The 115343-nt window shown below is 37.4% G+C and carries 99 protein-coding genes, 1 tRNA gene, 1 other RNA gene and 3 pseudogenes (1 of these 104 running past the window's edge); 52 read left to right on the top strand and 52 right to left on the bottom strand.

Going from position 1 to position 115343, the window contains the following annotated elements; translation table 11 throughout:
- The 5 genes from DWA31_RS12020 to DWA31_RS12000 form a co-directional block, all read left to right on the top strand.
- A protein-coding gene (locus tag DWA31_RS12020; RefSeq protein ID WP_114326820.1) for a tetratricopeptide repeat-containing diguanylate cyclase crosses the window boundary here: on the top strand, positions 1-1461 show its 3' portion. It extends 417 nt beyond the left edge of the window; 1461 of the gene's 1878 nt are visible here — the last part of the coding sequence; its start codon lies off the left edge, out of view; it ends in the stop codon at positions 1459-1461.
- The gene (locus DWA31_RS12015) at positions 1421-2689 is read left to right on the top strand and encodes a hypothetical protein (protein WP_245942603.1); all 1269 of its coding nucleotides are present in this window, start codon (positions 1421-1423) and stop codon (positions 2687-2689) included. Before DWA31_RS12020 ends, DWA31_RS12015 begins: the two co-directional genes overlap by 41 nt.
- A 37-nt stretch (positions 2690-2726) precedes the next feature.
- Complete coding sequence (gene ovoA, locus DWA31_RS12010) at positions 2727-4883, top strand: 5-histidylcysteine sulfoxide synthase (RefSeq protein ID WP_114326819.1); 2157 nt, start codon at positions 2727-2729, stop codon at positions 4881-4883.
- Positions 4884-5181: 298 nt separating this feature from the next.
- Complete coding sequence (gene glnK, locus DWA31_RS12005) at positions 5182-5520, top strand: P-II family nitrogen regulator (RefSeq protein WP_114326818.1); 339 nt, start codon at positions 5182-5184, stop codon at positions 5518-5520.
- A gap of 11 nt (positions 5521-5531) precedes the next feature.
- The gene (locus tag DWA31_RS12000) at positions 5532-6812 is read left to right on the top strand and encodes an ammonium transporter (protein ID WP_114326817.1); all 1281 of its coding nucleotides are present in this window, start codon (positions 5532-5534) and stop codon (positions 6810-6812) included.
- Between the two features lie 105 nt (positions 6813-6917).
- On the opposite strand, the pseudogene DWA31_RS11995 reads toward DWA31_RS12000, so the two are convergent.
- From DWA31_RS11995 to DWA31_RS11970, 5 genes and pseudogenes are all read right to left on the bottom strand, one after another.
- Positions 6918-7313 (bottom strand): annotated as a pseudogene (locus DWA31_RS11995) (glucosaminidase domain-containing protein); the annotation flags it as partial.
- A 373-nt stretch (positions 7314-7686) separates the two neighbouring features.
- Positions 7687-8739 (bottom strand): 2-oxoacid:ferredoxin oxidoreductase subunit beta, encoded by a 1053-nt coding sequence (locus DWA31_RS11985; RefSeq protein ID WP_114326815.1) that lies wholly within the window; start codon positions 8737-8739, stop codon positions 7687-7689.
- A gap of 81 nt (positions 8740-8820) precedes the next feature.
- A complete protein-coding gene (locus DWA31_RS11980; protein WP_114326814.1) occupies positions 8821-10698 on the bottom strand; it encodes a 2-oxoacid:acceptor oxidoreductase subunit alpha in 1878 nt (625 codons plus the stop codon).
- Positions 10699-10724: 26 nt separating this feature from the next.
- On the bottom strand, positions 10725-12533 hold the full coding sequence (locus DWA31_RS11975) for an FAD-dependent oxidoreductase (RefSeq protein WP_114326813.1): 1809 nt from the start codon (positions 12531-12533) through the stop codon (positions 10725-10727).
- A 158-nt stretch (positions 12534-12691) separates the two neighbouring features.
- Positions 12692-13174 (bottom strand): NYN domain-containing protein, encoded by a 483-nt coding sequence (locus DWA31_RS11970; protein ID WP_114326812.1) that lies wholly within the window; start codon positions 13172-13174, stop codon positions 12692-12694.
- Positions 13175-13336: 162 nt separating this feature from the next.
- On the opposite strand from DWA31_RS11970, the gene DWA31_RS11965 reads away from it, so the two are divergent.
- The gene (locus tag DWA31_RS11965; RefSeq protein ID WP_114326811.1) at positions 13337-14338 is read left to right on the top strand and encodes a GGDEF domain-containing protein; all 1002 of its coding nucleotides are present in this window, start codon (positions 13337-13339) and stop codon (positions 14336-14338) included.
- 135 nt (positions 14339-14473) lie between these two features.
- Positions 14474-16912, top strand: coding sequence for a glycerol-3-phosphate 1-O-acyltransferase PlsB (gene plsB, locus DWA31_RS11960; RefSeq protein ID WP_114326810.1), 2439 nt, complete (start codon positions 14474-14476; stop codon positions 16910-16912).
- Between the two features lie 117 nt (positions 16913-17029).
- On the opposite strand, the gene DWA31_RS11955 is transcribed toward plsB, so the two are convergent.
- Positions 17030-17932 carry a radical SAM protein gene (locus tag DWA31_RS11955; RefSeq protein WP_114326809.1) on the bottom strand — a complete coding sequence of 301 codons (903 nt, stop codon included), beginning with the start codon at positions 17930-17932 and terminating at the stop codon, positions 17030-17032.
- Positions 17933-18299: 367 nt separating this feature from the next.
- Between DWA31_RS11955 and DWA31_RS11950 the strand changes: the two genes are divergently transcribed.
- Positions 18300-18575 carry a hypothetical protein gene (locus DWA31_RS11950; RefSeq protein ID WP_136037991.1) on the top strand — a complete coding sequence of 92 codons (276 nt, stop codon included), beginning with the start codon at positions 18300-18302 and terminating at the stop codon, positions 18573-18575.
- A 2-nt stretch (positions 18576-18577) separates the two neighbouring features.
- On the opposite strand, the gene DWA31_RS11945 is transcribed toward DWA31_RS11950, so the two are convergent.
- Positions 18578-20395: a nitrilase-related carbon-nitrogen hydrolase gene (locus DWA31_RS11945; RefSeq protein WP_114326807.1), complete on the bottom strand. Its 1818-nt coding sequence runs from the start codon at positions 20393-20395 to the stop codon at positions 18578-18580.
- A 110-nt stretch (positions 20396-20505) separates the two neighbouring features.
- Here DWA31_RS11945 and DWA31_RS11940 point away from each other — a divergent pair, with 110 nt between their 5' ends.
- The 3 genes from DWA31_RS11940 to DWA31_RS11930 all read left to right on the top strand — a co-directional run bounded on the left by DWA31_RS11940 (position 20506) and on the right by DWA31_RS11930 (position 23850).
- Complete coding sequence (locus DWA31_RS11940; RefSeq protein WP_114326806.1) at positions 20506-21633, top strand: PQQ-dependent sugar dehydrogenase; 1128 nt, start codon at positions 20506-20508, stop codon at positions 21631-21633.
- Between the two features lie 297 nt (positions 21634-21930).
- The gene (locus tag DWA31_RS11935) at positions 21931-22830 is read left to right on the top strand and encodes a hypothetical protein (protein ID WP_114326805.1); all 900 of its coding nucleotides are present in this window, start codon (positions 21931-21933) and stop codon (positions 22828-22830) included.
- A 72-nt stretch (positions 22831-22902) separates the two neighbouring features.
- Entirely contained in the window at positions 22903-23850 is a 948-nt protein-coding gene (locus DWA31_RS11930) for a Dyp-type peroxidase (RefSeq protein ID WP_114326804.1), read from the top strand.
- 332 nt (positions 23851-24182) lie between these two features.
- On the opposite strand, the gene rraA is transcribed toward DWA31_RS11930, so the two are convergent.
- From rraA to priA, 7 genes are all read right to left on the bottom strand, one after another.
- On the bottom strand, positions 24183-24668 hold the full coding sequence (gene rraA / locus DWA31_RS11925) for a ribonuclease E activity regulator RraA (RefSeq protein WP_114326803.1): 486 nt from the start codon (positions 24666-24668) through the stop codon (positions 24183-24185).
- Positions 24669-24841: 173 nt separating this feature from the next.
- Positions 24842-25759 carry a hypothetical protein gene (locus tag DWA31_RS11920; RefSeq protein ID WP_114326802.1) on the bottom strand — a complete coding sequence of 306 codons (918 nt, stop codon included), beginning with the start codon at positions 25757-25759 and terminating at the stop codon, positions 24842-24844.
- Between the two features lie 187 nt (positions 25760-25946).
- Positions 25947-26300: a gamma-butyrobetaine hydroxylase family protein gene (locus DWA31_RS11915; protein WP_114326801.1), complete on the bottom strand. Its 354-nt coding sequence runs from the start codon at positions 26298-26300 to the stop codon at positions 25947-25949.
- A 25-nt stretch (positions 26301-26325) separates the two neighbouring features.
- Positions 26326-27657 carry an ATP-dependent protease ATPase subunit HslU gene (hslU, locus tag DWA31_RS11910; protein ID WP_114326800.1) on the bottom strand — a complete coding sequence of 444 codons (1332 nt, stop codon included), beginning with the start codon at positions 27655-27657 and terminating at the stop codon, positions 26326-26328.
- A gap of 78 nt (positions 27658-27735) precedes the next feature.
- Complete coding sequence (gene hslV / locus DWA31_RS11905; RefSeq protein ID WP_114326799.1) at positions 27736-28254, bottom strand: ATP-dependent protease subunit HslV; 519 nt, start codon at positions 28252-28254, stop codon at positions 27736-27738.
- An 80-nt stretch (positions 28255-28334) separates the two neighbouring features.
- Entirely contained in the window at positions 28335-28895 is a 561-nt protein-coding gene (locus tag DWA31_RS11900; RefSeq protein WP_114326798.1) for an SPOR domain-containing protein, read from the bottom strand.
- A 42-nt stretch (positions 28896-28937) separates the two neighbouring features.
- Positions 28938-31148 (bottom strand): primosomal protein N', encoded by a 2211-nt coding sequence (priA, locus tag DWA31_RS11895; protein ID WP_114326797.1) that lies wholly within the window; start codon positions 31146-31148, stop codon positions 28938-28940.
- Between the two features lie 285 nt (positions 31149-31433).
- On the opposite strand from priA, the gene rpmE reads away from it, so the two are divergent.
- The 8 genes from rpmE (at position 31434) to DWA31_RS11855 (ending at position 37528) form a co-directional block, all read left to right on the top strand.
- Positions 31434-31646, top strand: coding sequence for a 50S ribosomal protein L31 (rpmE, locus tag DWA31_RS11890; RefSeq protein ID WP_114326796.1), 213 nt, complete (start codon positions 31434-31436; stop codon positions 31644-31646).
- Positions 31647-32148: 502 nt separating this feature from the next.
- A complete protein-coding gene (rplM, locus tag DWA31_RS11885; protein ID WP_033091882.1) occupies positions 32149-32577 on the top strand; it encodes a 50S ribosomal protein L13 in 429 nt (142 codons plus the stop codon).
- A 3-nt stretch (positions 32578-32580) separates the two neighbouring features.
- Positions 32581-32973, top strand: coding sequence for a 30S ribosomal protein S9 (rpsI, locus tag DWA31_RS11880; RefSeq protein WP_114326795.1), 393 nt, complete (start codon positions 32581-32583; stop codon positions 32971-32973).
- A 481-nt stretch (positions 32974-33454) separates the two neighbouring features.
- Entirely contained in the window at positions 33455-34057 is a 603-nt protein-coding gene (gene petA / locus DWA31_RS11875; RefSeq protein ID WP_114326794.1) for a ubiquinol-cytochrome c reductase iron-sulfur subunit, read from the top strand.
- Positions 34057-35322 (top strand): cytochrome b, encoded by a 1266-nt coding sequence (locus DWA31_RS11870; RefSeq protein WP_114326793.1) that lies wholly within the window; start codon positions 34057-34059, stop codon positions 35320-35322. The genes petA and DWA31_RS11870 overlap by 1 nt, the downstream gene beginning before the upstream one ends.
- A complete protein-coding gene (locus tag DWA31_RS11865) occupies positions 35322-36032 on the top strand; it encodes a cytochrome c1 (RefSeq protein WP_114326792.1) in 711 nt (236 codons plus the stop codon). Before DWA31_RS11870 ends, DWA31_RS11865 begins: the two co-directional genes overlap by 1 nt.
- A gap of 375 nt (positions 36033-36407) precedes the next feature.
- A complete protein-coding gene (gene sspA, locus DWA31_RS11860; protein ID WP_114326791.1) occupies positions 36408-37049 on the top strand; it encodes a stringent starvation protein SspA in 642 nt (213 codons plus the stop codon).
- 23 nt (positions 37050-37072) lie between these two features.
- On the top strand, positions 37073-37528 hold the full coding sequence (locus DWA31_RS11855) for a ClpXP protease specificity-enhancing factor (RefSeq protein ID WP_245942602.1): 456 nt from the start codon (positions 37073-37075) through the stop codon (positions 37526-37528).
- Positions 37529-37958: 430 nt separating this feature from the next.
- On the opposite strand, the gene dolP is transcribed toward DWA31_RS11855, so the two are convergent.
- The 4 genes from dolP to DWA31_RS11835 are packed head-to-tail and all read right to left on the bottom strand — an operon-like array spanning position 37959 to position 41462.
- Positions 37959-38555 carry a division/outer membrane stress-associated lipid-binding lipoprotein gene (gene dolP / locus DWA31_RS11850; RefSeq protein WP_114326789.1) on the bottom strand — a complete coding sequence of 199 codons (597 nt, stop codon included), beginning with the start codon at positions 38553-38555 and terminating at the stop codon, positions 37959-37961.
- Positions 38556-38561: 6 nt separating this feature from the next.
- Positions 38562-39152, bottom strand: coding sequence for an SIS domain-containing protein (locus tag DWA31_RS11845; protein ID WP_114326788.1), 591 nt, complete (start codon positions 39150-39152; stop codon positions 38562-38564).
- A gap of 35 nt (positions 39153-39187) precedes the next feature.
- The gene (locus DWA31_RS11840; protein WP_114326787.1) at positions 39188-39556 is read right to left on the bottom strand and encodes a YraN family protein; all 369 of its coding nucleotides are present in this window, start codon (positions 39554-39556) and stop codon (positions 39188-39190) included.
- Positions 39543-41462 carry a penicillin-binding protein activator gene (locus DWA31_RS11835; protein ID WP_114326786.1) on the bottom strand — a complete coding sequence of 640 codons (1920 nt, stop codon included), beginning with the start codon at positions 41460-41462 and terminating at the stop codon, positions 39543-39545. The genes DWA31_RS11840 and DWA31_RS11835 overlap by 14 nt, the downstream gene beginning before the upstream one ends.
- Before the next feature lie 301 nt (positions 41463-41763).
- On the opposite strand from DWA31_RS11835, the gene rsmI reads away from it, so the two are divergent.
- The 4 genes from rsmI to DWA31_RS11815 all read left to right on the top strand — a co-directional run bounded on the left by rsmI (position 41764) and on the right by DWA31_RS11815 (position 49244).
- The gene (rsmI, locus tag DWA31_RS11830; protein WP_114326785.1) at positions 41764-42615 is read left to right on the top strand and encodes a 16S rRNA (cytidine(1402)-2'-O)-methyltransferase; all 852 of its coding nucleotides are present in this window, start codon (positions 41764-41766) and stop codon (positions 42613-42615) included.
- Positions 42616-42972: 357 nt separating this feature from the next.
- Positions 42973-43381: RNase P RNA component class A (gene rnpB / locus DWA31_RS11825), an RNA gene on the top strand.
- A 403-nt stretch (positions 43382-43784) separates the two neighbouring features.
- Positions 43785-45770: a methyl-accepting chemotaxis protein gene (locus tag DWA31_RS11820; protein WP_114326784.1), complete on the top strand. Its 1986-nt coding sequence runs from the start codon at positions 43785-43787 to the stop codon at positions 45768-45770.
- 249 nt (positions 45771-46019) lie between these two features.
- On the top strand, positions 46020-49244 hold the full coding sequence (locus DWA31_RS11815) for an EAL domain-containing protein (RefSeq protein ID WP_114326783.1): 3225 nt from the start codon (positions 46020-46022) through the stop codon (positions 49242-49244).
- A gap of 377 nt (positions 49245-49621) precedes the next feature.
- Here the strand turns inward: DWA31_RS11815 and argJ are convergent, their stop codons facing one another.
- From argJ to DWA31_RS11795, 4 genes are all read right to left on the bottom strand, one after another.
- Positions 49622-50881, bottom strand: a complete 1260-nt coding sequence (gene argJ / locus DWA31_RS11810) for a bifunctional glutamate N-acetyltransferase/amino-acid acetyltransferase ArgJ (RefSeq protein ID WP_114326782.1) — start codon at positions 50879-50881, stop codon at positions 49622-49624.
- Positions 50882-51012: 131 nt separating this feature from the next.
- Positions 51013-51552: a TrmH family RNA methyltransferase gene (locus DWA31_RS11805; RefSeq protein WP_114326781.1), complete on the bottom strand. Its 540-nt coding sequence runs from the start codon at positions 51550-51552 to the stop codon at positions 51013-51015.
- 66 nt (positions 51553-51618) lie between these two features.
- Positions 51619-52161: a hypothetical protein gene (locus DWA31_RS11800; RefSeq protein ID WP_114326780.1), complete on the bottom strand. Its 543-nt coding sequence runs from the start codon at positions 52159-52161 to the stop codon at positions 51619-51621.
- Positions 52162-52211: 50 nt separating this feature from the next.
- Positions 52212-52910, bottom strand: coding sequence for a HupE/UreJ family protein (locus tag DWA31_RS11795; RefSeq protein WP_114326779.1), 699 nt, complete (start codon positions 52908-52910; stop codon positions 52212-52214).
- A 335-nt stretch (positions 52911-53245) separates the two neighbouring features.
- On the opposite strand from DWA31_RS11795, the gene DWA31_RS11790 reads away from it, so the two are divergent.
- The 3 genes from DWA31_RS11790 (at position 53246) to DWA31_RS11780 (ending at position 56772) form a co-directional block, all read left to right on the top strand.
- The gene (locus DWA31_RS11790; protein ID WP_114326778.1) at positions 53246-53683 is read left to right on the top strand and encodes a hypothetical protein; all 438 of its coding nucleotides are present in this window, start codon (positions 53246-53248) and stop codon (positions 53681-53683) included.
- 11 nt (positions 53684-53694) lie between these two features.
- Positions 53695-54411: a pseudouridine synthase gene (locus DWA31_RS11785; RefSeq protein ID WP_114326777.1), complete on the top strand. Its 717-nt coding sequence runs from the start codon at positions 53695-53697 to the stop codon at positions 54409-54411.
- A gap of 234 nt (positions 54412-54645) precedes the next feature.
- Positions 54646-56772: a sensor domain-containing diguanylate cyclase gene (locus DWA31_RS11780; RefSeq protein ID WP_114326776.1), complete on the top strand. Its 2127-nt coding sequence runs from the start codon at positions 54646-54648 to the stop codon at positions 56770-56772.
- A 17-nt stretch (positions 56773-56789) separates the two neighbouring features.
- Here DWA31_RS11780 and DWA31_RS11775 read toward each other — a convergent pair.
- Positions 56790-57639: pseudogene (locus tag DWA31_RS11775) on the bottom strand (2OG-Fe(II) oxygenase family protein).
- A gap of 149 nt (positions 57640-57788) precedes the next feature.
- Here DWA31_RS11775 and DWA31_RS11770 point away from each other — a divergent pair.
- Positions 57789-58079, top strand: coding sequence for a hypothetical protein (locus tag DWA31_RS11770; protein ID WP_114326775.1), 291 nt, complete (start codon positions 57789-57791; stop codon positions 58077-58079).
- 369 nt (positions 58080-58448) lie between these two features.
- On the opposite strand, the gene DWA31_RS11765 is transcribed toward DWA31_RS11770, so the two are convergent.
- The 3 genes from DWA31_RS11765 to DWA31_RS11755 all read right to left on the bottom strand — a co-directional run bounded on the left by DWA31_RS11765 (position 58449) and on the right by DWA31_RS11755 (position 61620).
- Positions 58449-59507 carry a trypsin-like peptidase domain-containing protein gene (locus tag DWA31_RS11765; protein WP_114326774.1) on the bottom strand — a complete coding sequence of 353 codons (1059 nt, stop codon included), beginning with the start codon at positions 59505-59507 and terminating at the stop codon, positions 58449-58451.
- A gap of 160 nt (positions 59508-59667) precedes the next feature.
- Positions 59668-61038 (bottom strand): DegQ family serine endoprotease, encoded by a 1371-nt coding sequence (locus DWA31_RS11760; RefSeq protein WP_114326773.1) that lies wholly within the window; start codon positions 61036-61038, stop codon positions 59668-59670.
- A 123-nt stretch (positions 61039-61161) separates the two neighbouring features.
- Positions 61162-61620 (bottom strand): Z-ring associated ZapG family protein, encoded by a 459-nt coding sequence (locus tag DWA31_RS11755; protein ID WP_114326772.1) that lies wholly within the window; start codon positions 61618-61620, stop codon positions 61162-61164.
- A 176-nt stretch (positions 61621-61796) separates the two neighbouring features.
- Here DWA31_RS11755 and zapE point away from each other — a divergent pair, with 176 nt between their 5' ends.
- Complete coding sequence (gene zapE / locus DWA31_RS11750) at positions 61797-62912, top strand: cell division protein ZapE (protein ID WP_114326771.1); 1116 nt, start codon at positions 61797-61799, stop codon at positions 62910-62912.
- A 384-nt stretch (positions 62913-63296) separates the two neighbouring features.
- Here zapE and DWA31_RS11745 read toward each other — a convergent pair whose 3' ends face one another.
- The 4 genes from DWA31_RS11745 to folB form a co-directional block, all read right to left on the bottom strand.
- The gene (locus tag DWA31_RS11745) at positions 63297-64151 is read right to left on the bottom strand and encodes a tetratricopeptide repeat protein (RefSeq protein WP_245942601.1); all 855 of its coding nucleotides are present in this window, start codon (positions 64149-64151) and stop codon (positions 63297-63299) included.
- Positions 64152-64191: 40 nt separating this feature from the next.
- Positions 64192-65013 (bottom strand): undecaprenyl-diphosphate phosphatase, encoded by an 822-nt coding sequence (locus DWA31_RS11740; protein ID WP_114326770.1) that lies wholly within the window; start codon positions 65011-65013, stop codon positions 64192-64194.
- A gap of 306 nt (positions 65014-65319) precedes the next feature.
- A complete protein-coding gene (folK, locus tag DWA31_RS11735) occupies positions 65320-65817 on the bottom strand; it encodes a 2-amino-4-hydroxy-6-hydroxymethyldihydropteridine diphosphokinase (RefSeq protein WP_114326769.1) in 498 nt (165 codons plus the stop codon).
- Positions 65817-66188 (bottom strand): dihydroneopterin aldolase, encoded by a 372-nt coding sequence (gene folB / locus DWA31_RS11730; protein ID WP_114326768.1) that lies wholly within the window; start codon positions 66186-66188, stop codon positions 65817-65819. Before folB ends, folK begins: the two co-directional genes overlap by 1 nt.
- A 186-nt stretch (positions 66189-66374) precedes the next feature.
- Between folB and plsY the strand changes: the two genes are divergently transcribed.
- The 3 genes from plsY to DWA31_RS11715 are packed head-to-tail and all read left to right on the top strand — an operon-like array spanning position 66375 to position 71235.
- Positions 66375-66986 carry a glycerol-3-phosphate 1-O-acyltransferase PlsY gene (gene plsY / locus DWA31_RS11725; RefSeq protein WP_114326767.1) on the top strand — a complete coding sequence of 204 codons (612 nt, stop codon included), beginning with the start codon at positions 66375-66377 and terminating at the stop codon, positions 66984-66986.
- Between the two features lie 29 nt (positions 66987-67015).
- Positions 67016-68155, top strand: a complete 1140-nt coding sequence (locus tag DWA31_RS11720; protein WP_114326766.1) for an efflux RND transporter periplasmic adaptor subunit — start codon at positions 67016-67018, stop codon at positions 68153-68155.
- Positions 68155-71235, top strand: a complete 3081-nt coding sequence (locus DWA31_RS11715) for an efflux RND transporter permease subunit (protein ID WP_114326765.1) — start codon at positions 68155-68157, stop codon at positions 71233-71235. Before DWA31_RS11720 ends, DWA31_RS11715 begins: the two co-directional genes overlap by 1 nt.
- Before the next feature lie 94 nt (positions 71236-71329).
- Here the strand turns inward: DWA31_RS11715 and tsaD are convergent, their stop codons facing one another.
- Positions 71330-72361, bottom strand: a complete 1032-nt coding sequence (gene tsaD / locus DWA31_RS11710; protein ID WP_114326852.1) for a tRNA (adenosine(37)-N6)-threonylcarbamoyltransferase complex transferase subunit TsaD — start codon at positions 72359-72361, stop codon at positions 71330-71332.
- Positions 72362-72597: 236 nt separating this feature from the next.
- On the opposite strand from tsaD, the gene rpsU reads away from it, so the two are divergent.
- The 6 genes from rpsU to DWA31_RS11680 all read left to right on the top strand — a co-directional run bounded on the left by rpsU (position 72598) and on the right by DWA31_RS11680 (position 78269).
- Positions 72598-72813: a 30S ribosomal protein S21 gene (rpsU, locus tag DWA31_RS11705; RefSeq protein WP_114326764.1), complete on the top strand. Its 216-nt coding sequence runs from the start codon at positions 72598-72600 to the stop codon at positions 72811-72813.
- Positions 72814-72859: 46 nt separating this feature from the next.
- Positions 72860-73303: a GatB/YqeY domain-containing protein gene (locus DWA31_RS11700; protein WP_114326763.1), complete on the top strand. Its 444-nt coding sequence runs from the start codon at positions 72860-72862 to the stop codon at positions 73301-73303.
- Positions 73304-73490: 187 nt separating this feature from the next.
- On the top strand, positions 73491-75248 hold the full coding sequence (dnaG, locus tag DWA31_RS11695) for a DNA primase (RefSeq protein ID WP_114326762.1): 1758 nt from the start codon (positions 73491-73493) through the stop codon (positions 75246-75248).
- Positions 75249-75447: 199 nt separating this feature from the next.
- Positions 75448-77295 carry an RNA polymerase sigma factor RpoD gene (gene rpoD, locus DWA31_RS11690; RefSeq protein WP_114326761.1) on the top strand — a complete coding sequence of 616 codons (1848 nt, stop codon included), beginning with the start codon at positions 75448-75450 and terminating at the stop codon, positions 77293-77295.
- A 91-nt stretch (positions 77296-77386) separates the two neighbouring features.
- Positions 77387-78016 (top strand): outer membrane beta-barrel protein, encoded by a 630-nt coding sequence (locus DWA31_RS11685; RefSeq protein WP_114326760.1) that lies wholly within the window; start codon positions 77387-77389, stop codon positions 78014-78016.
- A 176-nt stretch (positions 78017-78192) separates the two neighbouring features.
- Positions 78193-78269 (top strand) — tRNA-Ile (locus tag DWA31_RS11680).
- An 872-nt stretch (positions 78270-79141) separates the two neighbouring features.
- Here DWA31_RS11680 and arfA read toward each other — a convergent pair.
- Positions 79142-79345 carry an alternative ribosome rescue factor ArfA gene (gene arfA / locus DWA31_RS11670; protein ID WP_114326758.1) on the bottom strand — a complete coding sequence of 68 codons (204 nt, stop codon included), beginning with the start codon at positions 79343-79345 and terminating at the stop codon, positions 79142-79144.
- A 124-nt stretch (positions 79346-79469) separates the two neighbouring features.
- On the opposite strand from arfA, the gene DWA31_RS17865 reads away from it, so the two are divergent.
- From DWA31_RS17865 to DWA31_RS11640, 5 genes are all read left to right on the top strand, one after another.
- Positions 79470-79616: an EAL domain-containing protein gene (locus DWA31_RS17865; RefSeq protein ID WP_210725587.1), complete on the top strand. Its 147-nt coding sequence runs from the start codon at positions 79470-79472 to the stop codon at positions 79614-79616.
- A 74-nt stretch (positions 79617-79690) separates the two neighbouring features.
- Positions 79691-80872, top strand: coding sequence for an acyl-CoA dehydrogenase (locus DWA31_RS11660; protein WP_114326757.1), 1182 nt, complete (start codon positions 79691-79693; stop codon positions 80870-80872).
- Positions 80873-81346: 474 nt separating this feature from the next.
- The gene (locus DWA31_RS11650; RefSeq protein WP_245942600.1) at positions 81347-82192 is read left to right on the top strand and encodes an HDOD domain-containing protein; all 846 of its coding nucleotides are present in this window, start codon (positions 81347-81349) and stop codon (positions 82190-82192) included.
- A 145-nt stretch (positions 82193-82337) separates the two neighbouring features.
- Positions 82338-83762, top strand: coding sequence for a sodium-dependent transporter (locus tag DWA31_RS11645; protein WP_114326756.1), 1425 nt, complete (start codon positions 82338-82340; stop codon positions 83760-83762).
- A 109-nt stretch (positions 83763-83871) separates the two neighbouring features.
- On the top strand, positions 83872-84774 hold the full coding sequence (locus DWA31_RS11640) for a class I SAM-dependent methyltransferase (protein ID WP_114326755.1): 903 nt from the start codon (positions 83872-83874) through the stop codon (positions 84772-84774).
- Here the strand turns inward: DWA31_RS11640 and DWA31_RS11635 are convergent.
- Positions 84752-85645 carry a DNA ligase gene (locus DWA31_RS11635; RefSeq protein ID WP_114326754.1) on the bottom strand — a complete coding sequence of 298 codons (894 nt, stop codon included), beginning with the start codon at positions 85643-85645 and terminating at the stop codon, positions 84752-84754. The two genes, DWA31_RS11640 and DWA31_RS11635, sit on opposite strands and share 23 nt — an antisense overlap.
- A 260-nt stretch (positions 85646-85905) precedes the next feature.
- On the opposite strand from DWA31_RS11635, the gene DWA31_RS11630 reads away from it, so the two are divergent.
- A complete protein-coding gene (locus DWA31_RS11630) occupies positions 85906-86394 on the top strand; it encodes a hypothetical protein (protein WP_114326753.1) in 489 nt (162 codons plus the stop codon).
- A gap of 234 nt (positions 86395-86628) precedes the next feature.
- Here the strand turns inward: DWA31_RS11630 and DWA31_RS11625 are convergent, their stop codons facing one another.
- Together DWA31_RS11625 and DWA31_RS11620 are read right to left on the bottom strand one after the other, a co-directional pair.
- Positions 86629-87351 carry a DUF3581 family protein gene (locus tag DWA31_RS11625; protein ID WP_245942599.1) on the bottom strand — a complete coding sequence of 241 codons (723 nt, stop codon included), beginning with the start codon at positions 87349-87351 and terminating at the stop codon, positions 86629-86631.
- Positions 87352-87477: 126 nt separating this feature from the next.
- On the bottom strand, positions 87478-87759 hold the full coding sequence (locus DWA31_RS11620) for a GIY-YIG nuclease family protein (RefSeq protein WP_114326752.1): 282 nt from the start codon (positions 87757-87759) through the stop codon (positions 87478-87480).
- A gap of 41 nt (positions 87760-87800) precedes the next feature.
- On the opposite strand from DWA31_RS11620, the gene arfB reads away from it, so the two are divergent.
- Positions 87801-88214: an alternative ribosome rescue aminoacyl-tRNA hydrolase ArfB gene (gene arfB / locus DWA31_RS11615; protein ID WP_114326751.1), complete on the top strand. Its 414-nt coding sequence runs from the start codon at positions 87801-87803 to the stop codon at positions 88212-88214.
- A gap of 178 nt (positions 88215-88392) precedes the next feature.
- The gene (locus tag DWA31_RS11610) at positions 88393-89247 is read left to right on the top strand and encodes a DUF2797 domain-containing protein (protein WP_114326750.1); all 855 of its coding nucleotides are present in this window, start codon (positions 88393-88395) and stop codon (positions 89245-89247) included.
- 263 nt (positions 89248-89510) lie between these two features.
- Here DWA31_RS11610 and DWA31_RS11605 read toward each other — a convergent pair whose 3' ends face one another.
- The 8 genes and pseudogenes from DWA31_RS11605 to DWA31_RS17720 form a co-directional block, all read right to left on the bottom strand.
- Entirely contained in the window at positions 89511-89717 is a 207-nt protein-coding gene (locus DWA31_RS11605) for a cold-shock protein (RefSeq protein WP_057182578.1), read from the bottom strand.
- Positions 89718-90053: 336 nt separating this feature from the next.
- A pseudogene (locus DWA31_RS17545) lies at positions 90054-90647 on the bottom strand (methyl-accepting chemotaxis protein); the annotation flags it as partial.
- Positions 90648-90808: 161 nt separating this feature from the next.
- Positions 90809-91648 (bottom strand): symmetrical bis(5'-nucleosyl)-tetraphosphatase, encoded by an 840-nt coding sequence (locus DWA31_RS11595; RefSeq protein WP_114326749.1) that lies wholly within the window; start codon positions 91646-91648, stop codon positions 90809-90811.
- Positions 91649-91806: 158 nt separating this feature from the next.
- Positions 91807-92679 (bottom strand): 16S rRNA (adenine(1518)-N(6)/adenine(1519)-N(6))-dimethyltransferase RsmA, encoded by an 873-nt coding sequence (gene rsmA / locus DWA31_RS11590; RefSeq protein WP_114326748.1) that lies wholly within the window; start codon positions 92677-92679, stop codon positions 91807-91809.
- 66 nt (positions 92680-92745) lie between these two features.
- The gene (pdxA, locus tag DWA31_RS11585) at positions 92746-93729 is read right to left on the bottom strand and encodes a 4-hydroxythreonine-4-phosphate dehydrogenase PdxA (protein ID WP_114326747.1); all 984 of its coding nucleotides are present in this window, start codon (positions 93727-93729) and stop codon (positions 92746-92748) included.
- Positions 93730-93731: 2 nt separating this feature from the next.
- A complete protein-coding gene (gene surA, locus DWA31_RS11580) occupies positions 93732-95030 on the bottom strand; it encodes a peptidylprolyl isomerase SurA (RefSeq protein ID WP_114326746.1) in 1299 nt (432 codons plus the stop codon).
- A gap of 76 nt (positions 95031-95106) precedes the next feature.
- Positions 95107-97431 (bottom strand): LPS-assembly protein LptD, encoded by a 2325-nt coding sequence (locus tag DWA31_RS11575; protein ID WP_114326745.1) that lies wholly within the window; start codon positions 97429-97431, stop codon positions 95107-95109.
- 97 nt (positions 97432-97528) lie between these two features.
- Positions 97529-97651 (bottom strand): hypothetical protein, encoded by a 123-nt coding sequence (locus DWA31_RS17720; protein WP_281268632.1) that lies wholly within the window; start codon positions 97649-97651, stop codon positions 97529-97531.
- Positions 97652-97895: 244 nt separating this feature from the next.
- Here DWA31_RS17720 and djlA point away from each other — a divergent pair, with 244 nt between their 5' ends.
- On the top strand, positions 97896-98720 hold the full coding sequence (djlA, locus tag DWA31_RS11565; protein WP_114326744.1) for a co-chaperone DjlA: 825 nt from the start codon (positions 97896-97898) through the stop codon (positions 98718-98720).
- A gap of 275 nt (positions 98721-98995) precedes the next feature.
- On the opposite strand, the gene DWA31_RS11560 is transcribed toward djlA, so the two are convergent.
- The 3 genes from DWA31_RS11560 to rapA form a co-directional block, all read right to left on the bottom strand.
- Positions 98996-99928, bottom strand: a complete 933-nt coding sequence (locus tag DWA31_RS11560) for a DUF3530 family protein (RefSeq protein ID WP_114326743.1) — start codon at positions 99926-99928, stop codon at positions 98996-98998.
- A 360-nt stretch (positions 99929-100288) separates the two neighbouring features.
- Positions 100289-100972, bottom strand: coding sequence for a bifunctional tRNA pseudouridine(32) synthase/23S rRNA pseudouridine(746) synthase RluA (gene rluA, locus DWA31_RS11555; protein ID WP_114326742.1), 684 nt, complete (start codon positions 100970-100972; stop codon positions 100289-100291).
- Positions 100972-103884 (bottom strand): RNA polymerase-associated protein RapA, encoded by a 2913-nt coding sequence (gene rapA, locus DWA31_RS11550; RefSeq protein WP_114326741.1) that lies wholly within the window; start codon positions 103882-103884, stop codon positions 100972-100974. The genes rluA and rapA overlap by 1 nt, the downstream gene beginning before the upstream one ends.
- Before the next feature lie 547 nt (positions 103885-104431).
- On the opposite strand from rapA, the gene DWA31_RS11540 reads away from it, so the two are divergent.
- Positions 104432-105817 carry a PhoH family protein gene (locus DWA31_RS11540; RefSeq protein ID WP_114326739.1) on the top strand — a complete coding sequence of 462 codons (1386 nt, stop codon included), beginning with the start codon at positions 104432-104434 and terminating at the stop codon, positions 105815-105817.
- A 51-nt stretch (positions 105818-105868) separates the two neighbouring features.
- Here DWA31_RS11540 and DWA31_RS11535 read toward each other — a convergent pair whose 3' ends face one another.
- From DWA31_RS11535 to argR, 3 genes are all read right to left on the bottom strand, one after another.
- Positions 105869-106558: an LrgB family protein gene (locus DWA31_RS11535; RefSeq protein ID WP_114326738.1), complete on the bottom strand. Its 690-nt coding sequence runs from the start codon at positions 106556-106558 to the stop codon at positions 105869-105871.
- Entirely contained in the window at positions 106555-106920 is a 366-nt protein-coding gene (locus DWA31_RS11530) for a CidA/LrgA family protein (RefSeq protein WP_114326737.1), read from the bottom strand. Before DWA31_RS11530 ends, DWA31_RS11535 begins: the two co-directional genes overlap by 4 nt.
- A gap of 184 nt (positions 106921-107104) precedes the next feature.
- A complete protein-coding gene (gene argR, locus DWA31_RS11525) occupies positions 107105-107578 on the bottom strand; it encodes a transcriptional regulator ArgR (RefSeq protein WP_114326736.1) in 474 nt (157 codons plus the stop codon).
- Between the two features lie 271 nt (positions 107579-107849).
- Here argR and mdh point away from each other — a divergent pair, with 271 nt between their 5' ends.
- Positions 107850-108782, top strand: coding sequence for a malate dehydrogenase (mdh, locus tag DWA31_RS11520; protein ID WP_114326735.1), 933 nt, complete (start codon positions 107850-107852; stop codon positions 108780-108782).
- Between the two features lie 153 nt (positions 108783-108935).
- On the opposite strand, the gene DWA31_RS11515 is transcribed toward mdh, so the two are convergent.
- From DWA31_RS11515 to ispB, 3 genes are all read right to left on the bottom strand, one after another.
- Positions 108936-109346, bottom strand: coding sequence for a bacteriohemerythrin (locus tag DWA31_RS11515; protein WP_114326734.1), 411 nt, complete (start codon positions 109344-109346; stop codon positions 108936-108938).
- A gap of 233 nt (positions 109347-109579) precedes the next feature.
- The gene (locus tag DWA31_RS11510) at positions 109580-109984 is read right to left on the bottom strand and encodes a VF530 family protein (protein ID WP_114326733.1); all 405 of its coding nucleotides are present in this window, start codon (positions 109982-109984) and stop codon (positions 109580-109582) included.
- A 25-nt stretch (positions 109985-110009) separates the two neighbouring features.
- The gene (gene ispB, locus DWA31_RS11505; RefSeq protein WP_114326732.1) at positions 110010-110996 is read right to left on the bottom strand and encodes an octaprenyl diphosphate synthase; all 987 of its coding nucleotides are present in this window, start codon (positions 110994-110996) and stop codon (positions 110010-110012) included.
- A gap of 284 nt (positions 110997-111280) precedes the next feature.
- Here ispB and rplU point away from each other — a divergent pair, with 284 nt between their 5' ends.
- The 4 genes from rplU (at position 111281) to DWA31_RS11480 (ending at position 114798) form a co-directional block, all read left to right on the top strand.
- A complete protein-coding gene (rplU, locus tag DWA31_RS11500; RefSeq protein ID WP_114326731.1) occupies positions 111281-111592 on the top strand; it encodes a 50S ribosomal protein L21 in 312 nt (103 codons plus the stop codon).
- Positions 111593-111607: 15 nt separating this feature from the next.
- Entirely contained in the window at positions 111608-111865 is a 258-nt protein-coding gene (rpmA, locus tag DWA31_RS11495) for a 50S ribosomal protein L27 (RefSeq protein ID WP_114326730.1), read from the top strand.
- A 151-nt stretch (positions 111866-112016) separates the two neighbouring features.
- Complete coding sequence (gene cgtA / locus DWA31_RS11490; RefSeq protein ID WP_114326729.1) at positions 112017-113183, top strand: Obg family GTPase CgtA; 1167 nt, start codon at positions 112017-112019, stop codon at positions 113181-113183.
- Between the two features lie 898 nt (positions 113184-114081).
- Positions 114082-114798: a hypothetical protein gene (locus DWA31_RS11480; RefSeq protein WP_114326727.1), complete on the top strand. Its 717-nt coding sequence runs from the start codon at positions 114082-114084 to the stop codon at positions 114796-114798.
- Positions 114799-115343: the final 545 nt, after the last annotated feature.

Here is a 115343-nt window from a genome sequence, read left to right as displayed (position 1 = left end):
TATACTGATTTGGCAGTTCATGCAAAGTTAGAACTCGCTTTTACACGTAGCTTAACGGAGCACTATGAATACTCACTAACTGGTTTGCAGCAAGCATACGTTGAAGCTTACGCATTAGATAATGATTTTTTGGTTGCTAGAATCAATGAAGTTTATGGTGATATTTACGGGTATTTAAATGAATATGGCCAATCAATTGAGTATTATCAAAAAGCACTAACAAGCTATCAGCAGCTTGCTTATCCGGTTCATGTGGCTGAAGCGCTATATGGGTTAGCGGTGACTTATCGTTATTGGCAGAAATATGATTTAGCATTGAATTATTATCATCGTTATCAAAAAGTAATTGAATATAGTCTTAATAATATCGAGGGTAATTTTTATGGCCTATATGGGATATCAATGAGCTTGGCCGGAAAAGGTGATTGCACTCAAGCGTTGGATTATATAGAGCAAACTTTAAGTATAAAGGGGTTAATTGACTATAAAGCCGAACTTTATAAACGTCAGGCTTTGTGTTTTATAGACAAAAACAAGTTACACCTTGCTACCATTGCTTTGGATAATGCTGCGACTATTTTTGCAAATATGCCTGAGTTAATAGGTACTCGATGGCAAATAGAAGTTATTGAAATACGGGCACAGTTACAGCAAGCTAAAGGTAATAATGAACAAGCTTATCAATTATTAAAGCAGTTTAATCAACGTAAAGTTGCACTATTAAAGAAGAATACTTCTGATCGGTTATTACGTGTTAGAGGTGTATTAGAAGCTGAACGACAAAACGTAGAAAACTCTTTGTTACAACAAAGAGCTAAAGTACATGAATTACAATTAGCACAGCAAAAACAAGATAATACCATTCAGAATTACATTATAAGTTGTATTGTGATACTTATCTTATTCAGCTTGATTTTTATGTATTTTCAATGGCGAAATAATCAAATACTATTGACGCTATCTATTCGTGATCCCCTAACAAATTTATATAATCGTCGTTATATACTTGAGTTTCTTAATACGCTTGTTAACGAGACCAATTTAGAAAAAAACCAAGTTTCTATAATGCTAATAGATATTGATGATTTTAAGCCGATTAATGATCTTTATAAACACGCTTTTGGTGATCAAGTGATTAGTAAGGTAGCGTCAATAGGTAAAGATACCATCAGAAGTGAAGATGTTATTGGTCGTGTTGGTGGTGAACAGTTTTTATGTGTATTGCCAAGAATAGATAGTATTCAATGTTTAAATATAGCTCAACGTTTAGTAAAAAAAGTACATGGTTATGAGTTTTATGTTGGTAAAGGAAGTCATAAACAGCTAGTAAAGCTTACTGTTAGTATTGGAATATCGACAACATCGGTTGACACTATAAACAGTTCAGACTTATATTTGCAAGCCGATAAAGCGCTACATAATGCAAAAACGAGTGGTAAAAATCGAGCTTTGCAATATTGAGACACAATATAACATTCGTGTACAAAACAACATTAACTTTGAAAGTAACTCTTACTACACCATGACTAACCATTTGATTCAACAATCATTAGAGCTACAGCATTTAACAATAGATGCAATCAACCTTGTGCAGAATTATTTAGAGCGACTTGGATATAAAGCGCAAATTCATTTTGAGTTAGAGGGATGTTATCGTTTTGATAACAACGTGGATCAAAAATTAGACTTTAGCCAGATTAACCAGTGTTTACGCGAGTTAGATATTGAGGGTGAAATTGTCGGTGAATATTGGCGAAATCAATGGGAATACGTGTCACTTTTTAACGGTCAAACGCCATTAAAAGAAGCCCATAATTTACACCGAGTAATCACCAGGTTACCGCAACTTTTTCAACAACTTTATGGCAAAAATGCAGTAATAGAGACCTTGATTCAACCGGTCGTTTGGTCTGGCGATCAAGGGAAGCTTATTTCGGGTTCTAGTCAAATTTTTACCAATGATACGCGTGCTGTTCATATTCCTAATGCGGTGCAATTAAATGTTAGCGTACTTGATAGTCGCGGCAATAACCTTATTGTTGAAGAAGGCTTCGGAGAATATTTACAAAATTGTTTTTTGCGCACTAGTTTAGAGTGTTGTTTATTGTATTTACCTGAAGAAGCTGCTTTTGAACGTTTGGCGTTGAAAACACAGTACGGTTTAGCGCAAGAGCTCTGTTCGCCTGTAGATATATCGGGTGGTCACCAAGGAAGTATTGCCTTGTATAAAAAGCTTGGCAAGCATAATCAAAATATGGGTGAAGAGCCTTTATTATACGATAGTCATAATAATGTGTTATCGGTACAACAAAACTGGCAAAAAACAGCTCGAATAGAACACAGGTTAGGCGCTGCGAGCATTCATTACAACCCTTATATTAATGTACTTTATGGCTTAATAAATGTGTTAGATACGGTGCAAGCTTATGAGAAAAAAACGTGTTTATTAACCGATAGCTTCACCCCTATAGCTTTACCATCGTCTCTTTTTACTGATAAAAAAAATACTGCTACTTTAGGTGCTTTGGATTTATTCAAAGCCAGTACTTGGTTTAGTGATAGTATTAATTTTATAGAAGAAAAAACGGCTAGTGTGAAAGTAAAAAATGTATTTGACTGTCCTGTGAAGTTAGGCGATAAAATACAGCAAGCAATCCTCGCACAATATCAGAAAAGTATTTTTAACTAGTGGCTCTCATTAACTAAATAAAATAAGTAATGAATTTATGAATATCACTAAAAATCAGCGAGCCAAACCTCCGCAGCTAAATAGCGCAAGTGTAAGCGCTAAAAGAGATGAATTAAAAGACTACTTCAAGCTAACATGGGCTAAATACGAGTCTCTTTTTTCACTTATTAATGATGACAGTGCTTATTATTTAAGACCTGAGCGTTTACGTCATCCGTTGATTTTTTATTTTGGCCACACCGCTACTTTTTATATCAATAAACTTATATTAGGTAAATTTATTTCTGAGCGAGTCAATAGCAAATTAGAAGCTATTTGTGCGGTTGGTGTTGATGAAATGAGCTGGGATGATCTAAATAGTGAGCATTATGATTGGCCCAGTGTTAATGAGGTTAGAATCTATAGGCAGCAAGTGTCTGAGTTAATTGAAAACTTAATTGATAACATGCCACTTTCATTACCCATTACTCAAGAATCATTGGCGTGGATTATTCTGATGGGTTGTGAACATGAACGAATTCATCTTGAAACCTCGTCAGTGATCATGCGCATGTTGCCTTTGCACTATCTTAGTGCGGTTGAGCCTTGGTCTACTTGCCGTCATGTAGGTAACGCGCCTACTAATGAGTTGGTGCCAATAAAAGGACGGCTAATCGAATTTGGTAAACCTGCGATTGACGATACGTTTGGTTGGGATAATGAATATGGTGATGACCAGTTAAGCGTAAATGATTTTCGCACATCAAAGTATGTCGTTTCTAACCAAGAATATTTAGCCTTTATAGAGGCTAAAGGATATCAGCAATGTGAGTTTTGGACTGAAGAAGGGCAGCAGTGGCTCGCTTTTACGAAAGCGACTATGCCTCACTTTTGGTTTAAAAAAGAGAATGACAATAATGAGGAAGTTTATTGGCAACGTAACTTATTAAATGAAATCCCTTTACCGTTAAACTGGCCTGTTGAAGTTAATTACCTTGAAGCTAAAGCTTTTTGTCAATGGAAAAACGGCGAGAGTACCGGTAATGAAAGGCAACTTATCCGCCTACCTACTGAAGCTGAATGGCTTTGCTTACGTGACAACGTAGCAGGTGACTTAACTACCTGGCAAACAACGCCTGGTAATCTTAATAACGAAGGTTATGCGTCTTCTTGCCCCGTTGATCAATTTGAACACAATGGACTTTTTGATATTATCGGTAATGTTTGGCAATGGACCGAATCAACCATTGATAGTTTTCATGGCTTTGACGTGCATCCGCTCTATGATGATTTTTCTACCCCGACCTTTGACGGTAAGCATAACTTAATTAAAGGGGGGTCATGGATTTCTTCTGGTAATGAAGCAATGAAATACTCGCGTTATGCCTTTCGACGTCACTTCTTTCAACATGCGGGCTTTCGTTATGTGCAAAGTCAAACTAAGAAATTACCTAACCTTGCAACTAATCATTATGAAAACGATGCTGCAATTTGTCAGCAATTACATGCTCAATACGGACAAGCCAAATCTGCTATGCCACTAGCAGTAAAAAATTATAGCCAACAAATTACCGATGAAATAATAAAGTGTGTTGAAAAATATCGGGTAGCGACTAATACCTGCCTTGATTTAGGCTGTAGTGTTGGTCGAACAAGCTTTATGTTAGCGCAATACTTTAATCAAATAGACGCGCTTGATTTTTCTGCTCGTTATATTCGTTATGGAGTGAACTTACAACAAGGGAAGTCTGTTCGTTATACCTTAGCAAATGAAGGAGATATTGTTGATTTTCATGAATTCAATTTAATGGATGTTGATTTACCTTGTAGCGATAATATATTTTTTAGCCAAGGTGATGTGAGTAACCTCAAGGGCGTTTTTAAGGGGTATGACGTAATCCTTGCTCAGCACGTACTTGAACAAAGCTATGATCCTCGCGCTTTTTTGCAACAAGTACATTCGCGATTAAATGCTAAGGGTTTGCTTATCGTTGTTTCAAGTTATGATTTTGATGAGCAACAAACAAGTAAAGAGAACTGGTTAGGGGGGCTAAAAATTAATGGTGAAAATGTTACTGGTTTTGAGGGTTTATCACTAGAGCTAGCGTCGCATTTTAACTTAATAGAACAGCAACAGTTAACGCGCCCTGTCAAAATAAATAGGCGAAATTTCACGCTAAGCTTTCCTCATTTAAGCGTGTGGCAATTAAAGTAACGATCTCTATACTCAAACTCCCTACTATAATTCCGTTCCCCTGAACGTAAATCAGTCGAAGGATATCCTGCTTCTCCTTCGACTGACAACTCCTTCTTTTCGAATATCATGAACTTATCAAAGGATGCACCAAATCAAAACGCTAGGTAAATATTACAGTGCTATTTTGGTGCACTTACATTTTTATTATTAAACTAATTAGGCTAACTTATTGATTTAAAATGTTTATTATTTTTGGCATATGAATTGTATTGTAATGTTCAAAGCATTTAATGAATACAATAAATAGAGGTCTGTTATGAAAATAGTTAACGCAATCATTAAGCCGTTCAAACTAGATGATGTTCGCGAAGCCATTTCTGAAATTGGTGTTGAAGGTATCACCGTTAGTGAAGTTAAAGGTTTTGGTCGTCAAAAAGGGCATACCGAATTATATCGTGGCGCTGAATACCAAGTGGACTTTCTACCGAAAGTGAAATTAGAAATAGCCGTGAACGATGATATTGTTGAGCGTTTAGTCGAAACTATTACTAAAGCGGCTTACACCGGAAAAATTGGTGACGGTAAAATTTTTGTTTATGACCTTGCGCAAGTGGTACGTATTCGTACTGGCGAGCAAGATTCAGAAGCCCTATAAGGATAAACATAATGGAACAGAATATTTTTCAACTTCAATATGCCATGGATACTTTTTATTTTCTTATCTGTGGTGCGTTAGTCATGTGGATGGCTGCTGGCTTTTCTATGCTAGAAGCCGGTTTAGTAAGAGCTAAAAATACCACTGAAATTTTAACAAAGAACGTAGCCTTGTATGCTATCGCTTGTATTATGTATTTAGTTGTTGGTTACGACATCATGTACGGCGGCGGTGTATTTTTAAATGGTATTGCACTTGATGGTGCAAGTGATGCTGAAGCGTTAGTTGGCGCAGTATTAGCTGAGTCTGCTGAAGCTGGTTTTGATGGCGGTGCAGTATACTCAAATGCTTCAGACTTCTTCTTCCAAGTAGTATTTGTTGCAACAGCTATGTCAATTGTATCTGGCGCAGTTGCAGAGCGTATGAAACTTTGGGCTTTCTTAGCTTTTACCGTAGTTTTAACAGGTTTTATATACCCAATGGAAGGTTCTTGGACTTGGAATGGTGATGCTGTTTTTGGTATGTATACATTAGGTGACCTTGGTTTCTCTGATTTTGCAGGTTCTGGTATTGTTCATATGGCAGGTGCTTCAGCGGCATTAGCTGGCGTTTTACTACTTGGCGCTCGTAAAGGTAAATATTCTAAAGACGGTAAAGTAAATGCTATTCCTGGTGCTAACTTGCCTATGGCTACGTTAGGTACATTCATTTTATGGATGGGTTGGTTTGGTTTTAACGGTGGTTCAGTATTAAAACTTGCAGACATCAATAGTGCTAACTCAGTTGCAATGGTATTTTTAAACACTAATGCTGCTGCTGCTGCTGGTGCAATTGCTGCGCTAGTTTTTGCTAAAATTTTATATAAGAAAGCTGACTTAACCATGACATTAAATGGCGCGTTAGCTGGTTTGGTTGCGATAACTGCTGAGCCTTCAACGCCTTCGCCATTACAAGCGACTATTTTCGGTGCTATTGCAGGTGTTATTGTTGTTATATCGATTATTGCACTTGATAAAATTAAAATTGATGATCCAGTAGGGGCTATCTCAGTACATGGTGTGGTTGGTTTCTTTGGTTTACTTATTGTGCCAATTACTAATTCAGGTGCTAGCTTTAGTGGTCAGTTAATTGGCGCGGCAACTATCTTTGTTTGGGTATTCTGTACTAGTTTTGTTGTATGGTATGCTTTGAAAAAGGTTATTGGTATCCGTGTAAGTGCAGAAGAAGAATACGAAGGTGTTGATATTAGTGATTGTGGTATGGAAGCCTACCCAGAGTTTACTCGAGGTTAACAATAAAGGAGATAAATAATATCCCTTTATTAACTAAAAAAAGCAGCGATTTAGCTGCTTTTTTATTTTCATTAAAACGCTTAGCATCTTAATGATATTTTAAGTTTATTTAGGTGCTGTCAGCTCAATTAAAGTATTATTACTAAGATAAGCATTATCAACATCTTGTAATTTATTGTAGCGAATCATTGAGCGGATACTATCAATGTAGACTTGACCACGTTCTGAATATTTATCTAATGTACCAGCTAACACTAAACCTGATATTGGTTTATTTTCTTGTCGTAATTTTGCACGTAAATTTCGTAACTTTTGATAGGCAGAAGTAATGTTAATATTTAGCATATAACCTTCAACAGAGGCTAACGGACTGTCAAAACGTGCTAATCCATAATTGCCCAGTTCTTTTCGTTGTTGCTTCGGTACCATGCCGTTACCTGAAAAATCCCATTGCCCAAAAAAAGCATTACCTTCTTCTGTAAACCTAGAAGTTGCCCAACCACATGACAAAGGCTCTGCCTTGTATAATACCAATTACACTAACTAAGTGATCATTTTCAAATGGCTTAAATATCCAATAACATCGTTGCTTTCAATCCCAATAGCCAGCTATTACTCAATCAAGCGCCTTGTTCTTGAGCATTTATTATCATTGAATTTTGTAACCTTAATTAATGTAAATGGTATAAATACCCAACAAATTGCTGTAAAAACAATCTCGAAAGATCAACAGCCCCTAGTAAACCTGTTTTTATTATTAAGAAATAGAGGGAAAGATCAAGTAACCTCACTACTTTTTAATGCTATTAATACGTCGGGATACTATCTTTTCTCTTATAACACTAGGTGATTAACTTATTAATGAGCTACCTTATCATCGAAAACTTTCATTAATTCCGTTTAACACACGGCTGCCAGGACAAAGAGCATCTTGATCTAACTGATTCAATGGCGTGTCATTGGTATCGTTGATTTCATGATAATCACTGGCAGTAGGCTCTAAATAAAAAAGCCCTGTTAATATTTTTCCGTCTTGCTTATGTCGTTCAATATCCATAATAGCTTGACTAGCATTAGTGCTGTCGTAACCTTCATCAACTTTTTGAATACGCATAATAGAGCCATCATGCAAACAAACGTCTTCACATTCTGCACTATCACCGCTACTAGTGATTTCTGTTTTCACGGGCACAAAATCAGCAATAGCACCTGTAGTAACATGATCATGCACATAGTCATATGAACGAGTAGAGCCAGCATGGTTGTTAAAGGTTACACATGGCGAAATAATATCAATGAAAGCAAAACCTTTATGACTTATGGCTGCTTTTATTAGCGGTACAAGCTGTTGTTTATCTCCAGAAAAACTTCGAGCAACAAAGCTTGCCCCTAACTGCAGTGCCGTGACACATAAATCAATATCGTTAAATAAACTTAAATCCCCGCCTTTGTTTCTAACGCCTTTATCGGCAGTGGCTGCTAATTGACCTTTAGTTAGTCCATAAACCCCATTATTAGCGACCATGTATACCATATTTAATTGTCTGCGCACTACATGAGCAAATTGCCCAAAACCAATAGAAGCACTGTCACCATCACCTGACATGGCTAAATAGAGTAATTCTTGATTGGCTAAATTAGCCCCCGTAGTCACTGACGGCATACGGCCATGTACGGAGTTAAAACCATGCGCTTTATTGAGAAAGTAATTAGGTGCTTTCGAAGAACAGCCTATTCCTGACATTTTAGCAACTTTGTGAGGCTCAATTGATAATTCATGACAGGCCTGTATGATCGCCGCAGTTAAAGAGTCATGACCACAACCTGCACAAAGGGTTGAGAGTGCGCCCTCGTAATCTCTATATGTTAACCCTAAATCATTAACAGGAAGACGCGGATGGCGAAAAGTTGATTTAATAAAACTCATACCTATTCCTTTAAACTATTTTTACTATATAAAATTCTAAACCCTAGGCAAATAATTGCCCACGAGGAGGGTTATGACTGATTAACCCACTTTTTTGTTTAATTGAGGTGATGCTAACTGTGCCAACACTGTTTGCACAATAAAGTCACTGGTGATTGGTAAACCATCAAAATTTAAAATACTGGTCAGTTTATTTGGATCTATCTGTAATTCATTCACCAGTAAACTTTTCATTTGAGCATCGCGATTTTGCTCTATCACAAACACTTGCTTGTTCTTAAGGCAGTGTTCATCAATAAACTGCTCTATTTGTTGATGAAAAGGAAAAGCTTTAATTCGTAGAGTATCAGTGGCTAATCCTTGCTCTTGTAATTGATCAATTGCCTCAGCAATTGGATGGCTGCTAGTGCCAAAATATATTAGTGCCAATGGTGCTGTTTTCTTGCCTTGTTGTATTTCTGGCTCAGGTAAAAATTTAATAGCTGAATTAAACTTCTTCGTTAAACGCTCCATGTTATCGACATAGTCGGCAGATTTTTCTGTATAGCCAGCAAAGCGATTACGTGAGGTACCACGATTAAAGAAAGCGCCTTTCTCTGGGTGAGTTCCTGGTAAAGTGCGATAACAAATACCGTCATCATCTACATCTAAATAGCGACCAAAAACTTCAACTTCATCAAGTTGTTCAGCCGTTAAGACCTTACCCTGGTCGTAGCGTTTATCATCTTGCCAAGAAAACGCTTCTGACAAGTGCTCATTCATGCCCAAATCTAAATCACTCATTATGATAACCGGTGTTTGTAGTTGCTCAGCTATATCAAATGCTTGCGCACTAAAATCAAAACATTCAGTGGGACTGTGTGGAAATAACAATATTTGCTTAGTATCACCATGTGAAGCATAAGCACAGGCCAAAATATCAGATTGCTGTGTACGTGTTGGCATACCAGTTGAGGGACCAGAACGTTGAACATTCACCAATACCATGGGAACTTCTGTAAAGTAAGCGAGCCCTAAAAATTCGGTCATTAATGACACACCGGGACCAGACGTCGCAGTAAACGCTCTAGCACCATTCCAACCGGCACCTATTGCAACACCTATTGCGGCTAATTCATCTTCGACTTGTATGATGGCATAATTTTTTTTGCCACTCGCGGGGTCAATTCGTAAACGATGACAATAGCTGGAAAATTTTTCAATAACCGAGGTAGAAGGCGTAATTGGATACCAACCAACCACCGTAGCACCACCATACACAGCACCAAGACCAACCGCAGTGTTACCATCAACCAATATCCGATTATCAATTAAGTCACGACTTTCAACTTTAATTGCTAATGGGCATATAAAGTGTTCATTCGCATATTGATAACCGAGTTCTAAGGCATATATATTAGGCGTTATAAGCTTTTCTTTACCTTTGAACTGGTCGCGAACCAATGCCTTTAGTAAAGCAAAATCCATACATAATAATGCCGCTAGTGCACCCACATAAATAACATTTTTGAATAATTGCCTTTGCCTTGGATCACGATACTCTTTAAGGCAAATATTTGATATTGGCATGCCTAAATAATTAATATCCGAACGGATTTGATTATCTGATAAAGCTCGGCTTGAATCATAAAGTATGTAGCCGCCCGTTTTTACTGTATTAATATCATCATTGAGACTTTGAGCATTCATGGCAACGATCATTTCAGCTTTACCGCCACGTCGTCCCAAATAATTTTTTTGTGAAATTCTAACTTCGTACCACGTTGGCATACCTTGAATATTTGACGGAAAAATATTCTTGGCACTTACCGGAATACCCATTCGTGAAATAGCCTTTGCAAACATATTGTTAGCACTGGCAGAGCCGGTTCCGTTGGTATTAGCAAAGCGCACTACAAACTCATTTATTATCTGCTGTGATGATGTTTTATCATCGCTAATAGCTAGGTTATCAGTCATACGTTCTACCTTACTTAATGTTAACGCTACTTTATCGTGGCATTTATATTATTGATTAATAGCTTTTTCATATCCCAAGCACCTGTTGGGCAGCGCTCTGCACACAAACCACAATGTAAACAAACATCTTCGTCTTTCACCATAATATGGCCCGTTTTTAATGGTGCCGACACCAATAGACTTTGTTCGGTATTTAATTCTGATACCCTAAACTGTTTTACCATTTGCGCATCTTCACTTTCTTCTTCAACAAAATTAATACAATCCATTGGGCAAACATCTTCACAAGCAGAACATTCAATGCAGGTGCTTTCGGTAAATACCGTATGTACATCGCAATTCAAACAACGACTAGCTTCGGCTAAAGCAAGCTGTTCATCAAAACCCAACTCAACTTCAGTGGTTAATGTTTTAACTGCTTCATCCCACGCTATATGCGGAACTAGATTGCGTTCTTGGTGATCAATACCACTTTGGTAACTCCATTCATGAATGCCCATTTTTTGACTGATGAGATTAAAACTGGTATCAGATCTGTCCTCAATGGGATCGGCATTTTGACAAAACAAATCAATTGAAATAGCCACTTGATGACCATTAGCCACTGCCGATATGATGTTTTTAGGACCAAAAGCCGCATCACCACCAAAAAATACCGTAGGTAATGTCGATTGCAGAGAGTGACTATTAACTTTCGGCCTACCCCATTGATTAAAGGAAATACCAATATCGCGCTCAATCCATTCAAAGGCTGTATCTTGACCTACCGCAACTAACACTTGATCACATTCAACCAGTAAGGTTTCACCTGTTGCTTGCAAGGTGCGATTACCCACTTTGTCATAGACAGATTCAACTTGTTCAAACAGCACCGCAACTAATCTTCCCTGTTCAAGTTTATATTCTAACGGATTGTAATTAGGCAAAATGGTAATGCCTTCGGCTGCGGCATCTTCTTTTTCCCAAGGAGAAGCTTTCATCGTCTCAAAACTTGAACGCACTAATACGGTTACTTCTTCTGCGCCCAATCTTTTCGCAGTACGACAGCAATCCATTGCGGTATTACCTCCACCAAGCACAACTACTTTTTTAGGCGCGGGAGTATTTTCATCATACTGTAGATGTTCAAAAGAAACCTTTGCTAACCAATTTATGCCCGTGTCAATTTGGGCGTACTCAGATTTTTCATCAAGCTGATCATGGCCAGGGATTTTCAACCATCGACCATTGGGTGCACCTGTGCCAACAAATATAGCATCAAAGTTGGCTTGTAATAATTTGTCTAGCGAGGAAATTTCTTCCCCAAAATGACATTCAAGTCCCATATTTATTATATAATTTAACTCTTCATCAAGGACTGCTTCGGGTAAACGAAAGGCGGGTATTTGGCTACGCATCATGCCACCTGCTTTAGCATCACGCTCAAACATGACCACATCATAACCTAAGGGTAACAAATCTCTAGCGACAGTCATTGAGGCAGGTCCAGCACCAATAAGCGCAATACGCTTGCCATTTTTTTTACGAGGAGCTTTAGGTAAAAATGCGGAGATATCTTCTTTATTGTCGGCGGCAACACGCTTTAACCGACAAATAGCCACGGGCGTTTCTTCAACTCTACCTCGACGACAAGCTGGCTCACAAGGTCGGTCACATACTCGCCCTAAAATTCCGGGAAATACATTTGACTCCCAATTAAGGAGATAAGCATCGGTATAGCGTTTTTCTGCAATTAAACGGATATATTCAGGGACGGGGGTATGAGCAGGACAAGCTTGTTGGCAGTCAACCACCTTGAGAAAGTGTTGGTAATTACCGGTATCAGTTTTCTTCAAAGTTAGCTCCTTTAAACATTTTATCTTCACTATTTAAGTGAATAAATGTAAGTACTTATTCGAATTATTTACTGTTTATTATTATGTCGTTACATCGTTTAGCTTATCTTATAAAAAATAAAATTGATTTAATACCTTAATTCCAACAAAGGTAATAGTTACAGCAATAAGTTTTGCTCAATTTTATAATACTCATCTGTGGCATTAATCAGTGAATTTGCTGTTAATTTTGGTACACCATAAACAATCGTATTCACATTATATTCGGATTTAATATGACGGAGCAGCATATCAAAATCGCCATCGCCAGAAAGCAGTACTATGGTGTCAATATCTTGCGTCGCAGCCGCAGTCATAATATCAATGGTAATGCCAACATCCCAGTCACCTTTGGCTGAACCATCACTGCGCTGGATAAAAGGTTTTAGTTTCACCTCAAAACCAATATGTTTTAGCGCTTTTTGAAATTTATGTTGTTGATTATCACTGCGCGCAATGGCATAAGCAGTCGCCTGCACTATATCGCCCTTAGCAAGCAACTCTTGCCACAATAAACGATAATTAAATTGACGATGATAGGCATCTCGCGTGGTGTAATAAATATTTTGTACATCAACAAAAATGGCGATTTTTTGTAACAAAACAACTTCCTTAGCCTGATTTACGTTATTTATCTAGGCTTCACCAGACTTTTGTCTAATAAAGTAACATTATTATTGCTTTTACTCTTGTCACTCACAAATGATGAAGTTAAAGTAGTTAGCTGACATTATAATAATAAATCAAGAGTATAGGAATAAAATATGTCTTTTGAAGATGACTATCAAGTAACTTCTAAATTCAGTGAGCATACCCATGACTTTCTCTCTAGTCATTTAATTGCCCCAACACCCGTAAATTATTCAGTAATATATCTTTATATTAGCAATGAAAATGAAATGTTATCGGCCGCTATAGATAAAAAGCTGCAACAGGGACAATTAATTACCGCAGATTTTATGGCTGATTTATTCAAACGCTATGTATCCCTTACTCAACAAGTAGAAAATACTGTATTAGCTCCTTTTGAAGAAACGTTAAGTAAAACGCTAGAACAAATCAGTAAACAAGTGAGTAACGAAGATAAAGCGGTAAATAATTTACAAAAGTTAGATAAAATTTTAACTAAGTCAAAAAATAATAGCTCTATGGACAATATTGTTAGTTATCTTTTTAACACGATAAACAACACCAAAGCCCAACATGAAGAACTGTCTCAAAAGTTAACTGCGACACAACAAGAGATTAATCAACTAAAAGACAAACTTTCTTCTTCAAGACAAGAAGCCTTAGTTGATTCATTAACAGGTTTGCTAAATCGTCGTGGTTGTGATGAAAAATTACAAAATTTAGATCTCGCTGATACTCATACCTCATTAGCCATTGATATTGATCATTTTAAGAAGGTTAATGACACCTTTGGCCATTTTATTGGTGACAAAGTTATTCAGCGTATAGCCAAAACAATTCAAAACAATATTGGTGAGCAAGATCTTGCCGTACGCTTTGGCGGTGAAGAGTTTGTGGTCGTAATGGCTAACACGGCTATTGCTGAGGCAAAAATCATCGCTGAAAAAATCCGTATATCTATATCTATAATGAAGTTAAAACAAAAAGACACCAATACTTATTTACCACCAATTTCGGTTTCTATCGGTATTGCTCAAAACGATAACATTTCAGAGTGGACTACCTTATTTGAACAAGCAGATAAGGCACTGTATCAAGCTAAAAATTCTGGACGCAATCAATGTATTTGTGCCTAGTGAAAAGTGCGCCTTGTTCATAGTTCACCATGGTTTACTTAGGCGTCCTGAAACTCGTATCTTGAAGTGGTTTGGCTATAAATAAATGTTAAACTCCTTCTTTTATCTGACCAACAATTAACTTTAGCGATGATGATGTCTATATTGCGTTCTTTCTTTTATTTATTATTAAAACTCCCTTTACGTTTATTGGTTCGTAGTAAAATAGTGCAAGATGCCCAAGCATCTGTAGAAACTCAAACGCGCCCTATTTTTTACGTAGTAAGTCACCAATCAGCCAGTGACTTATTAACACTTCAAGCAGCCTGTAAAAAACAAAAATTGCCTGACCCGTTAAGCAAAATTAAAATAAATGGCAAACTTTTTGACCGCACTTTATGTTTAGAAAAACCTAAATCAGTGCTTTCATTGTTTAAAACAAAACAAACTACCGCATTACATCAAGGTCTAGATATTCTTAATCAACACGATATTAATAAAGAGCTTGATGCGCAATTAATACCCGTGAACCTTATTTGGGGTAGAGTACCAACCCAAGAAAAAAACAATGCCAATGTTTCTTCACTACTAGCGGAGCAAGCTTCTCCTACTTGGCTTCGGAAAATTTTCATTGTACTTTTTCTCGGTCGCGATAACTTAGTACGATACAGCGAAGCACTCTCGTTAAGAGATATGTCTGACAATCACGGTAACGATGAAGCCACGGCACATAAATTACTCCGTGTTGCTCGTTTTCATTTTCACCGACAAAACATTGCAGCAAAAGGGCCGCGTCTTATTCATCGCCAGCAAATGTTCACCGCTTTATTTGCTAATCCTGCAGTGATGCGCATTATCAAAGACGAAGCTAAAAGTAAAAACCTCAGTACTGAGCAAGTAAAAAAACAAGCACAAACCATGATGGAAGAAATAGCTGGTGATTACAGCGTTTCATTAGTGCGCTTGGGTGAACGTATTTTACGCTGGCTGTGGGGCCGTTTGTATAGCGACATCAAAGTGAATAACTCTCAAGTATTACGAGAACTAGCTCAAGACGGACACGAAATTATTTATGTACCGTGCCATCGAAGCCATATGGATTATTTATTGCTTTCCTACGTCATTTTGCAAGAAGGTTTAGTTATGCCGCGTATTGCCGCTGGCATTAACTTAAACTTTTGGCCTGCGGGGCCAATATTTAGGAAAGGCGGGGCTTTTTTCATTCGCCGTAGTTTTGCTGGTAATCGTTTATATTCAACCATTTTCCGTGAATATTTAGGTTTGTTGTTTGAACGAGGCTATTCAGTAAAATATTACACCGAAGGTGGCCGTAGCCGTACAGGTCGATTATTAAATCCTAAAACTGGCATGATATCCATGACTATTCAAAGTTTACTTCGTGGTATTGACCGCCCATTAACCCTAGTACCTGTGTATTTAGGTTACGAACATGTTATGGAAGTTGGCACTTATCACAAAGAGCTTAGTGGTAGTGAAAAGAAAAAAGAATCTATGTTTGGTGTACTTAAAGCCATTAAAAACTTACGTAATTATGGCAATGGTTATGTTAATTTTGGTGAACCTATCAATATTAATGAATATTTAAATAAACAAGTGCCCGATTGGAAAGCGGCGATTGATCCTATCAACCCACAAAAGCCTAACTGGCTAACGCCAACGGTTAACGGTATGGCAAATCAATTAATGACAGGTATCAATCAATGTGCGGCTTTAAACGGCGTAGCATTAGTTGCGCTTATTTTACATGCCTGCGAAAACAAAGCCCTTGCTAAAGCTGATTTAGAAAAACAACTAGATTTTGCACTAAATATTCAACGACATGCACCTTTTAGTGACCAATTAACGATACCGCAAGAAACTGGTAGTGAATTATTAACCCATGTTATTTCACTTAATAAAGTAACAATATCCACAGATAGCTTTGGTACTATCATTTCACTAAATGACTCTGCTAGCCTAGAGATGCGCTACTATCGAAATAATATTTTACACACCTACGGTTTAATCTCGTTAGTGTGTAAGTTATTAACTAACAATACTAAAATAGCTCAAAAACAGCTAACAGAACAAACTGTAAACATACTAGCTACTTTAAAAGATGACTTGTTTTTGTGGCAAACACCGGAGCAAATGGCTAATCAAGTTGAACAGGTTTTAGTCTTTTTAGAAAAAGCAGGTATTGCTAAACACAGTAAAGCGGAGTTCTGGTCATTAACGGATGATACTGAGCAACTAAGCTACACCCACCATATGGCTGAATGTATGGATGAAAGCTTACAAAGGCTTGCTATTATAACTTCATTAATAACGCGATTAGAGCCTCTTACTAGAAGAGATTTAGAGCAAAAAGTTGTTGCTATAGCCAAGCGATTAGCAGTATTAAATAATATAACCGCACCTGAGTTTATTGACAAAAAAGCGCAAGCTACCTTAATTAACACTCTGCGAGAACAAAATTATATCGCGCTTAATGAAGACGGTTTGCTCGTAACGACTGAAACGATGAAACAACTTAAAATGTCAGTAACCAACCTAGTTGCAATTGAAGTATTACAAAGTATTGCCCGTTCATAAATTTTACTTTCTATAGTCGCTCAATGAGAACCTGACAATATTTCTGAAATTAGATAATTGTCAGGTGATTAGGTTAGTTTGTCTTAATTATTATGCGTCGTTACAGCAATTATTCATCTATAATCCTCTTTCCCACTCTTGCCTAATAGGAATGCTTCCTGATTGGTCTAATGCCATTTGAACCGTATTCACTAGCTTTTCTTTATCTTTACCTAAAACTCCCTTCAATACTAAATAATTTGAAGCGTGATCAGATCTAAAAACTGTTTTTTCTAATTCAAGTTTTGATAATAATAACTTCATTTCATTAAATAATTCTAATTGAGTTAAAAGACGAAATGGTTGATATTGACGATCTGTGAAGGGTTTAGCAAAGCGCTCTTCACCTTGAGGAAAACTAACGACTAATGTTGATAAGTAGTCAGGTTGGGCTTCATTCATTAACCGTGCAGAATTAATTGCGTGCTGTTTTGATAATTCAGGCCCACCTAAGCCATTTAATATCATTACTGAACTTTTCATTCCTGACTGTTTTATTTTATTTAGGGCAATTAATGAACTATTGTATGTTTCACCTTTGTCAATTAATTCAAGTACTTCATCATCTCCACTTTCACAGCCAACATACATGAGCTTTAACCCTAAGTCTTGCAGTTCAGATAGTTGTTCAACAGTTTTATTTGTTAAATTTCTCGGTAAACAATAGCTAGAAACCCGGGTGACTTGAGGTAAGTACTGTTTGATTAACAGTAATATTTCTTTTAATCGCTTAAATGGCAACATCATAGCATCACCATCAGCGAGGAAAACTCGACCAACGGGCAAGCCTGATTGCGCTATTGAAATAATTTCTTTCTCAATCAAATCTACTTTTTTAGGTTTAAATTTTTTATTTTTATCTGAATACATTTCGCAAAAAGAACAGCGATTCCATGAGCAACCATTGGTTACTTGCAATATTAGACTTTTCCATTCACTAGGAGGGCGAAAAACGGGTTCTGTATACTTTAGAGGGTACATATTAAGCTCTTATTAATTTTGAGGTTACTGCCGAAATTTATACTTTATTTGTGATTATAAAGCTTTATAAGATAGTTAGATAAAAACAATGGTATTGTAAACCTCTCTCAAATTATTCACACCTAAGTTCTCGTTTTAAATTCTTCCTACATAGCGGCTATTAGTGAAATAAAATCATATCATTTTTTATGAAAAAGGCAGTCAGACTGCTTTTATTATGATGCCAGTGATGCCACAACATAGGTCGTAGTTGTTTAATTTTTTAATTTAAACGAACGGAAAATGTTTAAGAAAACAGTTAAGCATAGCTTCACTATTTGTTAGATTTGTAATTATTTTCTTCCTTTTACAAAGTTTACCTTGTTGCTTGAACGTTTCGACACAAGATTTAGAACCATGTCGATGGACTCCTGTACCTCTTGATATGCAAGTGATTGGCATTGGTTATGGCATTGGTGGGGGATCAAAAATTGAAAGTGTGAGTAAGAATGACAAAAAGCATACGTTATTATCGGCACTTTCATTTGGTATGCCTATTAGTCGATCGCAATCAATAAAGTTTGTATATATTTACCAGAAATCAAATTCATCAATTGGAGTTGATTCTAACTCACTCACTTTTGCATGGTCTAAATATTTTTAACCCTATTTCTTGCAAGCTGCGATAGGATGAATCACGGCTTTGGTTATTTTACCATGTTGGTGCTTGACCAGAGGTGGATTGATATAGCCAGTAAACTTATTTGATTTCAACTGAGATAATAAGGTGCAATCGGTGGTTAAATTAATAATTAATCCTGTAGATTTCTGAGACTTTATTTTGTTTTTATTCTTTGTCTTCATATCTTTATCAATAGGTAAATCATTGACAAAGCTTTTCTCACGACTTGCGGCAACAATACAAATTCTATTTTCAGTAGCGCGAGATAATAAACTATATTCAACCTCGCATGGCTCTTGAATCTCAAAGGGTACCAGTAATACGTGGATGTCATTTAAGGCCGCAACGTTGACTATTTCAGGTATGTTAGCATCATCGGCTGTTAGCATAGCAACGTTAATATTCCCTTGCTCTAAGGGCAATTCTATAATGTTTACCTCATTACCTAGTGCGGTCCACTGATATCGTTGACAAAAATGTAATTGCTGTTGTACTGCGAATACACCATGTTCACTTATTAGCACTGCCTGATGCTTTCCTTCAATCACTAAACTCGTGCACACGTACTGAAAAGGTCTCAACACTGGGCTAACTTGATTAATTAGCTGCTGGCTCAGGCATGCTGCTGCAGCTATTTGTTCCGCGTTATTCAGGATTGTTTTATCTGCGATAAAGAATAACTCAGGTAATTGAATAATATCACTGAGGTTATTTTCAATGTAATGACAAACATCTTCAATGGCTTGCTCGTTAGACTTGTATGTTGCAAATATGGCGACATTGGCAGTTACAGGGACTTTATTTTTCTGAATATGTGCATCTTCATGCTGAGGTACTTTTTTCAAGTGCAATGGCTGATTTATCGATGCTGCTAGCCCTTGATAAAGTTCAGGTCGCCGCTGCTTGATCAGGTCAGTACCATCTGGGCGGAGTTTTTTATTGTTGATGCTGCATTCTGCCAAGTCAATATCAGCGAAAATAAAACCTTCTTCATTGATCGTTATCTTTGCTAGCACCTTACCATTTGGAGAAACTATTTGGCTTTGACCTGAGCCTACAAGAACTTCATTCGGGATCAAATCTTCCGCTGAATAAATGACACTTTTTTCTTGTGGTTGTTCCTCTAGTGCTTCTTGTATTTTTACTGGAGGTACTAGTGAACCAACCTTATTTGCCGATGCTAAAAACACTTTATTTTCGCACGCTCGAGCAGGTCCATGTAAATTACTTTGATCTAAGACGAATGAATTTATTGAATGACACAACAATTGCGCGCCATGTAAAGCTAATCCGCGTGATGCTTCAAAGGTCATACTATCGCTACCAGTCAACAGTCCTAATTTTCCAAAAGGTGTTGTTATCACCTCAGACACTTGTTTAGCACTAGTAAAAAAATTATTTTCATACCCCGTCAATGTTTGTTTATCTGCTTGGTGAATGAGATCTCCACTTGGGGAAAATAAACATGAAGTGACACTAATATTTGATTGGATCGTGCCATCTTGATGATCGCGTAAAAGGTCTCGTCGTAAAGTAACATTGAGCACAATGTAACAGTCATGTTGTTTCGCTTGCTGTGCTATACGTTGTAAAAAAGTACCATTAGCGGGTAAGGCTTCATTCCAGGCCTGATTATGATCGACGTACCCAGGTTGAGCATGACAAAACAGGGTATTACAAAACTCAGGAAGAACGATTAGTGATGGCTCACACACTGCCGCCTCATTTATCATACGAATACAGGTTGCTAAGTTTTCTTGAGTATTTATGGAGGAGGCAAACTGAGAAACGGCTACTCGCATTATTTATTTTTCCATGTAACTAATAATTGATACAATTTTATGGGGACTTAACATTGACTACAACCACTTTATTTATGACACTGAATTATTACTAGCCAAAAGATAAAGCAATGAAAGTATATATAACAATACTCTTAGCGCTTGTGATCAGCACTTGCTGTAACGCATACGATAGCCTCATTATGCAAACCAATGGCCTTGATAAGAACATTTCAATATCATTGGTTGCTGACGGAATATCAATTCCTTGGGCTATGGTACAGCTGCCTAGCGACGAAATCCTGATCAGCGAACGAAAGGGAGAATTACGGGTGATCAAAAATGGTCGCTTGTTGTCTAAACGCATCACCGGGCTACCCCTGATTCATAGTAATGGTCAAGGGGGGTTACTTGACCTAAAACTTCATCCAGACTTTTTGAAGAATCAATGGATCTATTTTACTTATGCCAGTAAAGACGGCAAAAGCTCAGGCAGCAATACGGCATTAATGCGAGCCACTCTAAATATTTCAAACTTATCATTAACTGATCAAAAATTATTATATAAGGCTCAACCTAATTCAAAGAAGGGGCAACACTATGGTGGTCGCATTGTATTTGACGATAAAGGTTTTATCTTCTTCTCCATAGGTGATAGAGGCCAACGTAATGTAAACCCTCAGGATCTTAGTAAAGATGGCGGGAAAATATACCGATTACATGATGATGGAAAAGTTCCTTCAGATAATCCATTTTCAGATCAGGATGGTTTTAAATCTGCTATATTTTCTTATGGTCATCGTAACCCACAAGGAATAAGTATTGATCCCCGTACCAAAAATATTTGGTCACATGAACATGGGCCTCGCGGTGGTGACGAAGTAAATATTATTAAAAAAGCTATCAATTATGGCTGGCCAGAAATCAGTTACGGCATTAATTACAATGGCACAAAATTTACCGATAAAACTGAAGATAGCAAAATGGCACAACCAGTTCTTTATTGGACACCTTCAATAGCACCATCAGGCATGATTTATGTTTCAAGCGATAAATACCCATTATTGCAAGGAAAGTTTTTAGTAGGCTCAATGAAGTTTGACCATTTAGTGTTATTAACCATTGAAGGCGAGCAGGTTCTGAGCCAAGAAAAAGTTTTTGAAGATATTGGTCGTACACGAAGTTTACTGCAAGGGAAAGACGGTTATATTTATGTCGGTATCGATGGGGTGGGGATAAAAAGGCTTATTCCAGAGTAATTATAGCGTTTCGGAGCAAAGCTTTAATATTTTCTTCACTATAAAACTACTGCGTATTTCTTTTTTATGAGGAAAGATTACTGTAAGCAAAGTGATCATAAAAAAAATTACAGCATCTTATTCATTATCCTATTCACAGAAGTTATTTCATTGGCGATAACCGGACGACGGTTATATACTTATCATCATTGCAAGTTGAAAGTAGCTTGGGGTTTATTGACCTACTTGAGGAGCTAGCCCGTTGTTTACTTGATGAAATTAACTTAGCTCAACAAACTGACAAATTAATAGTGACTTATGAAAACACAGTTCTCTTATTCACAAGTATTGCTTAGCGTTGCCATAGGTTATTTAGCTTATGCGTTGCTTAGTTTTACGAAAGAAATCCCAGAGTTCATTCATGCCGTTGATAGAACCACTCCTCATATTTCAGCTATAGTAAATGAAGTCGAGTTAGTGAGGATTGAAATTGGCAAAGTTAGGACTTTAGTCGATAAACAAGTCCCCGCTATTTTAAGGCAAGTTGATACGACTCTACCTATAGTGGAGCAAGGTTTAGCGCAAAGTGAACAATATTCGAAACAGCTACCGCAGTTGTGGATACATTTAGAAGAAATAGAAAGACAAATTCAACTATTGCAACATTCTTTACCTAGTGTTTTACAGCGTGTTGACGCAGTGATAAAGACAACTAACGCTACCACGGCAGAAGTGTCTCTGTGGCGTGCACACTCAACGCAGTATTTAACCGAGATTAAGCACTCACGGCAAGATATCCCTCAATATTTAACGCGAGCAGAAGTAATGATAATTGAAGCTAAAACGATAGGGCAAGAAGCAAGTAGTGGTTTAGTTTCAGGCTTTATACAAGGCGTAATTTCTCTGCCACTTGATGTTGTTTCTGGTTTAACGGGGATTGTCGATGCCCAATCTCTATCGGCAAAAAATTTAACTGCAAAAGATGTAACTATAATGCAAGAGCAAGTGTTGTTATTGTTAGCAAATAACAACAAAAAACAGGTTTTTTGGCATAATAATGATAGCGGTAACAGGGGTAAAATAAGTAAAACCCCCAAGTTTAAAAAAAATGGACTTTCTTGTCATAAATTAACTTTTGTAAATCACTTTAAAGATCAGCAGGAAACGTTAGACGAGTTAATGTGCCAAGATAAATATGATTTATGGCAAGTGATGTAACCAGAATACTTTTTTGTGTACAATAAAGAAATATATATTTAAATCCACTTAATGTAATGATAGGAATTTCAAATGGCTAGAGAACAATTTGGTATTTGCGCTGAGCCTAATTTACACGGCAGTTACCTACTTTTTAATGCCTTAGATGATAAAAATGCATTTATTCGAACGGCATTGTCTCGTTTGCCGGCACTGTTTGAAGATTATGCTGATCAGTATTCAGAAGCTAATTTAACGGGAGTGGTTGCTATTGGTGCTAATTATTGGGATGAATTTTATCCGCAGGCGCGCCCGGCATTATTAGAACCTTTTCCGTCAATGAATAGTGATGATCGAGTAGCACCGAGTAGTAATGTTGATATTTATATTGAAATTCGTAGTGATCGTGGGGATGTTAACCATATTGTTTGTTCTAAAGTTTGTCAGCTACTTGCCGACAGTGTCGAATTGATTGAGCAAATACAAGCATTTCGTTTTTTAGATGGTCGAGATTTAACTGGTTTTGTTGATGGTACTGAAAACCCAAAAGGAATGCACCGCAGAGATGTTGCTTTAGTGAAAGATTGCGATGATACCATTTTTTCAGGGGGTAGTTATCTACATACACAACGCTATCAACATAATTTAACGCTTTGGAATTCATTGAAAAATAAAGAGCAAGAAGATACTTATGGTCGTACCAAATTAGATAATATCGAGTATAAAAATGAAGATAAACCCTTAACTGCGCATACCAAGCGTACAAGTTTAAAAGATGAGCAGGGTAATTCTATTGAAATATTAAGGCAAAGTATGCCTTATGGTGATATGAAGTGCCAAGGTTTATTTTTTGTGTCTTATTGCCATTCACCTAAACCGTTTGCCGTGATGTTAAAAAGTATGATTCATGGTGATGAACATGGCAATGTTGATCACCTGCTTAAATATACCCAAGCTGAAACTGGGGCGGCTTTCTTTGCCCCTAGCTTAACTTTTTTGTCGGAACTTGAAGCGATTACTGATGATGCTGAATCAATATAGTCGTTTGATCATAAAATGAAAAGTAACTAAAGAAACTGTTGTCCGCGAATTTACACAGATTTTCACTGATTAGGGAGAAGGTATAAAAATAAAAACTTAATTTTTTGTATCTATTCACCATACCTAGTATTCTCGTCATTCCAGTTGTGTCTTTGCCTACAGGACGTCGGTACTTAGCTTTGGTCTGGAACTACAAAGCTGAAGCTGGAATCTCAGTGTTTAAAATTCTAGACTCCAGATTTAAAGACCTCTGGAGTGACGATAGGTGAATAGTTACAATTTTTTTTATATCCCTAATCAGTACAAATTCGCGGGCTAAAGTCTTTAATATCCTATTCTATATCTAATGGATCAGCAGATAGTATAATGCCGGTATTGTCTGCATAAATATGATCGTCAGGTAATATCGTCACTCCACCGAAGTTTATTGCTACATCACTTTCGCCAAATTCATTGTCGTTAGCGCCAACGGGAATTGACACCAAACCTTGAATACCTAGTTCTATCTCTTCTATGGTGTCTACATCACGAACACTACCGTAACAAATAATACCTTCCCAGCCATTGTTAGCTGCCGTTTCGGCAATGTTGATGTCTATTAATGCGCGTCTTGTAGAACCACCACCATCAATAACTAATACTTTACCAATACCATCGGTGGCGACTACTTGCTCTATTAATCCTGTACCCTCAAAGCATTTTATAGTGACAACTTTGCCACCAAAAGAATGTCGACCGCCATAATTACTGAAAATAGGATCAATGACATCAATTAAGTCTGCATAGGTATCACACAGTTGCGAGGTATTATATTCCATGACAAAGCTCTTTTATTAGATAATAAAACTAACCTCAGTATAACTTGTTAATATTAAATTTAAATAGCTACCTGTATTTTATGATAAAATTCTATTTAACAGGAATAGTACTTTTCACAAAAAAAGACTTCTATCTAATGTTTAGAAATTTAACTTCGAAAGATCAACAAACCCTAGCTATTTTCGCTAATTTCAATCCGCTCTTTAGTTACTTGGTCGAGTTTAATCATATAGGAGTTTCGTCCTATGCCATTAAACTCTTCATCGGTAAAAATGATGGTATTATCGTCAAAAAAAGTTACGGCTTCTTTTTGGGTGACTATACCTAAATCAATTTTATAGGTATCACCTGAGAAAAAATTATCGCCTTGCCAATTTTCAAATAACCATAATCGTTCTGAGTCTAATAGCACTAATTTAGTTTTATCTGGGCTTAACGCGGCAGAAGTTATCCAACAGAGTTTTTCATGAGTGGTACAGGTATTAAAATTGCTAACAAAATTGGCTTGATAATTATCGGCATGATCGCCAATTTTATATAAATTGGTATAACCATCAAAAGGCTCAGTACGATTTTTTGAAAAAAGGTATAAGTGTTTTTTATAAAAAACAAAGGCTTCTAAATCAAAGTTTTTTTCTGAGGCTTTGGGTGGGAAGTTTAGCTGTTCAGGAAAGGTGAATTTAATTATTTCAGCTTGAGTTTCTGTGCCCTTAATATCTATAGGATTTTCAATTTTATAAATGGTTAACCACTTACGTTTATTCTCATTGTTACCAAAATCACCAATGAAAAAGTGGCCAAAATCATCTTGGGTCATATCCTCCCAGTCTAAATTTTTTGCATTGGTAATAGTGATTGTTTTGTTCACTTTTCCATCGCTTTGTATTCGATGTATTTGTGCTAAATTACCCCCATCATTAATGCCCCAAAATTTACCGGCCTTGTCGACCTCAATACCAGAAATCTCTTTAAGCTTACTATCTAAAGTAACTAGTTTTCTGCTATAAAGCTGATTAATTGCGATCAGGGTAAGTGCTAACACGAGTAATGTACTAATGAGCGCTATCGCGTAAAATGATCTTTTTATCATTAATTTTCCAAGTAAAGCTTAACACTTTGAAGTGAAATGGGTATATGCCCATTCCACTTCAAAATACACTTCTCTTAATTTAGCCATAGCACCACAAGCGCCAGTGTTATATAACGAAATCAGTCGCGCTGCTGCCTAATAGCAAATGAAATAAAATTGATATTAAGCGGGGGGATTGTAGCGCAATTTATAATTGTGTAATATTGATCATCGCTTCACGTGAGTGACCTGAAGCTTTAAGTTCACTTAAGTAATGCTGCCAGCGTTGATCATGTTCTTTTATGAGTTGTTCGAGATAATCTGAAGAATAAATAGCACTGTGTTGATCATCAAAAGTAAGTCGATAACCGTGTTTGCCAACATTTTCTAATGTCGTTAACATTATTGATTTTTTATGGCTAACCAGTGCTGGTTGTTTATTACCTGTTGTTGGTGAAAATACGCGTAAATACTCAAAGCTTAATTGAGCAACCTTACTATTAACAAACTTGAGAGTAAGGTTATGTTCCGCATTATTAATAGTAAAACCTGTAATATTCATAGTGTTTATTTTTAACTCAAATAGATCACAGTATAAAGCGACTCAAATCTTCGTCTTTAACCACTTCACTCAAGATGTCATCGACATAAGTTTTGTCGATAAGTATCGTTTCACCTGAGCGTTGATCGGCATGAAAAGATAACTCTTCAGTCAATCGTTCCATCATGGTGTGTAATCTACGTGCGCCAATGTTTTCAGTGCTTTCGTTGACTTGCCAAGCCGCATTAGCGATTGCTTGAACGCCATCGTCGCTAAAAGCAATTTTCACGCCTTCAGTCGCTAATAGTGCAATATATTGTTCAGTGAGTGAAGCAAAAGGTTCGGTTAAAATTCTAACAAAATCATCCGACGTTAGCGCTTTTAATTCAACACGAATAGGTAAGCGACCTTGTAACTCAGGAATTAAATCTGATGGCTTAGCCATTTGGAATGCACCTGAAGCGATGAACAAAATATGATCGGTTTTGATCATGCCATGCTTAGTGCTAACCGTTGAACCCTCTACTAACGGGAGTAAATCACGTTGTACACCTTCACGTGAAACATCGCCACCGCTATTACTGTCAGCGCGTCGACAAATTTTGTCAATTTCATCAATAAACACAATACCATTTTGCTCTACTGCGTAAATGGCTTTTTGTTTAATGTCATCGTTATTCACTATTTTAGATGCTTCTTCTTCTTGTAGCGCCTTCAATGCGTCTTTAATTTTCAGTTTACGTTTATTTGTTTTTTCACTCGACATGTTTTGGAACATGCTTTGTAATTGTGAAGTCATGTCTTCCATACCAGGAGGAGCCATAATTTCAACACCGACTTGTGGTGCGGCTAAATCCAGTTCGACTTCTTTATCGTCTAACTTTCCTTCGCGTAATTTTTTACGAAAGATTTGACGAGTATTAGTCTCTTCACTTTGTTCATCATTACCAAAACCATCACGAGCAGGGGGTAGTAAAATATCTAAAATACGCTCTTCTGCGGCTTCTTCGGCTAGATGTTGCACGCGACTCATTTCATCTTCTTTAACCATCTTAATTGCCATATCGGCAAGATCTCGAATAATGGTCTCAACTTCTTTACCTACATAACCCACTTCAGTAAATTTTGTTGCTTCAACTTTGATAAAAGGCGCACGCGCTAATTTAGCTAAACGGCGAGCAATTTCAGTTTTACCAACACCCGTTGGGCCGATCATCAAAATATTTTTTGGGGTTACTTCGTTGCGTAAGGCTTCATTTAACTGCATACGGCGCCAGCGGTTTCTTAAAGCGATAGCAACAGCGCGTTTTGCATTACTTTGACCAATAATATGGCTGTCTAATTCATGAACAATTTCACGTGGTGTCATATCTGACATGTTTTAATCCTCATTTCGTCTTGGTTTAGCACCAAGGCAATAACTTTCGTAATCCCAAATCCGTAACTATAGCGAGAACTATAATTCGTCTATGGTTTGTTCTTGGTTGGTAAATACACAGATATTACCGGCAATAGTTAGTGATTTTTCCACAATTTCTTTAGCACTTAACTCGGTATTTTCTAATAAGGCGGTTGCTGCAGATTGAGCAAAGTTTCCACCGCTACCAATGGCAATTAAATCGTTCTCAGGTTGAACAACATCACCATTACCGGTAATGATTAATGAGGCAGTTTCATCGGCCACAGCAAGTAATGCTTCAAGTTTTCTCAAGGCGCGATCACTGCGCCAATCTTTGGCTAATTCAACAGCGGCTTTGGTTAAATGGCCTTGATGTTGTTCAAGCTTACTTTCAAAGCGTTCGAATAAAGTAAAAGCATCGGCAGTACCACCGGCAAAACCAGCAAGCACCTTGTTATTGTATAAACGGCGTACTTTTTTAGCATTACCTTTCATTACGGTATTACCAAGTGATACTTGTCCATCACCACCAATGGCTACTTTGCCATTGCGTCTAACTGAAACGATAGTCGTCATATTACTTCCAATCCGAAAAATTATATTTTTAATGTAATTGAAATTGGGATCATTGCTGACTTTTCAAGGAGGGAGTTAAATTATTTCCATAATAGAACTTGGCAGCGATTGACACGATTGTTTCGTAATTTATGCTTATCTTGTTCTGCTAATCGTTTGCGAGAGTAGGGACCTAATATCACTTTATACCATGTACCGTTACTACCAATAGATTTTTTTATAAAGGCTTCAAGGCCTACAAAAGCAATAGTCGCTTTTAATGTTTCAGCGCGTCCTGTTGTTTTGAATGAGCCGCACTGTAATCTATAAGGACCTTTTTGTGTTACTTCGTATTGACCTACTTCAATTTCTTTGGTTTTTAAGTTTTCAACGTAGGTCCATTTTTCTTTCGGTGGCTTAGGTAAATTCGCTTCTTTTGTTGCAGGCGCTGTCGTTATATTTTGAATCGGCGCTTTAGTTTTTGGACTTGTTTTTAAAAACCATAAACTGTAGGCAAAGGCGGCAATTAATATGATTACTATAAAGCCGACAAGTTTGGCTTTAACTGTTGATTTATGGGTAGGTGGGGGAGTGTTCTTTTTGTAAGGGTTGTTTTTTTTCTTTTTTGCAGGTGTGCGAGCAATATAATCTTGATTTGACATGAATAACAGAAGAATGCGGAAAAGTGTTGCTATTCTAACGGTTCACCAGTTTAAATCAATAGGATCAATATCTAAACTCCACCGTACTTTATGATGAAATTCGTTATTTGGTATTACATTCAATAACTGTAAAATAGCGATATGTAATTCTTTTCTAGATTTTGATTGCAGAATCAAATGGTAACGGAATTTCCCCGCTTTTTTTTCCATCGCGGCAGGTACAGGCCCGGCAAATTCACAGTTTATTAATGTTTGTTCAGTTAGTGTCCGTAAAAATTTTTCAGGGTAACTAGGGTAGTTTGCTTCGGCGCGGATCAATGCTTGAAAACTAAACGGGGGTAATCGTGCTTGCTTACGTTCAATTAATGCTTGTTTGGCAAAATGTTGATAGCCGTTATGCACTAGGTCTTGTAATAAAGGATGTTCAGGATAACTGGTTTGCACAAGTACTTTGCCGGGCTTACTCGCACGACCAGCACGACCTGCTACTTGGATAAGTAATTGAGCCATGTTTTCGCTTGCACGAAAATCAAAACTAAATAGCGCGCCATCGCCATCAAGTACAGCGACTAACGTTACATCAGGAAAATGATGACCTTTGGCAAGCATTTGTGTACCAATCAATAGTTGATGTTTTTTCTCGGTGATTTCTTGTAATAACTTCGTTAACTCACCTTTTTTGCGGGTACTGTCTCTATCAATCCGTACTACGCTAACATCAGGGAATATTTCGCTGATACGTTGCTCTAGTTGTTCGGTTCCTTGCCCAACAGGTGCAATACGAACGCTACCACAGCTAGGACATTGTCTTGGTACGCGTTTTTGGCTACCACAGTGATGGCATATTAATAATTGCTGTTTTTGATGAAAAGTATAAGGTTTGTCGCAGCGTTGACAATCGCAAAGCCAATGACATTCCTGGCAATTGATGGCTGGCGCATATCCACGACGATTTAAAAACACTAGTACTTGTTCACCGCGTGCTAATGTTTGTTTAATTTCATGTTTTAAACTACCCGAAAGACCAAATTCCATTTGTTGTTTGGCTACATCAATCAGTGATATTTTTGCTTTATTACTTTGCCCCGCACGTTTATGTAATTGATGGTATTGATATTTCCCAGAAAGGGCATTTTGTAGCGATTCAAAACTAGGGGTGGCGCTACCTAGTACTATAGGGATATTTAATTGTCTGGCACGTAAAATAGCAACGTCTCGTCCGTGATAACGAAAGCTGTCTTGTTGTTTTAATGAACTATCGTGTTCTTCATCAACAATAATCATACCTAATTTATGTAGTGGAGAAAAAACAGCAGAACGCGTGCCAATGACAATAGCGACACTATTTTGTTGAGCATTAAGCCAAGTATCTAAACGTTCAGTATCATTTAAGTTGGAGTGATGTAAACAAATGGGAACATTAAATCGTTGCTCAAAACGCAACAAAGTTTGTGGCGTTAGGCCTATTTCAGGCACTATGACCAACACTTGCTGATTATTAGCGAGTACATTTTCCATTGCCTGTAAGTAAACTTCGGTTTTTCCTGAGCCGGTAATTCCATCAATTAAGTGACAAGCAAACTGTTCAATCGATTGATTAATGGCCGCAACAATAATTGCTTGCTCGGTTGAGAGTACTTGTTTGTTTTCTTGCGCTAATGCGCTCTCTTGCCAAATAAATTGACAAGGTTGCTGCTTAACTTCGGTTATTAACGTTTTAGCTGTTAGTGCATTAAGTTGTGCTTTGCTATAGCCTAAAGTACGTAATTCAGCCCAACTTATGCCCTGATGTTTATCTATTAATTGATAAAGCGCGTGCTGCTTCGGAGCCTTTGTTGCTATTTTAGTGATTTTTTCGCGCGTTTCATCAGTGATGTTTTCACTATGCCAAACCATTGGTGGTTGTAACTCTAGTTTTTTAACTTGGCGCAATAATTTAGGTAACGCTTGCTGAAATACATCGCCGATTGGATGATGGTAATAATTGGCACATAATTTCAGAAAGCTTACTAAGGAATCACTTAAATGAAATACATCGTTAAGGCGCTTCGCAATAGGCTTTATTTTTTTTGCATCAATATCACATTCATTATTTACGGATACAACAATCGCAATAACTTGTCTTGCACCAAATGATACGGCAACTCGTTCTCCAATATGTATTGGTGGTTGTTGCATATCATTAGGGATTAGATAGGTAAATAGTTGCCTCATAGGTACAGGAACGGCAACTTGTACATAACTTTTAGGCATTAGCTGGGGTGATGTTGCTTGAGAGGAAGTTATTTTTTCAGACACGTGATAAATATGAGTGATTAATGTTTTTAGTGCTGACTATCTTATCGCAAATCCATTCTTTTATTAATAAGTCTTTTTTAATCAATTTTGTATTGCTTTTGCTTGCAGTAGTTGTTGTGATCATTTATTATTCGCCCCCATTAATTTTACAACCGTATGGTGCTTGGCGTTTTCTATTCAATTAGTTATAAACGGCTGAGTGGCGATACGCCCAATTTCTCGAAAGAGATAGAGGTTCCCATGAAAGAAGGCATTCATCCTAATTATGTTGCGTTTACAGCAACTTGTTCTTGTGGCAATGTTATTACAACTCGCTCAACAGCTAAAAAAGACATTCATTTAGACGTATGTTCTGCATGTCACCCATTTTACACTGGCAAGCAAAAAGCTGCTGAGACTGGTGGTCGTGTTGATAAATTCAACAAACGTTTTGGTGCACTTAGTAAGAAGTAAGTTTTACTTTTTATGTTATTTGCTACTAACTAGTATCAAGGCATCATACGAAAAAAAAAGCGCCTATTGGCGCTTTTTTTGTGGATAAAATTTGTTTTCAAACCATTTATTGTCATGTTGTATTTAACTATCTATGTAACTCTATACACAACCAACCCACTTACTTAAAAGTTGCATATTTTGAATCGTTCAAAGGTTATTTCTGCTCAAAAGCTGTTTGTCATCTCACAAGAGCAAGAGTGTAGTATTCAGGCGTAAGCCTTTTTTACTAATATTATTTAAAATATTAGTAAATGGGGGTGATCTTCTCAGTAATGTTCTGTATAATCGCGCTCCCTACGTTACAAACTGTCTTTTTATTACTTTTAAGGTAGCTTATAAGTAGTGATGGGCGTTAGGCTCGATACTCGAAGGGGTAATTGCGTAGTCTATTATTAACCGGTAGGACAAACATCATGTTTGACTTACTATTTAAGTAACATATTTTAAATTGGGTTTTTTAATGAAAACTTTTGTAGCTAAACCAGCAAGCGTACAACGCGAATGGTTCTTAGTGGACGCCGAAGATAAAACTTTAGGTCGTATCGCTACTGAAATTGCAAGCCGTTTACGCGGTAAGCATAAAGCAGAATATACTCCTCATGTAGATACTGGCGATTATATCGTTGTTATCAATGCTGAGAAAGTACGTGTAACTGGTAATAAAGCGAAAGGTAAAATTTACTATTCGCATACTGAATTCCCTGGTGGTCTTAAGCAAATTAGCTTTGAAAAGCTAATTGAAAAAGCGCCAACACGTGTACTTGAATTTGCTGTTAAGGGCATGTTACCTAAAGGTCCTTTAGGTCGCGAAATGTTCCGCAAATTAAAAGTGTATGCAGGTGCTGAGCACGCGCATACTGCACAACAACCACAACTTTTGGAGCTTTAAGCAATGGCTGATAATCAATATTACGGTACTGGTCGTCGCAAGAGCTCAACTGCTCGTGTGTTTATGAAAGCTGGTAACGGTGCAATCACAATTAACAAACGTGACATTTCTGAGTACTTCGGTCGTGAGACTGCTCGTATGGTTGTTCGTCAACCATTAGAATTAGTTGAAATGTTAGAAAAGTTTGACTTCAACATCTCTGTAGTAGGCGGTGGTATTTCTGGTCAAGCTGGCGCAATTCGTCACGGTATTACTCGTGCATTAATGGAGTTTGATGAAACTTTACGTGGCGGTTTACGCGCGGCTGGTTTCGTAACTCGTGATGCTCGTAAAGTTGAACGTAAGAAAGTTGGTTTACATAAAGCGCGTAAGAAACCACAGTTCTCAAAACGTTAAAATTCGTCATATTCAGAATTTATACGGCATTGTCTGTGTTGTTCGCCCCAGTCACTTAGTATATCTAAGCTCAGGGGCTCACAACTTGACGGCTTTGTCTAAATCCAGAATATTTAGAATTCAACTTGAGTATTCGTACATTCTACGATTTTAAAAAGCCGACTTTATGTCGGTTTTTTTATGTCTTAAATTTATAGTTACTATTTATTACAAAAATTTGATTGCTATTATTCCGCTATCATTGTTATCCATTTCAGTTTTTTTCTATTTTTACAGTACTTAAGCCCCTTTTTACCTTGTAAAAAACCCGCTATTTCTTTATGATCGTAAAAATTTTTTGTCGATATGCCTTTTGGTATAAATCTGATCAAACAAAAACAATAGCTACGCTAGTTTAGGAATGTTCTTTTTGTACGTTTTGTTAGTGAATATTGTAGTGAAAAATAATTGTTTGGTAATCAATATGAATTGGAGAGTGTGAATGAGCAATGTGCCTGTAAATAACGGCCGCCGTCGCTTCCTAACTGCGGCTACTGTCGTTGTTGGTGGTGTTGGTGTAGCCGGTGTTGCTGTGCCTTTCATTGGTTCCTGGAATCCTAGTGCTCGCGCGAAAGCTGCGGGTGCTCCAGTTGAAGTTAATGTAAGTAAGATAGAGCCTGGTCAATTAATCCGTGCAGAATGGCGCGGTAAACCTGTTTATGTCGTTCGTCGAACGGAAAAAACCGTTAACGATTTAGCTAAGCATGATGATCAATTGCGCGATCCTAGTTCAGAGAAAGCACAACAACCAGCCTATGCAACCAATGCTTATCGCTCAATTAAACCTGAATTTTTGGTCGCTCTAGGTGTTTGTACACATCTAGGTTGTGCACCGACTCATCACGGTGGTGATTTTGATCAATTCGTTGAAGGTGTAAGCCAAGGCTTCTTTTGCCCATGTCATGGTAGTAAATTTGATATGGCAGGTCGTGTTTTTCAAGGGGTTCCTGCGCCATTGAATTTAATGGTTCCTGAGCATTCATTCACTAGTGCAGACACATTATTAATTGGTGTTGGCTCTGATGTAAGCAAGGGAGATGCATAATGTTAGCTAATTTTATGGCTTGGATGGACAAGCGGTTGCCTTTAACCGATGCTTGGAATAAGCATTTGGCACAATATCCGGCACCAAAAAACTTTAACTTTTGGTACTTTTTTGGCTCATTAGCCATGTTAGTACTAGTAAACCAAATTTTAACTGGCGTATGGTTAACCATGAGCTATGAGCCATCAGGTGATGGTGCATTTGCCTCTGTTGAATATATTATGCGTGATGTTGATTACGGTTGGTTGCTGCGTTATATGCATTCAACGGGTGCCTCAGCATTTTTTGTTGTCGTTTATTTACACATGATGCGCGGCCTTATGTATGGTTCGTATCAAAAACCACGTGAGTTATTGTGGATCTTCGGTATGTTGATCTTTTTGGTATTAATGGCTGAAGCATTTATGGGCTATTTATTACCTTGGGGTAACATGTCTTACTGGGGAGCACAGGTAATTATTTCCTTATTTGGCGCAATTCCAGTTATTGGTGATGATTTAACACTGTGGATTCGTGGTGATTATGTTATCTCTGGCGCTACGTTAAACCGTTTCTTTGCTCTGCACGTTATTGCGATGCCATTAGTGTTGGTTATTTTAGTGTTCTTGCACATTTTAGCTTTACATGAAGTGGGTTCAAATAACCCTGAAGGTATTGAAGTTAAGAAGAAAAAAGGCAGTATTCCTGTTGAAGAACAAAGTAAGTTTACTTTCCATAAACAATATACAGATAAATACGATATTGTAGATGCTATCCCGTTCCACCCTTACTATTCAGTAAAAGATATTATGGGTGTTGCTGGTTTCTTAATCCTATTCTGTTGGGTTATGTTCTTCGCACCTGAGGGTGGTGGTTACTTTATGGAAGCGCCAAACTTTGAACCAGCGAATGGTTTGAAAACACCTGAACATATTGCACCAGTATGGTACTTTGGTCCTTTCTACACTATTTTACGTGTTATTCCTGACAAGTTATTAGGCGCTATTGGCATGTTCTCAGCCATTATTGTGTTATTTCTTGTACCATGGTTTGATCGCGGTGTGGTGAAATCTGTTAAGTATCGTTCTAAGTTACATTTATTCAACTTAATTCAGTTCTCAATTTGTTTTGTTGTATTAGGTGCTTTAGGTACTTTACCAGCAACACCGGTTTACAATATGATGGGTACCATTGCCAGCTTCGGTTACTTTGGTTTCTTCGTAGCACTTTGGTTCTATTCTAAGAATGAAAAATGTAAGCCAGTTCCAGAGAGGGTTTCACACTAATGAAAAATTTAATTAAAGCGTTAGCCTTCGGTTTAGCTACTATTGTGTCTATGTCTGCATTGGCCTCATCAGGTGGTGCTAATTTAGATCACGCAAATAATGATTTAACCGATAAAGAGTCATTAAAAAATGGCTTTAAAACCTACATCAACTATTGTTTAGGTTGTCATCAGTTACAGTATCAACGTTATAACCGTACCTTTAAAGATTTAGGCATTGAAGACGCAGATGGTGTTGAAAACTACATGTTTACTGGTGAAAAACCAGGTGATCACATAACAAATACCATGCCGACAAAAGAAGCGGCAAAATGGTTTGGTACTGCGCCACCAGATTTAACACTTGAAGCTCGCTTACGTAGCCCAGACTGGATCTATACTTACTTACGTTCTTTCTATATGGATAGTGAGCGTCCATTTGGTGTGAACAATAAAGTATTTAAAGATGTTGGTATGCCACATGTATTGCAAGACTTGCAAGGTGTTAGCTCAATTGACGAACATGGTACTGTATCACCAGCAATGGGCGGCAGTTTAACTACTGAAGAGTACGATGTTGTCGTACGTGATCTAACTAACTTCTTAGAGTATGTTGGTGAGCCAAGTAAACTTGAACGAAAAAGTATGGGTGTAAATGTCTTAATCTTTTTGTTTATTTTCTTTATTGTTGCTTATTTCCTTAAGAAAGAATATTGGAAAGATATACACTAGAGAGTTACAAGTTGTAGGTCGTACTTCGGTACGACAAGATAATTGATTGGGGGCTTTGTGCCCCCATTGTCCGTTTTATTGAATCATACCAATTGAAATAATGAATTAGTCAACTTAGAGCTACATTAGGGAATTTAGAACAAGCGAAATAAGTCAAGCATAGTCGTGCTATGGTTTATTTATTTGGCGCTGTTATCAGTTTCCTAATAAGCTCCCAAGGGCGAGTTTAAAAGGCTTGTATTCGGCGTTATTGATTTTGATAAGGGAATAACCATTACCTGCAATCAATGCCTTGCCTATAAACCTTTTAATTCTCGCTAAGTGATCAATTCATTATTACAATTGGTATAAGTAGTTTTAACATTAGGAGGCCCTATGGCCGTAGCAGCAAATAAGCGTTCAGTCATGACGTTATTCTCGCATGCTGATGATATGTATAGTCATCAAACACGTATAGTATTAGCAGAAAAGGGCGTTGGTGTTGATATCAATTTTGTTGATTTAGCAAATTTGCCAGAAGATTTACTTGACTTAAATCCTTACGGCACAGTGCCTACTTTAATCGATCGTGAATTAGCTTTATATGAAGCTAAAATCATTATTGAATATTTAGATGAGCGTTTTCCTCATCCACCATTGATGCCTGTTTATCCGGTATCACGTGGTCGTAGTCGCTTAATGATGCATCGCGTTGAAAATGATTGGTATAGCCTAGCTAAAATCATACTATCTGGCCCTGCTGATAAAGCACAAAAAGCACGTTTAGAATTAAAAGAAAGCCTGCTAAGTATCGCGCCTATTTTAAATGAAGCACCCTACTTTATGAGTGAAGAATATAGCTTAGTTGATTGTTATATCGCTCCATTACTATGGCGTTTACCTGTTTTTGGTATTGAACTTGATGGACAAGGTTCAAAAGAACTTAAAACATACATGCTGCGTTTATTTGAACGTGAGTCATTCCAAGCATCATTAACTGAAGAAGAACGTGAATTACGTTTTGGTCACCCTGCTTAATGGTTGATTCTACTCAGGTGAAAATGAGCTCTAATAAGCCTTATTTAGTTAGGGCCTTTTATGACTGGATTTCAGATAATGATTTAACACCTTATATTGTTGTTGACGTAAGTGTTTATGGTGTTTTAGTGCCCATGTCATACGTGAATGATGGTCAAATAGTGTTGAATGTCGCAGCATCGGCAGTAGGGACTATTGCTTTAGGCGTTGAAGGTATTGAATTTAGCGCGAGGTTTGGCGGTAAACTTGAGCATATTACCGTACCCTATGGTGCGATAGCAGCTATTTATGCAAAAGAAAATGGTGCTGGTACTTCGCTACCGATAGAGCACCCAACGGAAGAAGAAATCAATGTTCAAGACGATGCAGAGAGCAACGTTAAGCCTAAAGCAAGTTTAAGCAGTGTTTCATCTACAGCTCAAGCGGCTGAACCGAAAAAAGCAACAAAAAGTAAAGCGAGTTTAAAAGTTATTAAATAATACTTCGACTACTCGTTCCTCGCGCTCAGTATGAACGGGTGATTATTTGTTCCTCGCGCTTAGTCCGAACGGGTAAATTCTGTTTTATCCGTTTGTCCTGAGCTTGTCGAAGGAAGCTTGTCGTACTTCGACTACTCGTTCCTCGTGCTCAGTATGAACGGGTGATTATTTGTTCCTCGCGCTCAGTATGAACGGGTGATTATTTGTTCCTCGCGCTTAGTCCTAACGGGTAAATTCTGTTTTATCCGTTTGTCCTGAGCTTGTCGAAGGAAGCTTGTCGTACTTCGACTACTCGTTCCTCGCGCTCAGTATGAACGGGTGATTATTTGTTCCTCGTGCTCAGTATGAACGGGTGATTATTTGTTCCTCGCGCTTAGTACGAGCAGGGAAGTTCCGTTTGTCCTGAGCCTGTCGAAGGAAGGATATTTGCTTACAAATATTCAAACGCCTTAAACACGCGACTAACACCGCTAATATTACGGGTGATATTAATCGCAATATCCGCTTCTTTTTTCGTAACTAATCCCATTAAAAACACCTCAGCATTTTCAGTAATGACTTTAATGGTATTACCATTTACTTCGTCACTAGAAAAAAGCGCGCTTTTAACTTTGGATGTTAACCAAACATCATTTGTTTGTGTGGTAATTGAGGTAAGATTACCAATACGGATTTGATTGTGAATACGTACCACCCCATCGATATTATTGATTATTTTTATTGCTTGATCTCTAAGGTACGTATTCGGTGCTTGACCAATAAGTAGTACAGAGCCATTAACACTAATAATATGCAAATTAGTGTTGTCGTTTAATGACTTATTTTTTGTTATTTCATTATAAGCTTCAATTTCAATACTTTGATCATCAATTTGATTACCAATGCTACGTCTATCTGTCGCCATAGAAGCGCTAGTAGTGATAGCAACTACGGCAACAGCAGCACAACCTTGCAGTACGGAAACAATGAGTAAAGCAGCACCGAGTTTAAAGGACTTATTTTTAATAGATTTGGAAATAGTAAACATGTGAAATTAAGACTCCGATTGAGGAAATAAAGTAGTATCGATGATTTCGCATAAGCAATGTAGCACAATTAAATGAACCTCATTGATACGGGCTGTACGAGCAGAGGGTACTCTGATTTCAACATCACCTTCACCCAATAAGCCAGCAATATCTCCACCATCATTACCGGTTAGCGCAATAATAGGAATATCACGAGATACTGCGCTTTCAATGGCTTTTATAACATTTGTTGAATTACCACTTGGTGATATGGCCAATAAAACATCACCGTTATTACCCAAAGCACGAATTTGTTTAGAGAATACTTCATCATATTGTGAATCGTTGGCAAATGAAGTGATTGTCGCACTACCTGCAATAAGGCTGATAGCGGGTAAACTCGGACGTTCGGTTTCAAAGCTGTTTAGTAGTTGTGAGCAGAAGTGCTGTGCATGTCCGGCAGAGCCACCGTTCCCACAAGCAAGCATTTTATTACCCGATAATAGACTTTGTACCATCATCATACCGGCTTGTTCTATAGCGCTAGAAATAGCTTCAGTAGCTGCTATTTGGGTTTGAATGCTTTCAGTGAAATTATTTTGTATCTGTTCTAGCATGGGGTAAAGCAACTCCGGTGTTGTGCTGTTGTAACTTAAAAAGCATTTTTGAGCCAAGTTACCTGTGGTTGGTTAATATTACCTTCTAAGGCAATAACATCAAAACGGCATGGGGTATTATATTCGTTTAAGTTGGCTTGATGGAAAAAAAATGCTACGCAATGTCTAATTTTATTTTGCTTGGCCTTAGAGACTGCCTCTATTGCACTACCAAAGTGATTATTTTTACGATATTTTACTTCAATAAAAACGAAAGTATCGCCATCACGCATAACAATATCAATTTCACCTTGACGGCAATGTACATTTCTATCAATAGGAGTTAAACCATGCTTTATAAGATAATCTTCAGCAAACGCTTCGGTTAATCTACCGCGTGCATGGCTTGTGTTACTCCATAACAATTTGCATCACCTTATTATTTTGATACCTACCCCAAATTAGGCTACGAGTTAATACATTATTGTGATTCAATTTTAATACACCCGTTTGACCGAAGTGGCGAATATAGGGGGCTTGTTGCATTAATTCTGCTTTATCAAGTAGGTTATAGCTATCATATCCCATAGCGAATATTCGCGATAAACTGTCGGTACGCCTAGGCCATAGCTTATGACTTAACCGAGCTAAATTTTTATTTTGTTGCTTGGATGTTAGTAGCCAAGGCATTTGCGTGAAAGTTAAACCTTGCAAATCATTGGTACTGCCATTGCTGTTATTGTTGTAATCAAAATTACTATGGCTTCGAGAGCTAGCAAAAACAGGGATTATACTAGCAAAAGGGCTAGTATTGACATCGATATATGGCTTAACTAATCGAGTTTGTGATGCGGAGCCTATTAGATAAATCATATCGATATCACGGCGATTTCTTGACTGAGACTTAATGTTATTTTTAAGTCGATTTTTCAATTGCTTTATACGTTTTTGACTCGCGTTTACATCAAGGGCTTCTTTTAAACTTGCTTGCATTTGTTTACCTTGATTGAAGTAAACAATATCAACATTATCGCCAGTTAGAATTTGCCATTGTTGACTAAAAGCAACGGCTAGGCGTTTTGACACGCTATCTTGGTGGCTCAAAACAATCGGGTTTTTATAGTTTTTCTGGCTGAGAGTTGCAGCTGCCTGTATTGCTTCATCTTCTGGGCGCATAGATAAAGCTGTTTGATAGCTAGCGAGTTTATTATTGATCGGCAAGTTAAGAAATAGACTCGGAATTTGCAGCGCTATTTGCTGCTCGCTCAGGTTTAAATAGCTTTCTACATTAGATTTTAATAGTGGTCCAATAACATGGTCTATGCTCGATTCAGTAAATTGAGTGGCAAGGGTTGTCCAATCTATTTTGTTAGTGTCAATGAAATGAATTTTATTAGCCGTATCATTTTTATAAGCGGATAAAATACCTTGTTGGGCAGCTAACCCAGCACTTTTTTGACTGCCACTCAAAGGCAATAACACCGCAATATTTTCAATTTCACTCACAGATAATGTTGATGTTAGTAACTGTTCAGCAATAAGCGTGGCGGGATGTGTTGGGTAGCGTTCTTCCCACAAACGTAAATAGCGAGGAAACTGTTCGTTATTAGCACCATACTTGTGGCTATAGTTAAGTAACTGCTGCCAACCTTTAATAAATGGAGGATCAGTTTTAACTAATTGTGCCAGTTGCCACTGATTAAGTGATTCAAGTTTATGCCACAATGAAAAAACATCTTGCGTTGAGGAATCATCATTGAGTGAAAAAGCCATTAATTCGGCAGCAAGCGCTTTTACCGGTTGTTGTTTTACTTCTAATGCCTCTTGTAAATATAGGTAATATTCGAACGATAGTTTCAAAGGTGTGGTAGGATTTTCAGCATTAACATAAGTCACTAATTCACGGGTAAGTTGCAGTTGTTTATACGCGGATTGATGATAGTTTAAGGCTTGTAAACTTTTTGCCTTAACGAGCAACAATCGATAAGTATATGAGTGATTTTGTTTAACCATATCGGAGATCTTATTTGCTAACCAAAGGGCTTTTGAAAAATCTTGTTGTTGCAGGAATAACTCACTGGACTCAACTAATAGTTCATTGATTTGCGCTGTTAATAGAGGCGTTGGCGCTAAGTTGTTAAGTGATTTAGCCAATGTTAGTTTTTCTTCAACAGTTTGGTCAATAATCACTTTATCTGCTTTTTTACTCATTGTTTTTGTCGGTAATTTTGCCACCGGAGTTTGCGTACTACAACCGCTCAAGAAAAAGGTAATAAGTAATATTATTCCAAATAGAATGTGGGTTTGTTTGTACTTAAATGACCTAGTCAAAGCAGTTCCTTGTAAATGAAAGACTAAAATTTAGTTTGGCTCAAATCGTAAAAATCCGTGCGCCTTTATCTCGCTGTGAGGTTATAATACCAATCAGATTAATTAATGGTTCAAATTTTAATGAGTGTAAATTTTCAAGAACAAGGCGCTTGATTGAGCAATAGCTAGCTATTGGGATTGAAAGCAACGATGTTATTGAGTATTTAAGCCATTTAAAATGATTACTTAGTTAGTCTGATTGGTATAATAAACGCCATTGCAATGAGTCTCAACTAAATTCAAATGAGAGAAGTCAGTTTACATGAGCGATTTTAACATAAACCCCGGTACCTTATATATTGTTGCCACTCCCATTGGGAATTTAGGTGACATCAGCGCAAGAGCTTTAGCCGTATTAACACAGGTTGATATTATTGCTTGTGAAGATACGCGTCATACGCAAAGGTTATTGTCAGCTTCTGCGATTAAAAATAAAACTTTGTCTATGCACGATCATAATGAACGACAAAGACAAGATTACATTGCGCAACTATTGCAAGAAGGTAAAAGCATTGCACTTGTTTCCGATGCAGGCACGCCGCTAATTAGTGATCCTGGCTTTCATCTAGTGCGCCACTGTCGTAGTCTTAATTTACCTGTTTCTCCTATTCCTGGAGCATGTGCCGCCATTGCTGCGTTAAGCGTTGCTGGCTTGCCTACTGATCGATTTTCTTTTGAAGGCTTTTTACCGTCAAAATCAGGCGCTAGACAAAGTACGCTCTTAGCTTTAGCGAATGAACCCAGAACGATGGTTTTTTATGATGCACCAAGGCGGGCAATTGATACCATAAAAGATGTGGTTAGTACGTTAGGTGGTGATCGTTATGTTGTTATTGCACGTGAGTTGACTAAAACTTTTGAAACCATTCATTCAGATACGGCTGATAACTTACTCGCTTGGTTAGAACAAGATCCCAATCAGCTTAAAGGTGAAATGGTGCTGATCATTGAAGGTCATAAAGTTGATGTAAATGCTATATCACCTGATGTAATCAAAACATTAAAGTTGTTGCTTAGCGAAATGAAGCCTAAAAAAGCTTGCGCTATTGCAGCAGAAATTCATGGTGTTAAAAAAAATGCGTTATATGATATTGCACTAAGCTTTAAAGCATAACTGTTCATGCATTGAGTATACCCAAACCACTTGAAGATGCAGAATTCAGCTGGAATTAGAAGCGTCTTTAGGTACAGGTTCATAGTTCCAGACTGAACCTAAGTACCTACATCCATGTACGCAAGGCATTGATTGAAGGTAATGGTTGTTCAGGATCATATTCTCCTGAGTAACCATTAATAAAAAAATGCGCCTTAATTATAACTTGCTCAGACTTCCTGAAACTCGTATCTTCAAGTGGCTTGGGTATACACGGCATTAAATAACCTTAACAATGCGAAAACTCGCTTTTTCAACGCTATTGTTGCGGTAGCAGAATAACTTGCTCACTGTCTAGCTAACAGGTAGAATGCTCATCGAGTTGACTAGACAATCGCTGCCTAATTTACGTAAGTATTTTTAGGGGGAGGAAAGTCCGGGCTCCAATGAGCAGGGTGCCAGGTAACGCCTGGGCGGCGCAAGCCGACGACAAGTGCAGCAGAGAGAAGACCGCCGATGGTTGTTTCTTAGGAAACTTCACAGGTAAGGCTGAAAGGGTGCGGTAAGAGCGCACCGGATTGCTGGTAACAGTAATTGCAGGGTAAACTCCACCCGGAGCAAGACCAAATAGGGTTTCATGACTATTGAACGCAAGTTTATATAGTATAAGCGTGGCTCGCGTGGAAACCGGGTAGGTTGCTTGAGCCTTAGAGCGATTTAAGGCCTAGACGAATGATTGTCACTCCTTCGGGAGATACAAAACCCGGCTTATGTGTCATCTCACCAATTCTAGTGATCGCTTGATTTATATCATAAAAGTTGAGCGGTTACTGAAGTAAAATCAAACCAATAAAATCAAACCAATAAAATCAAACCAAACCAATCAAACCAAAAATATAATCGCTGTAATGGATAATGGCCAATGAAAAATATTAAGCCACTTTCTATTATAGCTGTCTCTAATATAAAATAATGAGTAGGAATTACTAGTTTATAGTTTTTGCTGTTTAGATTTATGTCAAAAAATTACGTGCCTATGTAGATGGTTCAGGATCGTCATCCCCGTAGTGTTTTAATCGGGGATCTAGTGTATTAAGCGCAATAGATCTTCGATAAGATACTTCGAAGATGACGGTTACAGTTACATCCTGAGTTAACTGCATAGCCATGAAAAATTATTAGGAAACCTTATGAATTTAATTAATAACTTAGTATTTAAACAAAAGTTAATATTACTTGTATTGATACCACTTCTTGCCACACTTTATTTCAGTTTGAGTAATTTAAATGCTTTAACATCAAAGCAAGGGCAGCTTGAAGATATTCAAGAATTGATTACCCTAACTATTGCTAATAACGCGCTTGTTCATGAGTTGCAAAAAGAGCGTGGCGCGACTGCTGTTTATATTGGAAGTAAAGGAAACAGTTTTTCTGACGAGTTAAAAGAGCAACGCAATCTTACCAATAATGCTCTCACAGATTTAAATGCAATGTTTAAAGGTTTTTCTTCTGATAATGATAATGTAAATGAGATTGTTTCAACGATTAAAAATGGCTTATTAAAATTAGATGGTATTAGATCTCGTTCAGGTGATTTTTCAATCCCTATGAGTGAGACTATCGGTTATTACACTGGTCAAAACCACAAGATGCTTAGCTTAACAGGGTTCTTTTCAGCTATAAGTCCAACAGAAACAGTCGGTGATGCCATTGCATATTATGTGCTTTTAGAAGCTAAAGAGCGAGCTGGTATAGAGCGTGCTGTTGTTAGTGTTGGTTTTACAAAAGATACCTTCACACAAGCAAGCTTTCAAAAACTTATCAGCCTTATGGCTTTACAGGATAATTATTTCGAGCAGTTTATCTTTAAAGCGTCATCGACAACCGTAAATGCTTATAAAAATATATTAAGTAATGATGCTGTAGTTGAAGTCAAGCGAATGAGAAAAGTGGCATTATCTGTTGGTCAAAACGGCCCTTTTAATGTTGATGCAGCTGTATGGTTTAAAAATGCTACCGCACGAATTAATTCACTTAAAGATATTGAAAACCTAATTGCCGATGAGTTTATTTCTGATATTAACAAGCTGCTTAGTGAAGCAAAAAACAATCTCATTGTGAATTTGCTTGTTATTATTTCAACTTTTATTATTACTATTTTTATTGTTTACGTTATTTTGACAAACTTAATTAAACAGTTAAAGGAAATTTCAGTAACGATGGAAAAAGTGACCGAAAATAATGATTTGACGGTACAATCAAAGGTCTTTAGCACGGATGAATTAGGTAGTGTTGCCAAAGGATTAAATAAAACACTAAGCACTTTCTCTCATGCCATCACTGAAATTAAAGATAGCAGCATTTCCCTTGCGACATCTGCACAACAATCATCTGTTATTTTGAATGAAAATGTAGGTAGCTTATTGCAGCAGCGTGATGAAACCGCTCAAGTGGCCACAGCAATAGAGGAAATGTCGGCAACGGTTCAAGAAGTATCTCGCAATACTAATGAGGCTATGTCATCGACACATCAAGTGAATACTAAAGCGATTGAAAGCCAAACTGTAGTTGGAAATTCTTTAGAAGCAATTAATAATTTAGCATCAGAAGTTTCTGAAATAGGTTCACTCATCTCAGGACTGCACTCAACTACGTCCAATATATCAAATGTTATTGATGTCATTAAAGGTATCGCTGACCAAACTAACTTACTTGCCCTAAATGCAGCGATAGAAGCGGCTAGAGCAGGGGAGCAGGGTCGAGGTTTTGCTGTAGTCGCTGATGAGGTCAGAACTTTAGCTCAACGCACCCAAGATTCCACCATTGAAATTGAAGGAATTATCAATCAATTACAAAATGAAGCCAACAGTGCAAATACTATGGTTATTGGCACTCAAAAACGTGCGGATGAAAGTATTGATGGTGCTCATCAAATTGAATTATCACTAACAAGTATCGTAACGGCGGTATCTGATATAAATCTGATGATAGAGCAAATAGCTACAGCGGCAGAAGAGCAAGTTAGTGTGACAGAAGAAATTAATAAAAATGTCAATGATATAGATAAAAAATCTGCTGAAGTAACGACAGGAGCTCAGGATGTATCACAGGCGGCTAACGAGCAAGTAGATATTGCTAATAACCTTGAAAGGTTGGCTGCTAAGTTTTTAGTATAGTTAGGTTATTTAAGCAAACTTTGTGAGTTGTTTTACTCAGAAGGAAACTTTACGCTTTGATATGCTTAGCCTCAAAATCGAACGATAAAACAATTTACCTTGTCGCTAATTTATTGATTTTATGGGGTAAATATCATTATAATAATTGGCTTTTGTATCAGCTTGAAATTTTTTAACCGTTTGTTTTTTTAAGCTGTTACTAAGGTTTTATACCCAGTGTCATTTACTTGTATATTTCAGGAATATTTTGTGAAACAATTATTTAATCCCGCTATAAATTTAATGAAAAGCCTGAGTTATTTTCGCAAATTTATAGTACTTGGAGGGCTATCACTTCTTGCATTATTGATTGTTTCAATTTATTTAATCTCTTATTTGTCCGAGTCGATCAGTACCGCTAATCAGCAGCTAGAAGGCTTACATCAGACACAAAAAACATCAAGATTAATCCAATTACTACAACAGCATAGGGGAATTTCTACAGCGGTTCTTGCAAATATTAATGGTAGTACTGATAAACAGGTATTAGTTAATAAAAAAGTCAATGATAATTTTTTGAAAGTCAGCAACGCATTGCCTTTAGCGTTAAAGAAAACAGCAAAATGGTCTACTATTACTGATCAGTGGAAATATTTAAATACAAAGAAAACCACTTTAGAACAAGAGAATAGCCATAGCTTACACACAAAACTAATTCACAATCTAAATTCTTTTCAACTAAAAGTGGCTGACTATTATCGCTTGCTTGTAATGGATGATCTTGATTCATATTATTTAACAAATAGCGTTTTATTCACCATGCCCATCACGTTAGAGCTACTCGGACAAGCACGTTCTGAGGGTGTTTTATATCTAATTAATAAAGAGACAAAATATAAAAAAAACATAATAAAACTATTAGCAAATACCAATATACCGATTGGTGTATTTAAAAATAATATGCAAAAGGTTAGAAGGGGATTGATTTCGGATGGAGAAAATATTACTGCTCAGGCGCTAATTCAAACAATTGAGCAACACATCAAATTAACCTTAGAAGAGGTTATATCTGATACAACTTCTATAAGTTCTCTCGAGTTTTACACTCTATCTACTTCCGTTATTGATAAAGGATATCAATTTTTAGATAACTCACTTTCTTTTACACTCAGTGGTTTGCTCCACAGCCGAGTTACACAAGCAAACACTCATTTAATTGTGAGTATAGGCTTTTCGTCAGTGTTATTTCTTATTGTATTGTATTTCATAATAGGAATGTATTTCTCAACAGTTCGCAGTATCAATTATTTAACTAAAGTTACGGGTAAGTTTTACAATGGTGATCTTGATGCTCGCGTAACACTTGATACACATGATGAGCTAAATAATATTGCTATTGGGTTTAATGAAATGGCGGCATCCTTTCAAAATCTTTTGATTGAGAAAGAAGAAATAACCACAAGCTTGCGTGCTATTATTGATAATTCACCTATAGGAATTTGGTTTACAGGAGCGGATGGGCGTTATCATTTTGTTAATAAGACATTTTGTGACTTAGTAGGAATAGAGGAAGCAGAAATGCTTAATACTCCTTCAGCTAATTTAGCTGACGTATTAGGAAGTGAAATGGCACATAATTGCTTAGATTCAGACAGAGCTGCTTTAGAGCAAGATCTTCCCCATGTTTCTTATGAAATAATCCCTCGTTTAAATGAAAAACCATACATTCTTGAAGTCACAAAAGTTAAATTGAAAAATACGCAAGGAGAGCTTGTTGGTTTGATCGGTATCAGCAAAGATATTACAGATCAACGTCAACAAGAAGATGATTTAAAACTTGCCGACATAGTGTATCAAAATAGCGCTGAAGCAATGATGATTACCGATATTAAGAATGAGATTATTGCGATTAATCCTGCTTTATCTGATATTACCGGCTATAGCAGAAGCGAATTAATCGGAAAAGATCCTAAAATATTTAGCTCTAATAAACAAAGCCCACAGTTTTATCAATTAATGTGGGAAGAAATAGAGCTAACCGGAAAATGGCAGGGTGAAATTTGGAATACCAGAAAAAATGGAGAGGATTATCCAGAATGGCTTTCAATTAATACTATTTATGATGACTATGGCAAAGTATTCAGACATATAGCATTGTTTTCAGATATAACAGAAGAGAAAGAAGCGAATGAACTGATATTAAGGCAAGCTAATTATGACAGCCTGACTAAGCTACCTAACCGAAGAATGTTTATTGATAGGTTGGAACAAGAAATTAAGGTGTCTCAGCGTAAGAAGCAAAAATTTGCTTTGGTTTTTCTGGATTTAGATAACTTTAAAACCATTAATGACAGTAGGGGGCATGCCTATGGTGATGCACTACTTATTGAGGCTGGAAAACGAATTACTCATTGTGTTCGAGAAGTAGACACTGTTGCTCGATTAGGTGGTGATGAATTTACCATTATTTTATCTGATTTATCTGACATACATAATGTCGAATCTATTTGTCAGAAAGTGTTACTCGCCTTAAGTCAGCCATTTTATATTTCAAAAATGTATACGTATATATCCGCTAGCTTAGGGATTACACTATATCCAAATGATGCAAGCACCACTGTGGAACTGCTAAAAAATGCTGACCAAGCAATGTATCTTGCTAAGGATCTCGGCCGTAATCAATTTTGTTACTTTACTGCCTCAATGCAAGAGCAAGCTTTAAATCACTTAGAATTAATGAATGACTTGCGTAAAGCGATTAGCTTGAATCAACTTGCTGTGTTTTATCAACCCATTGTTGAATTACAAACAGGTAATATTCGTAAAGCAGAAGCCCTTTTACGCTGGAATCATCCCGTCCGAGGCATGGTGAGCCCAGCAAAATTTATTCCACTCGCAGAAGAATCCGGATTAATCGTCGAAATAGGTGATTGGGTATTTAAGCAAACCGTGCAATACATTAAAAAATGTAAAGAACAGCTTGGTGTAGATATACAAATCAGTGTCAATAAATCACCGGTACAATTCAGAGAAACAAAAAATCAGTTAGATTGGCTAACCTACCTTACTGAAAATCAATTACCAGGGAAAAACATTGTTATTGAAATAACTGAAGGTTTGTTAATGAATAATAATATAAACACAATAGAGCGGCTTTCTCAGTTCAGAGCTGCTGATATTGAGCTATCTATGGATGATTTTGGAACCGGGTATTCATCACTATCGTATTTGAAAAAGTTTGAGCTTGATTACCTAAAAATAGATCGATCATTTACAAAAAATTTAGCGGTGGACTCAGAGGATATGATTTTGTCAGAAGCCATTATCACAATGGCTCAGAAGTTAGGATTGAAAGTTATTGCTGAAGGTATCGAAACAGAAGAACAAATGAAGTTACTCCTTGATACTGGATGTGATTATGGTCAAGGGTATTACTTCTCAAGGCCTATACCAGAAGATGAGTTTATGCAGTTATTATCTCGAACTAACCATTAGAAAATAGCTTGAGTATGATCTCAATAAAAAATACGGTATATACCCATGTTACTTCAATATGTCGGATTCAGCTGGAGTTAGAAACGTATTTAGGCAAGGCTTTGATTGAAGATAATGGTCGTTCAGAAGCACATTCTCCTGAACGACCCTTAATAAAAAGATGCGCCTTGATCATGAATCGTTCAGCAGCTCTGAAACGCACATCTTGAAGTATCATGGGTATACACCTGTTCTGATGCTAGTGATTGGAGCAAAGGCCTTTGTTAGACATAAGAATACAATGAAAGGAATACTCAGCTTGAGCATATTAACCATGACTATTGGACTACACCAGTTAATCTTTGCTAACTTTTGGTGCTGACGAAATATTGCGTTAGTTAAGTTCGATATTCAGCATTAATTCTGACGTAATCATAGCTAAAATCACAAGTCCAAATAGTAGCGTCTTCATTACCACGATGAAGTTGTACCGTAATATCAATTTCTGCTTCATTCATGACAGCTTGCCCTTCATCTTCTTGATAGCTTGCGGCGCGGCCACCTTTTTCAGCTACTAATACTTCACCAAAATATAACTCTAGTTGCTCGGTATCTAGATCAGCCAAAGATTTACACTCTCTTGAGGCATAACCAATAGCCGCAAGCACACGCCCTAAATTAGGATCAGAAGCAAACATGGCCGTTTTAACTAATGGGCTTTTGCCGATAGAAAAACCAATGGTTTTTGCTTCATCAATGCTCAATGCTCCTTTAACCGTTATCGTTAAAAATTTTGTTGCGCCTTCACCATCACGCACAATGGCTTTAGCCAAATACTGCGCTGTTTCAAGCAACGCATTGTACACTTCGTTAAAACCTTTATCGTTACGTTCTCTAATAACGGCAGCATTGCTTTTGCCAGTGGCAATAACAATAAATGAGTCATTAGTTGAGGTATCACCGTCAACAGAAATACAGTTAAAAGATAAGTCTGCAATCTCCTTAGTTATTTCATCTAATAATGATTGAGTAATATTGGCATCGGTCGCGACATAACCCAACATGGTCGCCATATTAGGATGAATCATACCTGCACCCTTGGATATACCGGTAATATTTACCTGTTCGTTGCCAATTTTTACCGAAGTAGAATAAGCTTTTGGCGCAACATCTGTGGTCATAATAGCCCAGGCAGCATCCGCCCAGTTATCAGTGGTTAAATTAGCAACGGCAAGTGGCAAGCCAGCTAAGAGTTTATTCATCGGCAAATGTTCTAAAATCACCCCTGTGGAAAAAGGCAATATAGACTCAACAGGAATAGCCATTATTTCAGCTAAATTTTGACAAGTAGTTAGTGCATCTAACATGCCTTGTTCACCTGTTCCGGCATTGGCATTGCCCGTATTGATCACCAATGCTTTAATACCCGCGACATCCTTATTTTTTACGGCATCTAAATGCTTTTTACATAAGGTTACGGGCGCAGCACAAAAGCGATTTTGGGTAAAAACGCCTGAAACGGCACTGCCCTTGGAAATTTCAATAACGAGTAAATCTTTACGATTTGGTTGTTTTATATTCGATTCGGCCCAGCCTAGGCGAATGCCTTGAATTGGCGCGAGTAAAGCTGGAATTATTTCAGGTAAATTGACAGGCATAAAAAATTATTAATAACAGAAGAGTAGGTAAATATTACGCTTTTCTGGTTTTTTATGCAAAAGCTATCTTTGTCGTAAAGCCGCTTCTTTAGTCAAAATTATTGAAATTAGTATGGTTTAATGAGTATGTATTATTGTTTGCGAATCTGGCTAGCACACTCAGATAGCACAATGGCACCCGCAGTTGAAACATTTAAAGAATTACCCATACCAAACATGGGAATATGTATTTGATGATGACTTAATTTTAATGCGGCTTCACTCACACCTTTTCGTTCATTTCCTAATACCAATACGCACGGAGAAGGGTAGACTATTTCTTTATAATCAATAGACCCATGGCATAATTCAACACTAAAAACAGTGTAATCTTTGTCTAATAAGGTTTGTAAACTTGTAGTGGTGGAGTCGCTATATTCAATGCAAACCCATTTAGCTTCATTTCTAGAGGCTTTTTTCAGCTTCTTGTCTGAAATAGTTAACGCCCCACAAACGATGATTTTTTCGATAGCGAAAGCATCGGCTAAACGAATAAATGCACCAACATTATAACTATTCGTGACATTATCTAGTACTAGTATCAGAGGAAGTTTAGGTTGGTTTAGATATTCATCTCGAGTAGGTTTGTTTTTTCTAAGATCTTCTTTACTAAGTTGTATTGCTGAATTCATTTTTCTACTCTTGTTAAATATATTGCTTATTGTCTGGCTATGATAGCGCTATTTTTAGACCATAAATTATTTTAAGCCGTGTGTTGCATAATCACCTTTAACGGTTAACTGCACAGTCACGGGGGTATCTGATGTGTTTTTCCAATACCAACCATGAACGCCAGGAAATGGTGTAGTGAAACTACCTTCCATGCGATTTACTGTGGCTATGGCATAACTTTCAAAATAACCGGTGGTGTCGCCTTCTGGCTCGCCATGTAAATCAAAGTACAAAGCCGTACCGTTTGTTAACCACAGGTAGGATAATTTTTTATGCTGCAGCATAGTAAATTTGTATTCGACGCCACTATGAGCAGGAACCATTATATCAATGGTTTCAGCAACGCCTTTGTTTTTCTCTGCTTTTTTTTGTGATGAAGTAATGGGAGCTTTTTTTGCTTCTACACTATTGAATACGGTTAACCCGAGTGCATGCCCAACACCAGTAGGATCAATATTATATTCCGCAGGCAATATGATAGTAACTAAGGTTATTACAGCGAAAATAATGCTGAATAGGGTGTATTTAAATAGTGTTGCTTTGGTTAGCGCAATGGTTTGTTGTTGCATAAATTTATCTCTAAATTCCTGTTTATAATTGTAGTTTATTCATTTTTGAGCTAATTAATAAAATAGCCCGTTAACTGGAAACCCATTAACATAAAGCCAGCACTCATCAGTAAGCAGTTTGTACTCGTAGCAAAATAGTTGAAACTACTGTGTTTACGCCAAAAGTTAATCACTAGTAAAATGAATGCGAGTGCTGTGAACTGCCCTAATTCAACACCAATATTAAAAGCAATTAAATTCGGAATTAGGCCATCTTCAGGTAATTGAAACTCTTGTAATTTTGTTGCCAGACCAAAGCCGTGAAAAAGTCCGAATATTAGCACTGCCAATTTCGGATTGGGAGATTTACCAAATAGTTGTTTAAAGCCGCCTAAGTTATCAAAGCCTTTGTAGACTACTGACAACCCTATGATTGCATCAATCAAATAAGCATTAACTTGAATGTCGCTAATGACGCCAAAAAGTAAGGTTAAACTATGTCCTAGTGTAAACATGCTGACATAGAGTAGGACATCACGGCCACGGTATAAAAAAAATAATACGCCGACTAAAAACAGTAGATGATCATAGCCAGTGACCATATGTTTAGCACCAATATACAAAAAGGGTAAAATTTGTATACCAGTATTTTGTTGTAGAAATGCGCGTGTACTATCATCAACACCGTGTGCAAAGGCTTCATTAGGTAGCACTAAGGCAAATAAAATAATAAGACTAAGTAAACAAGACTGTTGAAGACGACTAGGCATCTATTGCCCCTCATTATGATATTTTTATTAGGTTATTTTGGATAACCATTTGAACAAACGGAAATGTTTGGAATAGCCTGCTGAATAGATAATTGATCTTCTCACATCCTAAGGGTGAAGAATACTATGGTTGGCGTAGACTTGGCAAAAGAAGTTATTCAAGTTTGTATTTATTGCAACAACCTTACTCTTCCTTCTAATGCAGAAATAATGCATCATTACTTTCTGTTAATTAAACATTAGCTTTCTAATCTAGGCATTCAATACAGCATAAATGTATTTCACTTTTGACTACTATTTACGGCTTGCTTTTTAATGAACTTTAAGAAAATACCATGACAGAACAACTACCTATATCAATCTATGTGTGTGATGACTTAACTGAGAAATGGGTTAATATTAATTCAATCACCAATAAACTTTCAGCACAGTTTAATTTTCAAGCTATGACGGCCAATTGGTATGGTGATGAAGATAATATTCTTTTTATTCAGTTATTGTTAGAAACACCGCAACGTTTTGCTATTCAAAAGAAAAAGCAAAAAGAAAATCAGCAAACTAAACAAGCAGAGACATTGAAAACTCACTCAGATGATGTCTTTAGTGTTATTGATGATAAAGAACCACAGCAGTTAATTTTTACAATAGCGATTACTGAATCTGAACAGAATTTATTAGCGCAGCAAGCAAAATTACTCAATGGTTTATTACAAATAAAGTTGCAAAAAGTTCTCAACATTATTGCTAAACAATTAAACCTCAAACCAATTTAAATTTATTCATTATGTCTATCAGTCGTGCTCGTCTAGATCGTTTAATCAGCGAAAAGTGTCAAATTAATCGAAAAAAAGTTCGCTTGTTATTGGCGCAAAAACGCGTGAGTGTTGATGGGGTTATTGCCACAGATATTGCTCAAGCAATTGATAAGTTCTCTATTATCAAGTTTGATGATCAAGTTATTCAGGAAAATCGCGCCTTGTATATTATGTTGCATAAACCTGTCGGCGTGGTGTGTGCAACGAAAGATGATAAACATAAAACCGTGATTGATTTAATCAACTTAAAATTAACACAGGCAGAGAAAATAAGTTTGCATATTGTAGGGCGTTTAGATTTGAATACTTCAGGTTTAGTATTACTGACCAATGATAGCCGTTGGTCAGAGCAATTAACATCACCTAAAAGTAAAGTCGCTAAGCGGTACTTAGTAACATTGAAAAATCCATTAGATCATGATTATATTAACGCGTTTGCCAAAGGTATGTATTTTGCCTATGAAGATATTACCACCAAGCCAGTAAAGCTTAATATTCTTTCTCAATATCGCGCAGAAGTGATTTTAATGGAAGGGCGTTATCATCAAATAAAACGAATGTTTGGACGCTTTGATAACCCTGTTACCGCATTACATCGCACATCAATAGGTCCATTTATATTAGATGAAAACTTATGTGTGGGTGAAAGTAAATTTATTAGCATAAGTAATAAAATTGTAATATAGTTTTGTTATGCTATTTGCATTAATACCCTAGACTTTGTGCTGAATCAAAGAATACTTTTCTGATATTGATTATCATTATCATTATCATTTATCAATAGTGCTAAATCGTAATAGCGTAAGCCATAATAAAACCCTATTTGATTTTTGAGCACAGTAGCGATAGTTAATGTTGTTCGCTATGATTTATTTAATGGATATGCCGCTTTTAGGCAAATACAATCAAGGAATGAAAGCATGAATAAGGATGTTTCAATCACCCCGAAGCAATATGATTTTATTGCTGATATTCAACGTAAAACCTTAGAAAAACTTGCTGCTAATGATCCTGTTGCGGATATTTTAAATTCCCTTTGTTTGTTAGCTGAAAGTATTTTGCCTAATGCTGTTGCCTCTATCATGATGCTTGATGCAAGTGGTGGCTTACTAAGCGTGAGGTGCGCTCCTTCAATTCCAACTGTTGGTCATGAAGCCTTAGCTAAGTTAAAGCCGGGGCCATTTGGTGGTTCATGTGGCAATGCGGTTTTTCATAATGAAGCACAATATGTGCAAAATACTTTAGAAGATGAGCGCTGGAAAAACCTCCGTCATATCGCTTATGACTTTAATATATGCTCTTGTTGGTCAATGCCTGTTAGTAATGAACATAAACAAGCCATAGGTTCTTTTGCATTATCATCATTTGAACATAGAACACCGGCATTGTTTCATAAAAAAATACTCGAGACTTGTTCTTCTATTGTAAGTATTGTTTTAAAAAGGCAGCTGAATGAAGATCGTCTACTATTACTTTCTGTTGGGTTTAAAAATGCCTCGGAAGCTGTGGTTATTACAGATAAAAATAATAACATTGTTGAGGTGAACCCCGCTTTTGAAAAAATATATGGTTTGTGCGAAAGTGACGTTCTAGGTAAAGACCCTAAAATTTTATCTTCGGGTGAGCAAGGTCATACATTTTATCAACAGTTGTGGCAGGAACTGTTGCTAAAAGATCAATGGCGTGGCGAAATAACTAATAAGAATCAAAATGGCGAGTTAGTTGCTCAATGGATGAGTATTAGCGTGATTAGAGATGAACATGGAGAAATACAAAATTACTTGTCTGTATTTAGCGATCTAACTAAATTAAAGTCAGCCCAACAACAAGTGGTAGAGATGGCATTTTATGATTCAGTAACACAGTTGCATAATAAAACCTACCTTGAGCAGCAAATACTGGCTAATGAACAAAACTATTCGCTGCTTCTACTTAATATTAATAACTTTAGTTACCTAAATACCGCTTATGGTTTTAATATTGGCGATAAAATATTAACCGCTATTGCGAATACTTTAGTGAATACTTTTACTACTCATGAAACATTTAGACTTAATTCTGATGAATTTGGCTTGTTATTTGAAGGCGAAATTAATGTTGCGGAACAAATAAAAATTATTCAACAATACTTTTATAATACGCTTATTCAAGTTGAAGATATTTCTCTGCATATTGCTTTTACTTATGGTGCAGCGCAAGGGAAGAAACATTTATTACATAACTGTGCTATAGCATTGAAGAAAGCAAAAAGCTTAGGGAAAAACCGTTATCACATATTTGATGTTAAAGATGATCTTGTTGATGATTCGACCCGAGAGGGGTTTATTGCCAGTAATCATTTATTGTATTCAGCGTTAGAGCTTGATCAGTTTACACCTTACTTTCAAGGTATATATGATAATGAAAATCAAACAATACAAAAGTTTGAAGTACTAGCGCGTATTATTAAAGGGGATAAAGTCATCTCGCCATTTCACTTTTTAGATACGGCAAAATTATCGGGTTTATTACCTGAAATTACCCGAATAATAGTGGATAAAAGCTTTAAAATCATGAGTGATTATGATTATATTTTTTCAATAAACATTACCGAAGATGATTTAAGTCAAAACTACCTTTTAGATTATTTAGAGGAAAAAACCGGACAGTATAAAATACAGCCTCAGCGTGTTATTTTGGAAATACTAGAAGGGGTGAGTGCCACAGGTAAAAAAAATCATATCAATCAGTTAAATGAATTAAAAGCCAAAGGCTATTTACTTGCTATTGATGATTTCGGTACTGAGTATTCAAATTTCGAACGCATTCTTGAACTTGATATTGATTACTTAAAAATTGATGCTAAGTACATAAAAGATATTGATCTCAATGAAAAAAGTTATGAAATTACCCGAGCCATCACTTTTTTTGCTCACAATGCTAACATTCCTTGTGTTGCTGAATTTGTTCACAGTAAGCCAGTACAAACAGTTGTTACAGCATTAGGTATTAATTACTCACAAGGTTATTATTTTAGCAAACCCTCACCACTTCCTATTATTACTTAACGTTAAGCGCAGTTCAGCTATTTAACACCAAGCTCTTGTAAACGTTCTAATAAATAACTGGCTTGGGTGTGCTTTTCTGATAACTTTACTTCACTGCGAGGGTGGAGAAAAAGCGGTAATGAAATACGCGATCTACTATTAGCTTCACCACTTGGATTAATAACTCGATGAGTTGTTGAAGGAAAGTAGCCATTAGATGCTTCTTGTAGCATGTCACCAATATTGATGATTAAATTACCAAAGTCACTGGGCACATCTAACCAACTACCATCTTGACATTTTACTTGTAAACCCGCTTCATTTGCTGCGGGTAATATGGTTAATAAATTAATATCTTCATGAGCGGCTGCTCTAATTGCGCCCGCTTCTTCATTACCTGTCAATGGTGGATAATGTAAAACGCGCAATAAAGTATTTGGCGTATCTTTAATCATATTAGATAGCGCCTCTGAATAGTTTTTTGCCACATGTTCTGGGCTATATTTTTCAACCCAATCAAGTAACTCACCCGCTAGATCAGATGCTAACTGATAGTAATTTAGAATTTCATCTTTTAAGGCTTCGGGTATACGTCCCCATGGGTAAACATGGTAAAACTCTTTTATGTCTTTTTATGTCTTTTTGTGTATGACTTTTCGCGGTTTCTGATATTTTAGAAGAAAAATAACCATCTTGCTTGTCTGCGTCAAAAACAAAATGATGTTTGTCTTCACTATTGAAGAATAGTTGCCAGTTTTGATAGATAGAATTAACTAATGATTGCTCAATTGGGTGATTTATCAGTATGGCAAATCCGGTTTCTCTTAGGCTTTGAACAAAGCACTGTGGTGCATTTTTTGCGGTATAGTCGACAATAGGTAGTGACATGAAATTCTCGTTAAGTGGAACGGGTATAGATTGTAACGGGATTTTTTCTCTATTCAAGTTTGTTAATAAAAAACTACCGCGCTTTGCACTTTGTTATATACTGTTGACAATATTTACTTTAAATTAAAAATAATTAAGCGATTGATAACATGAATTACACCTCTTTTCTAGCTGCGGGTATTGCTATAGTGTTAACTGGCTGTTCAAGTAATGATAATGCTTGTGAAGACATTACTTTAGCCTCAGAGCAAATTCAGCAATGCCAAGTATTACATCGTCAAATAATTAATGCCAAAGGCAAGCCTATAATTCGTACTGAACTTGAACGTAGATACCAACAAGACTGTATTGATATTCGCTACTATCGAGATGAAAAGCAATCTGCCATATGTGGCAATAAACGTCGTGTAGAAGAAATCAGAAAAAACGCAGAACAATAAGCGAGTAACAACAAATAAGATAGTAATTTTTCCTAACGACTTTATGTCGCTAGTAGAAGAAACTAACTTAGCTCAAGTAATATACCCGTGATACCTCAAAATGCGTGTTTCAGGATGCCAGAGCGATTCATGATCAAGGAGCATTTTTTTATTAAGGGTTATTCCCTTAAAAACAGATGTAACGAAGAGCATGATTTACTCAGACATCCCCGTAGGGCTGGTTTAGAAACGTTTTAAGCAGCGTTATTTATTTCGACAATAGAACAACTATTATCTTCAATCAATGCCTTGCCTAAAGACGTTTCTAATTCCAGCTGAATCCTGCATTTTGAAGTAACACGGGTATATATTTACAGATGCCAACAGACTCTAGTTCTTAAATTCAGCAATGGTCACTGTGGTTTCAATCCTTTTACCTTGTCGATAAAGCTTGAATATTAATGGCGTATTTGGTCTTGTTTCTGCAACGATATCTAAGGCTTGGGTAATGCTACTAATTGGCTGATCTGAAATTTGGTAAATCACATCACCGACTCGTATATCTCCGTTATAAGCTGGACTGTTGGCTGTGACGGACTCAACCAAAAAACCCTTTAAATCGATTAAGTAGCGTTCAGCAGATATACCTAACCAACCACGAATTACAATGCCATTTTCAATTAACTGGTGCATAACTTTTGCTGCCAATTCATAAGGTACAGCAAAAAAAATACCTTGAATATTTTGTTGCGGGTTTGATTGAGTAAATTTACGAGAGTTAATACCTACCAATACACCGTTACTGTTAATAAGAGCCCCACCAGAATTGCCATCATTAATTGCAGCATCCATTTGTAAAAAATTTAAGTAATTAGTATTGCTTAAACCACTGCGCCCTGTCGCACTAATAATACCCTGAGTAACCGTTTGGCCTAAATTAAAAGGGTTACCAATGGCTAAAACAATATCACCTACCAATGATTGTTGGTGCAGGTTTTGAGGGATAACGGGCAAATTCTTTTTATCTACCTTTAGTACAGCTAAATCAGTCGCTTGATCAAAGCCAATTAGCTCTGCGGAATATTCTCGGCCACTTTGCAGTAACACTTTAATAAGATCAGCATTTTGAATAACATGCATGTTAGTTAAAATGTAACCATTGCTATCCATTATCACGCCTGAGCCTAATCGTGTTGCTTTGATTGCAGACCTACCATAATTTGGACTTGATTGAATAGCTTCGGAATAAATATTAACAACGGCAGGGCTAGCTAAACTGACTGCTTTGGCATAAGAAAGTGGTTGAGGTGCTTTTGTTTCCCTATTAAGTAATTGCTTTATAAAACTATTGTCATTTAATTTAGGAACCAACAATAGCAAGGCAACCGCAAATAATACGCCATAACTGATCGAGTTAATAATATACTTTAACGCAGGCTTTAGCTTCAAAAGAAAATACTCAATGGAACATGACTTTATGATTTATTTGAGTTTAACACAAAATATAACAGCGACTAAAAATAAAAGGCTGATTTAAAAAATCAGCCTTTTATTTAATCTTCAGTACATATTAAAGGGTAGGTCTTAAGGTAAATAATACCAATGAATATTACCTAACCATCAAGTATTGTGAATAATTATCACGAATAATATTGAGGGCAAAAACCCCGTTCTTATCTTTTAGATAATTACGTAGCTCTGCTATATTATTGATACGAGTTCGGTTTATGGCAGTGATCAAATCACCTGATTGTAAGCCAACAAGTTGCGCTGGTGAGTTCTCTGCGACATTGACAATAATAACCCCGTTATTCTTGTTGTTATTCTCTAATTTTGCCCCTTCAAACATGCGGTGAATACTGGCAGCGGCAACATTATTCGTTTGCGACTGTTTTAACTTAACGTTAAATTCTTGTTCATTGCCATTGCGAATTATAGTTAACTTAACTTTTTTTCCTGCGCCAAGAGAGCCGATTTTACCTCGTAATTCGTTAAAGGTTTTTACTGATTTACCATTGACCTTAGTAATTACATCACCAGGCTTGATACCAGCTTCATCTGCCGCAGAGTCAGGCATCACTTGTTCAATAAAGCCGCCTTGATTCGTTTTTAACTCCATCGCTTTCGCTATTTCGCTATTTACGCTACGGCCGGAGACACCTAATACACCACGATGGACTTCACCAAATTCAATAATTTGTTTGGCTAAGTTATGCATCATGTTACTAGGAATGGCAAAACCAATGCCAACGTTACCACCATTAGGACCTAAAATAGCGGTATTAATACCAATGAGCTCACCACGTAAGTTCACTAAAGCGCCACCTGAATTACCACTGTTGATGGCTGCATCAGTTTGAATAAAGTCTTCATAGTTTTCAATATCTAACCCGCTACGACCTAATGCACTAACAATGCCTGAAGTCGCGGTTTGTCCTAAACCAAAAGGGTTGCCAATAGCTATGGCAAAATCACCAACACGTAATTTATCCGAATCAGCGATGACAATTTCGGTCAAATTATCAGCATCAATTTGTAATAAGGCGATATCGCTATCGGCATCTGAGCCTATTTTTTTTGCTTTTATTTGACGGCCATCTTTAAGAGTGATAATAATTTCATCTGCTTGTTCTATCACATGATTATTGGTAACAATATAACCTTCTTTAGCATCAATGATAACGCCTGAGCCTAAACCGCGAAAAGGTCGTTGACGTGCTTGGTTTGGGTTTTGATTAGGTTTACCAAAAAATTGAAAGATATCAGGAATACCTTGCTTTACTTTATGGGTGCCCTTTACGGCAATACTGACGACAGCAGGCGTAGACTTTTCAAGCATGGGAGCAAGGCTTGGCATAGTTTGATTTTCAATACTTGTTGGCGAAATTGAAAATGCATGGGCATTTGATATAACAAATGAGCTAGAAAGTAATACAGCGCTAAGAATAGCAGACAGCGGAACAAGAGATGATTTTTTCATATGAAAGGGATATCCTAAAACGTAAATGTTAAACAGATAGACTTAAACATGTAAATTAAGTTCACAAATGCCCTAATGGCATTTGTAACACTTTATTTCTAGTAAATAATTTCGGGTATAGTTTTATTTAGCGCTTGAAGTTTGTTGGTGCTTTTCATCAACAAACAGGCCGCTTGCTTTACTGGAGTAATCTAATGGTGCTTCTGTGACAGCATCAATTTTTTTATTTACTTTTTTCGGGTGTCTTAGTCCTGCTGTTTGCGCTAATTGCTCTTGGGTTTCTTGTGAGAAAAAAGGCATAGCATCAGTATCGTTCGTGGTTGCACGTTTTAATAACTGTGTGCTTTCTTGCATTTGTTTCATTGCAGTTTGGCAGGTACTATTCATTTGCTCTAATAATTTTGCTGAGCTTTCAAGATGGTCAGAAACATCGAGTTTATATTGACTTAATGCTGCCTCACTTTTATTAGCTTGCTCTGCTAATTTACGTTGTTCTTGATTTGAAGAGGATAAAAAGTGATTAGCAATAAACCCACCAATGGCGCCGATAATGAAAACAACTAATGCGGTTACTACGGTCATAAGATTACCTTAAATTGAGATAGAAATAAAAATAATGAATAATTCAATGTTAAACATAACGCTGTTATGGTTTACAATAATATAGTGCTAGCGTTTTTATTTATAGCTTTAACTTGCTCATATTAAAAAAATGTTGGTAATTTCTTTTTTTTTAAACCACTAATATTCAAATAAACATGATTAAACTTTCTCCAATTGACAGATATAAACAAGATCTAACAAAAGATGATTTTATTTTTGATGCTGCGCAAGAAAATGCAGTTAAACATTTGCAGCGCTTATATGAAGAATTACAAATTAAGCCGCTTAAAGTATCTAGCTTTAAAAAGGTATTGAATCGCTGGAAAAAAGTTTATGCAAAAAAAGAATCCAAGCCAATTAAAGGCCTGTATTTTTGGGGGGGTGTAGGACGAGGAAAAACCTATTTAGTTGACACTTTTTATGATTGCCTTCCTTTTGAAAATAAAATGAGAGTCCATTTTCATCGCTTTATGCATAGAGTGCATCAAGAGCTTAAGGGGTTAACAGGTCAGTCAGATCCATTAAAAATTATTGCTAAAAAGTTTGCCAGCGAAACTCGAATTATTTGCTTTGATGAATTTTTTGTTTCTGATATAACCGATGCTATGATTTTAGGTACTTTATTTGAAGAGTTGTTTTCACATAATGTTACCTTAGTTGCCACCTCCAACATTATTCCTGATGGGCTATATCGCAATGGTTTACAACGGGAGCGTTTTTTACCTGCGATCAAGTTGATTAATGAGCACACTGACATTATTAATGTTGATAGTGGTGTTGATTATCGATTACGTACCTTAGAACAAGCTGAAATTTTTCATTACCCACTGGATCAACAAGCAAGTGAAAATTTGCAGCTTTACTTTAAGCAACTTTCTTGTGAGCCAGGTGAAAAAGGTGTTGATATTGAAATCAATAATCGCCAATTAAACACGGTATGTGTTTCTGACGGTGTTGTTTATTTTGATTTTTCAGTATTATGTGAAAGCGCTAGAAGCCAAGGTGATTATATGGAAATTAGTCAACTCTACCACACGGTATTAATGGCTAATGTTAAGCAGATGGGACATGAAAGTGATGACAGTACTCGGCGCTTTATTGCCTTAGTTGATGAGTTTTACGAGCGTAATGTTAAGCTTATTATGTCAGCGGAATATCCACTGGAAGAATTATATACGGGTGGTAATTTAGCGTTCGAATTTAGACGTTGTTTGAGCCGTCTACAAGAAATGCAATCGCATGACTATTTAGCGAGTGAGCATTTACCGTAGCTCCAGTTTCGACCCTTCGACAAGCTCAGGGCAAGCGGTAAACACTCCGTTCATCCTGAGCGCGTAGCAGTCGAAGGAAGGGCAAGCGGTAAACACTCCGTTCATCCTGAGCGCGTAGCAGTCGAAGGAAGGGCAAGCGGTAAACACTCCGTTCATCCTGAGCGCGTAGCAGTCGAAGGAAGGACAAGCGGTAAACACTCCGTTCATCCTGAGCGCGTAGCCGTCGAAGGAAGGTCAAGCGGTAAACACTCCGTTCATCCTGAGCGCGTAGCAGTCGAAGGAAGGGCAAGCGGTAAACACTTCGTTCATCCTGAGCGCGTAGCAGTCGAAGGAAGGTCAAGCGGTAAACACTCCGTTCATCCTGAACGTGTAGCCGTCGAAGTGTTAGTACAAAAGCGTATACAATTTGCGGCGAAATTTAGTCGCAATAACATCACCATCAGGTAGCGCTTTTAATACATCTAAAAACAGCTCTTTGCTTTTGTCTTTTGTTTCGGGGTCGCCACTTTGCACTAAGCGAAATAACAAGGTTAATGCTTCTTCTTGACGATTGACTTGGCTGTATTGTGCCGCTAATTGATGTTTAATTTCTATATCATCAGGTTTGCTGGCAAGTTGCGCTTCTAATGCTTGAATTTCTGGCGAATTAGCTGCTTGGTTGGCAAGTTCAAGTTTAGCGACTAATGCTTGGTAGTAACTATCTTGATCTACCATCATTATCGTTTCTAGTAGCCCTTGTGCTTCGTCGGTATTTCCTGTTTGAATGTAAACATCAATTAACACGAGTTTAATATCGGCGCGTTCAGCATCAAGTTGATAAGCTTGATTTATCGCATTTTGCGCTTCGGCTAACTTATTCTCCGTTAATGCAGTTTGTGCTTGAGCTAGTAATAGATCTTGAGCTTTAGGTAAATGTTTATCTAAAAAGGTGGCAATACTTTCATCGGTTTGTGGCCCTGAAATACCATCAAGTGGTTGCCCATCTTTCACTAAAATAGCCGTTGGTAAACCTTGAATAGCAAATTGCTGTGCTATTTGTTGTTGGCTTTGACAGTCAAGAGATGCCATCAGCATTTGTTCACCAAAAGGCTGTACCTTTGCTGATAGTGCATCTCTTAATTGAATGCTTTCTGGTACTTGATCTGCCCAGAATGCGATTAAAACAAGTTTGTTTTTTGATTCTTCTAATACCACTTGTTGGAAATTTTCTAAATTAATTGCAATCATATTTGAATTCATTTTATGTCCAGAATAAGAAGTTTTTCTAATATTGGTACAGCTAAGCTAATACAAACCATAGTAAGCCAGCACCTAAGATTAAACGATAAATAACAAAAGGCATCATGCCTAGTTTATTTAACAGAATAAGAAAATAATGAATACAGGCATAGGCACTAACAAAGGCGATTAAGCTACCAAGCCCAATCGCTTGCCAGTCAACTGCTTCTGTAGATAATACTAACTTGAGCGTTAAGTAACTGCCCGCCATCGCAATAGCAGGGATAGATAATAAAAAAGAAAAGCGTGCGGCGTTATCTCGGCTTAAGCCTAACATTAAGCCAATAGTCATGGTGATGCCAGAACGAGAAGTGCCTGGTATTAATGCTATTGCCTGTGCTAAGCCAATGAGCATAGCGCCTTTAAGTCCAAGTTTGTCCAGTGGCTTATGTTCTTTTCTGTGGCCTGCTTTGATATCAGCATAGCCTAATAAAAACCCAAACAATAATGTTGTTGCGGCAATCACTAAGGCTGAGCGTAAGTGTTCTTCAATAAAGTCTTTACCTAATAAACCAAATAAACCAGCAGGAATGGTAGCAAAAAGAATCCACCAAGCTAATTTACCATCAAAAGAGTGTTTGTTTTTTTCTGGGCCAATATTGATTGTGCCAAGCCAAGCTACCGACATAACACCTAATTCTTTTCTAAAATAGGACATTACCGCTAATAAAGTGCCTACATGTACAGCAACATCGAAAGCTAGCCCTTGATCTTGCCAGCCCAATATTTGTGAAGGTAATATCAAATGAGCAGAGCTTGAAATAGGTAAAAACTCTGTTAAACCTTGTAGCAATGCTAAAATAATGATTTCTAATGTAGACATAAATTCTTGTTCTCGTCCTTTAATTTAACGTATCTATGATAGATGGTTCAGGAGCATCATCCCCGTGATTTCTTAATCGGGGATCTAGTGTATTAAGCACAATAGATCTTCGATCAGAGACTTCGAAGGTGACGTCTACAGTTACATCCTGAGTTAACTGTATAGTCATGTAATTTAATAATATCTGCAGTTCTTTATTGTCCAAGTCACGAAAAATAAAATTTCAAGCTACCAAGTGCTTGCCATGATAATGGGTTACTTTGAAACTATCTAACTCGCTGCTCGTAACTTGACGCTTTTCTTTCGTTACCAACAATTAGCGACTATTTTTAGTTGTTGGTAATTTTTGTCATAGTTTTGCCAAAGCGTATAATAGTTTTGCTTTATTATGGGATGGACAACTTGCGGTGCTACTTCACTTAATGGCCATAAAACAAAGGCATTTCTGTTTATTTCATTACGAGGCAATTGTGCAGGCGAATCGATAATTAAATCATCATAAAGCAATAAATCGAGATCTAAAGTGCGTGGACTAAATTTTTTGGCGTCGTTTGTACGGCCATAATTAAATTCAATATCACGCAATTTTATGGCGACTTGCTCAACACTCAGTGATGTTTTAATCCCTATAACCATATTTAAAAAAGCGTTACCACTAAAACCAACCGCCTCACTTTCAAATAATGATGAAAGCTTTAGTTGTTCAAAAGGTAAGTCGAAGGCAACAGCGAGCGCGTTAAGCCCCTTTTGAACATGATATTCACGTTCGACGTTACTGCCTAATGAAATATAAATATTAGCCATTAACTTGACTTGTTTGGGTTTAGTTGACCACGTTCAATTTCAACACCTACAGTTGCAGCATTATGTACAGCGCCGGGTTTTCCTATGGTTAATTGTAACCAAGGGATATGAAACTGAGACATTAAAAATACGGCCATACGCTCTGCTAATGTTTCTATTAAGTCAACAGGGTTGTCATTGGCGAAGGTTTCTATCGCGATAGATATCTCAGCATAATCTAACGTTTTTGCTAATTCATCATTTTCTGCTGCTTTGGCAGTATCCCATGCCATAGCAACATCGATAACTAAGGTTTGTTTGATTTCTTTTTCCCATTGAAAAAAACCAATAGTTGTTTGAATATGCAAACCTTTGATAAAAACTTTATCCATGAATTTTCCGTTAAATTATTTTTTGAAGGAATTATACCAATTGAGGTAATGAATTAGTCAATTCATTACCTCAATTGGTATTGTTACAAAATAAAAGCTGAGTTTACCTGCGCAGGTGTAGAAAAACTAGCAGATAACAAGATAGAATGACGAATAATGTTAATTTTTTGAAAAATTCAGATTGCCATGTTGCTATTAACACTTGCCATGATTATTGCTGCTTATCTAATTGGTTCAATTTCTAGTGCTATTTTAATTTGTAAAATGCTTGGTTTACCCGATCCTCGTACCACAGGCTCGCATAATCCTGGGGCGACTAATGTTTTAAGGATTAGTAATAAATTAACTGCCGCTACCGTGTTATTTTTGGATATTCTAAAAGGAACAATTCCTGTCTGGGGAGCTTACTTTTTATACGCTCACTTTTTAGAAAGAGAACCATTATACTTAGGCATTATTGGTGTAGCTGCTTGTCTAGGGCATATGTATCCATTATTTTTTAACTTTCAAGGTGGCAAGGCTGTAGCTACTGCGCTAGGGACATTGCTACCCATAGGCTTTAGCTTAGGTGCTTTACTTATTCTTACTTGGGTTACGGTAGCAAAACTGACTAAATATTCAAGTTTATCGGCAATCGTTACGGTATCTCTTGCACCACTTTATGTGTTTTTTTTAAAGCCACTTTATGTGTATCCCACGTTGATGTTGAGTGCATTAATTATTTTTCGCCATAAAGATAATATTATTCGTTTGCTTAACGGTACAGAAAATAAAATAACGACTAAAATCAACTACTAATAAACGGCTATCAGCTTTTTAGGAACTTCATGAAACAATCACTCAAATCATTATGTTTACATTTCTTAGTTTTGGTTTTAGCCCAGAAATCGGTACTTGCACAAAATTCCCCTCCTGCTAATGTCAATGTTGATAGTGCAAAAATGACTGAGTTATCACCTGTAGTTTCAGTATTAGGTACAGTGGTTAGTCAAAATGACTCTAAAATTGCCGCCGAAGTTTCAGGTCGATTGACTAGTTTATCTGCGATTGGTGCTCGTGTTGCCCAAGGTGATGTGATTGCACGAATTGATGATAAGCAGTTAAAAATTCAATTAAGAGAAGAGAAAGCTAATGTGCTTAATAGTAAAGCTCGTTTACGTTTTCTAGAGGCGGAAGTTGTTAGAAAAAAACAATTATTTAAACAAAAATTATCACCCGAAACCGAATTTGATAAAACGCGGTCTGAGCGTGATATTGCCCAAGGTGATGTAGTTGTTGCACAAGCACGATTAGACAAAACTAAGCAGAACCTTGCTTACACGCAATTAAAAGCACCTTTTTCAGGTATTGTTACCCAGCGCATCGCTAACCTTGGTGAATATGTTGAAAATGGTAGTGCTATTATTCGTTTGGTCGAAATAGCGAATAGTGAAGCCAGTGTTTTTGCGCCTATTGTCGCTTTTCAATTTTTAAAAGAAGCTAAACAGTTATCAGTTGAATCACCACTGGGCTCAGGCTATGCAATGATTAAAGCGATAGTGCCCGTGGCTAATGCACGCTCTCACTTGATGGAAGTACGGTTGGATATGTCAACATTTGATTGGCCAATCGGTTTGAACTTTAAAGCACAAGTGGCTAATGGCCCAAGTGAAATGCTATTAGCCGTGTCTCGTGATGCTTTAGTGTTACGTCGTGATGGTGCCAGTGTATTTCGTGTTAATGAAAACGATCAAGGCGTAATAGCTGAAAGAATTGCCGTGACTATTGGTGCGGGTATGGGGGGGCTGGTGGCTGTTACCAGTACCGATTCTAGTAAAAGCATACAAGCGGGCGATTTAATTATTATCCGTGGCGCAGAGCGTTTGCAGGATGGTCAAAGCGTAGTGATAAGAAAGAATAATCATGAACTAATTTCTCATGATAGCCGTACGAAAAGTAAAACGCCTGATAAGAAAGGAAATCAGTAATGAATTTAACGGCATCCGCACTTAAAAATCCTACCGCGGTTATCGTTGCTATTTTATTGATTGCGCTGTTTGGTGTTATCAGTGTATTTCAACTACCTATCCAATTAACGCCAGATATTAGTAAGCCAGAAATAATTATTTCTACTGGTTGGCGTTCGGCGGCACCAGAAGAAATAGAAGCTGAGATAATAGAACGTCAAGAAGATGTACTTAAAGGTTTGCAAGGACTTGAGTCATTGATTTCCTCGTCTAAACAAGGGAAAGGTAATATTACCTTGCGTTATCGAACAGGTATTAACTTAGAACGTGCGCTAATTGATGTAATGAGCGCGTTAAATCAAGTACCTAATTACCCTGCTGATGCCACAGAGCCGGTAATTACAGTGGGTGGAAATAGTACTTTTACAGCTATTGCTTGGTTTGCGCTGAAGCCATTACCGGGTAATGAGCGAGATATTGTCAGCTATCAAGATTATGTTGAAGAGGTTATTCAAACAAAACTAGAACGGGTTGCAGGTATCTCAAAAACGAATGCCTTTGGTGGTTTATCGTCTGAACTACGCATAACGTTTGATCCCTATAAAGCTGCTGCTCTGGGTTTAAATATTCCAGCGCTAGCATCAACGTTAGCAAATAATAGTGACACTTCCGGCGGTTTTAATGAAGTAGGTCGGAGAAAATATACCTTACGATTTTCGGGTAAATATGGCACAGAGCAATTAGCAGAAATGGTACTAGATTGGCGTGATGGCCAACCCATATTACTCCGTGATGTCGCTAAAGTAGCACTTAGCTTAAGAGATAGAACGGGTATTTTAACCTTAGATGGAGATCCCGCTATTGCGATGAATGCTCAGGCTGAACAAGGGGTTAATGTTATTGCCGTGATGGACGAACTCAAGGCTGCTATGAGGGAGTTAAATGCTGGACCACTAAAACGAGTGGGTCTGAAAATGATACAAATGTCAGATGAAACCATTTATATCAATCGGTCAATGAATTTAGTACGCAATAATTTATTGATGGGTGTTGCCTTGGCTATAATAGTTTTATGGTGGTTTTTACGTAAATTTCGAGCAACATTAATTGTTGCGTTAGCTATACCTATTTCATTAGTCACTACCCTTATTGTTATGCATATTACAGGCAGAACGTTAAATATTATTTCTATGGCAGGTTTAGCTTTTGCGGTTGGCATGGTGCTTGATGCGGCTATTGTGGTATTAGAAAATATTGTTCGTTTGCGTGAAAAAGGAGACGATCCTGAAAAAGCTGCATTAAAGGGAGCTAGTCAAGTATGGGGAGCATTAATCGCATCAACCATTACCACCGTTGCTATTTTTCTGCCAATTGCCTTTTTAGATGCCGTGTCAGGGCAATTGTTTGCTGATTTGGCTATTACCATTGCTGTTGCTGTTGTCGCTTCATTAATTATTGCGGTAACAGTTTTACCCACTGCAGCACGTAAACTACTGACAGAAGTCAGTGCCGATGATCCTCATGCGCATTGGTGGCGTAATATTACTAAGGGTGTTATGCATATTACCGGCACACCAACAAAACGCTTCGCTTGGGTGTTTGGTTTAATGTTTCTTTCATTTGTGGGTAGTTGGTTGTTATTTCCTAAAATTGATTATTTACCCAAAGGCAATCAGAATCGATTTCAAGCGTTTATTCTGCCGCCACCAGGATTAAGTTATCCTGCTGCTCGTTTTGAAATGAGTGATGAAATTAATCGTCGTATGAAACCGTATTTAACAGGCGAAAAAGAACCCAAACTTGCGCATACTTGGATGGGTTTTTTTGGTAGTTTTGGTTTTATGGGGGGGCGTGCAGAGAATGTTGATGATATTGCTGAGATTATCCAAATTATTAATGGTGAGTTTTTTCAAGGTTTTCCCGATACAATAGCCTATGCTTCACAATCGCAAATATTTAGAAGTTTAGGCGGTGGGCGCCGTATTGATGTTGATATTCAAGGTAATGATGTTGATACATTATTACAAGCAGCACAAGCGGGTTACGGTGCAATAAACCAAGCATTGCCAGGGGCGCAAATTCAACCTACGCCGGGGTTAACCTTAGCCGAGCCTGAATTGCGTATGATCCCTAATGAAAGGCGCATGGCCGAAGCGGGTTGGAACCGTTCACAAGTGGGTGCCATTACTCGCTCTTTGGGAACTGGCCTCTATGTAGGTGACTTTTTTAATGGTCAAAAACGCCTTGATGTATTTTTAAGATCAACGGACTGGCAATCACCTGAAGAGCTAGCCGCCATTCCTTTATACACCCCTAATGCTGATGTTCAACCGGTTGGAGAGTTAGTTAATATTGTTAGAACGGCCGGGCCAAGTTCTATTAGACGAGTTAATCGTCAGCGTACTATTACATTGCAAGTAACACCCCCTGATAATTTGAGTTTAGAAGAGGCGATAGCCACAATAAAACTAAAAGCTGAGCCAGCAATTTTAGCGGTATTGGAAAATGATAGTGCCAATGACAGCGGCAATGTCGCGAGTGTTAATTATCGTGGTACCGCTGAAGCGTTAACTGAAGCGTTAACCAGTATGGGGCAAAGTTTTGCTTTAGCATTGATCATACTATATTTATTGATGGCAGCGTTATTTCACTCATTTAAAGATAGTGTGCTAGTTATACTGACTATACCCTTAGCAACGATTGGTGGTATAGGCTTTTTACAATTAACCAATTTAGTTATTTTTCAACCGTTAGACTTATTAACCATGATTGGCTTTATCATTTTACTTGGCTTAGTGGTTAATAATGCTATTTTATTGGTGTACCAAACACGATTGGGTGAGGGTGAAGGTCTATCTCGACATGATGCAGTAGAACAAGCGGTTCGACTAAGGTTAAGGCCTATTTTAATGAGTACTTTAACCAGTATATGCGGCATGTTACCGCTTTTATTGGTTCCGGGTGCAGGTGCTGAACTTTATCGTGGTATTGCTGCAGTGATCGTTGGGGGGATGAGTGTCAGCACAGTATTTACACTAATTTTTCTACCAAGCTTATTACAAATGGGTACTTCGACTGCTCGTTCCTCGCGCTCAGTATGAACGGAGTATTACCGCTTGCCCTTCCTTCGACTGCTACGCGCTCAGAATTAACAGCGATGAATACCCGTTTGTCCTGAGCTTGTCGAAGGAAGGGCTATATCGCAGGCAAAGACTCTAACGACCAACGCGGATTGGCTTTAAAGGTTAAATCTGCGTTAGTACCTGCTTTTAATCGTTGTAATCCAGCATAGGCGATCATTGCCCCATTGTCGGTACAAAACTCTGGTCGAGGATAAAAAACACTGCCACCAAGTTTTTTAGTGGTAACGGCTAGTTTTTCTCGCAGGGCTGTATTGGCACTTACGCCCCCAGCGATGACTAAACGGTTTAAATTCTCTTGTTTTAGTGCCCGCTTGCATTTAATTGCTAAGGTATCAATTACGGCTTGCTGAAAAGCATGTGCGATATCTGCGTGAGTTTGTTTCAGTTCTGTTGCAGTCAATTCTAGGCATTCTTTTCTAACTAGCGTACTGGCCGCTGTTTTTAAACCGCTAAAGCTAAAATCTAATCCAGGCCTGTCTGTCATTGGGCGCGGTAATTTGAATCGCCCTGCTACACCAGATTCAGCCATTTTAGCGAGTGCAGGGCCGCCAGGGTAATCTAACCCTAACAATTTAGCCGTTTTGTCAAAAGCTTCACCAGCAGCATCGTCGACAGATTCACCCAGTAATTTATACTGACCAATACCTTCAACGCGCACTAACATGGTGTGGCCACCTGAAACTAGCAAAGCAATAAATGGGAACTCTGGCGCATCATCTTCTAGCATAGGGGCGAGTAAGTGACCTTCCATATGGTGTACAGGTACAGCAGGTAAGTCCCAACCATAGGCTAAACTTCTACCAATAGAGCAACCTACAAGCAATGCTCCCACAAGCCCTGGGCCAGCAGTATAGGCAACGCCATCTAAATCTTGGGGTGTTAAATTGGCATCTTTTAATACCGCCTGAATTAATGGAATAGTTTTACGGACATGATCACGTGAAGCTAACTCAGGAACAACACCACCATAATCAGCATGCACAGCAATTTGGCTATAAAGTCTATGTGCCATAATGCCTTTATCATCATCATAAATGGCAATGCCGGTTTCATCACAAGAGGTTTCAATGCCTAAAATTCGCATAAAGTTGGTTTCTGTTAACTGAAGTAGGGCGATTTTACCTAGCATTTATTTATTTCGCTAGTTTATTTGTTAGTATGAAAGAATTAGTCTTTACATCGCTAAGTACTTAACAGTAGAATACGTCACCCATTTTTAATAGAGCGGGTGTAGACAAGATTTTTGTTAGTTTAAAATAAACTCTCACTTCGAAGTCCGACGCCGATTTATATAGATTCAATACTAAGGTAAATAAGTACATGCCAGTAATTAAAGTAAGAGAAAACGAACCATTTGACGTAGCATTACGTCGTTTTAAACGTTCATGTGAGAAAGCAGGTATTCTTTCAGAAGTTCGTCGTCGCGAATGTTATGAAAAGCCAACTTGGGAACGTAAACGTAAGAAAGCAGCTGCTGTTAAACGTGCTGCGAAAAAAGTTTCTCGTGAGAACGCTCGTCACGTTCGCATGTACTAAGTTATTATTTTTAATAATGACCTTAGTAACCTCTAGAGTGTATTAGATGTCACTGCTAATTCAACTCAAAGATGAAATGAAAAATGCTATGCGCGCCAAAGACAAATGTCGTCTTGGTGTCATACGTATGGCATTGTCTGCGATCAAGTTAGCTGAAATTGATCATAACACCGAAGCAACAGATGATAATATTACTGCAATCTTAACTAAAATGGTTAAGCAGCGTAAAGAATCTATCAAAATGTTTACTGATGGTGGTCGTGATGAATTAGCGGCTAAAGAAGCCGAAGAAGTAATTGCTATACAGTTCTTTCTTCCGCAACCTTTAACTGACGCAGAAATTAAAGATTTAATTAATAAGGCGATTAACGAAACTGGTGCGGCTTCAATGGCTGACATGGGCAAGTTAATGGCAGTGTTAAAACCTTTGTTACAAGGCAAAGCTGACATGGGTGCTGTAAGCAGCCAAGTAAGAGCCGCGCTAACTTAATATAGGTTGAAAGCTTTAATAAAGCCGTAATGACTTAGGTTATTACGGCTTTTTTGTGTAGAATACTTTATCAATTGTATTTATTTACAAAGTTCCATACAAAATATCTACTGAATGACGGCTGCCTCAAAGCGAGGTGAATAGTCACTATTAATTCTTTCTTTTAATTGATGAGCTTTTAAGCAATATGGCCGGACGCATTTCTCGACAGTTTATTGATGATCTACTTGCGCGTGCCGACATTGTTGACATTGTAGATTCCCGTGTCCCATTAAAAAAAGCCGGTAAAAACTACCAAGCTTGTTGTCCTTTTCATAATGAAAAATCTCCTTCTTTCACTGTAAGTCAAGACAAGCAGTTTTATCACTGTTTTGGTTGTGGCGAACATGGCAGTGCCATTTCATTTTTAATGGAATTCGACCGACTTGATTTTGTTGATGCAGTAGAAGAGCTTGCTAATCACTGTGGTATAGAAGTTGTTCGAGAAGAAAATAATGCTACTCCTGCAGAGCAGCGCCGACAACAGCAAGTTTATCAGCAAAAACAAGATGATTACGAATTGATGAATCAAATCAGTCGTTTTTATCAACAGCAATTAAAAGTTTCCGCCGATAAAGAAATAGCAGTTAGCTATTTAAAAGGCCGAGGCTTAAGTGGTGAAGTGGTTAAACGCTTTGGTATTGGTTATATCAGTGATGCTTGGGATGGCATGATGAAAGCCTACTCACGTAACGGCCAAGCGAATCAGCAGCTTGTTGAATTAGGTATGGCAATTCAAGGGGATAAAAGTCGGCCCTATGATCGATTTCGTGGTCGAATCATGTTTCCTATTCGCGATAAACGCGGTCGAGTAATCGGTTTTGGCGGGCGCGTATTAGGTGATGAAAAACCTAAGTATTTAAACTCCCCCGAAACGCGTGTTTATCATAAAGGTCAAGAATTGTATGGCTTATATGAAGCTAAGCAAGCGAATAAAAACCTTAAACGTTTAGTGGTTGTTGAAGGTTATATGGACGTGGTGGCGTTAGCACAACATGGCGTTGATTATGCGGTTGCATCGCTAGGCACAGCCACAACAACAGAACAATTACAAACTATGTTTCGCACTGTTAAAGAAGTCATTTGTTGCTATGACGGTGACCGAGCAGGGCGCGATGCTGCATGGCGTGCGATGGAAAATGCTTTACCATTAATTCGTGATGGTTTTTCTTTGAGATTTGTTTTTGTGCCTGATGGTGAAGATCCTGATTCGTTAATTCGTAAACAAGGTCAGCAGGCATTTGAAAAAATTCTTGATGAAGCAATGCCTTTATCTAAATTTTTGTTTGAACAGTTAATGAATAAAGTAGACATGAGCTCATCAGAAGGGCGAGCTGGTTTTGTCGAATCATTTAAACCTTTACTGGCAAAATTACCCGATAGTGTATTAAAAGATGGCATCATTAACGATGTAGCTAATAATTTTGGTACCGGCAGTGAGCAATTTCTAACAAAATTTCGTAAAACGGTTACCAATACAGGCATGATTAAAAAGCCTAAAGTGAGTACTAAAGTCACACCAGTTAGGTTAGCCATTGCATTACTGTTAGAGCATCCCCATATAGTTAAATCATTAGGAGATATTTCAGCGTTGCAACCGTTAACTATTCCCGGTGTTGATTTACTAACGCAATTGTTAGTGTTATGTCAGCAAAACCCGAATATAAAAACAGCGCAATTACTTGAATATTTTCGTGATACAGAGCAAGGTAAACAACTGGCAAAATTAATGTGTTGGCAACATCATATTGAAGCGGAAGCCGCGCAGGATGTTTTTCTTGATAGCATTGAAAAATTACTGAATAATTTTGTTGAACAGCGTGCCGAGTTTTTGTTGCAAAAAGCACGAACAGGGCAGATGTCACAGCAAGAAAAACAAGAGCTACAAGCAATACTCAATGCTTAATGTAGCGTAACGACTATACTTGATTTAAACAAAGTAGTTAAAACAAAGAATGTAGGCACTTTTTAGTTGAACTGAAGACTGGAAATAGTACAGAAAACTCGCTATAATTTCCCGCTTTATTTGTGCAGCTTTTGCTATTCAATTTTATAAAATATTGTTTGAATAAACCATATTACCAAACATAGGTGGACACTCGTCAATGGAACCAGCCCCTCAATCTAGATTGAAAGATTTAATAACCAAAGGTAAAGAGCAAGGTTATTTAACGTTTGCACAAGTTAACGATCATCTTCCTCAAGATATTATCGACTCAGACCAAGTCGAAGACATTGTTAGTATGATCAACGACATGGGTATTCAAGTTTTTGAAAACGCCCCTGATGCTGATACGCTAATGATGAGCGAAGCTAATACCGATGAAGACGCTGCTGAAGCTGCTGCGCAAGCCCTCGCGACCGTAGAAAGTGAAATTGGTCGTACAACTGATCCCGTTCGCATGTATATGCGTGAAATGGGTACCGTTGAGTTATTGACTCGTAAAGGCGAAATTGTAATCGCCAAGCGTATTGAAGAAGGGATTAAAGAAGTACAACGTAGTGTTTCTGAATATCCACCGGCGATAAACTTCCTGCTTGATATGTGGGATAACTTTGAAGCGGAAGAATTACGTTTAACTGACATTATTGTCGGCTTTTTAGATCCTGATGCTGAAGATGAAGATATCCCTGCAGCGGCTACGCACGTAGGCTCTGAGCTTTCTAAGGATGAATTAGCAGATGAAGATAAAAATAAAGATAATTCTGACGAAGAAGAAGAGGAAGAAGAAGATACTGGGCCAGATCCAGAATTAGCACGTGAAAAATTTACCGCATTACGTGAAGCGTATGAAAATGCGAATCTAATTATTGCGAAAAAAGGCCGCGGTCATAGTGATGCTCAAGAAGCGATTGACGGCGTTGCTGAAGTATTCAAAGAATTTCGCTTAATTCCTAAATTATTTGATAAGTTAGTTAAAAATATGCGTAGTGTTATGGACAGATTACGCGTACAAGAACGCTTGATCATGAAGCACTGTGTAGTCGGTGCAGGTATGCCTAAAACTACCTTCATTAAAATCTTTCCTGGTAATGAAACCTCTAAAGACTGGTATGAGGCAGAAAAAGCAGCAGGACATAGTTATTCCGCCAAACTTGCTGATATCGAATTAGATGTTGAGCGTTGTATCTACAAATTAAACCTAATTGAAGAAGAAACTTTCTTAAATATACACGGCATAAAAGATATCAACCGTCGTATGTCAATTGGTGAAGCGAAAGCGCGCCGTGCGAAAAAAGAAATGGTTGAAGCTAACTTACGTTTAGTTATCTCTATTGCGAAAAAATACACCAACCGTGGATTACAATTCTTAGATTTAATTCAAGAAGGTAATATCGGTTTGATGAAAGCCGTTGATAAGTTTGAGTACCGTCGTGGTTACAAATTTTCAACTTATGCAACGTGGTGGATACGCCAAGCAATTACTCGTTCAATTGCTGACCAAGCGCGTACTATTCGAATCCCAGTACATATGATTGAAACTATCAATAAATTGAATCGTGTTTCTCGTCAAATGTTACAAGAAATGGGACGTGAGCCAACGCCTGAAGAATTAGCTGAACGCATGATCATGCCAGAAGATAAAATTCGTAAGGTATTGAAAATAGCCAAAGAACCTATTTCAATGGAAACCCCCATAGGTGATGATGAAGATTCACACTTAGGTGACTTTATTGAAGATGGCAGCGGTGAATTGCCGGTTGATTCAGCAACGGCTGAAAACCTTAAAGGCGCAACACATGAAGTACTTGCTGGTTTAACTGCTCGTGAAGCAAAAGTATTAAGAATGCGTTTTGGTATTGATATGAACACGGATCATACCTTAGAAGAGGTTGGTAAGCAGTTTGACGTAACACGTGAACGTATTCGTCAAATTGAAGCGAAAGCACTGCGTAAATTGCGACATCCATCTCGTTCAGAACAGCTAAAAAGCTTCCTTGATGGCGAGTAAATAAGTTTTTACGAGATATATAAAAAGAGTAAGTTAGTTTTCTAGCTTACTCTTTTTTTTAATTGCTTTATGTGAAAAAGAAGGGAATAGAATGTCAATTCAACTGCAAATATTTAGTCTTTTATGTTTACTCTTTATTTCAATAGCAGCTACTGCTGATGAAAGTAGTAACGTTGAAATAACGCCATTCGTTGGTTATCGTTTTGGTGGCGATTTTGATGCGACTAATAATGAAGCTGAAACTACCACCAAAATAAAGCTAAATGAAGACACAAGCTATGGTTTTTTACTTGCTTGGGATTATGACAAAAAGCGTCAAGGTGAACTGCTTGTTAGTCATTATACTAGTCGGTTTTCTCAAACGATAAATCCACTAGCAAGTAATAATGACTTGGCGATTACTTATGCACATATTGGCGGTAATGTACCTATTTCTGATGGCGCAGTACCTTTTTTTGTATCCGGAGGATTAGGTTTAACTCACTTTTCACCTAATGATAATCAATTAAGTAATGAAACTCGTTTTTCGCTGAATATAGGATTATCTACTAAAATACCGGTATCTGAGAATGTTAGTTTACGATTTGGCGGGCGAGTATACGCAACCTTCTTTAACTCAGATAGCCAGATATTCTGTAATGAAAATAATTGTGCAATATCGATATCAAGTGACTTATGGGTACAAAGTGAAGTAAATGCAGGTATTACTTTTTCTTTTTAATTCATTTTTTACTTCAGCTGCTCAACAAATAAGCTATCAGTAAATAAAGACAAAATATTTTTGCTCAGTAGGTGACAATAAAATAAAAAATGCTTATACTGCACGCGCTTTATTAAAGTGGTATATGTAATTAAATAAATAAACCTTTTTATAAAACTGTCCAAATAAATGAAAATGGGCCTTTAGCTCAGTTGGTTAGAGCATCCGACTCATAATCGGCAGGTCCGCAGTTCAAGTCTGCGAAGGCCCACCATTTTCATGTTACAAATCAATCAAATACCCCAGGCCCACCGACTTGTATATTTCGGGTCTTTTGTATGTCTGGAGTTTAGTCATTGATGGCTGTGATGGTCGCTTTGAAAGCTACATTAGATGCTCGTAGTGCGTAAACCCTAGTTTGAAAAATACTCTACAAGTTTAGTTACCATTACACTCTTATATTAAAGGATAATCTATATGCAAGTAAGCTCTAAAGTAACTGATCTAATAGCTCTTACTGCAGCAGATCTAGCGGTTATTGGAAACTTCTTATCAGGAGTAGGGGCTGTAGCCTTAGCTATTGTGGCTTTTTACGGTGTATACAGATGGAGAGCAGAATCCTCTGATAAAAGAGACACATTAGAGACCACAATAGACGAACACAAGCCGCTTTAAGGTCAGAATTTATCTGGTATGAGAGTGCTTCGCTACCGTTAGCTATAAGGTCAACTAATCGCTAATTTCAGACCTTAAGAGTAATAATCGAATATTACCGCTTAACAGAATTAGAGCAAAAGTTTGGTTTTAGTTCGTACGATTATATTTATTTGTGTGAACAATTTAACAATCCCATATTGTTTTAAACTGGAAGCCTTATGCTAGTTGGCAGACATAAATAGTCCTTAATTTGTAATTCTTAAACGTCCGCTTCATTGTACCTCAGTGATTAGAATAATAGAGTATTATTACTCGTACTTAAACAGTCTAAAATTTGAATGATTATCAAATTATAATTGATAATCATAAATAAGAAAAAAGTTTGTGTGCGGGCGTTACTCAAAGCTTCTGAGTACGGTGTTATTGCTAAAACAGAGAGAGTTGGGATTAAGTAGAAAGTTTTATTTAATAGTTGCTATGAGTAATATATTAAGCGGCCATTAAATAAGACTCTCGTCTTAGATTTTTAGCTTTACGCTGGTACGAACCTTTGCCTTTTTTGGCTTTCACTACCTGCATTTTATACAGCTTTGATGTAACTAATGCCGCTAAAAAATTACTTTTAATTTTTCCTCGACCTAGATCTGTTGCACCCATAACAGCTTTCGCTAATGGCTTTTTCTGCTTACTCATGATTTTTCCTTTAAAGTTGTTTATCCATTACGCTAAAGTAATGTCTATTTATTATACAGCTTAATGCATAGGAAAAACTATAAATTATTTAAGATAAAGGCCCATAATTACCATTGCTCATGAATTGGATTTAAGTGTTATAGCAGAAGGTATAGAAACAGAGCTACAAAGAAAGATTCTAACTAAGGTTGGATGTGACTTTGGTCAGGGTTATCTTTTTCTAAGCCTGTGTCATCTCAGCAATTTGAAAAGGTATTTATTAATACCCTAAATCAGATTATAAGTTTCTTTAATAAGATGTATCATACTTTCATAGGACTAAATAAATGTTTACAGGAATAATCAATGAAAAAAACATTAAATTCATATGATTGGCAAGATCCAATGTTTCTAAATAATCAATTAACTGAAGAAGAGCGAATGATTAGAGACACGGCTCATGATTATTCCCAGAGTAAATTACTACCTAGAGTGTTAAAAGCTAATCGAGATGAAGTTTTTGATATTGAAATCATGAAAGAGCTTGGTGAGCTTGGTTTACTCGGAGCTACTTTACCTTCCCAATATGGTGGTAGTGACGTGAACTATGTTAGTTATGGTTTGATAGCACGTGAAGTTGAGCGTGTTGACAGTGGTTATCGTAGCGCTATGAGTGTGCAATCATCATTGGTTATGCACCCAATACATACCTTTGGCAGTGAAGATCAAAAAAATAAATACTTAACTAAACTTGCTAGTGGCGAGTGGATCGGTTGTTTTGGCTTAACTGAGCCTGATTCTGGTAGTGATCCCGCATCAATGAACACTAGAGCCAGCAAAGTTGATGGTGGTTACACATTGTTGGGTAATAAAATGTGGATAACCAACTCACCCGTTGCTGACATTTTTATTGTTTGGGCTAAATTAGACGATGTGATACGTGGTTTCATTCTTGAAAAAGGCATGGTGGGTTTAACAACACCTAAAATTGAAGGTAAATTTTCGCTGCGTGCTTCTATTACAGGCGAGATAGTGATGGATAATGTTTTTGTGCCAGAAGAAAACATGTTCCCAGAAGTAAAAGGTTTAGCAGGGCCTTTTAGCTGTCTTAATAAAGCGCGTTACGGTATTGCTTGGGGAAGTTTAGGCGCGGCAGAGTTCTGCTTTGAAGGTGCGCGTAATTATACGTTAGAGAGAAAACAATTCAATCGGCCGTTAGCCGCTAACCAGCTAATACAAAAAAAATTGGCGGATATGGAAACCGACATAGCTTTGGGTTTACAAGGCTGTTTGCAAATGGGCCGATTAATGGATAATGGTCAATGTCCTATTGAACTTATCTCTATGATGAAACGTAATAATTGTGGTAAATCATTAGATATAGCACGTATTGCCAGAGATATGCATGGTGGAAACGGTATCAGTGATGAATTCGGTATTATTCGCCATGTAATGAATTTAGAAGCGGTGAATACGTATGAAGGGACTCATGATATTCATGCCTTGATTTTAGGTAAAGCAATTACGGGAATACAAGCTTTTTATTAAAGAGGCAACTCAAAAGCTTAGTTGCTAAAGTGAATGCCTTTATGGATGTTAGTAATACCAATCTCACTAACTATGTGATCATTTCTACTTGTTAAAACGACCAACTACTTCGTTATTTATTTAATAGCTAGAACAACTAGTTATTGAAATAAACGCCTTGTATTTGACCGTTTTCCCTACGTATAAAATAGATCACCTAATTAATGAAACTGGTATAAGTTAAATTATTCAATGACGGCCTATATTCAAGTAACGTTAGACAGAACAACCTCAGATGTGTTTAAGTTATTTAAAGTCGAAGTGATCAAAATAAAGGAAGTAGTCGAATGTAACATAGTTGCAGCTGACTATGATGACTGAACATATAAAAGATGATTTCGGTATATCTTTCTAATTTTTCGATAGAAATAAGTATCATGGGTATAAGTAATATATTGAACAGTGTTTTACTCACTAGTAAATGGGATAGAAAATATGATGAATTCGCGTGAATACGCCTTACAAGCTAACGGCTCTTTTGCTTTGCCAGATGCTTGTTTTAAAATAAAAGCTTTGATGGAAGATGAAAATTCAGCGATTAGTGATTTTGCTGATGTGATCAGTGTAGATCCTTCCATGACTTCACGATTATTACAAATAGCGAATAGTGCCATTTATCGCTTTCCCGGTGAAATTAGTACTATTTCTCGGGCTATTACTGTTATCGGTACACAAGCTATTTATAATATGATGCTGGTGGATGTTGCCGCTTCGGCATTTAAGCATTTTGCTAACCAAGCGATTGATCTTAAACGTTTTTGGCGAATGAGTATTTATTGTGGCTTAGTCACTAAAAACTTAGCTATAAAAGCAGGTATAAAAGATATCGAACGCCTTTTCGTTGCTGGTTTATTGCAGAATTTTGGCGAGTTATTAGTGGCTAAAATTAGCCCTGAAATTGCCCAACGCTGTGAACAATATAATCGGGATAATTTACCTTGGGATCTGCAACAATTAGCATTAGGTTTTACCTATACGGATATTTCTGCTGAATTACTTAAAATTTGGCAACTACCAGAAAAAATAATTATTCCTATTCGTCATTTCAATCAAGCACAAAGTAATCAAATAAATAAAGATGTTAAAGTCTTAAACTTAGCTTCAAGATTAGCATTACTTGATAGCCATGGTGATGAATTTGACTATGATGTTGTGATTGATCAATCACTCTGCAAAAGCTTAGGATTGAGTAAAGACGACATACATCAAGTTGCTGAAATTGCAGCAGAGGATGCCGTAGGGATTTTAACGGTAATGAATCCTAAATTATTTTCTAGGTAAGTTTCGTTTGACATAAAACAAAAAGTGGACAAATTATTATACACTTTACGTAAATTTATGCTTTGCCCAAAGAAGACAATGCTAGTAAAGCTTGCTAGCATCAACCACCTATAAAAATTATAATAAATAAAAGTGAAGGACGTTTATGAGCGCATCTAGAGAACATTTCAGCTCACGTATTGGTTTTATTCTTGCTGCTGCAGGCTCTGCTGTCGGTATTGGTAACTTAGTTGGTTTTCCGGTAAATGCAGCGAAAAACGGTGGTGGTGCATTTTTACTTATGTACGCATTATTTGTATTTTTAATCTGCTTACCCGTTATGATTGCGGAAATGGCGGTAGGTAGAAAAACAGCAAAAGAACCCGTTGGAGCTTATAAGGCTTTAAGTCAGAAGAGTGGTTTATGGGGAGCTGCAGGTTTTTTGGGGGTGCTAACGCCTTTTATGATTGCGGTATTTTATATGGTGATAACCGTATGGATTTTTGGTTACATTGTCTTAACACTAACGGGGAATCTAGATTATTTAGCGAGTAATGGTGGTTTTGGAGAGATTATTAATAGCCCTTATTTGTTTATAGCCATGGCTGTTGTTGCTGCGATTATAAATTTTATTTTAGTCGCGGGTGTCAAAGATGGCATTGAGAAGGCAGCAAAAATATTAATGCCGACATTATTTGTCATGCTTATTATTATGGTTATTTTTGTGCTAACGCTTGATAATGCTATAGCGGGTGTGAAGTTTTTCTTAATTCCTGATATCAGTAAAATAACGCCAAGCGTTATTAATGGAGCTTTGTCACAAGCTTTCTTTTCCTTGTCTCTCGGTATGGGGATTTTAATCACCTATGGCTCATACATTAACAATCAAACCAATATTCCAAATTCGGCAAAATTAGTGGCCCTTACCGATACTGGCGTCGCTTTTATCGCTGGTTTAATGATTTTGCCGGCCGTTTTCTCGTTTAATCCTGATGTTAATCCAAATGAATTAAGTGATAGTTCAGTGTCATTAATTTTTACGTTTTTACCTAAAATATTTTTAGCGCTACAAGTATCTATTGGTTACATTGGGGCTAGCACAGTAGCGGCTTTCTTCTTTATTTTGATATTTTTTGCGGCAATAACGTCGTTAGTTTCTATTCTTGAAGTGCCCGTTTCTTACTTAGTGACTGAGAAAAAGCATAGCCGTAAAAAAGCGTTATCAATTCTGCTAATGACCGCCGGTATTTTGACTGTGTTTGCTACTGTCTCGTTTGGTATGATTACCTTTTTTACTGAATTTACCTCGTATGCTGGTGGCACAAAATCATTTTTTGATGTCATTGTAGATGTTTTCTACGACACTATTTTACCGCTGAATGGTTTCTTACTTTGTGTGTTTGTTAGTTATCGATGGAAGAAAAATAATTTATCTGAGCAATTAAGTGTTGGTAACGATGGCTATATTGGCTCTTGGGTTGAGAAGTATATTAATTTCTCGTTAGGTACTTTTATACCCGCTATCGTGTTAGTTATTTTTGTTAATACGGTTGCGCAAAAGTTCTTTGCTGTTAGTTTGTTTGGTTTCTAATCTAGAAAAAACCACTAATAAATTATTTTGAGTCTACAAGCCGGTCAATGTTATTATTGACCGGCTTTCTTTTATTCATTATTCATTACTCATTACTGATACTTCCCCTATGATTGAACACATTGCTGCTACTAACTTTACTGATTGCCAACGCCTTTTTCATGGACGTGGCCATGGCTATGAAAACTTGTCTCATGTAAATGTTGATTGGCTATCCCCTGTTATTTTAATTACGCTTTATCAAGTAGTAGATGAAGCTTGGTTACTAACACAAGCAAAAGCATTACAAAGTTTACTTAGCGAATGCCAGAGTGTGCAAGTGCAGCGTAGATATGAAAAATTTTCTCCCACACAAGTATTGCTAGGTGAGTCTATCGATAAGACAGTCGTGACTGAAAATGATTTGTCCTATCATATTGAATTTGGCAAAGCACAAAACTGTGGCTTATTTTTAGATATGAGTGTTGGCCGAACTTGGGTAAAAGAACATGCTCAAAATAAGAATATACTTAACTTATTTGCTTATACTTGTGCCTTTTCTGTTGCTGCTACTGCGGGTGGCGCGAGTAAAGTTGTTAATATAGATTTAAGTAAAGCGTCTTTAAGTAAGGGACGAGAAAATCATCAATTAAATCAGCTAGCAAAAAAGGACGGTAAGAAAATTATTTTTGAAGGGCTAGATATCTTCAAATCTAACAGCCGTATAAAAAAATACGGACCCTATGATTTACTCATTTGTGATCCGCCTTCTTTTCAAAAAGGCAGTGTAAATATTGAACGTGATTACGCTAAAATTATCCGTCGAATTCCTCAATGGATGAATACGGGTGCTAAGTTGATGTTATGTTTAAATTCACCTGATCTTGATGAACAATTTTTAATAGAAGAAGTAGCGCGAGAGTGCCCAGACTGCGCTTTTGAGCAACGGCTGGCTAACCCTGAAGTGTTTAAAGAAGCATATAAGGGTAAAGGCTTAAAAGTACTGATTTTTACTTATCAGCCAAAAGACTAGTTCTTTTTTCTCTAATCCGATAATAACGGGCAAACCTTGGTATACCTGCTTGGGTTTTACCGTTGTATTTAAAAGTGATTAAGCTGCCAATTTCTGGTGGCTTATGTCTATCTTGATCAGTAAAACCTGAGCCTATTTTGAAAATGACACCTTCACTTGTTTTTACTTGTATAGCGCCTAATAGACCTTGATATTTACCTTTGCCTTCAATGTGTGCCATCACTACTGCTTCTGCATCATGGTGTTTTTTTAGCTTCATTATACTCGCAGTTCTACCGACATGATAATAAGCAATGCCAAGGTGTAACATTAACCCTTCTCCGTTATTTTTGACTATTTTATTAAGTCTTTCATGTAGTTGTTCAACCGTAGTGAGTTTAAATTGTTCGATTATTGATAAGTATAGCGAGTTTGCTTTCTTTGTTAATTGCTGCATGGCTATTATTCGTTTGGTAAAGGTTTCTTTATTTTCAGGAAGGTCAAATATCATAAAGCGGACAAATTTCCAGCAAGTCTCATCAATAATCTTTTTTCTGATACAAGAGAGAGTTTGTTGAAAATAATCTCTCTTAACCCATAATTCGCCATCCATTGCCTTGTCAGGCCAGTTTTTGGTAAACCATTTAGGGCTATGTATAAGGTTACCTTGGCGAGTTAACAAATGTGTACCATTCCAATAGCCACGCATACCATCTAATTTTTCAGACAGCCAATATTGGTTAATATCAGTAACGGTTTTATAGACTGTTGCCTGTTGAATGGCTGGCTTTGGTAGAGGCTTGCTTTGAGCGTTAACTGCAAATAGTATCAGCAAAGTAGTAATCAATAATTTCATCAGTAACATCCATGTTTGAGTAATTAATTTAATCATAGTCTACTTTTTAGTCTAGTATTAATCTTTATTGAGAAGTACTTATAGATAATACCAGTTTCATTAATTAGGTGATCTATTTTATACGTAGGAAAAACGGTCAAATACAAGGCGTTTATTTCAATAACTAGTTGTTCTAGCTATTAAATAAATAACGAAGTAGTTGGTCGTTTTAACAAGTAGAAATGATCACATAGTTAGTGAGATTGGTATAAGTATGTATAGAAAAGAATTAATGTAAAAAATTCAAGGATGAATGAATGACCCTTATCAAATTATTGATTTTTATTAGCTCGTTACTCTTGTTTACTTCCGTAAGCGAGGCAAAAAAACGCTGCAAACCCCTATTAGAAAAATTACATAATATTCAAGCAATGCAGCGTAGTGGTTATTCATCACCACGTGGCCTTAGTTTACGCGCAAGAGAAGATAAAGCGCGTGATAAGTGGTGGCAATGTGAGCAGGGGGCAAAGAACAAGAAAAAAACGAAGAGTAAAGGTAAGAAAAGCAGTAAAAATAAAAGTAGCTATTCTAAGACTGCTTACAAAAAAACACCAGCGGGGACGCCGTTTAAGACTAATAATGTCATTGTTATTAAATCAAAATATCAAGGGAATAAAAAACAAGCATGGCTTAAGTTTTACCAACAACCCACTCAGTGTAATCGTCCTAAAAGCTTAGCTGTTTTTGCCTCTTGTAGTGAAAATAAACAAGTACAGCGGATTAATTTTGAGCAGGAATATGAATGATTTTTGTAACTATTCACCTATCGTCACTCCCGAGGTCTTTAAATCTGGAGTCTAGAATTTTAAACACTGAGATTCCAGCTTCAGCTTTGTAGTTCCAGACCAAAGCTAGACCCTACGTCCTGTAGGCAAAGACACAACTGGAATGACGGGAATACTAGGTATGGTGAATAGATACTGATTTTTTAAGTTACAAACCGCTACTGAGTATCAGATTGTGAATCGCATAGCTGTTTACTAGCGACTATAAGCGATTTTTGTGTTTTTATATTGTGCCACCATAGTATCAACATTATCTTGGCAATATTCACGTAAGCCACTTAACAGCATGTGTTTTTTACCATGACCAACTATTTCACCGTCACTGATTAAATCAAACTCGAGCCAAGCATCACCACGTTTGCCTTCGATAGTTAAACTTGTTTTCGCTAATTTCAATGTCAGGGTGGTAATGTCAAGACGATCTAAGCTTATCTTCATGCATTGATACATAATCATAGGACGTGCAGGGTTAATCATGACATTATTTTCGGTCATTAATTTGACTAAAATATCAGGAAAAGTATGGCCAGAAAAATCAACATAAGCTTTCGTTAAGGCATTTATTAATGATGTGCAGTGAGTTTTTTCTCCACTTGCTTCAACAGATAAATAAGTTTTATTTTTGCTGTCTACAATATCGAAAGTATTGATTATTTCATTAGGAAAAGTTAATGCTATTCCATCATTTATCATGCCTGAAAAGTTAAAACTCATTTCTTTATGTAGGCCTGATTTAGCGATGATTATTGAAAATAGTAAGTCGCCTGGCACACAAAATCGCTTGGCTTCAATATTATGCAAGGGGTTAAAATCATCAGCGACTTGTTTAGCAAAATCACTCCCTTGTTGACGAGTAAAGCTGATTTGCTCATTATTAATAGAGCAATATTTTTCAATAAACATTTTTTCTTGTGACATAGTTACAACTTTTATTTTAAATAAGATTTAGTACTGATTTAGTACTAAATCAACACAACAGGACATTCTAACAGTACCTAGTTCATAAATCGAAATAAATGATTGTAAAAGTAACTCAGCAGACCTCTAATTAATGATAGAGGAATCAGGGTAAGCCAATACCAATTCCTCTTTTTGCTTTTTAGTCAGTGTTCGTAATTGATATTCACGTTTACTCGCACTACTTTTATCTATAGCGGTTTCACTATAAACAAGTTTTACTGGTCGTCTTGCTCGCGTATACTTTGCTCCTAGTTTAGTATTATTGTGTTGATGCAGGCGTCGTTTGATGTCGGTGGTGATACCTGTGTAGAGGCTATTATCATTACAGCGAAGAAAATAAACAGTCCAAGTGTTGTTTTGTGTCATAAATAGTAAATGTTAGTTATTTTAAATAATGGTAAATAAAAGTGCTAGAGATATCAAATGCAGTAATCATCGCTGATTGGGAAATTGAACTTACTGGAATCAGAGCCACTGGCAACGGGGGTCAACGAGTCAATAAAGTAGAAACTGCTATACACTTACGTTTCGATATCAAGCGATCATCATTACCTTCCATATACAAAGAGAGATTACTAAAGCTATCAGATAGCCGTATAACAAGTGATGGCATTATCATTATCAAGGCCCAATCATTTAGAACTCAATCAATGAACAAAGACGATGCACTAAAGCGACTGAAAGAGTTAATCATATCAGCAATGGTTGTCAAAAAATCTAGGCGACCAACTAAGCCGACAAAAGGCTCGAACCTTCGAAGATTAGATTCAAAGAAGAAGGCAAGTTCTAATAAATCATTACGCAGAAAAGTAGACCATTAGTGAATGCATTCATGTGTAATTAGAATTATTTTCGCCTTGATATTAGATGATCCTTATTTTAAATAGCTTCAAAAGAGAGTTATTTAGCTTTAAATGTACGAGTAAAGCTAATCAAAAGTAATTTAAAAAACACGAAAAAATAAAATTTTAATATTGAAGTCAATTATAGAGAGAAAACATGCCAATAAGTGAGATAGGCGCTATAGAAAAATTAACGGCGCAACTGGATACTAATAACTTAGTACAATACCAATTACCTTTAGCGGTGATAAATTCAGACACGACTGAAAAACAAAGTATTGCCTTGAACCCTATTATAGGCAAAACCCTCACATTAAATTTTCATGGTAAAATTGCCTGTAAACATTGTGGTAAAACGACTAAAAAAAGTTACTCTCAGGGATTTTGTTACCCTTGTATGATTACACTTGCACAGTGTGATATGTGCATTATGAAGCCTGAAACTTGCCATCACCACCTCGGTACTTGTCGAGAACCAAAGTGGGGCGAGCAACATTGTATGGTAGATCACTATGTTTATTTATCAAATACTTCAGCGTTAAAAGTAGGCATAACTCGTCATACTCAAATACCAACGCGATGGATTGATCAAGGGGCAACACAAGCACTGCCTATTTTTAAAGTGAGTACTCGCTTACAATCAGGGTTGGTTGAAACAGCACTAGCTGAATATATTGGTGATAAAACCAATTGGCGGGCAATGCTTAAAGGTAGTAATGACGCTATTGATTTAAAAGCTGAAGCTAAGGTGTTGATCCCTCAAATAAAGGAACGTTTAGACGATATATCACTTAAGTTTGGTGACGATGCTGTGCAATTGCTAGATGAAGACATCGTTAATTTAAATTACCCTGTTAGCCAATATTTAACTAAAATCAGTTCGTTTAACTTTGATAAAACCCCCTGTGTTTCAGGTGTTCTGTTAGGTATAAAAGGCCAATACCTTATTTTCGAAAAAGGGGTGATAAATATGCGTAAGTTTTCTTCCTATCAAATTAGTGTTGAATATTAATGTTGTAGAGTATTTAGCCGTTGGGTAATGATAAATAGTTAACATTGATAGGAATTGATAGTGAAGTATTACGTGAGCCGTTGATTATTGAAATTTAGAACGATTAAGTATTTTGTCTGTATTGAGTCCAAGTGCAGCAATGATTTATTGATTTTTTATTTTTGCTATGTATCGATAAATGAAGCGCTATGAAGCATTTTAATAATAAAAAAGCGAGTACCTAAAGGTTACTCGCTTTTTTTTGTACTTTTAATTAATAAAAATTAAAGAGCTACAATGTTCTCAGCTTGAGGGCCTTTTTGACCTTCAGTAACTGTGAATTCAACTTTTTGACCTTCAGCTAAAGTTTTGAAACCGTCACCAACAATCGCGTTGAAATGAGCGAAAACGTCAGGGCCATTTTCTTGCTCGATGAAACCGAAACCTTTAGCTTCGTTAAACCATTTTACTGTACCAGTAGTTGTAGACATAAGAATATCCTAATTTATTTATGAGTAATTTAGCTTCTTTCATTTATTTTTAACTAGGTTAAATGCAAATGATAAAAGCGGGTTTGCTAAAAAGTGTTGCTATTACTTATAAAACAGGACGGGTTATTTAATACGGGTCAAAAACCTATTACGGGTAATCAAGCAAAACATAACATCGAAATGGTGTACAAAAATATAAAACTAACTTCAAGCGCTATGGATTATAAAGCTGTGGTAGGTGTTGTCAATAGAAGTTGTTGATTTTGATCGTGTTAAAACAAAAAAAACGATTCTGGAGCGTGTATAGAATCGTTTTAATGTTAATTAGAGTGAGCGCTACAACTTAAATTCTTGCACTGATTGTTGTAATTCTTCAGCAAGGCGGGCGACTTCACTGCTTGATGCGGCAGTTTGTTGTGATCCAGCTGTAGTTTGTTCAGCTATGGCAACAATAGATTCAAGATTTTCACTAATTTCATGGGCAACAACACTTTGCTCTTCTGCTGCAGTAGCAATCTGTGAACTGCGTCGAAAGCTTCATGAACTGCGTGGGTAATGGTTTCTAAGGCTTTCTCAGCTGTTTACACAATCAAATGCTTTTGACTTGCCAGTGTCCATTACCGTGACAGCCTTACCTGCGCCTGTTTGTAGCGCTTCAATCATGGTTTGAATTTCTGACGTTGACTCTTGTGTTCTAGTAGCTAAAGTGCGTACTTCATCAGCAACAACAGCAAAGCCTCTACCTTGTTCACCCGCTCGAGCCGCTTCAATGGCAGCATTTAAAGCAAGGAGGTTGGTTTGATCAGCAATACCACGAAAAACATCTAAAATACCGCCAATAGAGGCACTATCTTGTTGTAATTGATTAATCACTTGGGCAGCCAAGTCTACTTCAGTTGCGAGTTGCTCTATTGTTTGTTTGTTTTTATTTATTGTTAGGCTTGTATTTATATGGAGCACCAGTGACTGATTGCCCTTGTTAATATCGGCTATAGTTATCACACGACGATTTTTATGAATATATATTTAAAAGATGAATTTGGCTAACGTTTTGAGTATATCAAGCCTCGCTGCTTTTTTATCCCTTATGTCTATTTACTTGGTGCTTTGTGTGCAGGTTCAGTGAAGAGTTTTTTATCATGCCAGCGTAACAGTGTTAAATGATTGCCCCAAACGCATCCTGTGTCTAATGGATAGATGTTTTGATGGGAACATTCACCCATTAGCGCAGCCCAATGGCCAAAAACCCAAGGTGTTTCATTGATAGTCGATGATAACTCAAACCAAGGTAATAAAGTTATGTTTGATTGTTGGTTGTTGTGAATAGTACTGGGAGCGGATTTATTTTCAAATTCTAGGTTTTTATTTCTATAACAGTAACGCATGCGAGTAAATGAGTTGATTGTATAGCGAAATTTTTCTATCTCGCTTTTGGCATCTTTCCAATCATTTGGTTTTTCACCGTACATTGACGATAACCAAGCGTTTCTATTGCTAGAGCTAAGTCGCTGTTGGGCAAAGTTTGCTTGCTCTATTGCTTGGGCTAAAGTCCATTGAGGGGAAATGCCGGCATGACTCATGTAGGCGCTATCATTGCCTATTTTTTGTAATAAGGGTTGTTGGGCTAACCAATTTATTAATTCATCAACATCGTCAGCATCGAGCAATGCATTGAGTCGGTCTTGTTTTTTTACTTTTTTAATACCTGCATAAACGGCAAGTAAATGAAGGTCATGATTGCCAAGTACTACTTTTGCAGAATCATTAAGTGACTTTATAAAACGTAGCGTTGCTAAAGAGTCGGGTCCTCTAGCAACAAGATCACCCGCGACATAAAGTTGATCGACTTTGCTATTGAAAGAGACCTGTTTTAATAAAGCAGTTAGTTCGCTGTAACAGCCTTGGATATCACCGACTAAATATATACTCATGTTACCTCAATATGCAGAATTCAGCTGATATTAGAAACGCTTTTAAAATAGGCGTTGATTGAATAAAATGGTTGTTCAGGATAATGTGTTATTCATTCTTTAAAACGCTGCATACAGGTAGTATTTTTTTGAAAAAGTTCACTCTCAAAATTTAGCGATTAATCTTGCTCTTCTGCTCTTTTCATAGCCCGTCGTGAAAGTTTTTTATTATCAACTTTAACTGGCTCTGGTGGATTATCAACAATAAAATTAGCCAGCATGATGTAATCATCAAGGGTTAAATTTTCGGGACGTAAATTGGCATCAATATTTAGCGCTTCTAATTGTGCAACACTAATGAGGTTTTTAAAGCCATTGCGAATGGTTTTTCTGCGTTGATTAAATGCAGCCAAACAGACTGTATTAAGGGCACTTATATCTTTTACTGGATTTTTAATATTACTGTGTGGCACTAATCTCACTATAGCAGAATCAACTTTAGGTGCGGGTTTAAATGCTTCTGGACCTATTTCCATCACTGGAATTACTTGGCACTGGTATTGGGTCATAATTGATAATCGACCATAAGCCTTACAGTGTGGCCCAGCAGCCATGCGTTGAACGACTTCTTTTTGCAGCATAAAGTGCATGTCTTGAACTTTATCTTTAAACGTTAATAGGTGGAAAATTAACGGTGTGGAAATGTTATATGGGAGGTTGCCAAAAATGCGTAATGGTTTTTTCTCTGTTGCTAGTTGGGCGAAGTCAAAGTTTAAAGCGTCGGTTTCATAAATAGTTAAGTGTGGCGCCAAAAATGGATGATGACGTAGCCTTTTAGCTAAGTCCCTATCAAGCTCTACTACCGATAATTTCTCTGCTCGCTCTACTACTGGCTCCGTTAACGCACCAAGACCTGGACCTATTTCGACTAAATTTTCTCCAGGCTCAGGATTAATAGCATCAACAATGTCGCTGATGACGGCATCATTATGAAGAAAGTTTTGGCCAAAACGTTTTTTTGCTTGGTGACCTAAATGGGTTTTACTGTTCATAATTTCTCGTTTAACATTTCGTTTTCGTTTTCGTGAACCGCTTATCCTGAGCTTGTCGAAGGACTACTACTTACTGCTATTTACTAGAGCGATTGCACTGTTAATGGCTTCTATCATACTACCAGAGTCTGCTGCTCCATTGCCTGCGAGTTCTAATGCAGTTCCATGGTCAACAGAGGTGCGAATAAAAGGTAAACCTAAAGTAATATTAACGGATGAACCAAAGCCTTTGTATTTTAATACAGGTAAACCTTGATCATGGTACATACTTAAAATAGCATCCGCATCTTCTAAGTATTTCTCTTGGAATATAGTGTCGGCTGGTAGGGGACCAATGACATTAATGCCTTCTGCTCTTAATTCGGCAAATGCTGGCTCCATTACTTCTATTTCTTCTCGACCTAAATGACCATCTTCACCTGCATGTGGATTAATGCCGCAAGCATATATTTTCGGATTTTTTATGCCAAATTTACTTTTTAAGTCTGTATGCAGAATACGAGTTACTTTCTGCAATCTCTCAAAAGTTATGGCTTTTGCTACATAGGCAAGTGGTATGTGAGTAGTCACTAATGCAACACGTAATCCTTTGGTAGCTAACATCATTACGACATCAGAGCAGTTAGCTTGAAGCGCAAAATACTCGGTGTGTCCGCTAAAAGGAACCCCCGACTTATTGATTAAACCTTTATGTACGGGGCCGGTTACTATTGCCTCGAATTCCCCTGACATATTTTTATCACTAGCCACTTTCAAGGTTTCAACTACATAAGCACCGTTGCTTGTATCAAGAGTGCCAGGAATACACGCTTGAGCAAGTGGTATATCTAATATGGTTAACGTACCAGCGGCTTGAGGAATAGCGTCAAGGTTAGCATCGTAATCAATTAATACTATCGGTAAATTTAGTTGTTCAGCACGCTGTTTTATTAGCTCTTTTGATGCTACGACGACAAGTTGTACAGGCCAAGCCTGCTGAGCTATAGAAACAACTAGATCAGGACCTATGCCTGCGGGCTCACCGGGAGTAATGGCTATGCGTGTAGTCATTTTTATTTATCCTGTTCAAAAATTTCGATATAAGCTTCATCGCGAGTTTCTTTGATCCATCTAGCGCTTTCAACACCAAACTTACGATTATGTAATATTTGATAAGCGCGATTTTGGTTCATTTGTGAGGTAGCATCAATCATACGACGATCATTTAACTGAATAATGTGCCAACCAAAAGAAGAACGAAATGGTTTGTGGTATTCACCAATTTTCATGGTGGCTAATGCTTTCTTAAATGCAGGATCATAACTTTTGGGATCTGCCCAGCCTAAATCGCCACCACGAACAGAGGTAGGTCCTTCAGAAAACTCTTTGGCTAAGTCGGCGAACGTTGCATCTCCAGCATTAATTTTATCTAGCATATCTTGTAATTGCGCTTCTGCCTTGGCTTCACTTAAAATGATAGAAGGTTTTATTAAGATGTGGCTAGCTTTTACTTCTTCTACTTCAACTACTTGACGACCACGGATATCGAGTACTTTTACAATACTAAAACCTAAGCCTGTTCGAATTGGGCCTACTACCGTGTCTTTATTTTTTCCTGCAATGAGCTCTGAAAATAGTGTTGGCATTTCGTTGATGTTTTTCCAGCCTAAATCACCGCCTTCTAAGGCATTTGCGCCGCCTGATGAGGCGATAGCAATTTTAGTAAAATCTGAGCCTCTATTGAGCAGTTCAATAACTTTATCAGCTCGCTCTTTACTTGCGATCATATCAGCTTGTGTAGCATCCGTAGGGAATTCAATTAAAATATGACCAAGGTGATATTCTACATCATTGTTAATTTGTTCTTTCATTAACTCTAATAAGTTAGCTACTTCTTGTGGTGAAATATAAATACGGCGTCTGACACTATTACGGCGTACTTCACCTGAAATTAGCTCGGTACGAACATTTTCACGATATTTTTCATAATTATCACCATCATTAATGATAGCTTGGCGAAACTGAGATAAGGTTAATTTATTTTCTTTGGCCATATTAGCAATGGTTTGATCTAATTGAGCATCACTAACTTGTATGCCCATACGCTCACCAATTTGTACAGTTAAACTGTCATTAATCAGCTTATCCATGACTTGTGTGCGTAATGCCTTGTCAGAAGGTAGCTCTTGATTATTTTGTTTTGCTTGTTTTTTTATGTTTTTCAGTAAGTCTTGTACTTCTGATTCTAGTACTACACCAGCGTTAACAATTACGGCAACCTTGTCTAGCATTTCTTCTTTAGCTTGAACTTGCGTAGTTAACCCTGCGTAAATTGTGCAGGTGAGGATTAATATTTTAACTAAATTTTTCATGAATTATATATCTTGGTTATGGTGCATTGTTAGTTTTTATATACTTGATTTTATTAGTCGTTAGATTGGTAAACCACTAATTTTGTAAGTAGTAAGGGCGTTTATAGCCGAAAATACTTGAATCAAACATTTCTTGTGTGCCAATAGCCCCTTGTTTGCCATTTAGCCCTTTGATGATGAACTGTAGCACGAAACCACTATTAAATTCATCGCGGTTTTCATTGAATAAGCCATCATCGCTTAAGTTCGAGTTTATATATCTATGATACGCAACGCGTATAGCCCAGCAGCAACTCTCATATTGCAAGCCAGCATAACTTTCTAAACTACGGGTTTGTTTTAAGTCCTCGGTAAGTCGCCCTACAAAAGCCCAGTCTTTATTAATAGCAAAGCTAGCCAATACTGAAGCTTGCTCTAAGCTACTACCTGAGACATTACGAGTGTACCTATGGTTCAATTGAACTGAATTATATTTATCAATTTGATAGTTTAGTGACACTTGGCTTTTGTTGGTGAAGCTTTCCATCGTATTGTATTGAATATCACTACTGATTTGCCATCTGTGATTTAATCGATAAAATAAATTTGCGGCTACAGAGGATTGCTGACTTGTTAGAGAGTCGATATCGGCATCGACAGTATCAATGAGTTCATCAAAAGTATTATTGTCAGATAAGTATTGTATTCGACCGACACTTAAACGAAAAATTTCCAGGTTTGATTGATCAAGTACTCGGCTTGTTATACCCCAAGTATATTGATTGGCACCGGCAATTCTATCTAAACCACTATAACTTCGGTCTCTAAATAAACCATTATAGTCATCTTGCAAATTAGTCGTGTCGTAGAGACCAATATCTGCTTGATCTTCTTCAGGAATATATAAGTATTGTATTTGTGGTTCTATGGTTTGGGTGTAATTATTACCAAACCAGGATAGCGTTCGATCGAAATTAATGCCGCCATGAAACCTTACTTTAGGGAGCGTACGGTTAACATTTTTTGTTAATTCACTGCCATCTTGAATGTCGCTTTGTTGGTAATAAGTATGCATTAACTTAAACTCTGAATTTAAAAACCACGCAGGGGTCGAAACCGGAAAACTTAACCCCGCTTCTACATGGTAACGATTAGCGCTGGCTTGTTGATTGGTTTCGGCTTTAAAGCTTGTTAATTCAGAATAGAGTTCAAATTGTCCTTGTAATGTTTGCTCAGAGAAAAGACTGAAGGGTTGTTGGGCTAAAACTTCAATATGAGGCAAGGTTTTATAGCTTGGTTGGTGATTACCAAGTACTTCAAAATCTTGTATTTTCATTGTAGTTTGCCAGTTCTCCCCAAAATAAGAAAGTTCACCTACTTGATACAAATAAGCATCGTTTGAATTATACTCTTTTGAGCCGATATCAACTAAATAGTTGTCATCACTGATGGTCGTATAATCAATATAGGCACGAAAATCATCTGAAAATGTACCTACATGTTGTAGCCTTGCAAGATAACGGGCGTCATCGTTTGACGTTATTTCATTATCTTTATTTAAGTATTCTATATTAATATTACCTGATTGCAGCTCAGTTAAATAACGAAATTCAGTTTTTAATTGTGTACCCCGTTTAGACATATAATGAGGTGTAAAAGTTGCGTCCATAAAGGGGGCTATATTCCAATAATAAGGCGTTTCAATTTCTAGCCCTGAATTACTGGAACTACCAATTTTAGGATATAAAAAACCACTTTTTCGCTGTTTTGAAACGGGAAATGAAAAATAAGGTAAATACAAAACAGGTACATCGAAAAGTCGAACTTGGGCATGATAAGCTTCGCCAGTGCTACCATCGGCTGATATTTCAATCTCAGATGCCTTTATCAGCCAATCAGGTTCTTCACCAATACAGGTTGTATAGGTTGAATCTAATAAACTTAATCCCTCAGTTGAGTTGAGTTGTAATTCACCGGCACTACCATGACCGGGGTTGCCATACAGTTGATACGAGGTATTAAGCATAACACTGGACTTATCATCTTTACTGGCATTTAGCTCGTCAGCAAGAATATCAATGCTTTGGTTTTGATAATGTATATTTCCGTGCGCATTAAATTGCATCAGTAATCGATCAAATGTTAGTTGATCAGCCGTTATAGTTTGGCTTTTATCGATTAGCGTGACATCACCACTAAAGCTGGCAACTCGATCTTTTTCAATTCTGGAGTACTTTGAGGTAATACGAATGCTATCATCGGTTATTTGCACAGCATCAGTTGCTATAGGTACAAAAGTTGGAATAGCACATTGAAGTTGCGGTTCTGTAGCTTCTTGCTCAGTAGTAATTGCAAACGCAGGGAAAGGCAATACTATCGCTAATATAACGCTACAGGAAAAGATTTGTCGGAAAAAAAGCATTTATTTTTAAGGTTATCTTAAATATACGTGATGAAGCGTATATGATATAGCAAATATAATATTGTAGCTATACCCATGTTACTTCAATATGTCGGATTCAGCAGGAGTTAGAAACGTCTTTAGGCAAGGCTTTGATTGAAGATAATGGTTGCTCCATTGTCGAAATCAATAACGTAGCATAAAGCGTTTCTAAACCAGCTTTACAGGGGCCCCTGATCAAATCATGTTCTTCGTTGCATCTCTTTTTAAGGGCGCTACATGGATGGTGTTATTAGAGAATGCAGGAGTATATTCTCCTGAACGACCCTTAATAAAAAGATGCGCCTTGATCATGAATCGTTCAGCTGCCCTGAAACGCACATCTTGAAGTATCATGGGTATATACCCAAACCCTCATCTTGAGGTGGTTTGGCTATAGGCGTAGCACGTAAATAGCAAATAAAGAATAAGGTAATAAAATAAGCATGCGTATCTGGGGGAAAATTTTAGGGTTTTTATTTGGCTTTATGTTGAGTAAAAGCTTATTTGGCGCTTTATTAGGTGTTTGGCTTGGTCATATGTTTGATCGAGGTAGAGGCTTTGATTTTGATGGCATAACGGGAGGGAAATCTGATGATGTCGCCCGTCAAGCCGCTTTTTTTTACACCACTTTTTCGGTGATGGGACATGTTGCTAAAGCTAAAGGACAGGTGACTAATCATGAAATTGCTTTTGCTAATGCTTACATGGACAAACTTGGGCTAACGAATGAATTGCGAGAACAAGCACAAGATGCTTTTCGTGAAGGCAAATCGGACGGATTTCCATTAAAAGATCGCTTGGTTAAATTTAAGCGAATTTGTGGTAACCGCCATGATCTACGATTGATGTTTTTAGAAATTCAAATTCAAGTTGCTTTTTCTGATGGTGATTTAGACAGTAAAGAACGTGAAGTTTTACACACTATTGCTAAATTTTTAGGCTACTCAGCTCGTCAGTTAGATAATTTATTAGAAATGATTATTGCTAGTGCTTCCTTTCATCAACAACCAGGGCAAGGCTATCAGCAATTTAATGGTGATAATGCACCGACCAGAGCCGGGCAACTTGATAATGCTTATAAAGTTTTGGGCGTTAATAAAGAGACCTCAATTGGTGATATCAAAAAAGCCTATCGAAAATTAATGTCGCAGCATCATCCGGATAAATTAATTGCAAAAGGTTTACCGCCAGCGATGATGGAAGCAGCGAAAGAAAAGACGCAAGATATTCAAGCAGCCTATGATTTGATTTCTAAGCAAAATAAATAAATGAAGTTGCGAGTGTCGAGTTGATAGTTACGAAGACAAGTTACGTAAAGTTTGATGTTTTCGTTACTTGTATTTGCTCAAGCTAGATCTAACGATTTTAAATATCAGAGTTTAACTAAACCTGACAGGCAGCAATAAGCTGTGAGTTCAACCGATCAACGCAACACATTGGTTGAACTCACATGGCTTTTGTGACTGTCAGACTTGATTACAGCTTATAGATTCGAAATTTGAGCAACTACATGTTACTCGTAACTTTTCTTACTCGAAACTTCCTACCAACCAATAGACTTCAACCAGCTATTAATTTGAACAAGTAATTCTTGTTCAGGATAATAACCTACTGCATTATTATTGATTTGACGTTGGCGGTAATACGCTTTTAATTCCTGATTTGCCATGGTTAAACGCTGTGCTGCTTTATCAAGCACAATGGCGTTATCGTATTTTAGGTATAAATCTAGGATAGGGTATTCGCTGTAGGCTAATGTCTTTGCAAAAGCAGTATTCGTTCTATCTATTAATTCATTACTATTTAATAAATAACTGCTTAATAATATTAACGCGTTTGGTGTTGTACCATTTTGGTTTGTGCTTTGTTGATCAAAAATATCAACTAACATAGCGCCATGGTTTCCTTGGGCGATGATAATGACAATGCCAGGGTATTCTTTGCTTTTATTAAGTACAGCGTTAATTAAGGCGGCTAGTTTAGTCTTATAGTCATCAATAATAGTTTTATTAGCCTCTTGTTGCTCACTAACTTTAAGTGCTCTAGAGGGAAAGTTACTAGGCTTATTGGCTGGTTGAATACTGATGGTAGTCCAGCCTTGTTTGGGTAATGTTTTTCGTAAAAAGTTAATTGCTTTTGGGTTAACCGCTCCTTGTTGCCAATCAGGTAGTAAAATCGCTACGCCTTTGTTATTTACACTGGTATTTTCATCAATCAAGGTAAGGTAATCGTCGGGGCCTGCTAAAATAGGCGCAACACGATTAGTAGGAAGATAGTGTGTTAAGTCTTCTTTGTGTTGCTGCTCTACTGAAACAGGTAACGGAATGGTTACGTTCTTTTCTTTTTCGCTGTCTATTTTACTGTCTTTTTTATTTTCTACTGTCGTTTTAACTTCTTCTTGTTTATCTTCTTGGGCAAGAACAGTGATGTTTGTGCAAATAAATAGTATTACGGTGAGTATTAGCTTGAGTTGCACATTATTTCCTTTGGTTTTGTTTAATGGTGATACTTTTGTTTCTATTCACCTACCATGATTCCGCTTACCTTGAGCTTGTCAAAGGACTGCTCAGCACTAACGGCAACTTATAAAATAGTTACTTACTTTGTAATTATTCACCATACCCAGCGTTCACGTCATTCCGGTTGTATCTTTGCCGACAGGACGTGGGTACTTAGCTTTGGTCTGGAACTACAAAGCTGAAGCCGGAATCTGCCTGTTTTAAACAGTAGACTCCCGATTAAAACATCTCGGGAGTGACGATAGGTGAGTAGTTACCTTACTTTTAATATATCGGCTTTAATACTAAAAGCCTTAATAATCTTTAATAAACTGCTACTAATCAAATGGACAAGGACTAACAAAACAGAGTAACTCGCCCGTAACTGGGTGGGTTAAGCTTAAGTTTCTCGCATGAAGTTGCAGCCTAGGGCTGATTGTTAATGCTTTTTCATGCGCATATAAACGGTCACCTAAAATAGGGTGCCCAATCGCTAGCATGTGTACTCGTAATTGATGAGAGCGACCAGTCACAGGTCTTAGTTCGAGTAAAGTGCTTTCATCGCCAGAGCTTAATGTTGAATAATCTAGCACGCTGTAATTAGTTAGCGATTGTTTACCATTGTCATGATCTACCATTTGTTTTGGTCTGTTGGGCCAATCACAAATTAAAGGTAAATCAACGCTGCCTTCTATTTTAGCCACTTTACCAAAAACACGGGCAATATAACTCTTTTTAGTTTTTCGTTGTTCAAATTGACGGCTAATGGCCACATGGGCAGGCTTGTTCAATGCCATAATCATGATGCCGGATGTTGCCATATCTAAACGGTGAACTATGGTGGCAGTTGGCAACACGCGTTGTACTCGGTTTTGTAAACAGTCTTGATGCTCAGGTAGGCGTCCAGGCACACTGAGTAAACCACTACTTTTATTGAGTACAACAATATCCTTATCTTGAAAAATAATATCAAGATAAGGGGACATAGGAGGCTGATAAACAAAGTCAGGATTAGCGGCCATTAGTGTGTTACCACTATCATACGTACCGCTTCAAACGTTAACTGAGCTTTATCAATATAATGTTTTAGTTCATCTTGTTGATGAGTAAGAAAATCAATTTCTGCTTGGCGTACACTCGGGTTAATGGTTTTTAATGCGGTTAACCTTTGTTGTTCTTGCCCTAGTTTGCTTTGCATGCTCTTTAAGGCTTTAGCTTGAATGGCTGAAATTTGTTGTTCGCCATGGGATTCTGCTTTAGCCACTAACGGCGCAATTTGTGATTTTAATGCCTTAATTAATTGTAAAGCCATTATTTTTTTAACGGGTGTTAGTTGTTTATCTAACACTGCTTCGCTGACTTTATTGCCAAGGTCATTACCGTTTTTATCCACTAAAATACGAATAGGTGTGGTGGGTAAATATCGACCAAGCTGCAAATGTGCAGGCGCTGTTGCTTCAACGGTAAATAAACATTCAAGAAAAAAAGTGCCTACAGGTAATGCTTCGGCTTTTAATAAGCCTATGCTGGCATTACCAATTTCATCACTAAGCACTAAATCTAAAACACCACGCACCATAGGATGATCCCAGGTTAATAGTTGGTAGTTTTCATTAATTAATGCGGTATCACGATCAAAGGTTACGGTTGTGCCATCTTCAGGTAAGCAAGGAAAGTTGCTATTAAGCATATGTTCACTTTGATTGAGCGCAATGGCATTGTCGGCTTTATCATCTTGTTGAACGCCGAAAACATCTAATACCTGGAACATAAATTGAGGTAAATCAATTTGTCTGTCATTGCGCTCAATTTTTTCTACTAATTCATAAGCACGGCCTTGACCCGATGAATTGAGTTCAAGTAATTTATCACGGCCAGATTCTAGCTCTGCTTTAATTTCACAATGCTTTTGCCAACTGTCATTAATTAATTTCTCTGCTGATGAGGAAGCTTGTTGCGCGGTTAATACGAGTGATAATAATTTTTGACCATAGGCTTCAAATACTACTCGACCAGTAATACAAGTATGTTCAAATGCTTGCAACCCTTGGTGATACCAATCAAATAATAAATGTTGGGCTGAATCTTCAAAGTAAGGCGTATGTAATCGAATAACTTCAGTTTGCCCGATACGATCTAGTCGACCAATACGCTGCTCTAATAAGTCAGGGTTACTGGGTAAATCAAATAATACTAAATGATGGGCAAACTGGAAGTTTCTGCCTTCACTGCCAATTTCAGAACAGAGTAACAACTGTGCACTGTCTTCATCTTGAGCAAAATAAGCGGCAGCTTTATCCCGTTCAAAAATTGATAAACCTTCATGGAAAACTGCTGCGCGAATGCCTTCTTTAACACGTAAAGCGGCTTCTAAATCTATCGCTGTTTGCGCGTGAGCACAGATAACTAACACTTTTTCTTTTTTTAATGACTTTAATAAGTCGATCAAATAATTTACCCGTGGATCAAAGTCGGTCCACTTTTCATTTTGGTGATCAAGTCCATAAAGCATTTCTGGCGTGAAAATATATTTAGCTTGTTTAGAGTTTGCAATGGCTTCAGGACAGTCGCTAAGCATAAACTCATTGATTGTATCTTGATACTGTTCAGGCATTGTCAGTGGCGCAGGGTGAATTTCTCGTGCCGGAAAGCCTTTGATAGTATTTCGTGAGTTTCTAAATAAAATACGACCAGTACCATGTCGGTCAAGCAGCTGCTTGACTAGTTGTTGGCGTACTTCTGTTTGATTAGCACAATTATCGCTATTAAGTGCTATTAACTGTTCGCTAATATCAGATTCTTTTAATAATGCCGTTAGGGTGGTTTCTTGTTCGTTAGTTAATTGCTCTTTTTCAACTAAGGCATTGGCGGCATCAGCAACTTCACTATAATGTGACTCTTCTTCAATAAATTTTTGATAATCATAAAATCGGTCTGAATCAAGCAAGCGTAATCGAGCAAAGTGACTTTCATGACCTAATTGATCGGGTGTAGCTGTCAGTAGTAAAACACCAGGTATCACTTGCGCTAATTGCTCAATACATTGATATTCCATACTTGGGTTATCTTGTTGCCAATTTAAATGATGGGCTTCATCTACCACCATTAAATCCCAATCTTCGCTAATTAATGCTTCATACCACTTAGGGTTTTTAGTGACAAAACCTAAATTAACTAAGACTAATTGTTCAGTACTAAAAGGATTAGTGTCATCTTCTCCCGCTGTTTCAACACATCGGTCGTGATCAAAAATGCTGAATTTAAGGTTGAAGCGGCGTAGCATTTCTACTAACCATTGATGCATTAATGATTCAGGTACTATGATCAAAATACGCTGGGCTCTACCACTCACCAGTTGTTGATGAATAATCAAACCCGCTTCAATGGTTTTTCCTAAACCTACTTCATCGGCAAGTAATACGCGTGGCGCAAAACGGTTACCCACTTCATCGGCAATATACAATTGATGAGGAATAAGGCTAACACGTCCGCCAGTTAAGCCCATTAATTCTGATTGTTGTTGCTCATATTGGTGACGTAAGCAGTCTTTACGTAGGCGAAACCAATCGAGTCGGTCTACTTGACTATTTAATAAGCGATCATGTGGTTTATTAAATTTAATAAAGTGATCTATCATCACTTCTTTTAAAGATGTTTCTTCTAAGTTGTCTTGTCGAATGCCATGGTAAGTCAAAATACCATGCGCTTCAGTACTGGACTCAACTTTTAACATCCAACCTTCATGACTTGGAATAAGATCGCCGTCATTAAAAATAACGCGCGTTAATGGCGCATTGGCTTTTGCATACTGACGAGATTCTCCCGTGGCAGTAAAAACAATGTTAACAAATCGGTGCTCTATACCAGTAACTGTTCCTAATCCTTGATCTGATTCACTGTCACTGATCCAACGTTGGCCGGGCTGAAATGGCATATAATAGAACTCCAAAAAAACTTAAAAAATTAACATGAAAAAAACGGCGCTATAGTAACTGTTAGTGATTAATATTCATAGTTAGCTTAACTAAAAAACCAGTATTTTGGCATTTTTTCTTGTTAAGCTTTAAATAAACTGCCATTGTTAAATGGTAGCTGACGATCATGGTTTGTTACACAGTTTTTTATCATTAATGCTGGAGATGCTTAGATGAGTGAAGAAAAAATTGTTTATATCCTCTATATTAAAATCCTACTACCTGAATTCTTAGCCTTTTCATCCTTTACAGAACAGTGTGCTGTTATACCAATGACGCTACTTGAAGCGTTAGAGTCGAGTAAATATAGACTGAATAATTCTGTATCTCATTATAGTAATATCTTGTCAGGTATTAGGTTAGGAGAACGTTATGCCTAATCATAAAACAATGAGTATTTCAGCATCAGTAACTTTAGCTCACAACCCAACTATTTTCCTTTTATAATCTATGGTTTTAACCAGCGATAATAAAATTGTGTAAAAATAACCTTGAGGTGAACCTCTAATGATAAACCCTAATAAAAATCGCAACCCTAGAGTACTTGATACGTCAGCCTTAGTTCATGATCCAAAAAGTTTACTAGCGTACCGTGATGATATTTATATCTGTTTAACGGTATTAGAAGAATTAGACAATTTAAAAGAGCGGTTGGATAAAAGTGTTAGTCAAGATGCTCGTCTTGTTATTAGAATGCTTGAGGACATTATAAATGGTCATTCTAGCGAAGAGATGGAAAAAGGTATTCAGTTACCCTCTACGGAAACAGCAAAACGAGGTAAGCTATTTATTGGTATAGATACACAGCTAGATTTTGCAAAAGAATTGAAGTACGCAGCGGGTAGTGATGCGGATAATCGCATTATTAATTACGCTCTTCATATGCAAAACGAATTGCAGCAAGATGTCACAATAGTGAGTCGTGATATAAATATGCGTCTAAAAGCAAGAACAATTGGCGTAGATGCGGAAGATGTTCTAGTTGATAATCAAATATCGGATATTGATTTACTATACACAGGGGTACAGTCATTTACAGGTGACTTATTTGACCGATGTGAAGAAGAAAAAGATTTCGCTATGTCAGGGAAATTATATCGTTTTAATCGTGATATTTTCAATGATGAAACACAGCCTAACATGTATTGGTATGATGAAATTGGTCATATAGGAAAAATAAAAGAAGTTAATGACGAGCATGTATTTACGACATTACTTCAAAGGAAGCAGGAGAAAATTTGGGGGATACTTCCTAAAAATCCACGACAAGCGGTGGCTTTAGACCAACTTACCGATCCAGAATTTGACTTAAATATCCTCCTCGGCCCTGCCGGATCTGGAAAGACTTTTTTAGCAGTTGCCGTAGGGTTACACCAAGTGATCGAGACTAAACAATATAAAAAAATTGTTGTTGTACGAAGCCGGAACTTTATGGATGACGATCCTGGTTTTTTACCAGGTGATCTAACCGAAAAATCTTTACCTTTGCTGGCTGGAGTTACCGATGCGCTAATCTCAATGCATGCTAGTGATGATGAGGATGAAAAAAGCACTCGTGCGACTGTAGAGCATATTATTGACCGAGCTAATATAGAATTTACTAGCATGGCATATTTCAGAGGACGTTCTATTGATGATGCTGTTTTAATTATAGATGAAGCACAGAACATGACCAGAGCGCAAATGAAAGGAATGCTCAGCCGAGGGGGGAAAAACTGTCGTACTATTGTATTGGGAAACCTTGCCCAAATCGATGACCGATTCGTTACTCCTGCCAGTTCTGGTGCTAGCGCTGCGGTGAATATATACAGGAATTACGAGAAGGGTAGTGTGCTAATATTTGATGAAGTAGAACGAAGTTCACTAGCTGAATTTACTGAAAAGAATTTTTAGTAGGTTTAAGTATACTGCCAATATTATAGTCATTGATGAACAGGTACTATTTTAAATAGTTGTCATTATGGTGATCAACCAAGCAAACAATGGGGCTAAAACGGCGGTTAAAACACCGCAGATAACTAAAGCCAAAGAACTAAAAGCCCCTTGTTCATTACCCACTTCCATTGCTTTTGCTGTGCCAATGGCATGAGCACTACACCCCATGGCTAAACCTTGTGCTTGTGGATTCGTTATTTTACAAAGCTTGAGTAGGCTAAAACCGCCCAGCGCGCCTAATAATCCAACGGCAATAACCACTGCGGCAGCCAAAGATGCTAATCCTCCTGTTTCGTTGGCAACGGCCATTGCTATAGGGCTAGTCACTGATTTTGGCAATAAAGAAAGTAATAATATTTTATCGTCAGTTAATAATAAGGCGACGGATATACACGTTGAAATGGCAATAACAACACCAAGGCAGCAACTGATTATTATTGCTTTAAATTGTTTCTTTATTTGTTTGACTTGACAAAATAAGGGAATTGCAAGCGCAACAACTGCGGGCTCTAAAAGCCAAATGAAAGGAATGTTTGCTGTTGCATAATCTTGATAAATAAGTGGGGTAAAACTAAAAAGGCCAATAAAAAATAAAATACTCACTAATAGAGGGTTAGCTAATGGGCTTTTAATTGGGCTTAAAAGTTTACGGGCCGTTAAAAAAACAATCACTGTAGCAATAAGATAAAGGTATATCATTTAGAAAACCTTTGATAAAGCCAACCAACAGAGATTAACGTTGCTACTGTGCTGATCACACTGCTCACTATAATGGTGAGCCAATGTGTTGATAACAATTCTGAATATTGTAATAACCCTACACCAACAGGAACAAAAAAGAGCGTAATATAGTTGAGTAAAAAACTGCCTGTCGGTAATACATAATATAAAGGAACTAACCGAAGGTTCAAGCCTAAAAATAACAAGAGTAAACCAAAAATACTACCAGGAATGGGTAAATGGCTTATGTATTGAATGCCTCTACCTAAATATAAAAAAAGCAATAAAATGCCGGCACTTCGTGCTAATTGTCCAACAGTGATAAAAATGTTTTTTTTCATGAAATTTTCTAATACGTAATGGGTAATAATCAAGAACACTACAACTTGATTTAATTTAAGTATTAAAATAATACCTAACTGTTACTTCTTCTCAGAGGAAGATGAATATACCCATGATACTTCAAGATGTGCGTTTCAGGGCAGCTGAATCCGACATATTGAAGTAACATGGGTATAGATATGCTTAACTTAGACTCTTAGAAAATAGTCGTTCTAATTTATTAATAGTTTCTTTGATATTATTGACATCTGTTGGCGCAATAAAAATAGTATCGTCACCGGCAATTGTGCCAAGTACACCGTCACTTTTACCTAAGCTATCCAACAAACGAGCAATTAATTGTGCAGCCCCTGGGCTTGTTTGGATAATGATCATCATACCATTATGTTCTATTTCTAATACTAATTGCTTTAACGGACTTTGTGCGGTGGGTACACCAAGCTCTGCGGGTAAACAATAAACCATTTCTTGGCGTGCGTTACGCGTTCGAACTGCGCCAAACTTACTTAGCATCCGTGATATTTTGGATTGGCTGATATTATCAAAACCTAACGATTTTAATGCATCAACAATTTCGCCTTGAGAACCGAATTGTTCTTGTTTTAATAATTCTTTAAATGCTTGTACTAATGCTTCTTGTTTTTGTTGGCCATTCATTATGTGAGATAAACCCTTTTTTGCTATTTTTCAAACAGCTTCAAGTTGAATTATTTATTTTTAAGTTGCTTGATATAGCCTTTAAGTTGCTTGATATAGCCTTAATACTAAAGTTGAATTTTTTCAACTAGGTATTATACGGTATCATATATGCAATAATAATTGTTTTTTTGTTGGCTATACTATATCTTTTGCACAACAAAATTTACGTATTTACTCGAATAATATTTATTATACAGTTTTACACCCACTTTAATTTCGGAGAGAACACATGAAAGTAGCAGTATTAGGCGCAGCTGGCGGTATCGGTCAAGCATTATCTTTACTATTAAAAACTCAATTACCAGCTGGTTCTGAGTTATCACTTTACGATGTTGCCCCAGTAGTTCCAGGTGTGGCGGTAGATTTATCTCACATCCCTACAGCTGTTAAAGTTGAAGGCTTTGGTGCGGACAATTTAGCTGGTGCACTTTCAGGTGCTGATATTGTAATTATTCCTGCAGGTATGCCACGTAAGCCTGGTATGGACCGTGCTGATTTATTTGCAGTAAATGCAGGTATCATCAAAACATTAGCAGAAGGCATTGTTGCTGCTTGTCCAAAAGCTTTAGTTGGTATTATTACTAATCCAGTTAATGGCACTGTGCCAATTGTTGCTGAAGTATTCAAAAAAGCGGGTACTTATGACAAAAACCGTGTATTTGGTGTAACAACTCTTGATGTAATTCGCAGTGAAGCATTCATCGCTGAATTAAAAGGCTTGAACGTAAGTGACGTTAAAATACCAGTAATTGGTGGTCACTCAGGTACAACAATTTTACCACTTCTTTCACAAGTTGAAGGCGTTACTTTCTCTGATGAAGAAGTCGCTGCGTTAACTCCTCGCATTCAAAATGCTGGTACTGAAGTTGTAAATGCTAAAGCTGGTGGCGGTTCTGCTACGTTATCTATGGGCGCTGCTGCTGCTCGTTTTTGTTTATCTTTAGTGAAAGGTTTACAAGGCGAAGACGTTGTAGATTACGCTTATGTTGACGTTGAAGGTGGTGATGCACCATTTTTTGCTCACCCAGTACGTTTAGGCGCAAATGGTATTGCTGAAATATTACCTTACGGTGAATTAAGCGCGTTTGAAGAAAAAGCTAAAAACGATATGCTTGATACATTAAAAGCTGATATCCAAGAAGGTGTTGATTTTATGGCATAAAGCCAAAAACCAACAGTAATAAAAGTACCGAGTTGCGAGTATCGAACTTCGTAACTCGTGACTTTACTCACTAGCAACTCCCCTTTCTCGTAACCGAGCTTTTCGTAACTCGCTACTTTACTTTCTAGTAACTTTACTTTCTCGTCACTTTACTTATTTCACCCCTTTTGAAATAAGAAACTCCGCATACTCTTTATCTGTTCTCATAATATGGTTCGTTAACCAGCGTTTAAGAAATAGCATTAAATCAGCACTCATGGTTCCTTGAGGGTTTTCAATAAATCTTTCTTTTAATTCCACTACTTGAGCGATTAGTTCACTGTGTTGTCGTTTATGCTCTACTGAATCTGCATAACCATACTCAGCAAACATATCTTCTTCATAGGTAAAATGTTTTTGAGTATAAGCCGCTAAACCTGTAAATATTTTACCTAATAATTCATGTGAGCTATTTGTTAACATGGCATCATTAAGTGCATTGATCATATTGACTAGCTTCTTGTGTTGCTCATCAATGCTGTCTATCCCAACACTTAATTCGGCTGTCCATTCAATTAGTGGCATAAAAGTACCTTACAAAAGTTAATAATCTTTTATTAACGTTAGTTGTAGGTGGTGAAATACACAAGCCAAAGTTCACGTAAACCTGTGTTAGATCAATAACCCTTCGACCCTTACGACCCTTCGACACGCTCAGGGCTCAGGATAAACGGATTAGGCCGCTGTTTATACTGAGTATGATGAATGTATAGCCTCTACTTGTACTGAGCGTGAGGAACGAACAGTCGAAGTATGAGTTATTTCCCCCAAGGGTTCGTCGGGGTAGAAGATCGCGCGCGGGTTTTTTTAGCACGTTTTTGTCTAAGGTTTTCAGCATCATCAAAACTTAACTCTGCCGGTGTTCCCGGTTTTTGATGAGCTGGCACTATGCGATCACGTGGTGGTAATTCAAATTGGGCATTATCGGCAAGTGGCAAGTTTTTATATTGATATAAATAAAAAGCTTCTACTTTATTTTTTGCCCAATCTGTTTTTTTAAGAAACTTTAGGCTAGATTGAATACTTGGGTGTGTTTTAAAGCAGTTTAAGCTTAAATAAGCATTTAAAATCTCAAAACCGTAATGATCGACTAACTCAGTGAGAACTTGTTCTAAACCAATACCGTGCAGCGGATTGTTTTCATATATGTTATCTGAACTCATACTATTTTACTCTTGCTTTAAATGTTTAAGCACTACGATTAGCAGCAATATGGGCTAAGGCAACCAATGCTTGTTTGTAATCAGATTCAGGCAGTATCGATAAAGCATTGATAGCCTTATCTGCTTCTGCTTCTGCTTTTTTCTGCGTATAAACTAAAGCGCCGGTTTGTTTCATGGCACTTAAAATATCGTCTAAATGCTCCATGCCATTACCGTGTTCTATCGCATTTCTAATTAATTGTCTTTGCTCATCAGTGCCATGTGCCATGGCATAAAGTAGTGGCAAAGTAGGTTTGCCTTCTGCTAAATCATCACCAACATTTTTACCCATTTCTTTGGCGTCAGCAGTGTAATCCATAATATCATCCACTAATTGAAAGGCAGTACCTAGGTACTTTCCGTATTCAGCCATTGCTGTTTCAATTGAGCTATCTTGTTGAGTAATAACGGCAGCAAGTCGAGTAGCTGCTTCAAAAAGTTTGGCCGTTTTGCAATAAATAACCTGTAAATAGCTTTCTTCAGTGGTGTCTGGATCATTACAATTCATCAACTGTAATACTTCACCTTCGGCAACTATATTAGTTGCGTCAGATAAAATATCCATAATGCGCATGTCACCCAACTTGGTCATCATTTGAAAAGAACGGGTATAAAGAAAATCACCGACTAATACGCTAGCACTGTTACCAAATAATGCATTGGCCGTTTCTCGACCACGGCGCATGTTAGATTCATCAACCACATCGTCATGTAATAAGGTAGCAGTGTGTATAAACTCAATAATGGCAGCAATGGTGCAGTGTTTATCATCAAGCTCTTCAGTATTCGACTGGTTGAGTGCTTGTGCTGTTAACACTGTAAGCATAGGACGCATGCGTTTACCGCCAGCATTAACAATATAGATGCCTAATTGATTGATCAAAGCAACGTCTGAGTGTAACTGACCATAAATAAGATCATTAACCTTGGTCATATCATCTTGTGAGAGTGCTTGAATTGCTTTTATATCCACTATACTTAATTCCGCTTGGGCTAGGGGGTTATATATAACCACTATATCGATGGGGGTTTTTATTTTTATATAGTAAATTCTACACTATATTCACGGATATAAAAGCTTACACAAAAGGTTTATAATGACTTTGTTGTTAATTTATTTTGCTATTTTTTTCTAGGAATTAAAAACTTTATAAATGATCGTTTTTATACTTGCTCTACTGAGTTTCTTCGCGTAGAATTCGCGCCCTATATTTTTAAATTTAGCAACACATAAAGTTGTTGCAGTACGGAGTAGCTATGTACGCGGTATTCCAAAGCGGTGGTAAACAGCATCGTGTAACCGAAGGGCAAACAGTTCGTCTAGAAAAGCTAGAGCTTGAAGTAGGCGCAGCAGTAGAATTTGATAACGTTTTAATGATCGCCGATGGCGAGAACATCAATGTAGGCGCGCCTTACGTTGCTGGTGGTAAAGTAGTGGCTGAGGTGGTAAACCAAGGTCGTGCTGATAAAATTACTATAGTAAAATTCAAACGTCGTAAGCATTCACGCAAACAAGCGGGCCATCGTCAATGGTTCACTGAAGTGAAAATTACTGGTATTAACGGCTAATTAGGAGCATTTGACATGGCACATAAGAAAGCGGCAGGTAGTACACGAAATGGTCGTGATTCAGAAGCAAAACGTTTAGGTGTTAAGCGTTTCGGTGGTGAATCAGTGTTAGCAGGTAACATTATTGTTCGTCAACGTGGTACTCGTTTCCACGCTGGCACCAATATGGGTATCGGTAAAGATCACACTTTATTCGCATTAACTGACGGTAAAGTTCAGTTTGATGTTAAAGGTCCAAAAAATCGTAAGTTTATTAGCATTATTGCTGATTAATATTAGATTCGATTTTCTAAAAAACCTCGCATCATGCGAGGTTTTTTTTTACCTATTTATTACGATCTTGTTGTGATGATTCTTTCTGATGGAAAAATCGTTTATACTAACAAGATATAAACCACAAGACTTTAGGGTTGTGTAAAACACCATGAAATTTGTTGATGAAGTTGAGATCAGAGTTGAAGCGGGTGATGGTGGTAACGGCTGTCTCAGTTTCCGTAAAGAAAAATATATCGAGTTCGGCGGCCCTAATGGCGGTGATGGCGGTGATGGCGGTGATGTTTATTTGATCGCTCATGAAAGCCTTAATACCTTGATTGATTATCGTTTTGAGCGCTTTCATCGTGCTAAGCGTGGTCAAAATGGTCAACCCCAAAATTGTACAGGTAGAGGCTCTGACGACTTAGTATTGAAAGTTCCTGTTGGTACACGCGTTGTTGATGTTGATACGGGTGAACTACTCGGTGACTTAACCCATAAAGATCAAAAACTGCTAGTTGCTAAAGGCGGCTGGCATGGTTTAGGTAACTTACGCTTTAAAAGTAGTACCAACCGAGCGCCTCGTCAAAAAACTGATGGCACTCCAGGTGAGATTCGCAATCTTAAATTAGAATTATTATTATTAGCGGATGTTGGTTTACTTGGCTTGCCTAATGCTGGTAAGTCTACACTTATTCGCAGTGTCTCTGCGGCTAAACCTAAAGTGGCTGATTATCCGTTTACCACTTTAGTACCTAATTTAGGTGTGGTACGACTAGACTCGCAACGTAGTTTCGTTATTGCCGATATTCCAGGCATTATTGAAGGTGCAGCAGAAGGTGCCGGTCTTGGAACTCAGTTTTTAAAACATCTTGAGCGTTGCCGTATTTTATTACATGTTATTGATATTTTGCCTGTGGATGGTTCTGATCCGCTTGAAAATGCCAAAACCATTATCAGCGAATTAGAGCAGCATAATGCAAAATTAGCAGGTAAACCTCGTTGGGTTGTTTTTAATAAGTTAGATTTAGTACTTGAAGAAGAAGCTAAAGAAATAACTGATGCTATTATAGCCGGTCTTGATTGGAAAGGTGAAGTACATAGTATCTCTGCTTTTAATCGCATGGGCACGCAAGAGCTTTCGCAAAGGGTAATGACTTTTATTGAAGAGTTACCACCAGAGGAAGAAGAAGCACCTATTGATGGTAAAAAAGTTGAGTTTAAATGGGATACATACCATGAAGATGCAATGGCTGATGATGGATTAGATGACGATCTTGATGATGAAGATTGGAACGAAGATGATTACGATGTCGAAGTAGAGTATCGTCCGTAGGTTTATCTAGTATTGACTTAACTAACTAAGTAAGAATAACAAAAAAGAGTAATGGCAGTGTGTCATTGCTCTTTTTTTTATGCCTTTTAAATGCTGCTTGTGCTCTTTGTTTCTTTCGCGTCGCGGTGGCGACAGCACCCAAAGGGATACTGCCTCCGGCATCCCTCTGGACTCTCTCGGAGCTGCGATCCAAACTTAATCTTGCATTCACTCAAGTGTTTTCGACGTAGCAGCGATGAACGGGCATCAGGACAATATGCTCCTGCATTGTCTAATAAGGTACATCCTGTACCGTCATGCCCTACATCGCTTTGTTCATCATCAGGACAATATGCTCCTGCATTGTCTAATAAGCTGCATCCATGCAGCGTCATGATGAACATACGTGAACACTTTCACTCTTTCCAGCGTTTGTACACGCAGATTTAGCGCTTTTTGATATAGTGAAGTACCTCAATATTTTGTGTTTTTTTGATGAAAATAACAAAAAACACTAAAAAAATTCTTACACTAATAGTGCCAAAAACCTTTATACCAATCAGATTAATTAATGGTTCAAATTTTAATGAGTGTAAATTTTCAAGAACAAGGCGCTTGATTGAGCAATAGCCAGCTATTGGGATTGAAAGCAACGATGTTATTGAGTATTTAAGCCATTTAAAATGATCACTTAGTTAGTCTGATTGGTATTATTCCCATCTCAGCAATGAAATGATAAATGAGCAATGGTAGACCTCGACCCGAGACAGGACGTCGCAGGGGTTCCAAGGGGAGACGCGGCGGTACGTCGCCCCTTGGGTGCTGCCGCCAATTTTGCCTGTTGTAAGCATTTAGATTAATTGGAAATATGATTTAATCTACCTATACTTTACCTGTTAGCACACTAGGAGATTTACTCATGATACGTCGAATATTCACCTCCACACTAGCTGTAGTCGCTCTGGCCGTTCTCCTGCTTCAGGGCTGCGACCAGAAAACCACTACAACAGCGGAACACCCCTTAATTACTGAAGAGACCGTAGAGGCGATCCTAGCGATCAAGATGGACGAAGAGTCGAGCCAGATGAGAAAAGAAGCGCTTACTCAGCTCCAGACTCGAGTGGCAGATCTTGATCCAAATGCCCTCGTAAACGCACTAGATCAGCTTTGGCTCATCGACCTCCGACTCGAGGACGATGACTACTCTACACTCCCTACTGTCTTGCTGTATCGCGATATTTTAGCCTCACTAGGCGGTGACGACGCAGTCGGCGGCGGTGTGCGCGCAACCATCGGAAGTCGGTTGCGAAGAGCTTTTCTAGAGTGGTGGTATGACGCTTGGCTCGCGCAGCTTGGAATGGAAGCGATCCGATCGTATATTCAGAGCCCGTTTCACTATCCCCCTGCTGAGGATCGCGTTCGATCTGTAACCAAGAATCAGATCACCGCCTACCATGACTCAGCAAAAAAGAAATTAATCGCGAAGCTGAAAGCTGAGCAAACTGAAGCGCAAGCGAAGGCAGATAGGTTAAGGGCTACTGGTGGTTCTGCTACCGACATCGATCGTCTCGATACACAGGTCACGGCGTACGGATGGGCGATCAATGAGGTCGAGACTTCAATGGCTGCCCCGTAGTGCGATCAGGCTTAAGGTAAGATCAAAACAGCGGAAACAAAATTTTGAGCGCTGTTTAGGTTCACTTTAGTTGCCAAAGTGAACCTAAGTGTAGATGATTTTAAGCTATGAAATAGGTCGGCTCTGTGGCAGCTACCGTCCTTTGATGTTCAACCTGAGAAGTTCGCTACTTTAATTTGTAAAGGGATTTACCAAAGATGTCGTTTTGTGCGCATAGCGGAAGAAAAAATTTGAAATTGTTAGTGTTGGTGGAGGTCAACAGTACACCTGTTAGTTGACCTAATCAGCTCGACAGCCAACTTATTAATCATTGGTATAGCGGACGTTCCAAAGATCGATTTTGAGACTAATTAAAAGTTCAAAAACGTAAAATACAGTTATAGAACGAGAACAATATCTATGACCGCTGCAAGCTCATCAATGTCATTAACTTAAGGTTAATTTTTGCATTTACAATAAGTTAGCTAGTTGCTAACCTAGCTATGAATTAAAAATATAGAGAAATCATCAATGAGCTGTTCAATATTTAATTCAAATAGTACAAA

It is taken from the genome of Candidatus Colwellia aromaticivorans (assembly GCF_003333305.1).
Lineage (GTDB): Bacteria > Pseudomonadota > Gammaproteobacteria > Enterobacterales > Alteromonadaceae > Colwellia > Colwellia aromaticivorans.
Note: the sequence above shows the minus strand (reverse complement) of the source record. Positions and strands in the feature narration are given on the sequence as shown.

What these genes read in the sequence shown, in the direction of transcription:
- DWA31_RS12015 (WP_245942603.1), top strand. Translation starts at nt 1,421, where the DNA reads ATGCAAAAACGAGTGGTAAAAATCGAGCTTTGCAATATTGAGACACAA.
- ovoA (WP_114326819.1), top strand. Translation starts at nt 2,727, where the DNA reads ATGAATATCACTAAAAATCAGCGAGCCAAACCTCCGCAGCTAAATAGC.
- glnK (WP_114326818.1), top strand. Translation starts at nt 5,182, where the DNA reads ATGAAAATAGTTAACGCAATCATTAAGCCGTTCAAACTAGATGATGTT.
- DWA31_RS12000 (WP_114326817.1), top strand. Translation starts at nt 5,532, where the DNA reads ATGGAACAGAATATTTTTCAACTTCAATATGCCATGGATACTTTTTAT.
- DWA31_RS11985 (WP_114326815.1), bottom strand. Translation starts at nt 8,739, where the DNA reads ATGAGTTTTATTAAATCAACTTTTCGCCATCCGCGTCTTCCTGTTAAT.
- DWA31_RS11980 (WP_114326814.1), bottom strand. Translation starts at nt 10,698, where the DNA reads ATGACTGATAACCTAGCTATTAGCGATGATAAAACATCATCACAGCAG.
- DWA31_RS11965 (WP_114326811.1), top strand. Translation starts at nt 13,337, where the DNA reads ATGTCTTTTGAAGATGACTATCAAGTAACTTCTAAATTCAGTGAGCAT.
- plsB (WP_114326810.1), top strand. Translation starts at nt 14,474, where the DNA reads ATGTCTATATTGCGTTCTTTCTTTTATTTATTATTAAAACTCCCTTTA.
- DWA31_RS11955 (WP_114326809.1), bottom strand. Translation starts at nt 17,932, where the DNA reads ATGTACCCTCTAAAGTATACAGAACCCGTTTTTCGCCCTCCTAGTGAA.
- DWA31_RS11945 (WP_114326807.1), bottom strand. Translation starts at nt 20,395, where the DNA reads ATGCGAGTAGCCGTTTCTCAGTTTGCCTCCTCCATAAATACTCAAGAA.
- DWA31_RS11940 (WP_114326806.1), top strand. Translation starts at nt 20,506, where the DNA reads ATGAAAGTATATATAACAATACTCTTAGCGCTTGTGATCAGCACTTGC.
- DWA31_RS11935 (WP_114326805.1), top strand. Translation starts at nt 21,931, where the DNA reads ATGAAAACACAGTTCTCTTATTCACAAGTATTGCTTAGCGTTGCCATA.
- DWA31_RS11930 (WP_114326804.1), top strand. Translation starts at nt 22,903, where the DNA reads ATGGCTAGAGAACAATTTGGTATTTGCGCTGAGCCTAATTTACACGGC.
- rraA (WP_114326803.1), bottom strand. Translation starts at nt 24,668, where the DNA reads ATGGAATATAATACCTCGCAACTGTGTGATACCTATGCAGACTTAATT.
- DWA31_RS11920 (WP_114326802.1), bottom strand. Translation starts at nt 25,759, where the DNA reads ATGATAAAAAGATCATTTTACGCGATAGCGCTCATTAGTACATTACTC.
- DWA31_RS11915 (WP_114326801.1), bottom strand. Translation starts at nt 26,300, where the DNA reads ATGAATATTACAGGTTTTACTATTAATAATGCGGAACATAACCTTACT.
- hslU (WP_114326800.1), bottom strand. Translation starts at nt 27,657, where the DNA reads ATGTCAGATATGACACCACGTGAAATTGTTCATGAATTAGACAGCCAT.
- hslV (WP_114326799.1), bottom strand. Translation starts at nt 28,254, where the DNA reads ATGACGACTATCGTTTCAGTTAGACGCAATGGCAAAGTAGCCATTGGT.
- DWA31_RS11900 (WP_114326798.1), bottom strand. Translation starts at nt 28,895, where the DNA reads ATGTCAAATCAAGATTATATTGCTCGCACACCTGCAAAAAAGAAAAAA.
- priA (WP_114326797.1), bottom strand. Translation starts at nt 31,148, where the DNA reads ATGCCTAAAAGTTATGTACAAGTTGCCGTTCCTGTACCTATGAGGCAA.
- rpmE (WP_114326796.1), top strand. Translation starts at nt 31,434, where the DNA reads ATGAAAGAAGGCATTCATCCTAATTATGTTGCGTTTACAGCAACTTGT.
- rplM (WP_033091882.1), top strand. Translation starts at nt 32,149, where the DNA reads ATGAAAACTTTTGTAGCTAAACCAGCAAGCGTACAACGCGAATGGTTC.
- rpsI (WP_114326795.1), top strand. Translation starts at nt 32,581, where the DNA reads ATGGCTGATAATCAATATTACGGTACTGGTCGTCGCAAGAGCTCAACT.
- petA (WP_114326794.1), top strand. Translation starts at nt 33,455, where the DNA reads ATGAGCAATGTGCCTGTAAATAACGGCCGCCGTCGCTTCCTAACTGCG.
- DWA31_RS11870 (WP_114326793.1), top strand. Translation starts at nt 34,057, where the DNA reads ATGTTAGCTAATTTTATGGCTTGGATGGACAAGCGGTTGCCTTTAACC.
- DWA31_RS11865 (WP_114326792.1), top strand. Translation starts at nt 35,322, where the DNA reads ATGAAAAATTTAATTAAAGCGTTAGCCTTCGGTTTAGCTACTATTGTG.
- sspA (WP_114326791.1), top strand. Translation starts at nt 36,408, where the DNA reads ATGGCCGTAGCAGCAAATAAGCGTTCAGTCATGACGTTATTCTCGCAT.
- DWA31_RS11855 (WP_245942602.1), top strand. Translation starts at nt 37,073, where the DNA reads ATGAGCTCTAATAAGCCTTATTTAGTTAGGGCCTTTTATGACTGGATT.
- dolP (WP_114326789.1), bottom strand. Translation starts at nt 38,555, where the DNA reads ATGTTTACTATTTCCAAATCTATTAAAAATAAGTCCTTTAAACTCGGT.
- DWA31_RS11845 (WP_114326788.1), bottom strand. Translation starts at nt 39,152, where the DNA reads ATGCTAGAACAGATACAAAATAATTTCACTGAAAGCATTCAAACCCAA.
- rsmI (WP_114326785.1), top strand. Translation starts at nt 41,764, where the DNA reads ATGAGCGATTTTAACATAAACCCCGGTACCTTATATATTGTTGCCACT.
- DWA31_RS11820 (WP_114326784.1), top strand. Translation starts at nt 43,785, where the DNA reads ATGAATTTAATTAATAACTTAGTATTTAAACAAAAGTTAATATTACTT.
- argJ (WP_114326782.1), bottom strand. Translation starts at nt 50,881, where the DNA reads ATGCCTGTCAATTTACCTGAAATAATTCCAGCTTTACTCGCGCCAATT.
- DWA31_RS11805 (WP_114326781.1), bottom strand. Translation starts at nt 51,552, where the DNA reads ATGAATTCAGCAATACAACTTAGTAAAGAAGATCTTAGAAAAAACAAA.
- DWA31_RS11800 (WP_114326780.1), bottom strand. Translation starts at nt 52,161, where the DNA reads ATGCAACAACAAACCATTGCGCTAACCAAAGCAACACTATTTAAATAC.
- DWA31_RS11795 (WP_114326779.1), bottom strand. Translation starts at nt 52,910, where the DNA reads ATGCCTAGTCGTCTTCAACAGTCTTGTTTACTTAGTCTTATTATTTTA.
- DWA31_RS11790 (WP_114326778.1), top strand. Translation starts at nt 53,246, where the DNA reads ATGACAGAACAACTACCTATATCAATCTATGTGTGTGATGACTTAACT.
- DWA31_RS11785 (WP_114326777.1), top strand. Translation starts at nt 53,695, where the DNA reads ATGTCTATCAGTCGTGCTCGTCTAGATCGTTTAATCAGCGAAAAGTGT.
- DWA31_RS11780 (WP_114326776.1), top strand. Translation starts at nt 54,646, where the DNA reads ATGAATAAGGATGTTTCAATCACCCCGAAGCAATATGATTTTATTGCT.
- DWA31_RS11770 (WP_114326775.1), top strand. Translation starts at nt 57,789, where the DNA reads ATGAATTACACCTCTTTTCTAGCTGCGGGTATTGCTATAGTGTTAACT.
- DWA31_RS11760 (WP_114326773.1), bottom strand. Translation starts at nt 61,038, where the DNA reads ATGAAAAAATCATCTCTTGTTCCGCTGTCTGCTATTCTTAGCGCTGTA.
- DWA31_RS11755 (WP_114326772.1), bottom strand. Translation starts at nt 61,620, where the DNA reads ATGACCGTAGTAACCGCATTAGTTGTTTTCATTATCGGCGCCATTGGT.
- zapE (WP_114326771.1), top strand. Translation starts at nt 61,797, where the DNA reads ATGATTAAACTTTCTCCAATTGACAGATATAAACAAGATCTAACAAAA.
- DWA31_RS11745 (WP_245942601.1), bottom strand. Translation starts at nt 64,151, where the DNA reads ATGAATTCAAATATGATTGCAATTAATTTAGAAAATTTCCAACAAGTG.
- DWA31_RS11740 (WP_114326770.1), bottom strand. Translation starts at nt 65,013, where the DNA reads ATGTCTACATTAGAAATCATTATTTTAGCATTGCTACAAGGTTTAACA.
- folK (WP_114326769.1), bottom strand. Translation starts at nt 65,817, where the DNA reads ATGGCTAATATTTATATTTCATTAGGCAGTAACGTCGAACGTGAATAT.
- folB (WP_114326768.1), bottom strand. Translation starts at nt 66,188, where the DNA reads ATGGATAAAGTTTTTATCAAAGGTTTGCATATTCAAACAACTATTGGT.
- plsY (WP_114326767.1), top strand. Translation starts at nt 66,375, where the DNA reads ATGTTGCTATTAACACTTGCCATGATTATTGCTGCTTATCTAATTGGT.
- DWA31_RS11720 (WP_114326766.1), top strand. Translation starts at nt 67,016, where the DNA reads ATGAAACAATCACTCAAATCATTATGTTTACATTTCTTAGTTTTGGTT.
- DWA31_RS11715 (WP_114326765.1), top strand. Translation starts at nt 68,155, where the DNA reads ATGAATTTAACGGCATCCGCACTTAAAAATCCTACCGCGGTTATCGTT.
- tsaD (WP_114326852.1), bottom strand. Translation starts at nt 72,361, where the DNA reads ATGCGAATTTTAGGCATTGAAACCTCTTGTGATGAAACCGGCATTGCC.
- rpsU (WP_114326764.1), top strand. Translation starts at nt 72,598, where the DNA reads ATGCCAGTAATTAAAGTAAGAGAAAACGAACCATTTGACGTAGCATTA.
- DWA31_RS11700 (WP_114326763.1), top strand. Translation starts at nt 72,860, where the DNA reads ATGTCACTGCTAATTCAACTCAAAGATGAAATGAAAAATGCTATGCGC.
- dnaG (WP_114326762.1), top strand. Translation starts at nt 73,491, where the DNA reads ATGGCCGGACGCATTTCTCGACAGTTTATTGATGATCTACTTGCGCGT.
- rpoD (WP_114326761.1), top strand. Translation starts at nt 75,448, where the DNA reads ATGGAACCAGCCCCTCAATCTAGATTGAAAGATTTAATAACCAAAGGT.
- DWA31_RS11685 (WP_114326760.1), top strand. Translation starts at nt 77,387, where the DNA reads ATGTCAATTCAACTGCAAATATTTAGTCTTTTATGTTTACTCTTTATT.
- arfA (WP_114326758.1), bottom strand. Translation starts at nt 79,345, where the DNA reads ATGAGTAAGCAGAAAAAGCCATTAGCGAAAGCTGTTATGGGTGCAACA.
- DWA31_RS11660 (WP_114326757.1), top strand. Translation starts at nt 79,691, where the DNA reads ATGAAAAAAACATTAAATTCATATGATTGGCAAGATCCAATGTTTCTA.
- DWA31_RS11650 (WP_245942600.1), top strand. Translation starts at nt 81,347, where the DNA reads ATGATGAATTCGCGTGAATACGCCTTACAAGCTAACGGCTCTTTTGCT.
- DWA31_RS11645 (WP_114326756.1), top strand. Translation starts at nt 82,338, where the DNA reads ATGAGCGCATCTAGAGAACATTTCAGCTCACGTATTGGTTTTATTCTT.
- DWA31_RS11640 (WP_114326755.1), top strand. Translation starts at nt 83,872, where the DNA reads ATGATTGAACACATTGCTGCTACTAACTTTACTGATTGCCAACGCCTT.
- DWA31_RS11635 (WP_114326754.1), bottom strand. Translation starts at nt 85,645, where the DNA reads ATGATTAAATTAATTACTCAAACATGGATGTTACTGATGAAATTATTG.
- DWA31_RS11630 (WP_114326753.1), top strand. Translation starts at nt 85,906, where the DNA reads ATGACCCTTATCAAATTATTGATTTTTATTAGCTCGTTACTCTTGTTT.
- DWA31_RS11625 (WP_245942599.1), bottom strand. Translation starts at nt 87,351, where the DNA reads ATGTCACAAGAAAAAATGTTTATTGAAAAATATTGCTCTATTAATAAT.
- DWA31_RS11620 (WP_114326752.1), bottom strand. Translation starts at nt 87,759, where the DNA reads ATGACACAAAACAACACTTGGACTGTTTATTTTCTTCGCTGTAATGAT.
- DWA31_RS11610 (WP_114326750.1), top strand. Translation starts at nt 88,393, where the DNA reads ATGCCAATAAGTGAGATAGGCGCTATAGAAAAATTAACGGCGCAACTG.
- DWA31_RS11605 (WP_057182578.1), bottom strand. Translation starts at nt 89,717, where the DNA reads ATGTCTACAACTACTGGTACAGTAAAATGGTTTAACGAAGCTAAAGGT.
- DWA31_RS11595 (WP_114326749.1), bottom strand. Translation starts at nt 91,648, where the DNA reads ATGAGTATATATTTAGTCGGTGATATCCAAGGCTGTTACAGCGAACTA.
- rsmA (WP_114326748.1), bottom strand. Translation starts at nt 92,679, where the DNA reads ATGAACAGTAAAACCCATTTAGGTCACCAAGCAAAAAAACGTTTTGGC.
- pdxA (WP_114326747.1), bottom strand. Translation starts at nt 93,729, where the DNA reads ATGACTACACGCATAGCCATTACTCCCGGTGAGCCCGCAGGCATAGGT.
- surA (WP_114326746.1), bottom strand. Translation starts at nt 95,030, where the DNA reads ATGAAAAATTTAGTTAAAATATTAATCCTCACCTGCACAATTTACGCA.
- DWA31_RS11575 (WP_114326745.1), bottom strand. Translation starts at nt 97,431, where the DNA reads ATGCTTTTTTTCCGACAAATCTTTTCCTGTAGCGTTATATTAGCGATA.
- djlA (WP_114326744.1), top strand. Translation starts at nt 97,896, where the DNA reads ATGCGTATCTGGGGGAAAATTTTAGGGTTTTTATTTGGCTTTATGTTG.
- rluA (WP_114326742.1), bottom strand. Translation starts at nt 100,972, where the DNA reads ATGGCCGCTAATCCTGACTTTGTTTATCAGCCTCCTATGTCCCCTTAT.
- rapA (WP_114326741.1), bottom strand. Translation starts at nt 103,884, where the DNA reads ATGCCATTTCAGCCCGGCCAACGTTGGATCAGTGACAGTGAATCAGAT.
- DWA31_RS11540 (WP_114326739.1), top strand. Translation starts at nt 104,432, where the DNA reads ATGATAAACCCTAATAAAAATCGCAACCCTAGAGTACTTGATACGTCA.
- DWA31_RS11535 (WP_114326738.1), bottom strand. Translation starts at nt 106,558, where the DNA reads ATGATATACCTTTATCTTATTGCTACAGTGATTGTTTTTTTAACGGCC.
- DWA31_RS11530 (WP_114326737.1), bottom strand. Translation starts at nt 106,920, where the DNA reads ATGAAAAAAAACATTTTTATCACTGTTGGACAATTAGCACGAAGTGCC.
- argR (WP_114326736.1), bottom strand. Translation starts at nt 107,578, where the DNA reads ATGAATGGCCAACAAAAACAAGAAGCATTAGTACAAGCATTTAAAGAA.
- mdh (WP_114326735.1), top strand. Translation starts at nt 107,850, where the DNA reads ATGAAAGTAGCAGTATTAGGCGCAGCTGGCGGTATCGGTCAAGCATTA.
- DWA31_RS11515 (WP_114326734.1), bottom strand. Translation starts at nt 109,346, where the DNA reads ATGCCACTAATTGAATGGACAGCCGAATTAAGTGTTGGGATAGACAGC.
- DWA31_RS11510 (WP_114326733.1), bottom strand. Translation starts at nt 109,984, where the DNA reads ATGAGTTCAGATAACATATATGAAAACAATCCGCTGCACGGTATTGGT.
- rplU (WP_114326731.1), top strand. Translation starts at nt 111,281, where the DNA reads ATGTACGCGGTATTCCAAAGCGGTGGTAAACAGCATCGTGTAACCGAA.
- rpmA (WP_114326730.1), top strand. Translation starts at nt 111,608, where the DNA reads ATGGCACATAAGAAAGCGGCAGGTAGTACACGAAATGGTCGTGATTCA.
- cgtA (WP_114326729.1), top strand. Translation starts at nt 112,017, where the DNA reads ATGAAATTTGTTGATGAAGTTGAGATCAGAGTTGAAGCGGGTGATGGT.
- DWA31_RS11480 (WP_114326727.1), top strand. Translation starts at nt 114,082, where the DNA reads ATGATACGTCGAATATTCACCTCCACACTAGCTGTAGTCGCTCTGGCC.